This window comes from Ruegeria meonggei, assembly GCF_900172215.1.
In the GTDB taxonomy this organism is placed as follows: Bacteria; Pseudomonadota; Alphaproteobacteria; order Rhodobacterales; family Rhodobacteraceae; genus Ruegeria; species Ruegeria meonggei.
The window spans coordinates 169,649-281,455 of sequence record NZ_FWFP01000003.1 but is presented as its reverse complement, the minus strand read 5'-3'; the positions used below and the strand labels follow the sequence as shown (position 1 = coordinate 281,455).

Sequence of the window (111,807 nt, the reverse complement as noted above, 5' to 3'; positions counted from 1 at the left end):
ACGATCTGATACCCTTTTTGATCGGCAAGGACAGTAGTCAGATTGAGGTTTTGTACGACGCCATGCTGTGGCATGTGCACTACGTTGCTCGGGGTGGCATCGCGTCTTTTGCGATCTCGGCTGTGGACATCGCACTGTGGGACATTCGCGGGAAACAAAGCGGTCAGCCTTTGTGGAAAATGGCCGGGGGTGTGTCAGATCGTTGTAAGGCCTATGCCGGGGGAATTGACCTGAACTTCCCTCTGGAAAAACTACTGGCGCAAACCGAAGGCTATATGCAGCGCGGATTCAACGGTGTTAAAATCAAGGTGGGTCAGCCCGAGTTGTCCGAGGACCTGAGGCGCGCAGCGGCGGTGCGCGACCTGCTTGGCCAGGATAGGTTTTTTATGGTCGACGCCAATTATTCAATGTCCGTCGATCAGGCGGTTTCGGTGGCGCGTGGGTTCTCAGAGTTCGACATCTTGTGGTTCGAAGAACCCATCATTCCCGATGACTACAAGGGGTATGGTCGTATTGCGGCGGAAACTGGTGTGCCTTTGGCGATGGGGGAAAACCTGCACACGATCCATGAGTTCGAGTATGCGTTTGCAGATGCCAGTCTGAGTTTCATTCAACCTGACGCGTCCAACTGTGGTGGCATCACGGGGTGGTTGCAGGTGGCCGCACGCAGCGCCCAACACAGTATTCCGGTGTGCAGCCATGGCATGCAGGAGCTGCATGTCAGCCTGGTGTCCGCGCAACCAAATCCGGGCTGGCTGGAAGTTCATTCGTTTCCGATAGACCAATACACACAGCGTCCGCTGGTCGTTGAGGATTGCCAGGCCGTGGCCCCCGATACTCCGGGAACAGGGGTGGTTTTTGATTGGGACATGCTGAACGCTGAACACAAAGACACGCCCTGATCGCCTGCGCTTGTTGGATTAGTTGTTGCGACAGGGGATAAAACACGGGCAGTTTGGTTTGGGACACGAGGACAGCAATCCGGTATGGCAACACAATCCGAACCTAGGGCGGTTTTTCTGACCGGCAGCCTGATGCGTCACGTGACGCGTATGTCGTTGACCACCAGCATTGGCCTGATGGCGATTTTTGCGGTCGATTTCGTCGATATGATTTTCATCTCCATGCTGGGCAATGACGCTTTGGCGGCTGCGGTCGGCTATGCGGGAACGCTGTTGTTCTTTACCAATTCCATCAATGTTGGCCTATCGATCGCGGCCGGGGCGCTGGTGGCCAAGGAACTGGGCGCCGGGCGGTCGGAACAGGCTCGCCAATATGCGACCAGCGTAGCAATTCTGGGCATTCTGGTCGGTTTCACCGTGTCTGTCATTGCTCTGTTTAACCTGCCCTTTTTCCTGTCCCTACTGGGGGCCGAAGGTGAGGTACTCCGCCTTGCGGCGCGTTATATAACAATCATCCTGCCGACCATGTGGGTGATGGCTTTGGCCATGACGGGAATGGCTGTGTTGCGCGCGCATGGCGATGCGCGCCGATCAATGCAGGCCACGATCTATGGCGGCGTGGTAAACGCTGTGCTGGACCCGATCCTGATCTTTGCCGTGGGGTTGGGCTTGGATGGGGCGGCCATAGCTTCGGTCATTGCTCGCATTTTCATATTAGTCGCCGCAGTCCGGCCCGCGCTGCGCGTGCATCGTGGCTTTGCCCGGCCATCGCTAATACAGGTGGTTTCGGATTTGGGGCCAGTGCGCGCAATTGCTATCCCTGCTGTATTGACCAACGTGGCCACCCCCATCGGCAACGCCATCGTTATCCGCGAGGTTGCTCAGTTCGGAACCGATGCGGTGGCCGGGATGGCCGTCATAGGGCGGTTGACCCCCGTTGCGTTCTCGGTCGTGTTTGCCCTCTCGGGAGCCATTGGTCCCATCGTCGGGCAAAATTTCGGGGCAGGGCAGTATGACCGTGTGAAGGATGCCTTTCTGGCCGGTGTCAAATTCACCGCCGTTTACGTCTGCCTGATGGCCGCCACGCTTTTCCTGCTGCGCGCGCCCATCGCCGACCTGTTTCAGGCGCAGGGCGAGACCCGGGCGCTGATCTATCTGTTTTGTGGTCCACTGGCGCTTGCGTCGTTTTTCAACGGGGTGATCTTTGTGGCCAATGCCAGTTTCAACAATCTCGGGCATCCGGTGTATTCGACCTGGGTCAATTGGGGGCGGCATACTTTGGGCACATGGCCTTTTGCCGTGGCCGGTGCCTATATCGCAGGCGCGCCCGGTGTGCTGATCGGGCAGGCGTTGGGCGGCGTTATCTTTGCGGTGATCTGCTGGGTACTGGTCCGCCGGGTCGTGTCCACTCTGGCGGTGCCACAACCGGCTGATCCCTTTGCAGGGCAGACCCGGTTGCAGGCTCTGTTTGGGCGGCGAGGCTGGTAGAGGCCCGGGCTAGTTGCCCTGATTGCGCGCTTCCAACCGTTCCAGATTGACCACAGTGGACAACATCAGGCGATCATGGGTCCAATCCTCGGTCTGTTGAACCGATGCAGCGCCCAGACCCAAAACCGTTGCAAACACCAGTGTCAGACCAAGGAACATGACTGGCATAGAGGACTGAACCGCCGGCGCATCTGCCAGCGCAATGACCCGCTGGCGCAGCACACGTTTCGCCTTGCCGCCTGTAACCAGCGCGACATTCAAGACCCGCGGGCTGCCGCGCACCACGGTACGGGCGCAATAGTCCAGCAGACACGAAGTATAATCCCGCGCGTCAATTCCAGAACGGGCAACGACGGATTGATCGCAGGCCAGCTCTCGCAGCCGATCGAACTGGTATTTCAGCGCCACGTAAGCCGGGTTCCAGAACAGCAGCGGGCGCAATAGTTCAAAGCCCAGCTCCCATTCGACATCCCCGGCACGCACATGCTGAAGTTCATGCGCAAGGGCAAAGCGCAGCTCGCGTGGGGTGTCCAGCAGATGGCTGGGCAGGACAACATGACGTCTGCGCAGGCCCCGCACCGCGAACGGAACGGCGATGCGGTCAGACAGGCGGATGTCCACCTTGGCCGAGTGGCGCCACAGAAAACTGTTGTTGACTGTGTCCCGGATCGCCAGCCCGTCGCGGACAATGCGCAAAGCATAGGCCAAGGAGGCCAGTGCCATAAGCGCCAGGATCGCAGACACGATTTGATACTCGCCGCTGAAGATCACCTCGCCCCATCTCTGGCGCGTGTTCAGCAGCGCTTCGAACTGGGTCGCAGGCATCGCGATGTCACCGCGCAGATAAGCCGCCACGGCGATATCGCCGATGGCCACCGGCCCCCCGGCCGGGGCGTGTGCAGCCAGAGCGGACACGCCAAGCGCCAGAAGAGGGCTGAGAACAACACACAAACAAAGTGCCTTGAGCGCGCGCAGCTGTGCCACAAAACCGTGGCTCAGTGTTGTTTTGGACAGGACGCCTCGGGCAACCAGCCACACAATGGCCGCAAGGACCAGGACCAGGTTCAATTCCAGATACGCGTCGAGAACCGGTTTAACCGCTGTCATTTTGCAGTCTCCTCTCTACCAGTGCTCGAATATCCTCCAAATCGGCTTCGCTCAGCCCTGCGTCGTCGACTAGACGCGCCACCAACGAGGCGGGCGTGTCGTCGAACAACGTGCGGGAGAGGTTCTGCAGCGATCGCGCCTGATACCTGTCTTTCTCCAGAAGCGGTGTATAGATCAGCGTCTTGCCGTCCTTGCGGCTTTCGACAAAGCCTTTTTCGTCGAGAATTCGCAGGATGGTCGCGCCGGATGTATAAGCCAGATTGCGTTCCGGGGGCAGGCGATCAAGCACGTCACGGACCGAGCCCTGACCCAGTGCCCAGAGTTCGTTCATGAACTCAAGCTCCACTTCGGTCAGCAGGTTTGTTGTTTTTTTCTTTCGCATCGGTCTTTCATGTCGCATTTTTTATTATGCCTGACAGACAAGCATCCTTTCGCCATTTCGCAAAGCTCAAACTTTCCAGAACACGAAGACGCCCCAGCCGACAGACAGGAAGAGCGGCGTCCAAACAGGCTGGCCCACCAATCCAAGCCACGCCAGAAAGATATAGACCGAGCCCAGAAGGGTGATGAACAGCCGATCGCCCAATGTGGTCGTCAGGCCCAGCACGCCGCGCCGTTCGATCCCGTCGCGGAACTTTGTGCCTTCGAGTATGCCAATCAGGGCAATCGCCGAGAAGATGCCCACAAACACCGCCAGTGTTGCCGGGGTCCAGGCCATCCAGAAATCCGGCCACAAAGGCGCGGTCCAGGAAAACCCTTTTTCCTCTTGCTGGCCGACGCTGCCCCAACCGGCAGTCTGCGCCAGCGTTGTTGTCGGGAAAAGCAGGGGGAGGGTGAGTAGAAGTTTACGCATATCGAACCTCACACACGGCCCATCGCGAAACCACGCGCGATGTAGTTACGGACAAACCAGATGACGATGGCGCCGGGGATGATGGTCAAAGTGCCGGCAGCAGCCAGCAGGCCAAGCTCGTACCCCGCGCTGGAGGCCGTGCGTGTCATCACGGCCGCGATGGGTTTGGCCTCGACCGCTGTTAGCGTTTTGGCCAGCAGCATCTCCACCCATGAGAACATGAAACAGAAGAACGCCGCCACGCCCACACCCGCTTTGATGTTGGGCAGGAAGATCGTCACGAAAAACCGGGGGAAGGAATAGCCGTCTACGTAAGCCGTTTCATCCAGCTCTTTCGGGATGCCGCGCATGAAACCTTCCAATATCCACACCGCCAGCGGCACGTTGAACAGCGTGTGTGCTAAGGCTACGGCCAGATAGGTGTCGAACAGACCGATGGAGGAGTAGAGCTGAAAGAACGGCAGCGCGAATACGGCAGCCGGGGCCATCCGGTTGGTCAGCAGCCAGAAGAACAGCTGCTTGTCACCCAGGAACCGATACCGAGAGAACGCATAGGCCGCAGGCAAGGCAACACAGACCGAAAGCACCGTGTTCAGCGTCACGTAGGTGATCGAGTTGATGTAGCCCCAATACCACGTTGGGTCGGTGAAGATCGTGGTGTAATTCTCCAGCGTAAAGGTTTGGGGAAAAAGGGAAAAGCCCGACAGGATTTCATTCGTGGTCTTGAAGGACATCGCCACCAGCCAATAGATCGGCAGCATCAGGAACGCGATGTAAAGTATCGGGATGATGGAACGCTTTTTCATTCTGCGTCATCCTTTGTCATCAGAGTGTAGAAGAGCCACGACACAAGCAGCGTGATGGCGAAATAGATCAGGCTCATCGCTGCCGCAGGGCCAAGGTCGAACTGTCCCAACGCGATCTTCACAAGGTCAATCGATAGCAAGGTGGTCGAGTTGCCGGGGCCACCGCCGGTCAGAACAAACGGCTCAGTGTAGATGTTGAAACTGTCCATGAACCGCAGCAGGATGGCGATGGTCAGAACCGTCTTCATCTTGGGCAATTGGATATACCGGAACACCGACCACGGGCTGGCGCCGTCAATCTTGGCGGCCTGGTAATAGGCGTCGGGGATCGAAACCAGGCCCGCATAGCACAGCAGCACCACCAGTGAGGTCCAGTGCCAGACATCCATCACAATGACTGTAATCCATGCCGACAGAGGCTGTTGGGTCATGTCATAGTTGATGCCCAGGACGTCGTTCAGGAAATATCCCAGCAGGCCGATTTTAGGCAGGGTAAAGATGTTCCACATCGAGCCCACCACGTTCCACGGGATCAGCATCGGTAGGGCCATCAGAACCAGACAGACTGGCACCCAAAAGCCTTTGCGCGGCATGGACAGGGCGACGATGATGCCCAAGGGCACCTCGATGATCAGGATCATGAAGGTAAACAGGAACTGTCGCCCCAAAGCGGCCTGAAAGCGATCGGATCTCAGGATTTGCTCGAACCAGCCCAGCCCCTCCCAGAAGAACTGATTGTTGCCAAAGGTTTCCTGCACCGAGTAATTGACCACCGTCATCATCGGCACCAGCGCGTTGAACGCAACCAGCGCCAGAACCGGCAGGACAAAGAACCAGGCTCTTTGATTTTCCGTTCTCATCTACCGCGCTCCTTGGTTGCGATCCAGCCGTCGCGGTACACGCGCGATTGTTCAGGTTTGAATTGCAGGAAAACATGTGATCCCGGGTTGGGTGCGTTGTGTTCGGCGACAGCCTTGAGGGCGGTATTGCCGACCATAGCGCTGACCACATAGTGGCGACCAATATCGGCGACCTTGGTCACTTGCGCAGGGATACCGGATTCTCCAAAGCTCACATATTCCGGACGAATGCCCAGATCGGTGCGACCGCCGTCGCCATGGGTTGGTCCTTCAAGTGCCACTTCGTGGCCTTCAAAGATGGCGCGGTCGCCCTTTACCTCGCAGGGCAGGACATTCATGCCGGGCGAGCCGATGAAATGGCCGACAAATGTGTGCTGAGGGCGCTCGAACAGCTCAACCGGCGTGCCGATCTGAACCACTTCGCCGTCCTGCATCACCACAACCTCATCCGCAAAGGTCAGCGCCTCGGTCTGGTCGTGGGTCACGTAGATCATCGTCGCTTTGACGCGCTGGTGCAGCTCTTTCAGCTTTGATCGCAGCTTCCATTTCAGATGCGGGTCGATCACAGTCAGCGGTTCGTCAAACATCACCGCGTTGACATCGTCACGGACCAAACCACGACCCATCGAGATTTTCTGTTTGTTATCCGGGCTCAGACCCGACGCGCGGGTGCTCAGCATGTCAGAGACGTCCAGCATCTCGGCAATCTCATCCACGCGGCGTTTTATCGTTGCCGCATCGACGCCCCGGTTCTTTAGCGGAAAGGCCAGATTTTCACCCACGGTCATGGTGTCGTAGATCACCGGAAACTGAAACACCTGCGCAATGTTGCGCTGATCCGGGGGCAGGGAGGTCACGTCGCGATCATCGAACAAAATCTGCCCCTCGGACGGGGTCAGCAGGCCCGAGATGATATTCAGCAGCGTGGATTTCCCGCAACCCGACGGCCCCAGCAGCGCATAGGCCCCGCCATCGCGCCAGGTGACGTCGATTTCTTTCAGCGCATAATCCTCGGGCCCTTTGGGCGATGGCATATAGCTGTGGCGAAGGTTTGAAAGCTTGATCTGCGCCATGTCAGGCCACCCTTTGGCCGTCTTGGCCGAAATACCGGCAATGGGCCGGGTTCATGTAAAATACGTGATCTTCTCCTACCCGATAGGGATGTACGCCGGTCGCCAGTGAGACCCAGGCATCCTCGCCATGCTGGAAATGTGCGCTGGAATCCGAGCCCGAAAGCTCAGTCACTATGACCCGACCGGTCAATTCTACATCCGCGTCCGTGGTCCGGAGCGGCGTCACACGATGAGGGCGGACCGCTACAGTGTATTCACCATCTGCGATATCGGTAACCGTCCATTTTCCGCCGCCTGCCAGATGCGCCTGTGTGCCTGACACGGTTATGTGGCCGACATTGATGGGCGGGTCTGAAAACACCCGTGCGGCGGCGATGTTTTCCGGGTTGCGATAGATGTCTGCGGTTGGGCCGAACTGGGTCACGCGACCATCTTCCATCAGGGCGGTTTGACCGCCCAGCAGCAGTGCCTCCTCGGGCTCCGACGTCGCATAGACCACCACTGCACCGCGACCTGCGAACAGATCGGGCAGTTGTTCACGCAGTTCTTCGCGCAGTTTGTAATCCAGGTTGGCCAGCGGTTCGTCCAGAAACACCGCGCGGCTTTCCTTGGCAATTGCTCGGGCCAGCGCCGTACGTTGCTGTTGTCCGCCCGACAGCTCATGTGGGCGGCGGTGCAGCATCGGGCGCAGTTGCAGCAGGTCGGCGGCCTCTTCGACGCGGCCTTCGACTTCGGATTGCGCCATGCCCGCCACGCGCAGCGGCGAGGCGATGTTGTCGAAGACGGTCATATGCGGGTAGTTCACAAAGAACTGGTGCACCAGGCTGATTTTGCGCTTTTGCGTGTTCAGCCGCGTGACGTCCTGCCCGTCCATCAGCACCTTGCCCAAGGCAATCGGATCCAGCCCGGCCATCATCTTGATAAGAGAGGTCTTGCCTGATCCTGTGGCGCCCAGCAGCACATTGAAATGGCCGGTCTGCAGCGTCAGATTAGTGGGTTTGATATGGATGACGTTGCCGACCCTTTTGGTCGCGTCCTGTAATTCGATCATGTCGGTGGATTCCGGTCTTTCAGTGCAACGCACTGGTCTTGGGGTGGGGATGCCTGAAGCGGCACCCCCGGGGTTTCAAAGGCTTACTGAGACTGCCAGCGCTGAACCAGTTCGTCATAGTTGACGGTCTGGCCCTGCGGCTTTTCGTTGTCCAGCTTGGCCTTGGGCGAGCCCGCCTTTTCCAGCCAGAAGGCGGGATCCTGCGGTTCGTTCAGGCGCGGGCCGCAGCCACCGTAGACACCGGCGCTTTCATCCGCGGCCTGCATACGGGCCATGGTGATGTCCATCTCTTCGGCCAGACGGTCCATCGCCTCTTGCGGGGTGAAGGCGCCCGAGTTCACGTCACCGATCTGCTGCCACCAGATCTGGGCCAGCTTCGGATAGTCCGGCACGTTGATACCGGTTGGCGACCATGCCACACGGTCGGGTGAGCGGTAGAACTCGACCAGACCACCCAGCTTGGGAGCGCGTTCCGTGAACGACTCGTGGTTGACCGAGCTGTCGCGGATGAAGGTCAGCCCCACATGGGATTTCTTCACATCGACAGTCTTGGACGTCACGAACTGAGCGTAGAGCCACGCCGCCTGAGCACGATCCGCAGGGGTCGACTTCAGGAAGGTCCAGGATCCCACGTCCTGATAGCCAACTTTCTGGCCATCTTCCCAATAGGGGCCATGCGGACTGGGCGCCATGCGCCACAGAGGCGTGCCTTCGTCATCCACAGTGTTATTGCCTTCGGACTTCGGCTTGACCATGTCGGCGGTAAAGGCGGTGTACCAGAAGATCTGCTGGGCCACGTTGCCCTGGCTAAGCGCCGGCAGCGACTGGTAGAAGTCATAAGACGCCGCACCCGGAGGTGCATAGTTCCGCAGCCACTCATCCCACTTGCGGATCGCATAGACCGCGGCCGGACCGTTGGCCGCACCACCGCGCGATACGGACGCGCCGACAGGATTACAGGTGCCCGCTTCCATGCGGATGCCCCATTCGTCGACCGGGATACCGTTTGGCTCACCCACATCTCCGGCTCCAGCCATCGACAGCCAGGCATCGGTCATACGCCAGCCAAGGTCAGGCGCACGTTTGCCGTAATCCATGTGTCCATAGATCGTGGTGCCGTCGACTTCTTTCACGTCGTTGGTGAAGAAATCGGCGATGTCTTCGTAAGCTGACCAGTTGACCGGAACACCCAGATCATAGCCGTACTTCTCTTTGAATGCGGCTTTGTTGGCCTCATCATCGAACCAGTCCTTGCGGAACCAGTAGAGGTTGGCGAACTGCTGGTCGGGCAGCTGATACAGCTTGCCGTCCGGACCGGTGGTGAACTGAATGCCCATGAAGTCATCCAGATCCAGCGTTGGCGAGGTCGTGCCCGCCCAGTCGCCGCCCATCATGTCGGTCAGCGGATAGGCCAGTTGCAGACGCGAATGCGTACCGATCAGGTCGCTGTCATTGACATAGCCGTCATACAGGTTCCGACCGGTTTGCAGCTGGGTCTGTACGGCCTGGACTACTTCGCCCTCACCAAGAATCTGGTGGTTGACCTTGATGCCCGTGATCTCTTCGAATGCCTTGGTCAGGACCTCGGATTCGTAGGAGTGGGTCGGAATGCCTTCGGACAGAACATTGATTTCCATGCCATTGTAAGGCTGTGCAGCTTCGATGAACCATTGCATTTCCGCCATCTGCTCGTCTTTCGACAGGGTCGATGGCTGGAACTCGTCGTCGATCCAGCGCTGTGCTGCGGCTTCGTCGGCCCAAACGGGACCGTGCCCCGCAATGACGGCAGCCGCCGCCACTGCGGAAAGTAGATGTCTCCGCATCTGTTTCCTCCCAGAATTTATGGTTATCCGGCTTGAACCGGATGGCGATCAGCATCAGCGATTTTTCGCACATGTGTCAAACTAATTTTTTAGTAATTGAGGGGTAATCGCGATAGTGCATTGTTTTTATGGGGTTATGTCTCGAAATTCGACCCCGGCTTGATGACGCCGTAATGTTGCAGCGGATACCCGGCTTCTGTCCTTGCCAAGCTATTGATTCTTTGTAAGCTGTTTGAGAAATCACGCGTTTCGTTCGTGATTTTCCGTGAAGTGGTTTCAGATATTTCTATTGCGCGGCTGAGGATAGGTGATGTCCCAAAGTCTTTTGAAGTACACGCGTGTTCTGGAAATTGTGGGCGATACGATCAAGGTCAGGGTGCCGTTGGACGGCTCTGCTCAGGCAGTCGTTCGGTTCAACGATCTGGCCGTGATCGAAACGGTGGACGGGCACAAGACACTGGCGCAGGCGATCTTCATCGATCGGGATGTGGTGACGCTGCAGGTGTTTTCGGGCACCAAGGGAATCTCGACCGAGGCGACGGCAACCTTCCTTGGCCATCCTATGCAGACCCCGTATTCAGCCAACATTCTGGGGCGTGTGTTTGACGGGGCGGGTGAGGCGATCGACGGTGGGCCGGATCTGTCGGCAGAGCCCCGGATCGATATCGGTGGGCCGACGGTAAACCCTGTAGAGCGTGCAGTGCCGAACAAGATGATCCGCACCGATGTGCCGATGATCGACGTGTTTAACACGCTGGTGGAAAGCCAGAAGATCCCGATCTTTTCGGTCTCGGGCGAACCCTTCAATACCTTCCTCAGCCGCATTGGCATTCAGGCGGACGCCGATGTTGTGGTGTTCGGCGGATTGGGACTGATTTTCGATGACTATTATACGTTCCGTACGTCTTTCGAGGACGCTGGCGTGTTCTCGCGGACGGTGATGTTTGTTAATCAGGCGATGGACCCTTTGGTGGAACGCCTGCTGGTGCCTGACATGGCACTGGCCGTGGCCGAGAAGTTCGCGGTGGAAGAGGGCAAGCGCGTTCTGGTTTTGCTGACAGACATGACGGCCTATGCCGATGCGATGAAAGAGGTCGGCATCAGCCAAGAACGTGTGCCATCGCAGCGGGGTTACATGGGAGACCTCTATTCTCAGCTGGCGCGGCGATACGAGAAGGCTTGTGATTACGCCAAAGGCGGGTCGGTCACTGTGCTGACCGTCACGACGATGCCGGGCAATGACGTGACCCATCCTGTGCCGGACAACACGGGTTATATCACCGAAGGGCAGATCTATTTACACTCGGGCGTGATCGACCCGTTTGGCAGCCTGTCGCGCCTCAAGCAGAACGTGATCGGCAAAACCACTCGCGAAGATCACGGCCAGATCATGAACACGATGATCCGGTTCTATTCTGAAAGCCGCGATGCCGCGCAGAAACAGGCCATGGCCTTTGATCTGTCGGATTATGATCACCAATTGCTGAAATTCGGAGCCCTGTTCCGCGCGCGTTTCATGGATATCAACGTCTCGATCCCGCTGGAGGAGGCGTTGGATCTGGGCTGGAAAACTCTGGCGGAATGTTTCGCGCCCGGACAGTTGTTGATGAAGCAGGCTTTGATCGACAAGTATTTCCCAAAGGATGCCGATGGCACGGTTGCAGCTGAATAAATCGTCGTTGGCCCGTCAGCAGATGCAGTTGAAAAGCTATGAGCGGTTCTTGCCGTCACTGGATCTCAAACGCCAGCAATTGATGGCGGAACGCGCCAAGGCGCGGACGGACGTCATGCGCCTGCAGCAAGAGGTTCGAGATCTGGCGCAGCAGGTCGGGGAAAAGCTGCCGATGCTGGCGCAGCAGGGTGTCGATCTGAACGGGTTGGTGGAGCTGAAGGATTACAAGGTCACCGAAGTCAACGTGGTGGGTGTCAAAATGCCTGCGCTTGACCGGATCGAGGTCGCGGTGCGACCGTATTCCTTGTTGGCAAAACCGCATTGGGTCGATGCGACAGCGCAGTTGTTGCATGACATGATCGAGGCCCGCCTGCGCGTCACAGTGGCCAAAGCACGGGTGAAGATTTTCGACAAAGCTGTGGCCACGATCACCCAGCGCGTCAACCTTTTCGAAAAGGTTCTGATCCCACGGGCCAAGGCCAACATCAAGAAAATCCGCATCTATCTGAGTGATGAGCAGATGCAGGCGGTCGTGCGTTCGAAAATTTCGAAACGTAAGCACGCGCAGGAGGCTGTGTCGTGAGTGTTGCAAGGCTCAGTAAACTGTCGCTGGTTGGACCCGCCGCACGTAAGACCGATACACTTGAGGCCCTGCAGGATCTTGGCTGCATGCACGTTTTGCCGCTTGCCTCTCCGCCTGATGAGCCGGAAAAGATCAACCAACGCGGGGCGCGGGACGCCTATAAGGCATTGCGGTTTCTGACCGATGTGGCGGATCCGCGCCGTCAGATTCAGCGTGATCCCGACTTCGATATGGATCAGTTTGTCCGGGATGTGCTGGATCTGATGCAACGCAGCCGCGAGATGCTGGATCGGCGGGATTTTCTGGCCCATCGGATTGCGCAGGTGCGTCCTTGGGGGGATCTGGATTTCCCGCCCGCCGAGGTTCTGGCGGACAATCGGTTGTGGTTCTACCAACTGCCACTCAAGCATCGGGATGCGTTGGGCGACCTGACACTGCCGTGGGCGATATTGGAGCAGGACCACCGCTTTATCTATGCGGTGTTGATTGGCCCCGATGACCCAGGCGACGACATCCTGCCGGTTCCGCGTACACACACTGGGTCGCTGCCCATTCACGAGCTAGAGGCGCAGTTGGAAGAGGCCGAGATCGCGATTGAAACCCTTGAGGCCGAGCGGGTGGCACAGACGCGCTATCTGACCCTGATGCGGCGCAACCTGTCGGCGGCGGAAAGTGCTGCGGAACTGGCCCATGCGACCCAGAAAGTGCGCGATGAAAACGCCATGTTCGCGTTGCAGGGCTGGGTGCCCGAGGATCGTATTGATGCGGTGCTGGACATGGCCAAATCCAAGAACGGCGCCGTTTTGATCGAAAGACCCGGCCCCGAAGACATCCCACCCACATTGCTGGAACAACCAGACAAGCGCGCCGCTGCGGTAGATCTGGCGCTGTTCTATCAGGTGCCTGGCTACAAGGACTGGGATCCCAGCATCATCGTCGCCGCCTCATTCGCGATTTTCTTTGCGATGATCGTCGCTGATGCAGGGTATGGGGCGGTCATCTTTGTGGGGCTTTTGTTGTTCTGGAAACGGTTGGCAGGAACGGCCAAAGAACGATCTTGGCGGCGTTTCGGGTTGATCGTCTCGGGCGCAACGATCCTGTATGGCGTTCTGGTTGGCAGTTATTTCGGTGTGATACCGCCCCAGGGGTCGGTTTGGGCCAAACTCAAACTTCTCGACCTCAACAACTTCGGCGCAATGATGATGATTTCGATTGTTGTCGGCGTCTTGCATCTGGTTCTGGCCAATGCACTGGCCGCGCGGGCCGCATGGGGGCAACGCAAGGCGCTTGCCAATCTGGGCTGGATCGCAGTTCTGGTCGGTGGGTTCGTCATGTGGCTTGCCTATATGAAAGGGGCCTCGCTGGTCTCGGGCGGCGCACTGGCGGGGACGGGCGTTCTGGCAATCGTGCTGTTTTCCAGCGAGCGGGTCATCAAAACACCGACCGACTGGCTGTGGCGATTCCTGGAAGGTCTGCAGAGCTTGGCCGGGGCGATGGGCGCGTTCGGAGATGTCCTGAGTTACATGCGCCTGTTTGCGCTGGGGCTGGCCTCGGCCTCGCTGGCGATCACCTTCAATGATCTGGCAATGTCAGTGATGCAAGCGCTCAAGGGACCGGGCATCCTGTTTGGCTTGCTGATCCTGATCATCGGCCATGTCCTTAATTTCGCGTTGGCGATGATGAGCGGCGTCGTCCACGGATTACGCCTCAACTACATCGAATTCTTTAAATGGGGTCTGCCGGATGAAGGCATTGTATTTCGTCCGTTCGCCCGCAAGGAGGTTCAGGAATGAATGAGCTTGTTCTTACATTGGGTTGGCTGGGTATCTATGCCCCCATGGCATTGGGCGCAGCGGCAAGCGCTATTGGGTGCTCTATCGCCGGAATGGCCAGTATCGGAGCTATGACTGAAACGGATGGCGGATATGGCCGTTTCGTTGGGGTTTCGGCCTTTCCCTCAACAATGGTGATTTACGGCATCGTCATCATGTTCACCTTGAACCGCGATGTGACCCCCGAAAATGCGGGCGGTTTGTTTGGGATCGGCATTCTGTCGGGCATCGCGCTGATGTATTGCGGCATATGGCAGGGTAGGGCCTGCGCAGCGGCCATCAACGCGACCAAAGAGAAACCCGAAATCTTCGGACTGGCGTTGGCCCCGGCTGCGATCATCGAAGGGTTCGGCGTCTTTGCCTTTGTCTTCGCTCTGGTCATCAGCGCGGGGATCAGTTGATGGCACAGGATGATAAGATCTCGCACGGGGTCGACGCCCTGATCGACAAACTGCGCAATGAAGGTGTCGCGGCCGGGCAGGCCGACGCGGAAAAGCTGCGTGGCGAAGCCAAGGCAGAGGCGGCGAAAATCCTGGCCGAAGCAAGGCGCGAGGCAGAGGCCTTTCAGAAAAAGGCCCGGGTCGAATCCGAAAATTACCGCGCCGCAGGGGAAGAGGCGCTGAATACCGCCATGCGCGATGCGGTACTAACCATGAAAGCCGGGCTGACGGATCGGTTTCGCGAAGATGTCGAGCGTCTGGTCACCAAGGAAATGTCCGACCCGGAACTGCTGAAACAGATGATCCTCGAAGTCGTCGGCCGCGCTGCCGAAAGGGCCAATCTGGACGGCAAGGTGCAAGTGATCCTTCCCGCCAAAGTCGCCACGCAAGAAGATATCAAGCAGAACGCCGATGACATTCAATCCGGCAAGCTGACGAAATACGTCTTAGGGCTGACCGCCAAAATGCTGCGGGAGCAGGTCGAGCTGCACGCCGCGGACAGTGCGCAGGACGGAATTCAGGTGCGGGCCGAGGATCAGGGCGTGGTGCTGGATTTGACGGACAAAGCGGTAGCCTCGTTGCTGATGGAGCATCTGCAGCCGCGCTTTCGTGCGGTGTTAGAAGGGGTGATCCGTTAACATGTCGAACCCCGACGCCTATATCGCCTTGATCAGCAGCCTGCCGGGTTCAGAACGTTTGTTTGTCGCAAAACAGCCGCCCCTGTCACGGCTCAGGTTGGATCGTCGCCTCAGTGCATTGACACCAAAAGACGCGCGCGTGCTGAAGGTGTTGGAACATGCGCTGAACTGGAGCGATTATGACATGGGCGTCACCGACGCGCAGGCCATCGCGCGTTGCAAAGACGCGGTTCGCGAAATCCCTCAACCAACCTTGCGCGCGTTGTTCACCGCGCGGATGGATCTGCGCACGGCCGTTGCGGCCTTGCGTTTGCGCAAACAGGGCGGCAGGCCCTCAACTGAGACCTTCGGCCTGGGCCGATGGAGCCGCCACATCCCTGCCAACTGGGCAGACCCTGGGTTTGGGTTGGAAACAGTGATGCCCTGGCTCAAAGAAGCCAAACAACTGCTGGACGCAGATGACCCGCTGGGTTTGGAGCGGCTGCTTTTGTCGGTCAGCCACAAGCAGCTAAAGCGCCATGCCGCCCGCCATTTGTTCGATTTTGAGGCCGTGGCGATCTATGTGCTGATCTGGAACATTTTCGACCGCTGGGCGCAAAGCAATGCGCAGGATGCGGCCAAACGATTTGAAAAGATGGCGCATCAGGCGATGGCCGGCGCCGTGGAAATCGATTTTGAGGGAGCAAGAACATGACGGCCCCAACCTCAGCCAAACAAACCGCCACCGCCCGCGTTATCGCGGTGCAGGAAGGGCTGGTGCAGATTCAGGCCAACCCGGATGCTGCGGGCCATCCCGGTCAGTTGGTCAAGAATGAGGTGGTGTTTATCCTACCCACACGTTCCGGTCGGGACGGGCGTCAGGAACGGTTGAAGGCCGAAGTTCTGCGCGTGCGCGGCGACACGGCGGATGTACAGGTTTATGAAAGCACTGATGGCGTGGCAGTGGGCGATCCGGTCGAACAATCGGGGCAGCTGTTGTCGGTCGAACTGGGCCCGGGCCTGTTGGGGCAGGTGTTTGACGGTTTGCAATCGCCACTGCCCAAGGTGGCCGCTGAATTCGGGACGTTCCTGCCTCGCGGGGCGGATGTGGCACCATTGGATACGCAGGCCAAATGGTCGTTCACGCCTTCGGTCAAGGTTGGCGACACGGTCACAGCAGGCGACAGTATCGGAACCGTGCCCGAAGGGCATTTTAGCCACAAGATCATGCTGCCCTTTAACTGGGTTGGCGACTACAAGGTTGTCTGGGTCCAAAAGGGCGCCGCCACGATCCACGACATTGTCGCGCGTCTTGAGGATGCGCAGGGGGGCGAGCATACACTGACCTTGTCGCAGAAATGGCCGGTGAGACGCCCTTTGCCGGAAAGCATCCTGAAACGCGCCCTGTCCGAGCGGCTGTACCCGACCGAGCCGATCCTGACCTCTCAGCGCCTGATTGATACGTTTTTCCCAATTGCGCGCGGGGGGACGGCCTGTATTCCGGGGCCTTTTGGGGCGGGTAAGACGGTTTTGCAGAACCTGATCGCACGGAACGCCAAGGTCGATATCGTGATCGTAGTGGCCTGCGGTGAACGCGCGGGCGAGGTGGTCGAGACCATTGCTGAATTCCCTAAGATGACCGACCCGACCACCGGCGGCAGCCTGATGGATCGGACGATCATCATCTGCAACACTTCCTCGATGCCCGTTGCCGCGCGTGAGGCGTCGATCTTCACCGGCATCACGCTGGGCGAGTATTACCGCCAGATGGGTTATGACGTGTTGCTAATCGCTGACAGCACCAGCCGTTGGGCGCAGGCGATGCGCGAAACCTCGGGCAAGCTCGAGGAGATTCCGGGCGAAGAAGGGTTCCCGGCTTATCTGGAAAGCTCGATCAAGGGCCTGTACGAGCGTGCCGGGGCGTTGAAAACCAATGACGGTGATCTGGGCAGCCTGACCCTGATCGGCACCGTGTCACCGGCGGGCGGCAACTTTGACGAACCGGTCACTCAGTCGACATTGTCGACGGTCAAGTGTTTCCTCGGCCTGTCGTCGGAACGCGCCTACAAACGGTTCTATCCGGCTGTTGATCCGATGCTCAGCTGGTCACGCTATCTGGATCAGCTGTCCGATTGGTATGACAAGAACGCCGAGGTTGGATGGACGGATAAGGTGCGCGATCTGTTGGCGTTGATCGAAAAGGGCGAACAAGTCGACCAGATGATGCAGGTGACCGGTGAAGAAGGTGTCACGATCGAAGATTTCGTCACCCAACAAAAAGGCCTGTTCGTGGATATGGTCTATCTGCAGCAGGATGCCTTTGACAAAGTGGACGCAACCGTACCGTTAGAACGTCAGAAGATGACCTTTAAACTGGTCTACGATGTCACGCAGTCAACGGCTGAATTTGCGGACAAGGCCGAGGTGCGGCACGTGTTCACCCAGCTCACCGGGTTGATAAAGAACTTCCACTACGCAGCAGAAAACACGCCGGAATTCAAATCCATCTGGGAACAGGTGCAGGGCCTGTGCCACGAAAAGTTCGGATTGTGATGCAGAAAAAGGTAGCCCGTAGGGGAAAGATGGATTGCCATTTAAATCATATACTTACGATGGCTAACCAAATCCTATTTGCGCCCATCGGCGCCTAAAAGATTTCATGCAAATGGCTAACCTGCCATAGGTAGGGAATAATTTCCATTTTACTTATGAAAGAGAGAAAGTACTCCCATGGAAAGTCCCTTACCTAAATGGGTACAGTTCCTGTTGCCGTTTCTGTCCATGGCCGCGTTTGCAATCATGTTTTGGCATTTGTGGTCTGATAGAACTGCCTCAGCGGGCACAGCAGCCGCGATAGCATTCGGCCTGTTGCTTTTCCGAATACTGCCAGATTTGGAGAGTATCCAAGTACTTGGGATGCAGGCCAAACTTCAAAAGCGTTTGGCGGAAGCAGACGACTTAATGAAGCGACTAAAGAGGATTACCGAAGCTCAGTCTAGACACACTGTATTCTCGCTTGCCTACTCTGGAAGGTGGGGAGGGATGCCCAAGGATGAAGAGCACGGCATGTACAAGAGAATAATCCAAGAACTCGAGTCTCAGAGTTTTGATGAAAAGGTTATCAATGAGATTGCAGCGCCATATCTGAGCATGGCATCGCGCGATCTATTGGCTGTTTTTACGAATGCTCTAACAGAAGTTTTAGGCGCGTACATGGTGGACTACAATAAGGCCATAACCGCACTAAAGCAGGCGTCAACTGGCGAAGAAAACTCTGCCAAGATACTGGAGCTGGAGCAAGCATTAGCAAGTTACCAAATCTCTATGATCTCAGAAGTATTCAACCAAAGTGACGACTGCAAAAATATACGTACTAAGGCGAATAGTTTGCTTGCCAAACTGTCACTTAATGACAGTGATCGAAGCAAGCTCGTCCAGCTTGTCGATGACGTGTCCAAACGAAGCAAAGAGATTTGGGAAAAACGAGATATTTCGGCTGAGACATTTGGATTCATTAGACAATACATAAAACGGACAACTGATATTTTTGAAATGCAATTCCCGGATGGCATTGCTGGTCCAGAATTGGAGTGATTGGAGTGTAAGTTATTGTTTTTAAAGTAAAAAATGGTAGCCCGTAGGGGAATCGAACCCCTCTTTCCAGGTTGAAAACCTGGCGTCCTAACCGATAGACGAACGGGCCACACTGGCTAACCTACGAAATCCCAAGGTTAGCCACAGCTAACCTATTGGAAAATAGGCGAAAATTCAAGCTGGTAGCCCGTAGGGGAATCGAACCCCTCTTTCCAGGTTGAAAACCTGGCGTCCTAACCGATAGACGAACGGGCCACAGCTGGCTTGTGGAGGGCCTTTTACGGTTTACCTAGCACCCCCGCAAGCCGAAAAACGCAGGGATGTGAAAGTTTTTTGGAGGCTCTGAAACCGCGATCAATTTGCCTCGGCGGCGTCCTCAAGCCTCAGCTGCACGCTCTGTCGGCCACCCCAGGTGTTGACCTCAAGCCGCCCGGCAAAATGGAACCGCGCACCGCCGTGATTGGACAGCTTGTCACCCATCGGGCCATCAAAGGCCCCAAAGGCGATGGCGTCCAATCCACCGCCCATGCCGTCGGACAGGGACAGTTTCAGATGGGTTTCACCGACACGTTTTGCAAACCGAACCTGCAGATCGGGCAGGGCATAGCGCGGGGCAGGGGCACTGGCCCCAAACGGACCTGCCTTTTCGATCTCTTCGATCAGATCCACCGTGGCCGCACCCGGCATCAGCGTGCCGTCCAGTTTCAGGTCGGCTGGGCCGCCGTCACCCGCGCCCTGTTTGGCCAGCAATTCACTTAGCCGCGCCATCGCTGGTTCCAACTGGTCGCGCATCACGGTCAGGCCCGCCGCCATCTTGTGGCCGCCGCCTTTGACCAACAGTCCTTCGGCTGCCAGCTTCTGGATTGAGGCCCCCAAATCGACGCCGGATATCGACCGGCCTGATCCTTTGCCCTCATCCCCGTCAAAGCCGATGACAATTGCGGGACGGTTGGCGTTTTCCTTCAGTCGCGACGCGACAATACCGACGACGCCGGGGTGCCAGCCTTCACCCGCTGCCCAAACCAGGGGCGCGTCCAGACCGCGGTCTTCGGCCTGATCCAGCGCGGCTGCGCGGACCGCGTTTTCGATATCGCGACGCTCGGTGTTCAGCTCGTCCAGCCGTTGCGATAGAGCCTCGGCCTCGGTTATCGAGTCGGTGCTGAGCAGGCGTGCGCCCAAATCGGCCTGGCCAATCCTGCCACCTGCATTCACCCGTGGCCCAAGCAGGAACCCCAGGTGATAACTGTTTGGCGCTGCATCCATCCGCGCCACGTCGGACAGTGCCACCAGACCCGGCCTTTGCCTTTGGGCCATGACCTTCAACCCCTGTCTCACCAGTGCCCGGTTTGCGCCGATCAGGGGGGCGACGTCGGCGACGGTTGCCAGGGCCACCAGATCGAGCAGGGAAATCAGGTCGGGGCTTTCGGCGCCGGCCTCACGCAACTGCCGCCCGGCTTCGACCAGCATCAGGAACACAACACCGGCGGCGCAGAGATAACCCAGGTCGCCGCTTTCATCCTGCCGGTTCGGGTTCACCACAGCGACACAATCAGGCAATGTCTCACCACCCAGATGGTGATCCAGGACGATGACATCGGCGTCTTTAGCAGCGGCAATAGGTTCGTGGCTGAGTGTGCCGCAATCGACGCAGATGATCAGGTCATGATTTGCAGCCAAAGCCTGCATGGCTGGTACATTAGGTCCATATCCTTCGTCGATCCTGTCAGGGACATAGAGCGTGGCCTTCAAGCCCATCTGCCGCAACCAGACCAGCAGCAAGGCGGCCGAGCTGCCGCCATCAACGTCATAATCTGCAAAAACGGCGATCCTCTGCCGGGCTTTGACCGCCGCCAGGAATCGTTTGGCGGCCGTTTCCATATCCCGCATAGAGCGCGGGTCTGGCAGCAGTTCTTTCAGTTTGGGATCCAGAAACCCCGGTGCTTCCATCGCCGGGACGCCACGCCGGGCCAGCACCTGACAGACCGCGCGGGGCAGGCCAGCCTGTTGCACCAGCATTTCGGTGGCGCGTTCCACGTCGGCTGTAGGGCCGACCCAGCGCCGCCCGGACAATGACTGTTCAACCCCTAGAAAGCTCATACCTTGCCTCTTATGTGCCAAGGCCGGACCCTCTCGGACCCGGCCTCTTCATCTTTGACAAATACTCTCGCCGAAGGCATCGGCGCAAGCTGTCATGCGTCGTCGTGCGGCCATGTCGGTGTACGATAGGACATGCGGCGTACCGAACCGGTTTTCGAACGCATCAGCAGCGTTGTTGTCTCAACCCAGCCTGGCTCGCGCTTGATGCGCGGCAGCAGAGAGCCGCCGGTGACGCCGGTCGCAGCAAAGATCACGTCCGCCGTCACCATCTCATCGCGGTCATAGACGCGGTCCAGATCGGCAATGCCGGCTTTGGCGGCGCGGCCGCGTTCGTCATCGTTGCGGAACAGCAGCCGACCATAGATCTGACCGCCCATGCATTTCAAAGCCGCTGCGGCCAGAACGCCCTCGGGGGCGCCACCCTGGCCCATATACATGTCGATGCCGGTCACTTCGCTTTCGGCGCAGTGCATGACACCAGCTACGTCGCCATCGGTGATCAGACGGATCGAGGCACCGGTTTCGCGCACTTCGGCAATCATCGCTTCGTGACGAGGACGTTCCAGAATGCAGACAGTGATGTCAGCAGGGGTGCAGTTCTTGGCCTTGGCCAGCGCTTCGACACGCTCGCGCGGGGTCATGTCCAGATTGACGACACCCTCGGGATAACCCGGCCCAACAGCCAGCTTGTCCATATAGACGTCGGGCGCGTGCAGCATTGAACCGCGGGGGCCCATGGCGATCACGGTCAACGCGTTGGGCATGTCCTTGGCGGTCAGCGTGGTGCCTTCCAGCGGATCCAGTGCGATATCCACGCCGGGGCCGTTGCCGGTGCCAACCTCTTCGCCAATGAACAGCATCGGCGCTTCGTCACGCTCGCCCTCACCGATGACCACGACACCCGCGATGTCCAGCAGGTTCAGCTGTTCGCGCATGGCATTCACCGCGGCCTGATCGGCGGCTTTTTCATCACCACGCCCAACCAGCGAGGCAGACGCAAGAGCGGCCTGTTCGGCAACCCGGGCAAGCCCCAGAGACAGCAGGCGGTCGTTGAAATCGGTTTTGGCAGCACTCATCTTGGGTATCCTCAGGTCAGTAAAGGCGTTGTGTTCGGCATAGCCTGCGCCTTGGGCAGGCTGCAAGAGTCAAACCTCTTCAATCCGCAATGCAACAGGTTCGCCGGAAACCACATCGGTCGCGCGGAACCCTTCCAGGGCAACGTCCAATGTGGCGCGTGTCGTCTTGTGTGTAACGATCAAAACAGGCGCGGTGCTTTCCGAGTGGCCGTATTGGCGCATCCTGTCGATCGACACACCAGCGTCGCCCAGAATTGCAGCCACTTTGGCCAGCGCTCCGGGTTTGTCGAACAGGGCAAGACGCAGGTAATAGGGGGCTGGCAGGCCGGTTATAGCCGGGGTCGCCTCTTGCAGAGAAGTCGCAGGGCGGCCAAAGGTCGAGATTTGCAGCCCTCGGGCCAGATCGCATACATCGCCCATCACCGCACTGGCAGTTGGGCCTTCGCCCGCGCCGGGACCGCGCAAGACAACCTGATCAACCGCGTCGCCTTCGATCACGACCATGTTGGTGCCGCCTTCCAACTGACCCAGGGCGGATGCACTGGGCACCAGACAGGGTTGCATGCGTTGTTCAAGACCGCGCGCGGATCTTTGCGCCACGCCCAGCAGTTTGATCCGATAACCCATGTCGGCGGCCTGATGAATGTCATCCAGGCTGATGTGCTGAATGCCCTCGATCTGTATTCCGTCGAAATTCGGTTTGGTGCCAAAAGCAATCGAGGACAGTAGTGCCAGCTTATGCGCTGCGTCGATCCCGCCCACGTCCAGGTTGGGGTCAGCTTCCAGATATCCCAGCTGCGCACATTCCTCGAACAGCGCGTTGTAACCTAGCTCCTGTGACTGCATCCGGGTCAGGATGTAATTACAGGTGCCATTCATCACGCCCATGACGCGCGTGATCTCGTTACCGGCCAGCCCTTCGGTCAGGGATTTGATCACCGGGATTCCACCCGCAACGGCAGCTTCGAACCGGATGACACGACCGGTGGCTTCGGCCTGTTCGGCCAGATCCTGACCGTGAATGGCCAGCAAGGCTTTGTTCGCTGTGACCACGTCCTTGCCGCTGGCCAGCGCCGCCTCGACCGAGGCTTTGGCGGGGCCGTTTTCACCGCCCATCAGTTCGACGAACACATCGATGTCGTCGCGTTTAGCCAGCGCCACCGGGTCGGTTTCCCAGACGTAATCGGACAGGTTCACGCCGCGATCTTTGGCTGCGTCCCGTGCTGATACAGCAGTGATCACTATCGGTCGGCCGGTGCGCGCCTGCAGCAGATCGGCATGGCGGCGGACGATTTTCACGACACCCACACCTACGGTTCCCAAGCCCGCAATTCCCAGCCGCAGCGCCTGTGTCATCCCGTGGGTTCCTTTCCGCTCGAATTCCCGTTGTTCAGGCTGTGCGCCCGTTTAGCGCTGCCTTACCGGGTTCGGGCCAGGGGTGCAATGCGTCGCGGTCCAGGACGGGGCTGTGAATTTGCCGGCTGTCAGTCGATTTCCACATTTTGCAATTCTTCTGACTTCTTCTGCAGCGCCTCGCGCCGCGCAAGAAGGTCTTCTTCGACCTCTGCCGCCTCGTTCACAGGGTCGATTGGGGGGCCGAGGTTTTCCTGCAATGGAATAAGCTTGGGATAGCGCGCGGATTTGACATCGGGCTGCTCCCGGCCTTCAAGTTCGGGGAAATTCGTGCATCCCGCACAGGCAAGAAACAGGATCAGCAAAGGCAGGGGCTTCATGCGCAACCTTTCAAGGACAATTGCAACCGTGATGCACCTTTTGCCCATTTGGTTCAAGCGGGGTTCTATCTGAACAGACGTTCAGATACGGTGTGGCCATGGCACGTACTCAGGGTTCTCATTCCGACATCACCGGCCCGCGCATCCGCGAAGCGGCGTTGGCATTGTTCGCACGCCATGGGTATGCGGCGGTGTCCATGCGCCAGATAGCAGCCGAGGTCGGTGTGCAGGCCGGGGCGCTTTATAATTACACGCCGGATAAACAGAGCCTTCTGTTCCGTCTGATGTACGAACATATGCAGGATCTGATTGCAGCCTACGCAGATCAGGACCAAACCGAAGACGCGGCCGAGGCGTTGCGCCAGTTTGTTGGATTTCACATACGCTTTCACCTGCAGCGCCCGGACGAAGTGTTCATCGCCTATATGGAGTTGCGTAATCTGTCGTCCGATAACTTCGCCCAAATTGAGGCGCTGCGCCGGACCTATGAAAACGCGCTGGAGGCTATTTTGCGCAAAGGGCAGGCGGCGGGCGCGTTTGACATCGCAGACACCAAGATCGCCACGCTCGCCGTGATTGCCATGCTGAACGGCGTGATGACCTGGTATCGGGCAGGCGGACGGTTGTCGCTGGACGAAGTCGAACAGGCGTATTGGGACATGGTGCACCGGTCTGTGACGGCCTGATTCAGTGGTACGGCACGTGCCTAGTGTGCGGGGCGAATGAACGTACCGTTTCGCAGCTCGCTGAAGGCTTGTTCAAGCTCGGCCCTTGTATTCATGACAATGGGGCCATGCCACGCCACCGGCTCATCAATTGGCGCGCCGGAGATCAGCAAGAACCGTACCCCGTCGGGGCCGGCTTGAACGGTGATCTCATCCCCTGTGCCAAAGCGCACAAGGGTTCTGTCGCCGGACATGTCGCGGATATTGACCTCTTGCCCGGCCACTTCCTTCTCAAGAAGAACGCCAGCGGGTTGTGATGCATCTGCAAAGGCGGCTTGTCCCTGGAAAACATAGGCAAAGGCGCGTCGGTAGGTGTCGATCCGAAAGGTCTTTTTAACCCCAGCCGGAACCTCGATGTCCAGGTATTGCGGGTCAGCTGCAATACCGTCTACGGGGCCAGTCTTGCCCCAAAACTGCCCCACGATCACGCGCACTGTGGTGCCGTCGTCGTCGGTGATCTCAGGTATCTCTTTGCTTTGGACATCCTGATATCGGGGCGCTGTCATTTTCTGATCTGACGGAAGATTGCCCCACAATTGAAACCCATGCATTTGACCCGACAGGTTTCCCTTCGGCATCTCCTGATGCAGAATGCCGGACCCGGCTGTCATCCACTGAACATCCCCCGCACCCAACGTCCCGCTATTGCCCAGCGAATCCGAATGCTCAACCGTTCCGGCCAGCACATACGTGATCGTTTCAATGCCGCGATGAGGGTGCCATGGAAATCCCGCCTGATAGTCCTGCGGTTGATCGTTCCGGAAATCATCGAACAGCAAAAACGGGTCCAACTCGGACGGGTCCTGAAACCCAAAGGCACGATGCAGTTTAACGCCTGCGCCTTCACGTGTGGGAACGGATTTCCGGGTTTCCAGGGTGGGTCTTAGGGACATTGTGGCCTCCTGCAGCAATGGGTCAGATGTAACCTGTGCACAGGATGCGTCAATTCGCAGGAATGAACGAGGAATGTGCGAAAACCCGCAGTCACTTTCGCCTCTGTCTTTCCCGGTGCAAAGCCGCTAAACCCGGTTGAAAAAAGCAGGGGATACGCATGCAACAGGAAGTTCTGGCAACTATCAAAGCCTCAGGCCCCAGACGCTGGCTGGGTGTTGGCATGCTGAGTGTCGTCGGTGGTCTGTCGATCTTTGTCGCACTGGCCAACCCGCCAGAACCGCAATGGGTGCTGTTCCTGCTTGTGGTTGGGGCTGCTGCGTTCTGGCTTGCGTATCGTATGTGGAGCGCGACCAACGAGTGGATTGAGTTGACCGAAACCGAGCTCAGAACCGGGGCAGGGCATCTTATCGCCAATGTTGAAGATATTGAGACCGTGGATCGCGGCGTCTTTGCGTTCAAACCGTCGAACGGATTTCTCGTAAAGACTCGCAGCAGCGCAAGGTATCACTGGGCGCCTGGCCTGTGGTGGCGACTGGGGCGACGAATTGGAATCGGCGGCATGACGGCAGCCGCCGAAAACAAGTTTATGTCAGAAATTCTCTCTGCAATGATTGCTAGCAGGACGTAACGGACACGTCTGCTGCAATTTCGTTAGTGAAACGCGGCCGCGTGAATACGAAGTTGGTAAAGACTTTGTCTCTTGCAACCCATCCATCACTCAGGATCGTTTCAAACACCGGTTCGTAATCGTTTGATGTCTCGACAATAATCAAAGTATCCTGATTGGGCATGGGCGGAAGATTGTCGCGCATGTTTCCAATGTTGGCGTTGGTCCAGATTGCACCGTATCCGCACTGTGTCGACCACCGAACGTAGTGGCGATCATCATCCTCATCAAACACAACCAGCGTTACACGCAATTTCAGTTCGCTGTTATTGCTCACCATCCGCTGCATGAGTTCATGCAATGACTCGATGTAAGTATCTGTAATCTGTTGTGTTTCACGCGAAATCAAGTCACCAACAGTGTAGGCGGCCTTTAGATTAGAGGCGCTTTGACGAAATCCGTCGAAAAAGGTGAAGGCGCCGGTTATGGTCCAAACCAACATCGGAAAGATTATGACAGCGTCCACGGTCATCATCCCGCGTTCATTACGCGAAAACGAGCCCAAGCGCCGGCGGATTCTTGAAAACAATCGCATGTTTTATGGCTCCTGAACGAAGGCAGTTGTCGAAGTTAGTGCGATCTGACCGGTCTCATCAACCAAAGCGCGCCCCATTGCCGAAGTTGGAAAAACGGGGTCGACTCTTGCACAGGCGCGCAAGATCATCAGTTCGTTTGATGCACCATTGCTGAATTCACGAACCGGTTTTACTTCTTCGGAATTGTCTGTGCAGTCAGCCTCGGCAGGCAGGTTCACACCTACAAACGCGTCTTGGATGATCATTTCCAGTTGTAGATTAGATGAGCAGTCCCTGATCACTGCCGCCTTTTCACAGATCGAAGCTTTGATCTCATCATGAGTGGGGTTAGCGCCCGTACCCAGGCGAATATCACGCACCGTCCGGTCCACTGAATGCTCCAGCATCGCCTGCTGCATGGTCACCAGTGAGTATTCCATTGCGCTGAGGATAAAGAACATGAACACCGGGAAAATGATCACGAACTCCACGGTCACCGCGCCGTTTTCCTTGCGCTTAAAACGCACCACTTTACCCAGGAGTTTGCGGATCATTGCGTCAACCTCAGCTTTTTGATCGAGGACGCGATGGATTCGAAAGCGTCTTCAAGTTCGTCACCGTCGACGTCGTAGACATGGCTGATCGAGCTTGCGCAATCAACGATTGTGTTCAGACCGCTTTGTGGGGCTTCAAAGGCGATACCATAGACGATCATGCCTTTGTCTTTGGCTGCACCGCAAATATTCGAGGTGCGCGAGTTCTTGGTTCCGGAACCTGTGCTTCTGTACACGTCACGATACCAATTCTGAACGTAGTTGCTTTCGAAATAGTAGTTGTTGACGGCATTCCAGTACACGGATGCCCGGTTGTACAGTTGAGGATAAGTAAGGCGGGTTGCCTCACCAGGCTCGTTGTCGCCGTAAGCGTGGTTGGCATACTGGTTCTGCTGGGTCCAGAAAAAGCGATCAGGATTGGTGGACACGCGTACGCTATATTCGCCTTGCTTACCATTGTTGCGGACAAAGTCCGGGTTGAACCAAACATTCGACATGCCATCACGATACTCGGATTCAAGACGGTACTGCGAAGTATTCTGCCCATCGGTCATCACGATGACCACCTTCAGCACGTCCTCTTCATACGAGAGAGGGCGGTCGTTGAATTTGTTGGGAACAATGCCTTCTGTAGCCAATTCGCTGGTAATGGTGCGGAATTGAGGATCTAACATTGCCGAACCCCATTTCATACCAATATCGATCGACGTGTTTCCGTTCGGCGTCAACGCGTCGATTTGATCATGCAGATCATCAATATCGTCGGTCAATGCCGTGATCTCACTACCTGAACGTACCGGACAAACAGGGGCCGAGATTGGGTTTTCCGAATTTGTGAAAACGTCAAAATGGCCGGTTCTTTGCAGAACGGTCGACGGGCTCAGCGCAGCGCTGTTGAACTGGCTGGAAGTGAAGTTCACGCAATGGGAATAATTGTGTTCGGAAGAAACGTTGTCAAACTTGTCCAGAATGTTTGCACCAGCGTTGACCTGAGTTGCGTATGGAATAATGGAAATCGAAATTGTGTCTTCTTCCGTCTTATCCAGCATGTCCGTTACAAATTCTTTCGCCGCTTCACGCAAAGTCGCAATCTTGGAAACCCCAGGCGTTGCCGAAGCGCGGCTCATTGAGCCGGACATATCCAGAACCATCGAAATTTCGATGAAGCCTATAGACTCTTCCGCGGTGCTTGCCGCATTGGCCGTCAACTCGGGAACTCCGGCAAAGCTCATGAAGTGAGTATCGACAACAACTACGGCCGTTGCCGAAACAATCCTGGATCCCAGTCTTTCCTGAACGGTAATCGTGTCCAGCTTGTCGCTGAGCCCGGCCTTGTCGAGATAGGCTTCCACTACGTCGCGAGGTGGCAGTTTCTGATCAAGGTCAGCTGCCGCAAGAACAGCACGGTCCAGTGTGGACTGGAGGTTCGCCCTGTCGCGTTCGAAATTCATGATGTCGACGCCGATACCGGTCGTGGCAAAGATTACCAGGAACCCCATTAAGACGAATATCGTAAAATTCCCGTCTTCGCTCTTTGTGAACCGTCGGGACATGGATACACTGTCTTTAATTTTCTTCGTACCGTTCTTTAATACGCGCCTTACCATCCTGGTGACCTCGCTGAGCAGACATCCAACACTGCTAAGGAAAAGTTAACACTAGGAAATTAACGCCGAATCGTGGCGGGAATTGGGCGATATAGCCCTGGTTCCGGTGTCTTTGCTGGTATTTGAAGGATAATTTTACGGTCTTTGACCCGTCTGTCCCTGTTTCCGCTACAATAGCGAAGGTAAGCCCGAAATATGGCGACTCAGCTGCCGCCGGAAAGTTTTCTGCGACTTTTGCGCTTTTATTTCTGCATAATTATTGATCGTTTACTCATTGGGTGCGACAAAACGTCAGGACGCAAGTCGTTCGCTGGCACGGAGGATTAAATGACGGCCATAAAAGAACCCAGCTTTCGCGAGAGTGTAGATCTCATGTTCAACAGAGCGGCGTCTCTGATGGATCTGCCCCCGGGGCTGGAAGAAAAAATCCGGGTCTGCAACGCCACCTACACGGTGCGGTTCGGCGTTCGCCTACGTGGAGAGATCCACACATTCACAGGATATCGATCCGTTCATTCCGAGCATATGGAGCCGGTCAAAGGGGGTATTCGATATGCCCTTGCAGTGAACCAGGACGAGGTTGAGGCGCTGGCAGCGCTGATGACTTACAAATGCGCGCTGGTCGAAACACCTTTTGGCGGCTCAAAAGGGGGGCTGTGTATTGATCCTCGCAAATATGAAGAGCATGAGCTGGAACAGATCACCCGTCGTTTCGCTTATGAGCTGGCCAAGCGTGACCTGATCAACCCGTCTCAGAACGTACCTGCCCCGGATATGGGCACGGGCGAACGTGAGATGGCCTGGATGGCCGACCAATACGCGCGAATGAACACGACGGATATCAACGCGCGGGCCTGCGTTACCGGCAAGCCGCTGAATGCGGGTGGCATCGCCGGACGGGTCGAAGCGACTGGCCGGGGCATCCAATACGCTCTGCGCGAGTTTTTCCGGCACCCCGAGGATGTCAAAAAGGCGGGTCTGTCAGGAAAACTGGATGGCAAGCGCGTGATCGTACAGGGGCTGGGCAATGTGGGATACCACGCGGCCAAATTCCTGAGCGAGGAAGACGGATCGCGGATTGTGGGAATCATCGAATGGGATGGCGCATTGTACAATCCCGACGGGATCGACGTTGAATCGGTGCGCCAGTGGATCGTGAAACATGGCGGCGTCAAAGACTATCCTGACGCCACTCACACGGCCGAAGGCGCTACGGTGATGGAGCAGGAATGTGAAATTCTTGTTCCGGCGGCGCTTGAGGGTGTCATCAATCTGACCAACGCGGACCGGATCAAGGCACCTTTGATCATCGAGGCGGCAAACGGACCTGTCACGGCAGGTGCGGATGAGGTCCTGCGCAAGAAGGGCACTGTAATCATTCCCGACATGTATGCAAATGCGGGCGGCGTGACAGTGTCTTACTTCGAGTGGGTCAAGAACCTGAGCCACATCCGCTTTGGCCGTATGCAACGCCGTCAGGAAGAGGCGCGCCACGAGTTGATCGTCAGCGAGTTGGAGCGGCTGGACCGTTACCTGGGGGATGCATGGTCAATGTCGCCGGACTTCAAGGCTAAATACCTTAGGGGTGCGGACGAGCTTGAGCTGGTGCGCTCTGGCCTCGATGACACCATGCGTATTGCATATCAGGCAATGCGCGAGGTTTGGCACAGCCGGGATGATGTCGAAGACCTGCGAACCGCAGCTTATATAGTGGCCGTCGACCGGGTCTCGAAAAGCTATCGCGCCAAGGGGCTTTAACCCATGGCCTTGCGGGCAGGCAGGTTACGGCCTGCTTGCCCGCGGTACCAATTGATCCCATGCGATGAAAAGTAAGATGGCAGGCCAGTTGTCATCTGGGTAAGCTGCCGCGACAGAAACGAATCCGGGAGACCCCCATGTTGCGTATCGCCATCGCGGCCATTGTTTTGGCCACACCTCTGGCTGCCGAAGAAACCAAAAAACAAAGCTGCCAGCATCAGGCGGATGTCGTTGCGGCGATTCAAAAAGCACGACTGGATCGTGTCAAGGAACGCAACGTGCCGCAGGCCGTTGCTGACACGTCCCCCACATGGCCAGAGAACTATAATGCAGCTGTGCCGCTGATCACCCCTTGGGTCTATGAGCAAAAAATGCGCGACGTACGCAAAAAAGACCTGGGCGCCGCGTGGTTGGAGCTTTGCCTGCAGCAATAATCCACAGCGACCTCATTTCTCTGTGGACAAACGCGCGTCATCCCCTTGGCGCGCGTTTCCGTTTCTGTCAGGTTTGATGCATGTCACTGCCCCCTGGATTTCTGGATGAATTGCGCACCCGGCTCAGCCTGTCTCAGGTTGTTGGGCGCAAAGTCATGTGGGATGCGCGCAAATCCAACCAGGGCAAGGGCGACATGTGGGCGCCGTGCCCATTTCATCATGAAAAGACGGCCTCGTTCCATGTGGATGACCAAAAAGGGTTCTATTACTGCTTTGGATGTCAGGCCAAAGGTGATGCGATCAGCTTTGTGAAAGAGACCGAAAATGTCTCTTTCATCGAAGCGGTTGAGATTCTGGCGCGCGAGGCCGGGCTGCCGATGCCCGCTCGGGACCCCAAAGCGCAGGAAAAACAGGATCACCGGTCGCAGCTGGCCGAGGTGATGGAGCAGGCGGTGCAGTTCTTTCGCCTGCAACTCAAGACCGGGGCAGGGACCGAGGCCCGCGATTACTTGAAACGCCGCGGGTTGGACGACCAGGCGCTCGATCGGTGGGAGATCGGTTTTGTGCCGGAAGGCTGGCAAGGTCTGTGGGATCATCTGCGCGGCAAGAACGTGGCAGAGGATCTGATCCTGGGCGCAGGGCTGGCTAAACCATCGAACAAGGGCAAAAAGCCGTACGACACGTTCCGCAACCGGATCATGTTCCCGATCCGTGACCCGCGTGGCCGGTGTATCGCCTTTGGTGGCCGGGCGATGGACCCAAATGACAACGCGAAATACCTGAATTCGCCCGAGACCGATTTGTTCGATAAGGGCCGCAGCCTTTATAACCACGGCCCTGCTCGTCAGGCAGCGGGTAAGGGGCAACCGCTGATCGTGGCCGAAGGCTATATGGACGTGATCGCGCTGGGCGAAGCCGGGTTTGGTGCGTCTGTCGCCCCATTGGGGACTGCGATCACCGAACATCAGCTGCAACTGCTGTGGCGCATCTCGGATGAGCCGATCATTGCACTGGACGGCGACACGGCGGGCCTGCGCGCGGCGATGCGTGCGGTCGATCTGGCGCTGCCGTTGCTTGAGGCCGGGAAATCCCTACGGTTTGCCCTGATGCCCGAGGGGAAAGACCCCGATGATCTGCTAAGGGCAGAAGGGGCAGGCGCTGTGCAATCGGTTCTGGATGGCGCTATTCCGATGGTCAAACTGCTGTGGCAGCGCGAAACCGAGGGCAAAGTATTTGACAGCCCCGAGCGTAAGGCGGCGCTGGACAAAACTCTGCGCGACAAGATCAAGCTGATCCGGGATCCGTCGATCCGGTCGCATTACGGGCAAGAGATCAAAGACCTGCGCTGGCAGTTGTTCCGCCCACAGCGGCAACAGCAAAACCGGTCCTGGCAACCGCGCGGAAAGTGGAAACCTCAGCCGCAGCCGGCGTCGCCCGGGGCTCGGGCCTCGTTTCTGGCCTCTTCCGAGAATGCCGAGATTCAGCTGCGTGAAGCTGCCATTTTGGCCATCGCCGCCCTGAACCCGCAGGTCGTCGTTCAGTTCGAACACCAGTTGGAGGAGATGGAGTGCCGCGATCCCGATCACGCATCGCTGCGCCACGCCATTCTTCGCCACGCCATAGACGACCCCGACAGCCTGAAGGATCATATCGCCGAAAATTTGGGGCCGCAGGCCCTTGAAAACCTGCTGGCCCTTCGCCATGTCGCAGTAATCCCTAGTGTGTCCAAACCAGGCGACGTTGAAAAGGCCGAGATGACGCTGGCCGAAGAACTCGCAAAGATCAAAGCGCTCCGGGGATTGGATGCTGAGATTGCCGAAGCCGCAGAGGAACTGTCCGATCTGGCCGATGAGGCGCTGACATACCGGCTGGCCCAGGCCGCCGAAGAGCGTAACCGCACAAGCCGCAGCCAGAACGAGGACAGGGCTGTTTTCGACATTGCCGACAACGGCGCGCGAATCAACCGCGACGAGAAAGATGCGTTCAAGGCAATCACGTCAGGTATCAATTTCGAACGAAAACAGCGCTAAAGTGGTGTTTTCGTAAGGCACTGGAAAAGAAAAACGGGTAAACGGGTGGCCGAATCACTTTCACGCGCTAATGATTCGGTTCATACGAATCACCCATCCCTGCAGGAGCATTGAATGGCCGCCAAGGATACGAACGAAGACCGCAAATCCGACGAGCAGGAACAGGAAATCTCGCTGGACATGAGTCAGGCCAACGTCAAGAAGATGATCGCCGAGGCCCGCGAGAAAGGTTACATCACCTACGACCAGCTTAATCAGGTTTTGCCACCTGATCAGGTCAGTTCGGAACAAATCGAAGATGTTATGTCGATGCTGTCCGAAATGGGCATCAACATCATCGAAGATGAAGAGGCCGAAGAGGAAGAGAACAAAGGCTCGACCGAACTGGTGACGACTGACAGCAACCGTGAGGTGGCGCTGTCAGGTGCGGCAACCGAAAAGCTGGACCGCACGGATGACCCCGTCCGCATGTATCTGCGCGAGATGGGCAGCGTTGAGCTGTTGAGCCGCGAAGGCGAGATTGCCATTGCAAAGCGGATCGAGGCGGGTCGGAACACGATGATCTTGGGCTTGTGCGAAAGCCCGCTGACATTCCAGGCGATCACGATCTGGCATGACGAATTGCTTTCAGAAGACATTCTGCTGCGCGACGTTATTGATCTGGAGACCACTTTTGGCAACCAGCTTGACGAAGACGGCGATGTCGAAGAGCCGGTCGTCGACACGTCAGCTGTGCAAGCAGCCAAGCCGGCCAAAGAGGAAACGGGTCCAGAATTGGACGCGGACGGCAACCCGATTGCCAGCGACGATGATGATGACGAAGACGAACAGGCCAACATGTCTCTGGCTGCTATGGAAGCAGCGCTGAAGGATCAGGTTCTGACGACGTTGGAGCGGATCTCAACTGATTTCTCGATGTTGTCCGAGATGCAGGACAGTCGGATTTCGGCGACTCTGAACGAAGACGGTTCGTTCAGTGAAACGGACGAGGCGACCTACCAAAAACTGCGGGCAGAGATTGTTGAGCTGGTGAACGGGCTTCACCTGCATAACAACCGGATCGAAGCGTTGATTGACCAGCTCTATGGCATCAACCGGCGGATCATGTCCCTGGACAGTTCAATGGTAAAGCTGGCCGATCAGGCCCGCATCAACCGCCGCGAATTCATCGACGCCTATCGGGGCCGCGAACTGGACCCGAACTGGATGGCTGAGATGGCCGAAAAGCCTGGTCGTGGGTGGCAGATGTTCATCGAACGGTCGACCGACAAGGTTGAAGAACTGCGCAACGACATGGCGCAGGTCGGTCAATATGTCGGTCTGGATATTTCCGAATTCCGCCGCATCGTCCAGCAGGTCCAGAAGGGTGAGAAAGAAGCGCGTCAGGCCAAGAAGGAAATGGTCGAAGCGAACCTGCGCCTGGTGATCTCGATCGCCAAAAAATACACGAACCGCGGCCTGCAATTCCTTGATCTTATTCAGGAAGGTAACATCGGCTTGATGAAGGCGGTGGACAAGTTCGAATACCGCCGTGGCTATAAGTTCTCGACCTATGCAACCTGGTGGATTCGTCAGGCGATCACGCGGTCCATCGCAGATCAGGCCCGCACGATCCGTATTCCGGTCCACATGATCGAGACGATCAACAAGCTGGTTCGTACCGGACGTCAGATGCTGCACGAGATCGGCCGCGAGCCGACGCCGGAAGAACTGGCCGAAAAGCTGCAGATGCCGCTCGAGAAGGTGCGCAAGGTGATGAAAATCGCCAAAGAGCCGATCTCATTGGAGACGCCCATCGGCGACGAGGAAGACAGCCAGCTTGGCGATTTCATTGAGGACAAGAATGCGGTGCTGCCATTGGACAGCGCCATTCAGGAAAACCTCAAGGAAACCACCACTCGGGTTCTGGCCTCGCTTACCCCGCGGGAAGAACGCGTTCTGCGGATGCGCTTTGGCATCGGCATGAACACTGACCACACGCTGGAAGAGGTTGGACAACAGTTCAGCGTGACCCGCGAACGGATCCGCCAGATCGAAGCGAAAGCGCTGCGCAAGCTGAAACATCCCAGCCGGTCGCGTAAGTTACGATCCTTCCTGGATCAGTAACCCCCGAAGGCGCCTCAACCGAGGCGCCTTTTTTTTGGCTACGCGCGGTTCACGTTGTCTGCCGGTACGATCAAATTGGCGAGAACTCACAAGTCGCGGCCTGTGCGCCTTTCTATATCTCCAGTGTCCACTCATGGGACAGGCCGGGGCGAGGCGTCGCCGCTGATGACCCCCGGCCACTGGATTCAGGTTTTGACCGGAAAATCCAAACGGCTTCGGAACGAACTGGGTGCCAGACCAGTCCAACGTTTGAACGCCGTCGAAAACGCAGGTTGATCAGCATAACCCAAGGAAAACGCGATCTCGGAAAGTGGCATGCCGTTGGTGATAAAAGTCTGGGCCAGATCGCATCTAAGGTCATCGACAATATCGCGATAGCTTGCCCCTTCATCCTTGAGACGACGTGCAAAGGTGCGGGGGCTCATGCCCAGATTGGCCGCGACGTCTTCGGCCTGAATGATCGCGCCGGGCAATGAACGGGTAATGAGCCCTTCGACCTGGGCGCGCAACCGTTGCTTGGGTGAGCGCCGCTCAGCCATCACGCGTTCACCGTATTCCAGAAGATGCTCGCGCAGGTTCGAATCGTAGGTGGGAACCGGTATATCCAGTGAGGATAGGGCCAGCACAAACTCCAACCGCTCAGCGCCGAAAACAACCGGAAAACCAGCCAGTTTCTGAAACTGTTTGCTGTTTTCACCGACCTCGTGCTGAAAGCGTATTTCAATCGGATAGAAATTCGATTGGGTCAGGCTGCGCATGCGGGCCAGCCCCGCGAACATCAGAAACTCGGTGCGCCGATGATACCGGGCATAGCTGGCATCCTTCCAGTCGGCCTCAATCGTGGCGAAATTTCCGGCATGGCGCAGGCTGAAGAAAATCGCGGGATCAATCATCCCATGAAACCGCGACGTGTTCTCAATGACCTGCCTCAGATCGCGCGAGTATTTGCTGATGTAAGCGGTCAGGCTGGAGGATGAAGTGAACTGCATCCCGGCCTGCGCAGCAAAGGTGATATCCCCCAGCGCATCGCAGGCATATCGCACGAACAGCGCCTCCTGAGTGGCCGTGTACGTCGTGTCCGAAGCCGCAATTGCTGCCCGGTCCAGTCCGCATTTATCAAGGATGCGGTCTGCCGTATCCGGAGTTTCCGCCTGTTGGTCCAGAGATCTGGTTAGCAATTGGATGCGGGAGATATGAACTTCCATGGCTTTTTCTACTGCATTCTCAATGGATTTGCACGTGATTGCGGGTGCTTGCGATCAATCGGTTGGTTCCGGATTACGTTTGGTTATAAAACTCGGCGGCGACGTTTGACAAGAAATCGAACACTTTTGGCTGATGCGCACAAGACCAGATGCGCGGGATCGAATAGTTTCAGCGCGTTGTCGGGTTAGTGCCTTATGGGGATGGGGCCAGAGCCACGGAGTTTTGCCACAAAGACACCGGTGGCTCCCCGGCATGTTATCTATTTTGTGCATCTGACCAAATGGCCACTTGTCGCATTGCCTGAATTGGGGCGCGATGAAAGGGTGCGCGGCAAGGGAACAACTGGGCGCAGTTTTGATGCCGAACCAAACAAGTGCCGCAATGCCGGATAGTGGCGACCTGATCGTATTTGATGGAGAATGCGTTCTGTGTTCCGGCTTCTTCAGGTTTATGGTGGCGCAGGACACGGCGCAGCGATTCAGGTTTGCCACGGCGCAATCGCCATTGGGACAGAGGTTGTACGCAGAACTTGGTTTGCCGACGGATAATTTCGAAAAAAATCTGGTGGTTGTGGATGGCGTAACTCACCAGCGGCTTGATGCCTTTGCTGCAGCCATGCGTGCTTTGCCGGGGGTCTGGCCTGTTCTGTCGCTTTGCAGGTTCCTGCCTGGCCCGGTCAAAGATCCCCTATACTACGCCATCGCCCGGAACAGGTATAAGATATTCGGCCGTACCGAGGCTTGTTTGATCCCGGAAACCAGTTTGCGGTCCCGGTTCTTGCCCGAGGGGTTTTAAGTGCAACCTGATCCCTTTCTGCAGGCCTTGCCAGAGGATAGTGAGCTGCCAATGGCTGTTCGCCGACTACACGGCAATACAGGTCTATATTCGGGGCGCTGCGATGTCCGCAGGGGACGGGGCCTGCTGATCGACCTGATGTTGCGACTTGGACGCTTTCCCCTAAACGCCGAAGATATCCCAGTGCAGGTCAGGATCGAGCGGAACGGGCACGAATGGACCTGGCAGCGGGATTTCAACGGACACACCACGTGCTCGCGACTGATCCATGATCACGAAACCGGGTCTATTCGTGAAAAACTGGGTTGGGTGACGTTGTGGCTAAAGCCAGAGGTGTCAGATGGGCGCATATTAATCCACATCCGTCGCCTGAGCGTGCTGGGCCTGCCATGCCCTGCGTTCCTGTTGCCGCGATCTTCAACCGCTGAATGGCAGGGCGAAGACGGTCATTTCTGGTTTGACGTATCGGCCGAGGTGCCAATGCTGGGCCGGTTGATCCGGTATCGCGGCTGGTTGACGCCTGTTCACGCCGAAGGGCACTGTGACTGAAATCATCGTGAACCGGCTTTGCCGGCTTTCATTGTAAACTAAGTCAATACTTACCTCGAAACAGGAAAGAGTATGCTTATGGAAAAGATATTATCTTACGCAGTATTTGCTGCCCTTGTGCTGGGCACTCCGGCGTCGGCGTTTAACGGCCGTCTCGGATATCAGACGGTTGCGGTGAACAGTTCAATATTTGAAGTGATCCCGCGTGGACGCACGGACGCGGATGGTTATTGGTGTGCCGCCGCCGACTTTGCACGCAGATCACTGGGTGCGGGTTGGCAGCAGCCAATTTATGTTGTGCGCGGCTATGGCCCCAGCGAAGCGACAGGCCGCAGAACGGCCGTGCAGTTTTCGATCACGCCGCCAGAAGGCGTTGATCTGAACGTCATGTCGAACTCTGTTGGGTTCATCCCGGGCCAAAGCCGGTCGGTTCAAAGCGCCAATGGCCTGTGCAATCGCCGTCCGCTTTTCGACAACTGAACGGAGTATCGTTGCGTTTTGCAGACCGAGTTCATTATTTCGACGCATGGTCCGGGGTTGTACGAATTCACCAAGGATGTGCGAAACTGGCTAAACTCGGTCGAACGTGACGGATTGCTGACCCTGTTTGTACGGCATACGTCGTGTTCGCTGGCTATTCAGGAAAACGCCGATCCCGAGGTGCGAACTGATCTGAGTGCTTTCTTTGACCGGCTGGTGCCGCCCTCGGATCATCCCTCGATGGCGTATTTGAGACACACCTATGAAGGGCCAGATGACATGCCCGCCCATATCAAGGCCGCGCTTTTACCGGTGTCCTTGTCTATTCCGGTGGCATCCGGCAAGCCGGTGCTGGGAACATGGCAAGGCATTTATCTGTTTGAGCACCGCACAGCGGCGCATCAGAGAAGGGTCGCTGCCCATTTCGCGTGACCCCTTTATCTTGCGGTGAAAATTTCCGACTACCCAAATCCTAGCGGCTGCCCTATAGTTGTGGATAAGTAAGCCAGAGTGCTTACAAAAGAGGCCGAACCAGGGACGAGGAGACGGCGGATGCGCTGCCCGTTTTGCGGAAACATCGACACACAAGTCAAAGATTCACGCCCGGCAGAGGATCATGCTGCGATCCGCCGGCGCAGATTTTGCCCGGCCTGTGGCGGACGCTTCACAACCTATGAACGCGTGCAGTTGCGCGATCTGGTGGTGATCAAAACCAATGGTAAACGCGAAGATTTCGACCGCGATAAGCTCGAACGCTCGATCCGCATTTCGATGCAGAAACGGCCCATCGATCCCGAACGTATCGATCAGATGATCTCGGGTATTGTGCGGCGTCTGGAAAGCATGGGTGAGACCGATATCCCGTCCAGCAAGATCGGCGAGATCGTCATGGAAGCTCTGGCGCGGATCGACACCGTGGCCTATGTTCGCTTTGCGAGTGTGTACAAGAATTTCCAGGCGGCCGATGATTTCGAGGAGTTTGTCCACGAACTGCGCCCGCCGCAGCCTTCGACGGACGAGTGAGCGAAACAGATAAGCGATTTATGGCGCTGGCCTTGTCTTTGGGTCAGCGCGGGCAAGGGACGTGTTGGCCCAACCCGTCTGTCGGCTGCGTCATCGTGCGCGACGGACGGATTATTGGTCGTGGCTGGACCCAGCCGGGTGGCCGCCCCCATGCAGAAACTGAAGCACTGGCACAGGCTGGTGAGGCTGCACGCGGCGCGACAGCGTATGTGTCACTGGAACCATGTTCGCATCATGGTCAAACACCGCCCTGTGCCGAGGCCTTGATCTCAGCCGGAGTATCCCGGGTGGTGTCGGCCATAGAGGACAGCGATGCACGTGTGGCGGGGCAGGGCTTTGCCATGTTACGTGAGGCCGGTATCGAGGTGACGACTGGCGTTCTGGCGGATCAGGCCGCGCAGGATCACGCAGGTTTCTTTCTGAAAACCGAACAAGGCCGACCCTTTGTAACACTTAAACTGGCCAGCAGTTTTGACGGGCGGATCGCCACGTCCAACGGGCACAGCCAGTGGATCACCGGACCTAAGGCGCGCCGGGCCGTGCATGCCATGCGCGCACGCCATGATGCGGTGATGGTTGGGGCCGGGACCGCGCGTGTCGATGACCCCTCTCTTACGGTGCGTGATCTGGGGATTGCGGCGCAGCCGGTGCGGGTTGTTGTCTCTCGTCGTTTGGATATCCCGCTGTTGGGGCAGTTGGCGCGGACTGCATCCGAGGTTCCTGTTTGGCTGTGCCACGGCCCGTCCCCGGATGCAGAACGTGCCCGCGCGTGGGAAGGGATGGGTGCTCGTTTGATCCCCTGCGCCTTGCAGGACCACCATATCGATTCTGCGGATCTGCTGCAGCAACTGGGGCATGCAGGGCTGACAAGGGTGTTTTGCGAGGGCGGGTCCGCATTGGCTGCGTCCTTGCTGGCTGACGACCTGGTGGACGAGTTGGTGGGCTTTAGCGCGGGTCTGACGATCGGTGCCGAAGGGTTGCCAGCCATTGGCGCGCTCGGGCTTGAGAAACTGGACAGCGCCCCCCGGTTTGAACTGATCGAAACGCGGGCCGTAGGGCCTGATGTATTGCATCGCTGGTCGCGCGCGCTGCGTTAGCGGCGGCGCCACAGATGCGCGTGCGTGGCAAATGTCCCTTGCAGCTTGGACAAAACCCGGAGCGATGGACCGGCTTTGGTGCCGGACCTGTCGGCCAAGCGTTCCAGTGCGACCTCAACCGGGCAGGGCTGGCCAGTGATCGGATCCAGATAGCGCGGGTAGTCGATCAATGCAGCATGCACCAATCCCAACAATGACGGTCGCGCGCCGCGGCGCGCCGGAACGGTGCCCAAATCCTGGGTCAGCCCCCAGCCCGCATAAAACGGCGCACCCAACGTAGTAACGGCGACGCCGCGCAACAGCGCTTCGAACCCCAGCAATGAGGTCATGGTCCAGACTTCCTGCACCTCAGACAGCAGTGCGGCCGGGTCGGTGTTTCGGACAATGACATCCGCCAGATGGGCGTCGTCCAGCGCGCCTTCGCGCAGGCCAGCCTCAACATCCGGATGGGGTTTGTAGATCACGATAGCGTCTGGGTTCGCGGCGCGGGTTGCGCGCAACAGATCGGTGTTTGTGCGTACCGACGTTGTACCCATAAGGATCGAGGCGTCGTCTTCGACCTGTCCTGGCACCAGAATGCGGTGACCGGCGGGCAAATCGGGAACCGCATCGCCGATGTTGTATTTGCTGAGGCGGCCCGTGATGATCTGCGCAACCAGACGTTCGGCGCGGATGTCCTGATCCGGTCGCAGGGTTTCGCGCGCCGCGATTAACTCCTCCAACTGGCTGGGATGGGTGGGATCGTAGTAAATGCCGAGATCGTCAGTCGCCAATGAGATAGGCGGCACCAGGTTAGCCCCCAAACCGCGTGACCGCAGAAATCCGTCTTCGACACGCACCGCATCTGTGGCGTCGCGGGCATGCCTGGCCCAGACCATGTGCGGCCGGTCGGAATTGTCCGGTTGGGCCGATGTGAACCGGATTTTCTTTTCGCGCCCGAACATTTGTTGCAGGTGCTTGCGTTTCCACACCCGCATACCCGAGGCGGTCCAGCCCTTGTGATCCTGCCGCCAGGCGCGGGTTTGCGCCTCAAGCGTGTCCAGGATTGTTTCCAGTTCACACACCTGGTCCCGGTAAGGATCGTACCAAGTCGGGTAGAGGATCATCGACGCCGCAAACAGTTGCGCCCGGGTCAGGCTGCGCTGGCGGCGGGGAAAGTGGGCCTCGTCCTGTGTCAGGCCCCACCCGGCATAAAAGGGCTGGCCGAATACACGGGGTTTGTGTCCGGCCATGATCGCCTCGAACCCCAGCTGAGAGGACAGGGTGTAGACGCCAACAGCCCCTTCCAGCAAGCTCCACGGGCTGATAGGCGCTGTCATGAGCGAGACCCGGTCGGTGACATCCCGGTCCGAGAAATAGCCAGCCCTGTGACCAGCGTTGGTTTCGGGGTGGGTTTTGATCAGAACTTTGGCGCCTGGATTTTCCTCTTGTGCCATGACCAGCATTTCGCGAAACCGGGCGGCGTCGCCCCCGCTGGCGGTGACGGACGCGTCACCCTGGGTCTGATCGACCACCAAAACATAACCCGGATCGGGGGGCGGTCGGTCGGAGTCGAAGGCAGAGTACTTGCTCAGGTGCAATTCGCGCACCCGCGCAATTCCATAACGGGCCCGATTCAACAAAGCCGTGTCGTCTAGAGGGCGCGTGGCCAGCAACGTCTCAATATCCGAAGGATGTGCCGGATCGAAATGCAGGCCGGATTGGTCCAACAACAGGCCAAGCGGGGCCTCGCCATCGCGACCAGGATGAAGTGACCGAAGAAATGCGTCCTCAACCCGCAGGATCGGCACATTGTGTTTCGTGGCAACGGACAACCCTCGGTGGGCTGTGGGGCTATTGCCCCAAACGCCTACGACATCGCTATCCTTGGGAAAGCCAATGCGAATATCATACCCCTTGAGGGAAAGAATGCGCCTAATACGGCGCTGTGTCAGAAAGCCGGCATTATAGACAAACAGCCGAGACCGCTTTGACCCGGCTGTTGTTTCGGATTGCATCAACCGCCCGTCAGCGTCGCTACATTTGCGACCGGGGTCAGGCCACCGGCGATCAGCGAGATGGACTTGCTCCATTGTGCGTATGGAGCTTCGGTCACATAGATCGTGTCATCGTCGCGAATGACAAAATCACGGGCAATGAACAGCCCGTTGGGGGCAGTGAGGTTCAGCAGGTAAACCATGCGCTGTTCCCCTTGCAGATCAGAACGGCCCATGACCGAGCGGGCGATATCCTGACGTTCGTCCCGTAAAATAAAGATACCGGTCGGGTCAGAGGACAGGGATTGTAAGCCACCGACCTGCGCCAGGGCTTCAAGCGCGGACAGGTCCTGGGTATCAAAGGCCACACGGGATTGCCCGCCTGTTGCACCCAGGGCGATGTAAGACCGAGTGTCGGCCTCTACCAGAATACGATCTCCACCGCGAAGAGCGACGTCCAGGCTGGGGTCGCGGAACAGGTCTTCGTACCAGACCGTTCCCCGGTTGTTGCCGCGGATCAACGTTACAACCGCAATGTCGGAACCAAGGGCCACCCCACCGGCACGCGACAGCATTCCGGACAAGGTGCGGCTTGGGCGTTCGATCGGGTAGACACCGGGGGCGCCGATTTCACCGGTCAACGTGACGGTCGAGCCGTCCCCGGCCGTGCGGCGCACCTGAACCTGCGGATCGGGCGTTTGTTCGGCAAGTTTACTTGTGATCAGCTGTCGCAATTGCTCGGGCGTGTTGCCCGCGGCGCGAATGCGCCCGGCATAGGGCACAAAGATGAATCCGTCGCTGTCGACTTGTACTTGCTCTAGAATGGTGGATGAGCTCAGCTCTCCGGATAGAAGGCCATCATCGACGTTTTCCCAGATCGTCATGCCCAAGGTGTCACCGGGACGGACGGTATCTGCAGCCAGACTGGTCGCGCTGCGAAATGCGGAGGAAAACCCAAATTGCGGAACGGCTGAGGTGGCCTCGGACACCCGGTCGTCGACTTCGACAACAAATGCGTTGCCACCGTTTTCAACAGAGCCTGCCAGAATTTCGCTTTTATTGGGCCCCGCCTTGGGAAGCTGGCACGCGGCCAAAAGGCCAATAGCGGCGACAAGGGAAATCCCCCGTACCCATCGGATTGGAAAACGCTTCACTGCCGGCTATCCTCAGTCGTCTTTGTTATAGTCTTTTGTTGGCCGTAAGTTATCCGGATTGTGCGATAACATCTAGCGCCGCGTGGGTCTGGGTTACTCAACAACTCGCAACTGTGGCGTCAGCGCCTCTTTGTTGGTCAGGACCGATTGATAGGGATCTTTTGCGCTGAGCATCATGTCAGCGACGCTGCGCAGCAATTGTCGCCGCCCCCGACGCGAGTAAAACCCACCCGGCACCTGGCTGGTTTTGAGCAGGAACCGTCGGTAGATTTGATAGGCACTCTGATCTGGGGGCATTGGCGCGGCGAAAAAGTCGGTTAAAGACTGGTGCGATACGAACTCAGGCTTGTCGTAAACCGATCTGCCAAAGATGCGCAGTGGGATGCCACGCCACAAAACCTGCTGCCCGGCGGTCGAGTTGATTGTGACGGCCGAATTGGCATCGTCCAACAGCTTTGCAAGCTTGCCACCAGGAACATAATGTACGCGGTCTGAAATACCTTGCGTTCGCGCCATCTGACGCACGCGTTTGCGCAGGGGTTCGCGGTGGTTTTCAAGCGGGTGTTCCTTGATGACCAGGCGATGATGTGCGGGCGCACCTTTTTCGAAGCCTTGGATCACATCCGCCACAAAATCGGACATGCAGCTATAGTCCGAATGGGACTGCACCGAACTGTCATGCCCCAGTTGCAGCAGAACCAGATGGTACGGAAACCCGCTGATGCGCGCGCGCGCTGTGGCCCAGCGGCGCTGAATGCGATGAAAAGGCATCAGCGCCAGGCGCTTGAAATACAGGCTAAACTCTTTTGAAACAGGCAGGTCTCGATGGGGGCGAAAACTGCGGTAGCGCCTGTTCATAAACAGCACAAACCAATGATAGAGCGCCCCGTAGAAGATGTGCTGTCGCATATCCCCCCAATGTGACGGAGGCGGCGGCGTCTGTGCAAAGGACTGGTCCAGCGCCTGCTGCATCTGCGTAACTTCGAGAGACATCAGGCGGGAATTCCCGTTGGACCCGGACCTTTCATAAGTGACCCACCACGGGCGCAGATAGCCCTCTTCGAACACGTGCACCGTGACGCCTTTGGCGCGCGCAACGTCTACGGCACAGGCATGGATCGGGCGTGTGTCACCGTAAAGGACGATATCCGTAACCCGCCGTTCGGCGATCAGCGTGGCAAGCGTGTCAGGCCAAAGTGCAGGATCGTCGCGGAACGGGATGTAGCTTGATGGGTCCGACCAGAAGGCCTGATCGCCCGCGTTGAACCCGACACGCCAGACCTCGGCCCCTGTGGCGCGCAGCATCCGACCCAGCCCGTTAAAAAACGGGCCATGAGGTCCCTGCAAAAATAGAAACACGCGGCGTTGCGGGCCAATGGCGGAGGGTGACATCACTGCTGCTCTTGTCGTTTGTTGATGAAATTATGCCCGTTTACGCCCTTCCCGGCAAGGTGGGGCTTGTCCGGCACGCAGCTTGGGCTTAGGTCGGCTAGGAACACTGGGCTAAAGTATGAATTAAGGGTTAGCGAAATGTTTACAGGGATTGTCACCGATATCGGCACCATCACTGAGCTGGATCAGCAAGGCGATCTGCGGGCCCGGATCAACATGGCCTATGATACGGCGGGAATTGATATTGGTGCCTCTATTGCAAGCGATGGCGTCTGTCTGACTGTTATTGCACTAGGGGACGACTGGTATGACGTTCAGATCAGCGCCGAGACCGTATCCAAAACCAATCTGGACAGCTGGGTAGTAGGCAAGCGGGTCAATCTGGAACGGGCCCTGAAGGTCGGCGACGAATTGGGCGGGCATATTGTGTCCGGTCATGTGGACGGTGTCGCGCAAGTGGTCGCTGTCGAGGACGAAGGCGACAGCACCCGCGTCACCCTGCGCGCGCCAAAGGATCTGGCTCGGTTCATTGCTCCGAAAGGGTCGGTTGCATTGAACGGGACCTCGCTGACCGTCAATGATGTCGACATGTGCGAATTTGGGATCAACTTTATTCCGCATACCAAAGAGGTGACAACCTGGGGCGATGTCTCAGTTGGGGATCAGGTGAACCTCGAGATCGACACCCTGGCGCGCTATGTCGCCCGATTGGCCGAGATGTCCTGAGCCACATTAATCAACGCCGCGTCCTGACCGGTTCGTGCCGCATGCGGTCTGGTCTTTGAACGTCTGGTAGTCTATCCACCCGGTCAAACTTGCTTTGCGAAAGGCTGCTTCATGAGTTTTGAAACCCCCGGACCTGTCGAAGCCCAGCTGCGCGACGCGATCAGCCCGATCGAAGAGATTATCGATGAGGCGCGCAAGGGCCGGATGTACATTCTGGTCGACCACGAAGACCGCGAGAATGAAGGCGATCTGGTCATAGCTGCCGAGTTTGCTGACGCCGAGGCGATTAACTTCATGGCCACACATGGCCGCGGGTTGATCTGCCTGCCGATGACGGCTGAGCGGGTAGACGCGCTGGGCTTGCCGATGATGGCCGTGAACAACTCATCACGTCATGAAACCGCGTTCACAGTGTCCATCGAGGCGCGCGAAGGTGTATCAACGGGCATCTCAGCTGGCGATCGGGCGCTGACCGTGGCAACCGCGATCAACGAACAGAATACGATGGCGCATATCGCAACGCCGGGCCATGTCTTTCCCCTGCGGGCCAAACGGGGTGGAGTGCTGGTGCGCGCCGGTCATACCGAGGCGGCTGTCGATATCTCGCGCCTGGCGGGGCTGAACCCTTCGGGCGTGATCTGTGAAATCATGAAATCTGATGGCACCATGGCGCGTTTGCCCGATCTGGTTGCGTTTGCCAAAGAACATGACATGAAGATCGGCACGATCAGCGACCTGATCTCATACCGGTCACGCAACGACAATCTTGTGGTCGAAACGTCGCGGGAAACCGTCAATTCCGAATATGGCGGCGATTGGGAGATGCGTATCTTCACCGACCAGACTCACGGCATCGAACATGTCGTGATGGTCAAGGGCGACATCACCACACCCGAACCCGTTCTGACCCGTACGCATGCCTTGCACGAGGCCCCCGACATTCTGGGGCTGGGGCCAAAATCGCCCCATGAATTGCCGCGCGCGATGGAAAAGATCGCCGCCGAGGGGCGCGGCGTGGTCTGCCTGTTCCGCCAGCCCCGCAATTCGCTTTACGCAGGTGATGACGAAGGTCCACGCACTATCAAGCAAACTGGTCTGGGCGCGCAGATCCTGTCCAAGATGGGTATTCAGGAGCTGGTGCTGCTGACGGATTCACCTGAAACCGTGTATCTGGGGCTCGACGCGTTTGGCCTGTCCATCGTCGGAACCCGCTCGATTTCCAAGGATGACTGATCGTGGCTGAACAAGACAAACACGGCGTTCTGCCGACACCAACATTCGACAAACCTGTCAAACTGCTGATCGTGGTTGCTCCGTTCTATCGCGCCATCGCCGACAATCTGGTGGCCGGTGCCAAGGCCGAGATCGAAGGGGCAGGCGGCACCTGTGATGTGGTCGAGGTGCCCGGCGCGCTGGAGATCCCCACCGCCATCGCCATGGCCGACCGCCAGTGCAACTTCGACGGTTATGTTGCGCTGGGCTGCGTCATTCGCGGAGAGACTACCCACTATGAAACCGTCTGCAACGACTCCAGCCGGGCCATCCAGTTGATGGGCCTGCAGGGTCTGTGCATCGGCAACGGCATCCTGACTGTTGAAAATGACGATCAGGCCGAGGTGCGTGCTAACCCAGAAAAGATGAATAAAGGTGGCGGAGCGGCCGCTGCGGCCTTGCATCTGATCGCACTCAGCCGTAAGTGGGGCGCTTCGAAAAAGGGCGTCGGCTTCAAGCCACCGTCCGAGTCCATCCTGGTGGCGGGCGACAGCAACGGATCCACGACAGCATGACCCAGACAGACGCGCCGAAACCGGCCAACCAGAAACGCTTGATGAAATCCGCCGCCCGGCTCTACGCCGTGCAGGCGCTGTTCCAGATGGAACAGTCGGGCCAGACGACCGAACAGGTTGTGAATGAGTTTCTGGAACACCGGTTTGGCGCTGTCTATGAGGGTGAAGAGATGCTGGACGGCGATATCCGCGTGTTCCGCAAGCTGGTTGAAGATGCCGTGAATTATCAGGCACCGATTGATCAGATGACCGACCGCGCTCTGGTTGCCAAATGGCCCATCGCACGGATCGACCCCACCTTGCGCGCAACCTTCCGCGCCGCCGGGGCTGAACTGACGCAGGGCGATACCCCGCCCAAGGTGATCATTACCGAGTTCGTTGACGTGGCCCGTGCCTTTTTTTCTGAAGGCAAAGAACCCAAATTCGTCAATGCTGTGCTGGACCATATGGCTCATGAGGCCAAGCCCGAGGCGTTCTGACGCCTTTACCCCGAACCTGCAGGCGCTAATCTGAATGTCAGAGCGCAAGGAGGTTCGCCATGCCCAAACTTATCCGTCTCTACATCACGCAGGTTGCTTGGGGATTTGTCATCTCGGCCATTTTTGTCGGCGTGCTGCTGGCCCTGAACGTGGCCAACTTGCGCGGCCTGATCACCGGTTCTGACATGGGTCTGATCGCGTTGGTCATGATCTGGTTCATGAATGGCATCGTGTTTGCTGGCGTCCAGTTTGCCTATGCGATCATGAGCATGGCCGACAAACCGGGCGGACCGCGCCGCGGCTCACCTGTTGTGCACAGCTTTGAACCTGCCCCAGTGCGGCAGGACGCGCCTTCAGCGAAGTAGCAATATTTTCGAAAAGTGTGGCGGGACCACCAGTCAACCGTGCGGTTTGATTCCCGAGGACCTGTATGTACAGGTGGGCGCCAGGTAATCAGGCCAGGACCTGAACAGAGCCAGCCCCCTCGGAATTGCTTAAGGCCACCAGAATGCTACCTGTCACAAGAAGGGCAGAACCCGCCACGGGCCTAAGTAGGATGTGCGGCGGGTTTGCACAAGGGGTCAGGCGTCAACTGTTTCGTGCAACGCAGTCCGCATCTTGCCCAAATGCTCATCCCAGCCTTTGTCCAGCGCCAGGATAAGTCCGAACGCTTCGGCGGTTTGGGGCAGGCCCTCATGGTGCAGCCCCAAGCGGGTACCGCCTGCGACGGGTTCCAAGGTCCATTTGACAACGCTGATCGCATCACCCATGGGTTTCACCGTAAAGGTGTACTCCAGGTATTCAGGCGGGCGGGCAACGCGCACCTCGCCCCAGATCAGCAGATCGCCACTGGTGGTTCCGAACATCTCAAGCTTTTGATCTGCCGCCAGAGGGCGCACGGGCTTGTGGAACCATTCTGCCAGGCGATCGGGCTCGGTCAGATAAGCCCAGACTATTTCAGGTTCAGCCTGCAGGAAGATCGATTTTTGCAAAACGGATTTAGTCACTTTTTATTCCTTTCAATGGCTTCTTTAAGATTGTTCAAGCGATCATCCCAGAACTGGTCAAAATAGCTGAGCCAGTCCAGAACAGGGGCCATCCCCTTGGGTTCCAGTCGGTTGATACGTTCCCGTCCGCGCGCCTCAACTGTGATGAGACCGCCATCGGACAATACGGTCAGGTGCTTTTTGACAGCTGCACGGGTCATTTCAAATTGATCGGTCAATTGCGCGATCGTCATGTCCTGCGCAGCAAGCATCTGTACGATGTCCCTGCGGGTTGGGTCGGCAAGCGCACGAAACGCGTTTTGAGTTTGTGTCTGCATTCGATACACCGTTCGTGATACCATTTGGTATCTCATTGATAAGATACTAATTGGTATCATGTCAAGTGCGACGATGTTCTTGATTTTTGTTCACGAATTGTTCACATTTCAAACATGACATTGGATCTACAGCCCGGACAAAAGCTCGCGCGTGGTGTTTCACGGCACCTGTTGACCCATGGGTTTGTTTCTGTTGAGGAATTCGTGCCAACACGCGGATTGCGCGTGGATGTCATGGGGCTGGGTTCAAAGGGTGAGCTGTGGGTGATCGAATGCAAATCCAGCCGCGCCGATTATCAGTCGGATGCCAAATGGCAGGGTTATATGGAGTGGTGTGATCGATTCTTCTGGGCAGTCGATACCGATTTTCCTACCGATCTGCTGCCGCCCGAGACAGGCCTGATCATCGCCGATGCTTATGACGCCGAGATTGTGCGCATGGCCCCGGAGGACAAGGTTGCGCCGGCGCGGCGCAAGAAACTGATCCAGAAATTTGCGACGGATGCCGCCCGCCGTCTACACGCAATGCGCGACCCTCGGATCTGAGAGGTCAGGCTTGCACTGCGCGCGCAGCCTCAGCGGCCGCACGGATTTCGTCTGCGATTTCTTCGGCTTCCTCGGGTTCGAAATCCATCGGGATCTCAACACCATCGGCCTCAATGAAAAGTCGCACCATGCCGTGATCAGTGGGGCCGATCTGCAGGTTTGCCTGAATGTCACGTTCGGTGTTGATGCTCATATGCGCCTCCGGGGATCAGAGTTTGTGCTAGCGCGCAAAGGGTTGAGAATCAAGCCGCCTTTGCTGTCCAATAAGGAATGCAGGATGTTCTGATCAGACCCTTTCGCGCCTCCGACGCCCCGTGGCTGGTTATGCAGCACGGCCTGCTTTACGCGCGCGATGAGGGGTTTGATGAGACCTTCGCCCCCCTTGTTCACAGTATCCTGACCGACTTTGTCGCCTGGCATGATCCGACCCGGGAAAGGGGTTGGATTGCCGAGCGGGCAGGCGAGAGGCTGGGCAGCATCTTTTGTGTTGCGCTTGACGATAAAACAGCAAAGTTGCGTCTGTTCCTGCTGATGCCTCAGGCCCGCGGGTTGGGGTTAGGCAAGCGGATGTTGGGTACCTGTATGGCGTTCGCGCGCAGTGCCGGATTCACGGAAATGAGACTGTGGACCCACGAAAGCCACGAGGCCGCCTGCAGGCTTTACCGGGCTTCGGGGTGGCACTTGCTGAACAGCAAACATGTGCATTCCTTCGGGGTCAATCTTGTCGAACAAAGCTGGAAAATTCAGCTTTAATCCTCTTGCATTCCGTGGGCGCGTTCGGTACATCGCCCCTCACGAGTGCCGCCTTAGCTCAGTTGGTTAGAGCGCTGGATTGTGGATCCAGAGGTCGCCGGTTCGAATCCAGCAGGCGGTACCATTTTCAAACAAATCTCAACTCCTTCAGCCCGATTGACTGGAGTTTGGCGCTGCGAAAATGTTGTGAATAGCCTGCTGCCGCTGTGAAGGCGCCCATAGGTCAAATCTGCATCAGGCAGAGTTCAGCAACGGCTTCAGATCGAGCCCACGCACTGCAAACAGGGCAATCAGACGCTGGCGCTGTTCGTCGCTAAGAAGCTCAATTGCCTTGCGATGCACCCCAAAAGTGGCTGACGGGGCAGTTTCTGCGTCAGAGATAACCTTGTCGATCAGTTGCGGTGAGTACTCTTTCCACACCCCCAGGTGTTGGCCGTTAAATTCTCCGAAGTACCGGTCGACATTGCCTTCGTTCCTGATGCAAGAGGCAAACAATAACATGAATTCCGTTGGCCGTTGTTTGGATGCAAACAAGGCCTGAACTGAACCATGGGACTCGGCGACTTCATCCAGCACGCGCAGCACCAGTTGGCGATTGACCGGATACGGAGTCTCGTAGGCGGTGGTGGCTTCGATATCGTTGGCCGTCATGTTCAGGTCTATCACTTTCAGGCTTTCATTCAGCCAGCCCTGATGGAATTCGGCGTTCGGAGGATGGAAAGTGGATAGTCCGCGATTTTGTTCGTCAAAGAACTCTGCCGGATCGAAATCGCGCAGAAAAATGTTCTTTCCGTCCAGTATGAGCATCCTGTCGCAGTCAGCGATCCGCGCTGAGGCCAGCTTCAGGGCCTGCTGCATCCGATAGCCATTGCCGCCGCGCCAGCCTTGCGCAGAGGCAAAAGGCAGGCGATGCCGGTTGTCCACATAAAGCCACTCAAACAAACTGCGGCGGGTTTTACGCGGCACGTTCAGCAGCACCTCATCGCCGCCGACGATCCGGACTTTGGCGGCATGAGGGCCGTACTCCGGGCGCATTTCTTCCAATGTGCGGCGGATATCGCCCTCATTCACATCGTTGATGACCAAGTTGATATCGTTGATAATTTCCGGGCGCACCAATAACGCCAGCGAGCGAGCCTGATATCGCACGAGATCCAGATCACCAGAAAAAACGATAGTGACAAGGCTAATCAAGGCCGAATTCCCTAATAAATCTTGTTCTGCGACGCGAATGCCCGTGGTCAGCGCGCCAGATTCAGGCGGAACTGCATTTTGGCTTTTTTGGCAGCTGGCAGGTGCCGATTGAGCCGCTTGTTCACCAGCCCAAATCCCCCGATCACAACCAGCGTCAGCAGGATAAAATAGAAGGCCAGAATGGGATAGGGGACAAACGGGTTAAAGGTCTTATCGGCAAAATAGCTGGCGTAGTACAGCGCATCGCCGCGTTGTTGCCACGCGGGAAATGCCGAGAAGAAGACAAGTGTGGTGGCGTGGAACAGAAAGATCGCCTCGTTCGTGTAGGCGGGCCATGCCAGCCGCAGCGTGGTCGGCCAAACGACCCGGCGGAACCGCGACCAGCCGGACATGCCATAGGCGTCTGCTGCCTCGATATCCCCTTTTGGGATTGAGCGCAGCGCGCCATAAAAGATCTCACCCGAATAGGCAGCCGTGTTGAAGAACAGAACGATCAGAGCACCAAGCCAGGCTGACGTGAACCCGTCGAACATCGGGTAGGGTTTTTTCAGCGAGAGAAAGAGGAAATACGCAAAGAAGAACTGGATGAACAGCGGTGAGCCGCGGAAGATAAAGATGAACCACTCGGACGGTTTGCGCAGCCATATGTTGCTCGACGCCTTGCCGACGGCCAGCGCCGTCGCCAGGAAGAATCCGGTCGCCAGCGCCATGATGCCGAAATAGACGTTCCAGATCATGCCAGACCCGATCAGGGTGAACTGTTCGCACAAGGTGAAATCAGACTTGGGCAGCAGACGCTCACCCAGACCGATGGACCGCAAGCCGTAATCCTGGATGGTCTGCAAGCAGCTCATGCCGTGGTCTCCTTGCGCAGCAGTTCGCCGCCCGATGTGGCCTGCCCATGGGCCAGGCGTCGCATCAGTTTCTCGAGTCCAATCTCAGAGACACGGGTCATGCCAAGGTAGAAGACCAGCAGGAACAGAAAGTACCACATGCGCCAATCGCCATGCGGGTAGGCGGTAAATTTGGATGTCTTGGTTCCACCCAGTTCGCGTGCCCAATAGACGATATCCTCGACCCCTAGCAGGAACAAAAGCGGTGTGGCCTTGATCAGAACCATCCATAGATTCGACAGGCCGGGCAGGGCATAAACCCACATCTGCGGCACAAGGACACGCCAGAAAGTCTGACGGCGTGACATGCCATAGGCTTCGGCCGTCTCTAGCTGGGCATGCGGAACGGCTCGCATGCCACCAAACAGCACGTTGGCAGCAAAGGCCCCAAAGACGATCGAGAAGGTGATGACTGCCAGAAAGAACCCGTAGGTCTCGTGCATCCATTCCGGCGAAGAACCCAGCGGCAACTTGGCGGCTTGGCACACCAGAAAGTCGTTACCCTGACGGATCGGATCGGTCCAGTCGGGGCAAAGGATTTTATGACGGGTCCATTCAAACGCCTGGTCCAGCGCGATCACAAAGAACATGAAAAAGGCGATATCCGGTACGCCGCGAACCACGGCGATGTAGCCTTTGCCCAGCCAGCTAAGCGGTGGGAAATGCGACCGGGCGGCCATTGCTCCGGCAAAGCCGAACCCCAGCGCAACGGGCGCAGTCACTGCCAACAAGGCCAAAACCTTGAGGAAGGACAAATAGAACGACCAATGCACTCCGTTGGTCAAGTAGCAGGAAAACCAACGAAACGTGTCCAGAACATCGGGATCAGAGCAGAACGAGAAAATGGCAGGCCTCATACACTAGCGAGGGCTCAGCGGCAGCGCGCCCCAAATCGTAAGGGCGCGCTACTTGTGCAGAAAAATCAGAAGGTCGAGGACACTTCCCATTTGCTGATCAGCGTGTTCAGGCTGCCATCATCCTTCATGGATTGAATGGCTGCGTTGAACTTTTCCTTCAGCTCGGCATCCGATTCACGAACGCCCATGCCGACGCCACCACCCAGAGGGACTTCGTCGGCGACAAAACGCAGATCACCGTCTTCTTCAACGATGGGGGCAAGGAAGGATTTGTCTGCCAGAACCGCGTCAGCTTCGCCGTTGCGAACAGCGGCGAGGGTTTCATCCGGGCTCGAGAATTCTACCAGAGTTGCACCGGATTCGGCGATGTACCCAGCCTGAATGGTACCGGTCTGCGCTGCGACAACGCCACTTGTGACGTCTACGTCGTCGGACATCGCAACATAGGCCGATGGGTCCGGCGGTGTGTAGTTCTGGGTAAAGTCGATCACTTCATCGCGTTCGTCAGTGATCGACATACCCGCGATGATGACGTCGTAGTTACCCGAGACCAGGTTTGGAATGATTGAGTCCCAGTCATTCTTGACCCATTCGCATTCCAGGTTGGCGCGCTTGCACAGCTCATCGCCCAGTTCACGCTCAAAACCGTCGATCTCGCCGGCATCATTGATAAAGTTCCAAGGTGCGTAAGCGCCTTCCGTGCCCATCCGAACCGTGTCGGCCATGGCAATACCAGCTGTCAGCGCAAGCGCTGCTGTGGTCAGAATCAGGTTTTTCATTGGTTACTCCCCAGTTTAGTTCTGTTCTGATTTTACGCCGCCTGAGTGGCGGAGAGAAAGCCCTGAAGTCGTTCTGATTCAGGGGTAGTAAAGATATCTTCCGGCAGGCCCTCTTCTTCGATCAGGCCCTGGTGAAGAAAAACGACATGGCTTGAGATATCGGCAGCCATCTTCATGTCGTGGGTCACGATGATCATGGTTCGGCCTTCGGCGGCCAGATCCTTGATTACCTTGATAACTTCCTGTTCCAGTTCCGGGTCCAGCGCTGAAGTAGGTTCATCAAACAGCAGCGCTTCGGGTTCCATGCACAGGCCGCGGGCAATGGCCGCGCGTTGCTGCTGACCGCCAGACAGCTGCGCAGGGTAGACGTCGCACTTGTCGCCGATCCCGACCTTTTCCAGATATTTGCGCGCGCTGTCCTCGGCTTCGGCCCGGTCACGCCCCAGCACGGTAACCGGAGCCTCCATCACGTTTTGCAGGATCGTCATATGGGCCCACAGGTTGAACTGTTGGAATACCATCGACAGGTTGGTGCGAATGCGCAGCACCTGCTTGGGGTCTGCGGGACGGCGTCCGTGGCCATCGCCGATCCAGCGTACCGGCTCGCCCTTGAACAGGATCTCGCCCTGTTGGCTGTCTTCCAGCAGGTTGCAGCAGCGCAGAAGCGTGGATTTGCCCGACCCGGATGATCCAATCAGGGATACGACATCCCCGCGCCTTGCCGTAATATCGACCCCTTTCAGCACTTCCAGATTGCCGAAGCTTTTGTGGAGGTTCTTGATCTCGATTACGGGAGTGGAATCTGTCACGGGTGGTCCAGGTGTTATTGGTGTTGGTGCGGTACTAGGGCTTAAAAATCGGGGCAATGCAATGCGCAATTGACGCGTTTGGGTTCGGAAACTGCCAAATTGACCAGACGTTTTGGCCAAATCGGTCAGGGACTAAGCTGATTGACCATGTCCTGATCAGGATTTGAGACGCAAAGATATTCGTCTGCGGAAATGTCGATCAGGTCGTGCAAATGCAGCAGGCGGCGATCTTCGGCCGGCAGGGCGTGAATGGCGGCGCGAACGGCGCGTGCAATTTCGGACGCATTCTGTCCGTTGGCGGTGATATAGGGCAGGGCAGGAGTAGGCTCGGTTGCGCCGATCTCGCGCAGGGTGGTGCCCATATCGGTGTGTTCCTTCAACAGCTCCCATGTCAAAGCATCCAACGCGGCATAGTCGGCATGCCCGTCTGCGACGGCACGCGCCGAATGCACATGCCCACCGGTTTGATGGATGGTCGCGGGTATCAGGTCGCGTTGTGCAAGGTGAACCAAAGGCGCGGCCCAGCCGGACTGAGACAGGGCTTCGTTATACGCGAATATGCCACCGATCAGCTGATCCAGGCCTCGCTGATCGTCCTGCCGTGCAACCAGGATCGAGCGGTAGTGGCCGGGCGGACACCCGACCAATTCGTAATCAGGTGTGCCAATCAATTGCACTTTGCCGTGCAGGCGGGTGCGGTACGGCATCCCACAGGTCTGCGCAAAGACCATATCGGAGTTCAGCCAGATCTCCCACACATCGGCATCGCGGGTCAGGTGGTCAGGGCCATACCCCAGATGAGAGCGAATCAGAGTCCAGAGCCGGTCGTTCGCTGGTTGTAGGGCGGGCATGTCATACATGCCCAGCATCGCAATCACGCTTTAGCAGCCTTTTGACGGGCCAGAGCGGAATCCACGTCGCTGACACCCAGCAGGCTTACGACAAGCCGCAGCAGCGAATCCTCTTCGCCGGTGCGCTGCCCATCAGCCAAGGCAACCGACCACATCGCCTGTACGACGGCGAGGCGGTTATCATAATCCACGGCTTCTTTGATTGCGCGGGTAAAGCGGACGGTGTCGGGGGCCTCGGCCTCAAGATCTTCGGCGCGGGCGCGCAGACCGGCGGCCTCGAACGGAGACAGACCATAACGCTCGGCCGAAATCCGGTCGATTCTGGACATTTCGCTGTCGGCATAGTCGTTGTCAGAACGCGCAATACGCACCAACAGGGCTGTCAGGGCCAAGCGGGCGTCATCATGGGCAAGCGGGGCGGGCTGGGGCTGCGTAAGCCGGGACAGGAAATCACTAAACATGTGCTAGATATAGATGGCGTCTAACGCTCTTCCAAGCGCCTTTGCATCCGTTCGCGCGCGGTCTGACTGTCTTTATAGCTCAGACCCATGGCGATACGGGATTCTTCCACAATCTTCATCTCGCCCTCGTCCGAATTGCCATCAGCCAGAACGACCTCCCATAGGGCATCCAACGCGGCCAGACGTTCCTGCAAGTCGGTGGTCTCGCGGATCAGTTTGCCGAACGTGTCGGTGTCCGGGGCAGCCGCGTGCAGCTTTTCGCAGGTGGCCCGGACCTTGGCGGCCTCGATCGCGTTGTGCTGGTAAAGCCGGGCAAGGATGCGATCGATCAGGCTGATTTCTTCGAGTTTGTAATCCCGATCCGCCTGCGCCACACGCACCATAAGCGCCCCAAGCGCCAGTTCAGCATCCGGGTCGGGCAGGTTGTCGTGTTGCGGCGGGCGAAAGGCCTGAAAGAGCTTTTTCAACATAGGGGGACATTATTCCATATTTTGTGGACCGCCAAGCACGGACTACCCGTCATAGCCCGATAATCATAAGTTTGCCGGTTTACGGGATTCTACTTGAAGTTGCTGTCGTGATGCGAGGGGTCAGCCCCCTGCAGTGCCTGTTTTGCCTGTTCCTGCAACCAGCCCAGCATAAGGCGGTATGGCACCGGTCCATAGCTGATCCGCGCCACGCCCAGCGATGCCAGCGTGGCCGTGTCCGGCGTGCCGGGCAGTGCAATAATGTTGACCGGTAATTCCGTCGATTCGCACAACCTGGCGATCATGGCTTCGTCCTTCAGGCCGGGGGCAAAAAAGCCGCTGGCCCCGGCGTCTGTATAGGCTTGCGCCCGCGCAATGGCATCATCCAGCATCACGTCATTATGGGTTTCCGGTTTGGCCTTGAGGAAGATATCGGTCCGTGCGTTGATAAAAGCAGGAACGCCCGCCGCATCGGATCCTTCGCGCATGGCAGCAACGCGTGCAGCCTGGGTTTCGATGTCATAGAGATCATTGGTTCCAACGATTTGGTCTTCGAAATTGAAGCCGACGACACCGGTTTCAAGTGCGCGCTGAACATTGCTGGCAATGCCCAAAACATCCTTGGAATACGCCCCTTCAAAATCCAGAGAGACCGGCAAATCAACGGCCGTCACGATACGGCCGACATTGTCCAGTGCTGCCTCGAGTGGAAGGTTCTGGCCGTCGCCGAATCCCTGCGCCATCGCAACCGGTGCGCTGCCGGTGGCAATTGCCTTGGCACCGGCGTCACGAACGGCCCCGGCGCTGCCGGCATCCCAGATATTGTACAGGATTACAGGGTCGCCCTTTTTGTGCAGGGCGGCAAAATTCTCTGCCTGGGTGATTTGATTGCTCATTGCCGGTCTCCTGTCGGTTGTTCCCGACAGTTAACCGCGCAAACGACCGGCGCGTACAGAATTTTCACGCCGACCGATACAATGTCGCAAAACGCCTTGTGTCAGACCAGGCGCGAGCTGTCTTTCGCTGCGCGCACAAAGTCACGAAACAGAGGATGTGGTGCAAACGGCTTGGACTTGAGCTCCGGATGGTACTGGACCCCAATGAACCAGGGGTGGTCCGACCATTCGACGATTTCCGGCAACCGGCCGTCCGGTGACATGCCCGAGAAGTTCAGCCCCGCCTTTTCCAGCTTTTCACGGTATTTGATGTCCACCTCGTACCGGTGGCGGTGGCGTTCTTCGATATTGGTTCCGCCGTAAACCCCGGCCACTGTTGAGCCTTCTGCCAGAACCGCATCATAAGCGCCCAGTCGCATTGTGCCGCCTTTGTCGTCGCCCACTTTGCGCTCGACCTTGTGGTTGCCCTGCACCCATTCTTTAAGGTGGTAAACAACCGGTTCAAAACGCTTTTTACCGGCCTCGTGGTCAAACTCTTCCGAGCCTGCCTCGGTTATTCCCGCGACATTCCGGGCGGCTTCGATGACCGCCATCTGCATGCCCAAACAAATGCCCAAGTAGGGTACTTTGTGTTCGCGCGCGTACTGAGCTGCTTTAATCTTACCTTCAGTGCCGCGTTCGCCAAAGCCACCGGGAACAAGAATGGCGTGGAAACCTTCGAGATGCGGTGCGGCGTCTTCGGTGTCGAACACCTCGGCATCGACCCATTCGACCTTGACCCGAACCCTGTTGGCCATGCCGCCATGGGTCAGGGCCTCGGCAATCGATTTATAGGCGTCCTCAAGCTGTGTGTATTTGCCGACGATTGCGACCTTCACTTCGCCCTCGGCGTTATGGATTCGGTCGCTGACGTCTTCCCATTTTGTCAGATCGGGCTTTGGCGCGGGGCTGATCTGGAACGCGTCCAGAACTGCCTGATCCAATCCCTCACGGTGATAGGCCAGTGGCGCATCGTAGATGGTGCTGAGATCCTGCGCAGCAATAACCGAGTCGGGACGCACGTTACAGAACAGCGCCAGTTTTTCACGCTCCTTGGTCGGGATCGGCCCCTCGGACCGGCAGACCAAAATATCGGGAGCCAGGCCAATAGAACGCAATTCCTTGACCGAGTGCTGCGTTGGCTTGGTCTTCAACTCGCCCGAGGCCTTGATAAAGGGCAGCAGGGTCAGGTGCATGAACAGACATTGGCCACGGGGCTTGTCCTGGCTGAACTGACGGATGGCTTCAAAGAAGGGCAGTCCTTCGATATCGCCGACGGTGCCGCCGATCTCGCACAGCATAAAGTCGACCTCATCCTCTCCGATAGCGATGAAGTCCTTAATCTCATTGGTGACGTGCGGGATCACCTGAATGGTCTTGCCGAGGTAGTCTCCACGGCGCTCTTTCTCGAGAACGTTGGAATAGATCCGGCCCGAACTGACAGAGTCGGTCTTGCGTGCGGCCACACCCGTGAACCGTTCGTAATGGCCAAGGTCCAGATCGGTTTCGGCACCATCATCGGTTACGAAAACCTCACCATGTTCAAACGGCGACATAGTGCCGGGATCGACGTTCAGATAGGGGTCCAGCTTGCGCAAGCGCACCGAATACCCTCGCGCTTGCAACAGCGATCCCAAGGCCGCCGAGGCCAGTCCTTTACCCAAGGACGAGACCACACCACCTGTAATGAAAATAAAACGCGCCATGTTTTTCGGCTGCTCCCGTGAGACGTCAAAATCAGCTGCCCGGCGGCTTGAAAAAACCGCAGCACCACGGGACTTCACACATAAAGGATTCGCGCCCATAGCGCAAGAGAACCGCAAGATGCTGTTGCAGCTCTCTTTCAGTATTCTAGGTTTTGTGGATCAGTTGGCCTGCGGAATCAGTGGCGCATTGTCGCCCTGTGTCGGAGGCAACAGATCATCTGCCGACGGAACCGCCGGTGTGCTTTCCTCAACCGCAGCTGGTGCCGGAACACCCAGACGGTCGATAACGGAGCTGCCCGATGATTTCTGAGCCGCCAGAATGGTCAGCGTGATCGACGTGACAATAAAGCAGGCCGCCAATATCCAGGTAACCTTGCCCAACGCGGTCGCAGCCGCACGTCCGGTCATGGCGCCACCGCCACCGCCGCCCATACCCAGGCCACCGCCTTCGGACCGCTGCATCAGAACAACGGCAATCAGGCCCAAAGCCAAGAGAAGGTGGATGATGAGAACGACGTTTTCCATGGTGTTCCTGTACAGCGTGGCGTGTATCGCGTGGTACTTATGCAAGTTTGCCAGCGGGGGCAAGGGAGGAGTTGCCATCACCGCACGTGATGCAATTTATCACAGCAAAGAGACTGGACAGCCGTGCATATGCTGACGCAACCTGCCGCTCATGCCACATGATGATCACGACCACCCGCACGCCCTGTTGCCGCCTGAACCTGCGCTCCGCGTCAAGGCGCTCGAGACGATTCTGACTCGCAAAGGGCTGATCGACCCGGCAGCACTGGATGAGATAATCGACACCTATCAGAACAAGATAGGCCCCAAGAACGGCGCGCGCGTCGTGGCCAAGGCGTGGAGCGACCCTGAGTTCAAAAAGGCTCTGTTGGAAGACGCCACACAGGTCGTAGCCGATCTGGGTTTTTACGGACGGCAGGGCGAACATATGGTGGTAGTTGAAAACACAACCGACCAGCACAACATGGTCGTTTGCACCTTGTGCAGCTGCTACCCGTGGCCGCTGTTAGGTATTCCGCCAGGGTGGTACAAGTCCGACGCTTACCGCGCCCGCGCTGTACGTGAGCCGCGCAAGGTGTTGGCCGAGTTTGGAGTCGAACTGCCGACGAAAACCTCCGTGCGCGTGTGGGATTCGACGGCCGAAATACGCTATCTGGTGCTGCCAATGCGCCCGGATGGCACCGAGGGAATGAGCGAGGATGGTCTTGCCACCCTTGTCACCCGTGACAGCATGATCGGCACCGGCCTGGCACGGGTGCCCGCATGACCCGGGTTCACGATATGGGCGGACGGTTCGGGGACGGCCCCGTGGTGCCTGAGGCCGAGGACAGCCCGGTTTTTGCCGAAGACTGGCACGGGCGTGCTTTGGCTGTAACGCTGGCGGCTGGGTTTTTGGGGCAGTGGAATATCGACAAATCCCGCCACACCCGTGAAAGGCTGTCACCGAAGGATTACGCCAGGTTCTCATATTATGAGAAGTGGATATCGGGCCTGGCTGATCTGTTGGTGGATAACGGTGTGCTGTGCCCTGAAGACTTGATCGGTGACGAATATGACAGCTCGCATCCCTTGTCTTCGCGCGTTTTGCAGGCTCAGGCAGTACCCGGGGCCCTCGCAAAAGGAGGCCCGGCTGATCGCCCATCTGATGTGCCTGCTCAGTTCGAAATCGGGCAGGCGGTTCAAACTCTGCATCCTGCCGCCAACCGCCTTGTCGATGGCGGACACACCAGATTGCCGATTTACGCAGCCGGTGCAAAGGGCCGAATCCTACGGCTGCACGGAACGCATGTCCTGCCCGATTCCAATGCCCATGGTCTGGGCGAAGCGCCCGAACCTCTCTATGCCGTGGCCTTTCCGGCCTCAGAGCTCTGGGCTGATCCGGAGCACCCGCGGGATGAAGTTGTTTTAGACCTGTGGCAAAGCTATCTGGAACCCGCATGACGCTATGCAACACTCATTCCGCGCCGGAACCGGTTTTTGCCGAACCCTGGCACGCACAGGTATTCGCCGTCACCGTTGCATTGAACGAAGCGGGTCGGGTCGACTGGCCCGACTGGGCTGCACGGTTTTCGCAGACCCTGAAACGTCACGGGCTGGACCGAGAGTTGGACGGGGGCGACGACTACTTCCTCGCTTGGCTGGTAACCCTGGAGGAATTCCTGATCGAGCAGGGCGCAGCGGCAACACAAGACGTCGCTAATCTCAGAAATGCGTGGAAAGAAGCCTATTTGACAACGCCGCATGGTCAGCCCGTTCGTCTGGCTGCACGTTAAGAAGGGGGCTCTGCCCCCGCCGCCCGTTCCGGGTGACTCCCCCCGGGATATTTCGGGCCAGATAAACAAGTGATCCGATCTTCATCTGGCTAATAAATATCCCTGCCGGAGGCATCGCGCGCAGTGCGGTTGTTATCTGCGGCGAATTACCGGTTTCCCTGCCGCTTTGTCCCCGTTATACGAGCCGAGTTTGAAAACTCAGCGCAAAAGGACCAGATATGGCCAATGTGGTTGTTGTCGGCGCCCAGTGGGGTGACGAGGGAAAAGGCAAGATTGTCGACTGGCTCAGTGAACGGGCAGACGTGATCGCGCGTTTTCAAGGCGGACATAACGCCGGTCATACGCTGGTTATCGATGGTGAGGTCTATAAATTGCATGCGCTGCCTTCGGGTGTCGTGCGCGGCAGCAAGCTAAGCGTCATTGGCAACGGCGTTGTGCTGGACCCGTGGCATCTTCTCAAGGAAATTGGAACGATCCGTGCGCAGGGTGTCGATATTTCGCCCGCGACACTGATGATCGCAGAAAATACGCCGTTGATTCTGCCGATTCACGGAGAGTTGGACCGCGCGAGGGAAGAAGCGGCCTCCAAGGGCACGAAAATTGGCACAACTGGCAGGGGCATCGGCCCGGCCTATGAGGATAAGGTTGGGCGCCGGTCCGTACGCGTTGCCGATCTGGCGGATGAGGCAACGCTTGAAGCCCGTGTTGACCGCGCCCTTCAGCACCACGACCCTCTGCGCAAAGGTTTGGGAATCGAACCAGTTGACCGGGACGCGCTTATCGCTCAACTGAAAGAGATAGCGTCGAAAATTCTGCCTTTTGCGGCCCCTGTCTGGAAAGTGCTGAATGAAAAGCGCAAAGCAGGAAAACGTATTTTGTTCGAGGGGGCGCAGGGCGCTCTGCTGGACATTGATTTTGGCACCTACCCGTTCGTGACGTCATCCAATGTCATCGCGGGCCAGGCTGCCACCGGGGTTGGCATTGGCCCGGGCTCGATCGATTTCGTTCTTGGCATTGTCAAAGCCTACACGACCCGAGTGGGTGAAGGTCCATTTCCAACCGAGCTGGACGACGACGATGGGCAGCGTCTGGGTGAACGTGGACATGAGTTTGGCACCACCACCGGACGCAAGCGCCGCTGCGGTTGGTTCGACGCGTGCCTTGTGCGCCAGACCTGTGCGACCAGTGGGGTGAACGGTATTTCGCTGACCAAACTTGACGTTCTGGACGGGTTTGAAACTCTGAAGATCTGTACCGGCTATAATCTGGACGGAGTGCATCTGGACTATCTGCCTACCGCCGCGGATCAACAAGCGCGTTGCACGCCCATCTACGAAGAGATGCCAGGCTGGAGCGAATCTACCGAAGGCGCGCGCAGCTGGGCAGACCTGCCTGCCAACGCGATCAAATATGTGCGTCGTGTTGAAGAGCTGATCGACTGCCCGGTTGCGCTTCTTTCAACCAGCCCGGAGCGGGAAGACACCATTCTGGTGACCGACCCGTTTGCCGATTGATGGGGCAGGACGAGAAAACCGGTCTGAGCTATAAGGCGCGCCGTCGCTGGTCGCTGGTACTGCTGCTGGTAGGGTTGCCCGTCTACATCGTGGCCGTAGTGACCGTTGTAAACTGGCTGGATCGCCCGCCGATCTGGCTGGAGTTTCTGGTCTATGTCGGCTTGGGTATCTTGTGGGTTTTACCCTTCAAGTTTGTATTCAAGGGCGTGGGCAAGGAAGATCCGGATCAACCCACGGAATAGTTGTTGCCGCTACCTGCGGATGAGATCCCTGCCATGATTGCCAGCAGCAGGCCTGTTGGACCTATCCAAAACGGATTTCATCGGTCTTGTCAGTTAGGCCGCAGACTGGGAATTGGATAGTGTCATGGCGTCGCTGAATAGGCGGGTACACAGTTTTCGAAGTCGATACCGTGCGTTGCATTCGCGTTGTTAACAAAGGCTGTGGTGTGACTGACCTCATCCTGACAGGCTCCCACGTGGCCTTGGTCTTCACTTTCTAAACTCAACCCGCGCGGCGGTCCGGCGTGGGCCAGCTTAGGATTGCACGCGCGATTGCGTGGTATTCGCCCGAAAGTTCTTCGGCCACGCTGAACGGAGTGGGCCAGGGCGTAGTGAGCGTGGCTTCAATCTGGCCTGTCGCAATATCAAGATCAGCTTTGTGTTTGGCAGCCAGGCGGCGCATCTTTTGATTGGTTGCCAGGCACAGCATGTGGACTTCGCGAATTCCGCGGTTTCGGGCGGCGGTGATGATCCGGGACAGCAGGGCGTCGCCGATACCGCGATCTTGCCAGGCTGATTCAACCGTAAAGGCGACCTCGGCCACTTGATTGTGACTGTCTGGCAGGATGCGCAATTCCCCCACGCCGCGCAGACGGGAATCCGGGAAGGCCCCGAACACCAAAGTGGCATTTTCGAACAGCCCGGACAGGTACGTCTGAACCGTTTCTGATTTGACCGGAATGCCAAACCTGGAGGTCAATGCATCGTCACTCAAGTTTTTGAAATGACTTATAACTTTCTGCTCGTCGTACTTTCTGAGACGCCGGATCGGGACTTCGTACATGGCGCAGCCTTTGCTAAAAAGAGACCTGACTTAGAGACCTCCTCCCCAGCAGACAGTAGCATTTTTCTGCACTGCAGCAAAGGTGCTGGACTACATTTCGGCGAAAATGGAACACCAAAACCTCACCGTAAAAAAAAAGGCCGAAGGAAACCCTCGGCCCATTTGATTTCTTTGGCAAAAAGTCAGCCTGCGGCGCGCTCGTCATCCGGGCGGAACCCGATCTGGGTCGAGGCCGCAAAGCGTCCGCCTCCGGCTTTTTCGATCTTGCCGTCCCGCAGCAACTGACCGAAAGAGCGCAGGCTTTCTTCGCGATTGAAGTCGTCCTGCTTGAGCGAGCGAATTTTGTTCATCAGCTGTGGGCGCGAGAACTGCTCCTGACCTTCGATAAAGGAAAGGTACGCAGCGGCGGCTTCCAGCAAGTCTGGCAGGGATTGGGCCCCTTGTTCCTGTGCGAACAGAACAAACCCACCTTCGTCGGGCGTTTCATCTTCGGTATCCGACTTCACACGGCGGGGGGTCACCGGTCCTGCTTCTTCGGACTGGTTGTCTACACGTTGCTCGGCAACCAACTTGAGAGGCGCTGCAGCGTCAATGATAGGGCGCGCGCTGGTCACTTGAACATCCGGGCGGCGGGGGCTGACGACTGACGTCAGATCGCTGCGATAATCGTCGCCCTCACTTTCTTGTTTGATACCATCGGAAGCACCTCGCTCGGCCTCGGTCACCGCTACCGCTGCGCGCATGTGAGAGTAGGTTTCACGCTTGGTGTTGGTGGTCGGATCGCTCAATTGCTCACCAACCTTGTCCATCAGGCGCGATACATCTTCGTCCAGGCTCATTGGGTTAGCCGGTGTCTTGTCCGTGCGGCCGGCCAGATGGTTTTCGACCTCTGATATCTCGCTCAGCAGATCAAACTCGTCTTCTTCAGTCAAAGTGCCGGATTCTGCATCATCCATCCGGGGATGTTCGGCCTCGTCCTCAGCGCTTGTATCCTTAAGGATGTTGTCCACTTCCTCGCCTTCCGGTTCGGTCTCGGCGGAGTCATCCAAGTTGGAAAACATCGCATCAATGGTAACAGTTTCCTCAACTTCCGTTTCTGGCACCGCGTCATCTGACGTCAGAACCATTGGGCTTTTTTCGACCACGTCTTCGATCTCGGGCTCAGCTTCGGCAATGTCCTCCGCTTCAACCCGGATGTCTTCCTGTGCGTCACTGCCGCTGTCCACCGGCTGTTCAATCTCGGTTTCGTTGGTTTCGCCCAAGTCCGAGGGGTCAAGCGATCCGGCTGCAAAGGCGGCGGCGACGGCATCTGACGGACCGGTCGCGTTTTTCATCAGGGCCGTCTCTTCGTCTTCGGTGTAGATCACCGCGTTTTCCTCGGAATGAGAAACAACTGCGCGGATACGCTGGAGTTTGGCCGCGATACTGTCGGCTGCTGGAGCAGGTGCGTCTTCAACGGGTTCCGCATCAGCGAACGCCGTCTGAGGGGGGTGCGAGGGGGATGGTGCCGCTGCGGGCGTGTTAACAACGTTCAATTCCGATGCAGCGGGTGCAGGCTGTGACGGGGTTGAGACCTGATCGGTGGCACGCAGAAGCAGACCTGATTCATTCTGGCTGGCTTCCACTTCTCTGGATGCATCGCGTTTTGCGATACGGGCCAACATTTCGGTATCCGGTTGAGGAGGCTCCGATCCAAAGTAACGATCATCCGCAGAAAGATCACGAAAGTACTCTGCAATCGCTTTCATTGTTTCAAATGAATCGTCGAACCCTTCTAAAGTGCACGAGAAGGTTCCATAGGAAACGGTTAATACCTTGTTATTCTGTACCATCAGACGCACGTCCTCTACAAACTACGAGAGCCAACAGCCCAAGTACGGGCGCACCTATTGGCTCAGAACTCTTTCCATGAACCTATCATTTTGTGGTCTCAATGTGTCCAAATCCGGAAAAAATGATCAATCTTAAAAAAAATACGCCGATTGTGCGGTCATCAGAGCCAATTGGACTGGTTGGAGGCGGCCAAATAGGCCCTGACGACCTGAATCAGCTGCTGATTCGAGTAAAAACAGTTGTGGCCGCTGATGGTGGCGCGGCGTCATTGATGGAAACGGGCCGCGTCCCGGACGCCGTGATCGGTGATTTCGATTCGCTGAGCGCCGAGCATCGCGACCAGATCCCCGCGGACCGGTTGTTTCCAATTCCGGAACAAAATAGCACCGATTTTGACAAGGCTTTGCGCAATGTCGACGCACCTTTGGTGCTGGGAGCGGGATTTCTTGGGGGGCGTCTGGATCATCAGCTGGCAGTGCTGAACGTGCTTGCAAGGTGGCCTGATCGACCTTGTATCCTGCTGGGTGCGCATGAGGTTGTGTTCCTTGCGCCGCCTCGGATTACGCTCAAGGTCACGCCGGGAGATGTGGTGTCATTGTTTCCGTTTCAACGTGTAAAGGGGCGCAGCCTTGGGTTGGAGTGGCCAATCGACGGTCTGGTGATGGAGCCAAACGGGGGCGTTGGTACATCCAACCGGGCATTGGCGGATGTTGAGTTGTTTATAGACGGACCGGGTCTGTTGGTGATGGTGCCGCGATACGCCCTGGATCAGGTCATGCAGGCGTTTCTGTCGGAGCAGACCGGGCGCTGGCCCGCTCGCGAAGAATGACATAGAGGCCGGCTGCAATTGTGATCGCGATACCCAGCGCCGCGATGCCATCGGGTAGATCGTGAAAGATCAGCCACCCAAACAAGGTGGCAACGGGTATCTCAAGGTACTGCATCGGGGCCAATGTGGCTGATGGCGCATAGCGCAGCGACCATGTCATAAACAGATGCGCGACTGTTCCCAACAGACCAATTGCGATCAAAAGATAATGACCTTCGCCCATCGGGGGGATCAGGGACAGTTCCCAAACGCCACCCACAGTTCCAAGCACTAGGACCGGCAGCAACAGGACAGTCGCCATTATGCCAGAGACCGCCTGAAGGGCGACCGGATCGGTGTCCTTTGCGATCTTTCGCGTCACCAGCATGAACAGGGCAAAGACCAAAGCCACAACCAGAGGCAACAGGGCAGCCGCACCAACCTGTGCAAAACTGGGCTGAATAACCATCAACGTCCCCACAAACCCCACGGTACAGGCAATCAGGCGGCGCATTCCGACCACTTCATCCAGCACGTACTTGCCCAGGATCAGCATGATAAAGGGCATCACAAAGGCAATTGCGACTGCATCTGCCAATGGCAGGAACTTGAGTGCGCTGAACATCGCGGCGATTCCGACAATGTGCAAAATTGTCCGTATGAAGGTCAGGCGCAGAATGCGGCCTCGCATCCGAAAGCTCCGGTCGCTTAGGGCAACCAAAGGAATCAAAACAATCGCCTGCACTGCAAATCGGACCCAGACCAGCATCCCTATGGGCGTCGTCTCGCCCAGCAGTTTGGCCATGGCATCGCCCAGCGGTGCGAGTAGGCAAAACCCGAGCATCAAGACGATGCCGAATACTGGTCGATCCTGTGTCATGGGCGCGACGCTACGGGGTTTGACCTAGAGTGGAAAGCGTTTACGGCAGCGACTGCGCCTTGGTGTAATCCGGCCCGATACAGTGGGGCAGGCCATCGTCTATCTTGAGCCAGCGCAGCTTTTCCTCATGTGCGACGTGCAGGGTCGGCTGCAGCAGTTCCGGATCGTCCAGCGTGGCCACATAGAGATGCAGGACGCCTGACATGGCTTGCGAGCGGAAAGAGATCGGCGTGCCGCATTCAGGGCAAAAACTGCGTTCGACTCCAGGGGATGAATTGAAGGTCTTTGGCGCATCACCAAGCCAGCGCCATTGCCCGTCGCGAACCCCGAAATAGGTCGTCATCGGGGCCGCGCATTGACGCCTGCAACTGTCGCAATGGCAAGTCACGCAAGACAGGGCCGGAGGGGTGACCTCATAACGGATCTTTCCGCACAGACAATGTCCTTGCATGGGGTCCCTCACATATCTCTCAGCAGTTTGGCACGTTGACCGCCAGACCACCTAGTGACGTTTCTTTGTATCTCTCATGCATGTCATGCCCTGTCTGGCGCATGGTTTCGATCACCGCATCCAGCGGAACAAAATGCTGTCCGTCACCGCGCAGGGCAAGAGACGCCGCCGATACGGCCTTGATAGCACCCAGGCCGTTCCGCTCGATGCAGGGCACCTGAACCAATCCTGCAACCGGGTCGCAAGTCATGCCCAGATGGTGTTCCAGCGCGATCTCGGCTGCGTTTTCCACCTGCTCGGGCGTGCCACCCATGACGGCGCACAGCCCAGCTGCGGCCATAGCGGCGGCGCTGCCGACCTCGGCCTGGCACCCGGCCTCGGCACCTGAGATTGACGCGTTGAACTTGACCAGCCCGCCAATGGCAGCAGCGGTCAGCAGGAAGTCTTCGATATGCGTCTCGGATGCACCGGGCACGTGATCGAGATAATAGCGCAACACGGCAGGCAGTACGCCAGCCGCACCGTTGGTAGGTGCTGTCACGACTTGACCGCCGGCTGCGTTCTCCTCGTTCACGGCCATGGCGTAAACGCTCATCCAGTCATTGATCGTGTGCGGTGCATTCAGGTTCATGCCTCGCTCGGCCTGCAGCGCATCGTGGATACCTTTGGCACGGCGGCGCACGCTCAGACCGCCGGGCAGAATCCCGTCCGTGGTCAGACCCCGTTCGATACAGTCGTTCATCACCTGCCAAAGCCGAGCCGTCCCTTTGGCAAAACTATCCGCGCATCCGCGCGCGATTTCATTGGCGCGCTTCATCTCGGCAATGCTTTTGCCACTGGTCCTGGCCATGTCGAGCATCTCGACAGCGGATTTGAAGGGGAAGGGCACGGGGTCGCCTTCGTCTGTCGCTTTACCCTCGGCCAGTTCTTCCTCGGTCAGGACAAAGCCGCCACCAATTGAATAAAAGACCTGCCGCAGGATCACATCGCCCTGCGCGTCGGTGGCCATCAGGATCATACCGTTGGCGTGACCGGTCAGTTGGTGTTCGAAATCAAAGGTCAGATCGGTCTTGGGGTCGAACTTCAATTCTGGCAGTCCTTCGGGGGAAACCACTTGCGTTTCAGCGATTTCCGCCAACGCGGATTCGGCCTTGTCGTTGTCATAGGTGTCGGGAACAAATCCGGCCAGACCCAGTATCGTGGCGCGGTCGGTTGCGTGACCAACACCGGTAAAGGCAAGGGATCCGTGCAAAGATCCGCGCAGGCCGGAAAACTCGAACGGTGAGGCGCGCATCATGTCCAGAAACCGCGCAGCCGCAACCATTGGCCCCATGGTATGAGACGACGAAGGGCCAATGCCCACTTTGAACATATCGAAGACGGATAGAAACATATCAGGTAGCTGAGCCTTCTTGAGGAGTAGCATAGGTCGGAGATGTAAAGGGCGTAACCCCTAACCCTTCGGCCGCAATGGCGGCGCGGGTTGCAGGGCGTGTTTCAAGCTGCATCAGGATAGCTTGCAGGTACGGGGTGTCTGCCAGCTGATACCAGCTGCGATCGGTCTGCGCCGGATACAACGCCAGCCACCGCATCATGCAAGCGACATAGTAGGTCAGGACCGAAGGCCGTTCTGGATGCAGCCATTCCGGCGTGTGTCGTGCCTCGGCGTCCAGTGCCTGAAGATGCTGTCGCAGCCGAGGGCGGATACTGGCGCGCAGGGTCTCAGCCGCAGCTGCGTCGATGTATTTCTCGGCATAAAACAAAATACGCATATCCGCGTGCAAAGTGTTTGATGCAAAGAACAGCCATTTCAGGAACGCTGCCCGATCTGCGTTGTCAGGGGCGGGGGCCAGTTGTTCATGCGTATCTGCGAGCCACAGCAGGATGGCGGCTGTCTCAAAAATCGGACCTTGCGGCGTCTCCAGAACGGGGATCAAGCCGTTTGGGTTCAGCGCCCGGTAGGCTGCGCTGTCCTGTGCGTTTCGGCGACGATCCACCAACGCTGTTTCGTAATTCAGGCCCATCTCTTCCAACACCAGCCTGATCACCAGCGAGGCGTTGTCGGGGGCATAATGCAAAAGATAGGGCGCGCTCATAATGGCTATGTATACGGGTGCCGTCATCTTGAAAGCATCGATTGCGACGTTTCCAATAGGAAACGCGTATTTTCGCGACATGATGGCTCAGAAAATTGGTGTATTCGCTCTCGCAGTTGCTGATCGCATTCCGTATAAGTTCGGCAGCAAAACAGGGGAATGCTGCCATGACCGGAGAAATGTCACCCGTCGACAAGGCCAAGTATGTCGCCGCGCGCCGCGCCGCTGATATGGTTCAGGATGGAATGCGCGTTGGGCTGGGCACAGGATCGACGGCCGTATGGATGGTGCGCCGCCTTGGGGAGCGGGTGAAGGACGAAGGGTTGCAGATCAAGGGCGTTCCGACCTCAAGCCGCACCGCGCAGCTTGCCCGCGAGGTGGGGATCGAGGTTGTCTCTCTGGATCAGGCCGGATGGCTGGACATGGCGATTGACGGCGCGGATGAGTTCGACGGTGAGCTGAACCTGATCAAGGGCGGCGGGGGGGCACATCTTCAGGAAAAGATCGTTGCAACAGCCAGCGACCGGATGGTGGTGATCGCCGATGCGGGCAAAGAGGTCGAAACGCTGGGCGCGTTCCCTCTGCCGGTCGAGGTTGTCCCCTTTGGCTGGCAGACCACCCGCACCCTGATCGAAGAGGCGCTGGACACGATGGACGTTCTTGGCACCTCGACCGCTTTGCGCATGAACGGTGAGGCGCCTTTTGTCACCGATGAGGGCAACCACATCCTGGACCTGCATCTGCAGCGCATCGGCAACGCGCGACAATTGGCGCTGGTGCTCAATCAGGTGCCGGGCGTGGTCGAAAACGGCCTGTTCATCGATATCTGTGACAAGGTCGTCATTGGCTACGGCGACGGCCGGGTCGAGGTGCGAGATATCAACGAAGGCACGATTGAGACAGACCAACCGGCCGAGAGTGGAGAGAACCTGTTCTTGGATATTGTGGATTAAGCGATAGATCCAAAAGGTGCGGTAGTGATCATCATGGAATGCCGCGCTTGAATGGCTTGCGTACACTTTCTTAACCACCAAGGGTTGGATGCGCGTCACTTACCCCCAGATAACCAACGAATTTGCCCTGTCTGAAAAAAGGAACTCAGGATGAGCTTTGACTATGATCTGTTTGTCATCGGCGGCGGCTCGGGCGGGGTCCGCGCGGCGCGAGTTGCAGCTGGCGAAAATGGCGCCAAGGTGGCGCTGGCAGAAGAGGACCGCTACGGCGGCACCTGTGTCATCCGGGGCTGTGTGCCAAAGAAACTGATGGTGTTCGCCAGCGAATTCTCGGACATGGTCGGCGATGCGCAGGCCTATGGTTGGGATGTCAAACCCGGCGCGTTCGACTGGCAGATTTTCCGCGGCAAACTTCATGCGGAACTGGACCGGCTGGAAGGCATTTACCGCAATATTTTGAAAAACAACGGTGTTGAGAGCTTTGACCAGCGCGCCCACGTGGTGGACGCGCATACCGTTGAACTGGCTGATGGAACCCGCAAAACCGCCAAGCACATCCTTGTGGCCACCGGAGGCCGCCCGGTCGTGCCTGAGTTTCCGGGATCTGATCTGGCCATCACCTCGAACGAGATTTTCCATCTGGAGAAGCTACCCGACTCGATCTTGATCGTCGGCGGCGGCTATATCGCCAGTGAGTTTGCCGGGATCATGAATGGCATGGGGGTCAAGACCACTCAGTTCTATCGCGGCGCGCAAATTCTGCGGGGCTTTGACGAAGAAGCGCGCGGGCTGATCAGTGAGGAGATGTGCCAGAACGGCATTGATCTGCATCTGGGCACAAACGTGCTGGAAATGGCCATGGACGGTGACAAAATTCGCGTCAAGGCCACCAATGGTTCGGAACAGTTGTTCGACGTGGTCATGTATGCCACCGGTCGCGCACCAAACGCTGACAATCTGGGTCTTGAGGCGATTGGTGTTGAACGCGGTCGCAAGGGCGAGATCATCGTGGATGAATACAGCCAGACCGGCGTGCCCTCGATCTATGCCATCGGGGATGTGACCGACCGGGTGAACCTGACGCCCGTCGCGATCCGCGAAGGCGTGGCTTTCGTCGAGACAGTGTTCAAAGGCAACCCGACACCGGTGGATCACGACCTGATCCCCACCGCGATCTTTACCCAGCCCGAATTCGGCACCGTTGGCCTCAGCGAAGAAGAGGCCGCGGCACAAGAGCCGGTCGAAGTTTACGCAACTTCGTTCAAGCCGATGCAAAAGGCATTTGCTGGTGGAACACAGCGAGTACTGATGAAGCTGATCGTCAGCCAGGCCAACCGCAAGGTGCTGGGCTGTCATATCGTGGCGCCGGGCGCTGGTGAGATGATTCAGCTGGCTGGAATCGCAGTGAAAATGGGCGCGACAAAAGAAGATTTTGATCGCACCGTTGCAGTTCACCCTGTGATGGCCGAAGAACTGGTGACAATGCGGCAACCTGTGCGCACTGCTTGATTTGCAAGCGCGCGCAACCAAGTTACAAGGGGCACCGTGATCACACGGTCCAGAACAAAGGAAAAGATACATATGGCGGGCAACAGCGGTGGCCCCTGGGGGGGCGGAGGCTCTTCGGGAGGTGGAGGAAATCGGGGTAACAATGGGGACGGGCGCAAGCCCCCCGAAGGCGATGGCCCGCAGATCCCCGAGATCGATGAGCTGATGAAAAAAGGGCAGGAACAGCTGCGCGTTCTTATGGGCGGTCGTGGCGGCGGTGGCCGTGGCGGCAATGGTCAAGGGTCTGGCGGTGGCGGTCCAGCCCTTACCAAAGGAACCGTTGCGATTGGTTTGATCGTAGCGGCGGCTTTGTGGGGGTTCGCAAGTTTCTATACCGTGAAACCAGAAGAACAATCGGTTGAGTTGTTTCTGGGCGAGTTTTCAGCCGTAGGAAACCCGGGTCTGAATTTCGCGCCATGGCCGTTTGTGACCGCCGAGGTTATCGCCGTGACCAGCGAGCGGAACGAAGATATGGGCGGCGCACGCGGTAGCGACGATGGCCTAATGCTGACCGGCGATGAGAACGTGGTCGATATCGACTATCAGGTTGTCTGGAATATCAACGACCCAGCCAAATACCTGTTCAACCTACGAGATCCCAAACAGACGATTCAGGCGGTTTCGGAATCGGCAATGCGTGAGATCATTGCCCAGTCAGAGCTTGCTCCGATCCTGAACCGGGATCGTGGTGTTATCGCGGACCGGCTGCAGGAACTGATCCAATCCACGATGGACAGCTACAGCTCTGGTGTGAACATTGTGCGTGTCAACTTTGACAAAGCGGACCCGCCGCAGGACGTGATCGCCGCATTCCGCGACGTTCAGGCCGCTGCACAAGAACGTGACCGCCTACAGAACGTGGCCGACGCTTATGCGAACAAGGCACTGGCTGAAGCACGTGGTGAAGCCGCCCAGGTTCTGGAAGAGGCCGAAGCGTACCGCGCGCAGCAGATCAACAGCGCCCAAGGTGAGGCCAGCCGCTTTAGTGCGGTTCTGGAGGAATACACCAAAGCGCCTGATGTGACCCGTAAACGTCTGTATCTTGAGCGGATGGAGCAGATTCTGGGTGACGTCGACAAGATTATTCTGGACCAGAACTCAGGCGGGCAGGGGCAGGGCGTTGTGCCTTACCTGCCGCTGAACGAGCTGCGCCGCAACCCGGCAGCGGAGGGTAACTGATGCGTAAATCACCTATTATTCTGATTATCGTCGTAATCCTTGCCGTGGCAGGTTTGTCGTCGATCTTTATTGTGGACGAACGCGAACGCGCGTTGGTTCTGCAATTTGGCCGGGTCGTCGCGGTCAAGGAAGAGCCGGGATTGGCCTTCAAACTTCCTGTCGTTCAGGAAGTGGTCCGCTATGATGACCGCATCCTGTCGATTGATGTCCAGCCGCTGGAAGTTACCCCGCTGGATGACCGCCGTCTGGTGGTTGATGCCTTCGCGCGCTACCGGATTTCCGATCTGAACCGGTTCCGTCAGGCCGTTGGCGTTGGCGGCATCCCGGTTGCCGAAGATCGACTTGACCGCATCCTGCGCGCCGAGACACGCGAAGTGCTGGGTTCGGTGTCATCGCGCGACATTCTAAGTTCTGACCGGGCAGCGCTGATGCTGCGCATTCGCAACAGTGCGATTGCCGAAGCGCAGGCGCTGGGCGTAACCGTCATCGATGTGCGACTGAAGGCGACCGATCTGCCTCAGGCGAACCTTGAGGCAACGTTCGACCGGATGAAAGCCGAGCGGGAACGTGAGGCGACAGACGAACGCGCCCGGGGCAACGAAGCGGCCCAGCGTGTGCGTGCACAGGCAGACCGGACCGTGGTTGAACTGGTATCAGATGCCCGTCGCGAGGCTGAGATCACGCGCGGTGAAGCGGATGCTGAACGGAACGCGATCTTCGCCGAAGCTTATGGCGCAGACCCCGAGTTCTTTGAATTCTATCGGTCGCTGACGGCTTATGAGAATGCGCTGCGTGGCGGCAACAGCTCATTGGTTCTAAGCCCGGATTCCGAGTTCTTTAATTACCTTGGATCACCGACGGGACGGGCCGCGCCAACGGCCCCTGCATCCCAGTAATGGGCCTTGTCCTTCTGGCCTTCGGGCTGGTGCTGATTGTTGAGGGGCTGGCCTATGCGCTGGCCCCTTCGCTTATTGAACGCATGCTCGAGGCGTTGCGGTCTTTGCCCGAGCAGGCGCGACGGCTGGCCGGGCTGCTGTGTGTGGTCAGCGGTCTGGTGCTGCTTTGGGGAGCATATCAGGTCGGGTTTTAACGCTGTGTTTTCAATTGCTGGTGAATTCCCCGCGATCACGAGTTGCGGGCTAGATCAAACCGGCTACATTGGTTGCTAAGAAGGGCCGCCTGCGGGCGGTTTGGTAAGAATTGTTGACAAGGAGTTCCCAAGTGCAGGCACACGCACGCAGTATTTCCGTCCAGCGGGACGATGGTGTTGGTTTCATGCGGCTGATGTGGTTGGCCTTTGCCGGGATGCTTTTGGTTCTGGCGCAAGCTGTGGCTGCTCAGGCGCGAAGTGAAAGTCTGGCGCCGCTGGCTGAAAAGATCAGCCCGGCGGTGGTTAATATTACAACCTCGACACTGATCGAAGGCCAGACCGGCCCGCAGGGGATTGTTCCCGAGGGCTCTCCGTTCGAGGATTTCTTTCGCGAGTTTCAAGATCGTGAAGGCGATGATGAAAACCGCCCACGCCGCAGTAACGCGCTTGGATCGGGCTTTGTGATCTCTGAGGATGGCTACATCGTCACCAACAATCACGTGATTGCAGAAGCCGATGAAATCTTGGTCGAGTTCTTCCCTGGCGACGGTCAGCCCAAAAAAGAGCTGCCAGCCAAGGTGATCGGCACAGATGAGAAAACCGATATCGCCTTGCTCAAGGTCGAGGCGTCGGGTCCGCTGAAATACGTTAAGTTCGGTGACAGCGATATCGCACGCGTTGGCGACTGGGTCATCGCAATGGGCAACCCGCTGGGGCAGGGATTTTCGGTCTCGGCGGGGATCGTCTCGGCCCGGAATCGGGAGCTGAGCGGATCATATGATGACTACATCCAAACCGATGCAGCGATCAACCGGGGCAACTCGGGCGGGCCGCTGTTCAATATGGATGGCGAAGTGGTTGGCGTGAACACGGCGATCCTTTCCCCCAATGGCGGATCGATCGGGATTGGGTTCTCGATGGCCTCTAACGTAGTAGTCAAAGTGGTCGATCAGCTGCGCGAGTTTGGTGAAACCCGTCGCGGCTGGTTGGGCGTGCGCATTCAGGATGTCACAGAAGATATGGCCGAGGCCATGGGCCTGGAAAAGCCAGGAGGCGCGCTGATTAGCGATGTGCCGGAAGGACCAGCCAAAGAGGCAGGTCTTTTGGCTGGCGATGTGATCCTGAGCTTTGACGGTGTTGAGGTTGAAGATACGCGCGGTTTGGTACGGCTGGTCGGTGAGACTACAGTCGGAAAATCGGTCCGGGTGGTCGTGCATCGGGATGAGGGCACGCAGACAGTATTGGTAACGCTGGGCCGTCGCGAAGACGCTGAGCGGAGCGAAGAAGGCGAAGAGGATGCGCCTGATGCGCCAACCGAGGAAAACGCGGATATCCTGGGGCTGATGATCTCACCCCTGACGGACACTTTGCGCACGGATCTGGGCCTGGATGCCGAGGCCGATGGACTGGTTGTAACCGAGGTAGACGAAGCCTCAGAGGCTTTTGCCAAGGGTCTGCGCGCGGGTGATCTGATCACCGAGGCGGGCCAGCAAAAGGTGACCTCAATCGACGATCTTGAGGCACGCATGGAAGAAGCGCGCGATGCAGGCCGCAAGTCGCTGCTTCTTCTGGTGCGGCGCAGTGGAGAGCCGCGCTTTGTGGCGTTGAGCCTTACCGAATAAGCCAGCCAAATCAATGAATGAACAGGCCGGGGCAATCGCCCCGGCCTTTTTGATTCAACCCTGCACCAAAGAATTGAGCCACACGCCGGGGAGGCGCATGGCTCTGATACAGGGAGAGGTCAGTGGACAGATATCGGGGATGATTCTCTGACCTCCTACGGTAACAGTTATGAAGGTATCCTTAACTTGACCCTACGTATGTGAAGCAGGTCACAAGGGTCTAGATCAGGTCGGAATCGGCCAGTTCCCGAAGAGCGTCGAAATCCTGAATCATCAATCCGCCGCGCGATGCTTCGACAACATTGTCTCGCTTCCAGGTCGAGATCGTTTTAGAAACGGCTTCACGCGTGGCACCGACGAACTCGGCAAGTTCGCTTTGGGACAAGGTGATCCGCTTGGTTGGGTCGTCCTGAAGCTCTGACAGGTGCAACAGCTTACGCGCCAGCCGGATCGGCATTGGCAAAAAGACCTGCTCGTTTAACTGCGAACCCATCCATCGCATCCGCAGACCTGCCAACCGGATCATATCAACGGCCAGATCGGGGTGCTGACGGATTTGATTCATCACATCACCCTGACGCACGCGTAACACGCGGGACGGTTCAGCAGCAGCGATGGTCGCGGTGCGTGGTCCGCTGTCAAACAGGGCAATCTCGCCAAACACCTCGCCAGGCCTCATCAGGGTCAAGGATAGCTTGCGGCCGCTCATTGCCAAAAAGGACACTTCGAGCGTGCCTTCGAGAATGGCATAAAGCGCGTCGCCTTCATCCCCCTGTTCGAAAAGGGTCTCGCCCCTTTTCAGGGTTATCTCTTTGGCCTGAGCGGAAAGCATCGCCTTTAGTCGGTCGGAAGCCTCGGAAAGAAAGCCGCTGTCTGGGAAAGCCGTCATCAGTGGTGGGTGCTCCGGCTGCAAATGTTGAGTGGTGACTCAACTTTCCACAGCTTTGGCGCTAAGCCAAGGATTTTATCGGGTTTTCCTCTATTGAGGGTCGTCCAAATGTCCTCGGCCCTTTAAACCCAAGGGATGAGCATCTTTGCCTGCTGTTCATCTACTGGTGGTCAGGATCATCCATGTGGTTTTGCAACAAGTTGAATTGCAGCATCAAAAAAGCCATCAGCGCGATCGGGAAAGCGAAAGTTTCGATTTTCACCCACAAATCTGTCGACATCGTTCGCCAGACAATTTCGTTGGCGACGGCCAGAACGACGAAACAGCCACAAAGACGCCGGGTCAGGATCATCCAACCTTCGTGCCGCATGGGCAGCATCTCGTCCAGGACATAGGCCAGATAGGATTTCCCCTGCAGCAGACCGATGCCAAGAATGACCGAGAAGAAACCATAGACCAGTGTGGTCTTCATTTTGAAGAACCGCTCATCATTGAACCAGGCGGTCAGGCCGCCAAAGAAAATGACCATGAAAGCGGTGAAGATTTGCATGCGGCTGAGCTTGCCAGTCAGAAACCACAGCACACCCATCGCGGCCAGCATCAGCGGCACAAAGATGATGGTGGCAATGATAAAGCCAGAGTATTCGATGCCGCCAATCAGAAAACTGTCGTCGCGCAGACGCAGGTAGATGAAAAAGAAGGCCAGCGGAGGGCCAAGTTCCAACACCTGCTTCAGAAATGGATTGATGTCTTTTTTGCCTGTCATAACGGTTTCCTGCTGCTTACCCGCCCATTTCAACTATTACGGCGCCCAATGCAATCAATGCCATCAACGCAATCCGCCGCGGACCGACAGTTTCCTTCAGAACCAACCACCCGATCAGGGCGGCAAAGACGGTCGAGGTCTCACGCAAGACAGCAGCTTCGCCGACCTTGTCTAGCCGGGTTGCCAGCATGATTGACCCAAAGGACAGAGGCGCGATGATACCGCCAGCCAATCCACGCAGCATTAGCGGCCCGACCGTTGGGCGGTTGACCATGGCGCGCCATCTAAGGAAGGCGTAGATCGGCATCGTTGCCCCGTCGATCATGAAAAACCAGGCCAGGAATGTAAACGGATCGGCGGTCGCGCGGATGCCGTAGGCGTCATAGGTGGTGTAAAGCGCCACAAAAAGGCCTGTTGCCACCGCCAACGCCAGCGCGATGCCCAGCGTCTCGCGATTGGTCTCGAGAAAGCGCAAGTTATAGATGGCCAGACCGAAGATACCGGCCAGCAAGACAGCCACGCCAAACCACTGGGCACCAGTGAACGTTTCAGAGAACAATAGGTACGCGCCAATGACAGTGAACAGCGGACCGGTACCGCGAACGACGGGGTAGACTACGGTATAGGACCCCTTGGTGTAAGCCATCGCTTGCAGCACTTTGTAGGCGACATGGATTAACCAGACGGTGGCGAAGATGGGCCACATATAGGGCTCCGGCCAGGGCACCACGAAAAACGCGAACGGTGCAGCCATCAGGCAATAACTGGCGTCGATGGCACCACGCGACAGCCATGGATCGTGGCGGCCTTTTTGCAGCGCTCCGAAGACAGCGTGCAGGAAAGCGGCCATCAGGGCGAGACCAAGGGCGAGCTGGTGACCTGCTTCGGTACCTTCGAGGGAGATCAGCCAGTCGCTCAATACTTGGGTCTTTCGCTGATGGAGAAAGTGGGGGGCTGTCTGCCCCCCGGCACCCCCCGAGGATATTATAACCAGATGAAGCGGCGGATCACGTTTCCAACCCGGTCAGAGCGGCGGCGAATTCCTCGGGGTCGAACGGGGCGAGGTCGTCGATCTGTTCTCCGACACCGATGGCGTGGATGGGAAGGCCGAACTTGTCCGCAAGTGCGACCAGTACGCCGCCCTTGGCTGTGCCGTCCAGCTTGGTCATAACCAGGCCAGAGACGTCGGCCAGCTTCTGAAACGTGTCCACTTGGTTCAGCGCGTTCTGGCCGGTGGTGGCATCCAGGACCAGCAGGGTGTTGTGGGGGGCGGTTTCGTCTTTTTTGCGGATGACGCGGACGATTTTGGCCAGTTCCTCCATCAGGTCGGTGCGGTTTTGCAGACGGCCCGCAGTGTCGATCATCAGCAGGTCGGCGCCGTCTTCCTGTGCTCGGGTCAAGGCGTCATAGGCCAGTGAAGCCGGATCTGATCCTTCGGGAGCAGTCAGGACGGGTACACCTGCGCGGTCCCCCCAGACCTGCAATTGTTCGACGGCTGCCGCGCGGAATGTATCGCCAGCCGCGATCACGACCTTCTTCCCTGCGGCTTTGAACTGGCTGGCCAGTTTGCCGATGGTGGTGGTTTTGCCTGATCCATTGACGCCCACGACCAGCACGACCTGGGGGCGTTTGGGATAGATGGGCATGGGTTTGGCGACAGGGTCCATTACGCGGGCCACTTCCTGGGCCAGCAACTGCTTGATCTCTTGGATGGACAGTTTGCGGCCAAATCGCCCCTCGGCCATGTTTGAGGTAACGCGCAGGGCGGTGTCGACGCCCATGTCGGATGCAATCAGCAGCTCTTCGAGCTGTTCCAGCATGTCATCATCCAGCGTGCGGCGCACAACTGGCGCGGCCTCTGTGCGGCCAAACAGGCGACCCAGAACACCTTTGGCGGGCGCAGCCTCGGGCGGTGGCGGGGCTGGGGTAGGATCGACAGGCATGTGCTCGGGCGTTTCAACCGGCTGGGGAACAGGTTCTGGTTGGGGCAGTTCTGGCACCGGTTCCGGCTGTGGGTCCGGTTCGGGGATGATCGGATCTGGCGTCGGTGTTTCCTCGCCCCCGTCTTCGACGATGGCCTCAAGCCCCTGTTCGAGGCGGGACGAGGATTTGAACAGCTTGTCCTTGAGCTTTGAGAATAACGCCATTTTTGGTCTCCGCAGGTGTTCACTTCACCTAATGCGGATTTGCGGCAGTTGCAAAGGGTCAGGAGAGCGCAATAAGCAACCCGGCCTGGGCAGCCCAGTAGAGGCCCCAAACCATGAAGGGGGTGATCCGGTGCGCTGGATGATCGGGGGGCAATAAGAATTTTTCGGTCGCCAGGATCAGATCAGACGCGATGAAGGCCAGTGCGGCAGGCAAGGCCCAGCGCAATGTCCCGGTTTCGGGCAGCGCCAGAACAGTAACGCCCATGCCCAGAATGATCGGAATATAACCCAGAACCGGCCCTTTGAGGTCTCCGGCACGGGGGGCTAGCAGAGTCGTCGCAACGATGCCGAGGAGGAGGAGGGACCAGAAATAGCCGGGCTTGTTCAGGACCACTGAGAGGTCACTGTTGGGATGGGTCAGGAACAGGGCGATATAGGCCAGATGCCCAGCGGCAAATGCGCCAATCCCGGCCATGAAAGTGCTGTCACTGTCCCGCGATAGCAGCGCATCGCCGACAGCGCATAGGGCAAGAGCCAGAACCAACAGCATCGGGCCGTTCGTCAGTAAAGCAATCGCCGCAAGTACCGCTACGGATGTGGTCTTGAGCACAGAGCGCATGGCACTGGCCGGGCGGGGTGCCATGGGGAAATAAGCCAGCGCGCATGCGGCCGCGATCCAAAAGAGTGCGGTTGTCAAAATAGTGTCCCTTGCACGATGCGTTTTGCGCAGCATCGTACCGGGGGCCAGGGAAACTCAACCGGTGACGTTAAGGCAGGATGATCTGTGGAATTGGTGATTGGCCCTGCGCAATTGCATCTGACAAAATGGAACCATGATTAGATACCTAGCGATTCTCTTGACCGTGCCTGCGCATATGGCCGTGTCCCAATCCGCGCTCTCTGGGGCGGAGTTTGATGACTACACTCAGGGCAAAACCCTGTTTTACGGGTTTGAGGGGCAGGTTTACGGAGTCGAGCGCTATATGCCCAACCGGCGGGTCATCTGGTCGTTTCTGGATGGCGATTGCAAGGAAGGGATCTGGTACGAGAGAAATAATCAGATCTGTTTTCTCTACGAAGATCGCCTGGACCCGCAATGTTGGGTCTTCACCCGCTCAGGCAACGGTCTGGCCGCGCAGTTCGAAGGCGACCCGGCGCAGACCGAGTTGTATGAGGCCGAAGATATCGACGAAGAGATGGTGTGTTACGGGCCTGACGTCGGGGTCTGAGCCTTGCGGGGTCAGAATAGTGACCCCTGATCCGGCGCGTCTTTTTTGGGTGCTGCCTTTGTGCCGGTTCGGGCAGTTGGCGTTTGACCGGTGGTCAAAACTCCGTCCGCGAACTCAATCTGAAGAGTATCGTGTTTCGCGGCCTGTTCCTTTGTCGTGACCACTTGATCCTTTGCGCGGACCACAGCGTATCCGCGTTCCAACGTTGCCTTGTAGCTGAGCGTTTCACGCAGTCGGTCTGTGGCCTCCAGTTGCTGCCGCATCCGATCCAGTCGCGTTGACTGCGCCGTGTTCATGCGGTCGCCCAGTTGGGTAAGGGCCTGGCGCTGTACGTCGACTTCGCGCCGAATGGGCCGTAAGGACAGGCGCGAGGACAGGTTGCGCACCGCTTCACGCCGCGTAGTCACAAGATTGCGCAGGGTCGAAGGGCGTAAATGGGCAGAAAGCTTCACGACCTGCAGGTGACGGTTCTGAACCCCACGCTCTAGCGCTGGTGTCAGACGATCTGCAATCAAATCAAGCCGTTGCCGCGGAGTGTTCAACAAGCTGTCCGGGCGTGGCAAAGCACGAGACAAATCACGCAGGCGCTGGCTGCGGCGCTGAACGGCATCAGAGGCCGCGCGGGACAGGCGCGCGCCTTGTTCTCTTGTCCAGGCCAGCAGTTCCATCCGCACAGGTACGGCCAGTTCGGCGGCGGCAGTTGGTGTTGGCGCGCGGCGGTCCGAGACAAAATCAATCAAAGTTGTGTCTGTTTCGTGCCCCACGGCCGAAATCAGGGGAATCGTAGACGCGGCCGTCGCGCGCGCGACAACCTCTTCGTTGAAGCCCCAAAGATCCTCGATTGACCCACCGCCACGGGCAACAATGATCAGATCGGGGCGGGGTAAAGAACCGCCGGGTGTCAACTGATTGAAACCGTTGATCGCATTGGCGACCTCAGGCGCGCAGTTTGAGCCTTGAACCGCCACTGGCCAGATCAGCACCTTGCGGGGAAACCGGTCGCGCAGGCGGTGCAGAATATCGCGGATGACAGCGCCCGAGGGCGAGGTGACGACACCGACAATCTGGGGCAGGTAGGGTAAGGACTGTTTTCGCTCAGCCGCGAACAGACCTTCGGACTCAAGCTGCTTTTTGCGTTTTTCCAGCAACGCCATCAGCGCGCCCTGTCCGGCGACGGCGACCTCATCAACATTCAGGTTGTATTTGGACTGCGCGCCAAATGCGGTCAGGCGGCCGGTAACGACAACCTCCAGCCCCTCTTCGGGCACCACGGACAGGCCCGAGACCTGACCTTTCCACGTGGTGCAGGCCAGCACGTTCCGATCGTCCTTGATGTCGTAATACAGATGGCCTGACCGCGCCTTGAACACGCGCCCAACCTCACCTCGCACCCGGATTCGCCCGAACGTGCCCTCCAACGTGCGCTTTACCTCGCCCGAGATGTCCGAAACGGAGTATTCAGGGGTGTTTTGGCCGGGAATGGGGTCGTCTAGCAGGTCGGACATTTCAGCGCCTTGTGTCAAATGCCTGCCCAGCTTAGAACGCGCGCAAGGCGAGGCCAAGCAGATCGGAGAGCATTCATGAATATCCTCATTCTCGGCAGTGGTGGGCGCGAACACAGCCTGGCCTGGGCGGTGATGCAAAACCCCAAATGCGACCGTCTGATTGTTGCGCCGGGCAATGCCGGGATCGCGCAAATCGCCGATTGCGCTGCGCTGGATATCGAGAATGGCGGCGCGGTTGTCAGCTTTGCCGAAGAGAACGCAATTGACTTTGTGATTGTTGGCCCCGAGGCACCATTGGCAGCAGGTGTAGCGGATCGTTTGCGCGAAGCAGGCGTGCTGGTGTTTGGACCATCGGCGGCTGCGGCGCAGTTGGAAGCTTCAAAGAGCTTTACCAAGGAAATCTGTGATGCTTCGGGCGCGCCCACTGCGGGGTATGCGCGGTTCACCGAAGCCGCGCCAGCCAAGGCCTACATCCGCGAACAGGGCGCACCGATTGTCGTCAAGGCCGACGGGTTGGCGGCAGGTAAAGGTGTAATCGTGGCGATGGAGGAGCAAGACGCTCTGGACGCCATTGACGATATGTTCGGCGGTGCCTTTGGCGGGGCAGGGGCCGAGGTTGTGATCGAAGAATTTATGGAAGGCGAAGAGGCATCCTTGTTTGTGCTATGTGATGGTGAAAACATCCTGTCTATTGGCACAGCCCAAGACCACAAACGCGTGGGTGAAGGCGATACCGGCCCGAACACAGGCGGCATGGGCGCTTATTCACCGGCACCGGTGTTGAGCGCTGAGATCGAAGCGCGCGCGATGGATGAGATCATCCGCCCTACCGTGGCCGAGATGAAGCGGCGTGGCGCGCCGTTTCAGGGCGTTCTGTATGCAGGGCTGATGATCAAAGACGGCCAACCCCGTCTGGTGGAGTACAACGTGCGTTTTGGCGACCCGGAGTGTCAGGTGCTGATGATGCGCCTTGGTGCGCAGGTGATGGATCTGATGCACGCAGCTGCCGAAGGGCGTTTGGACAAGGCGCGCGTGAACTGGGCGGATGATCACGCGCTGACCATTGTGATTGCGGCGGAAGGCTACCCCGGTTCTTATGAAAAAGGCAGCGTGATCAAAGGGCTGGATAACTTACCTGAGGACAGCAAGAATATGGTCTTCCATGCGGGTACAAAGCAATCCGATGGTCAGGTTGTGTCCGCAGGCGGGCGAGTTCTGAACGTCACGGCGCGGGGTGACAGCCTGCAGGACGCGCGAGACCAGGCCTATGCGATGGTGGGTGGTATTGACTGGCCGGACGGGTTTTTCCGTAGCGATATCGGTTGGCGCGCGCTCTGAGCCAGGGGCTCCCGCGCCCTGACACTGCATCAAAGATGCAACGCCACAGGCCTTGGGCCGGGCAGCCCGCTGGCGCGGGCTGCTTCAAAGCGTCTGACAGGCCATCGCCCGATCCAGATTCGCCTGCGAAAACGGGCCCAGCCGGTGCCGTTGCCATTCCTGATCGTAAGACACGCTGACAATCTCGCTCCAATCAGCGTTGGCGACGATAAGTTCCGGCCCGTTGCCGCAATCCCGTAAACCTCCGCTGATGAAATCCTCACCGATTTTGTGGTTGGTCAGGCCGGGCAGGTCGGCGATTTCAGTGAATTTACCGCGGGTAAACCGCCAGATTCTCAGGGTTTTTGCCAGATGCGGGCGGTCGACATAGGCGATTTCAACATACCCGTCACCGTCCAGGTCTGCGGCACCAACGGGGGCAAGCCAGCGGAACCGGGTGCCGATATGCGGGGTTGCCGCAATCTTGGTGCCGCTTGCGTCGTAAATCGCTAGCTGGGCACCGGCAGCTATGTGGGTTTCGACCACTATGGCCTCGAGTTTTCCGTCCAGATCAACATCCACCAATCTGGGGGCGAGATCCTCGAAGACCCGGTCGGAGGGCAGTTGCAGCACCAGGACCCGATTGCGGAGGGTCAGCTCTAACGCACCGTACTCGACCTTATCCCCCAAGACGCCATGGGCGTAGCGTGTGGTGGCATGGGTGAAACGGGCAGATACGATTGCGTCCGCAGCGACCGCAGAAAAGGTGCCTGTGAGCCAGAAGCACAAGGCCAGCCACGCGCCGCGAGCCCGAGGGCGCCAGTGGCACGCGGGTTGGCGCGGCGCTTTTGAGTGCATCAGATTTGTTTTTCAGGCATCTGCACGACCAGACCGTCCAGCGCATCCGTGACCTTGATCTGGCAGGTCAAGCGCGAGCGGGCGGGGTCGGGTTCATAGGCAAAGTCCAGCATGTCCTCTTCCATGTCATCCTTGGCCGGAACCTTCTCGACCCAATCGGGATGGAGATAGACATGGCAGGTCGAGCACGCGCAGGCGCCGCCGCAATCGGCCTCGATGCCGGGGATGTTGTTGTCACGGGCGCCTTCCATGACGGTCAGTCCGTTGGCAACCTCGACTGTATGCTCGGTACCGCCATGCTCGACATAGGTGATCTTTGCCATTGCGTGCGTCTTCCTTTTGCGATGTTCAAAACCTTCCTTAGTCAAGGCAATTGGGTCTTTCCAGTCTCATTTGCGACTCCGTACGCCGTGGCTGGACTTTCCTGCATTATGTTCTATTTTTGTTCTCATGCTTGTTGCTTCTGCCCACGCGAAAACGTCGAACCGGAACTGGCCGCGCCCACCAGCCTGTCTGCCCGCCAATCGTCTGGATGACCCGCCCGAGGGCGCGCGGGTGGCTGTGGCCGGGCTGGTAATCCTGCGGCAAAGGCCGGGCACGGCGAAAGGGGTGATCTTTGTCACGCTTGAGGATGAGACCGGGATCGTGAACGTGGTGGTCTGGCGCAAGATCTACGAACGCTTCCGCCGCGCGGTAATCTCGGGGCGGCTGTTGCGGGTCACAGGCCGGATGCAGCGGGCGCATTCGGTGACCCATGTGATCGCGGAAGAAATCGAGGATATCTCAGCCATGTTGGATGTGCTGGTGCAGGGTGAGGGGTAATTTGCAGACGTATTAACGGGCCGACGCAATATCCAAAGAACGGGCAGCATGCGTGCCGACAACATTTCGCCCAAATTGGGTGCATATTGAAAGCAAATAGTGAAGCGTATTCGTTGCAAAACAGATATTTATACCGAATTTACCGGTTGCGTAGGCTAATACTTGTCAGTCTGATCAGCTTTTTCGCGCAATGGGCCGTTGGCGTTTACCTTTTCGGACCGTCTGACGTGCTGGCACATTCGTTTGCCAGTGCCAGTGTCGCTTTGGTCGGTACATTATCCATCCTTGCATTGGTGATGATCTATCCGCGCGTCTGGTGGGAGACCCTGTCAACAGCGCTGATATTGGGGCTTATTCTGATGTTCCTGCCACTCATTGAAACGCTGCCGGACTTTGCCCCTGCACAGAACCAGAGCATGGTTGTGGCCTGGATACTTTTCGGAACTGTATTCGGAAGTATATTTCTTTGGCTTGGCTTGAACTGGCTTCCTGACACGGTTCGCGAGATACCGTACGGTCTTGCCCAATGGACATCGCGCATTTGCTACGACATGCCCGCCGACAAGGCGTTTCAGATCCTAAAAACCACCTCCGACAGCGATGATGGGTACTACAAGGTAGGTCCGGCGGGGGTAGACGGGGTGTTTTCAGTATCGATGACGACAAACACCGTGAACCCGCAAACATACGAACCCGAGATCGAAGAACTCCACTATAAATGCAGAATTGAACAGGAGGGCGAATACAGCCAAATCATCTCGGTGTTCTTTTTGGTCGAGGACGAAGCGAACGTCGATGTGGAACGTCTGAGTGTTCAGGCCAATGGATCTGCAGCAATTTGTGAAACCCGTACGGAAAGAAGTCGGCGTAGTTTCTATGAAGACCTTGGGTTTTGGTTACAGGACTACGGCGGCGATCATTTGTACGGCAGATTGGCCAGAACGGATGGCCAAGGTGCTGCAGCGCTTAACACATTGCCCTATGTCAACCCTTTGGTGGGACTGGCCCGGTTTTTTGAGCGTTTCAACGACAATCCCCCAAATCCAAGCGACGGGTCGACTTAAAGGCCGGAGCAGTGACGAACACAGGCAATGACAAATCTTGCCCAGGCGCATCTGGCGAATCTGCTAGCGGCAGATTGATCCGCTGCGACGACGGGCTGTATCAAAATGGAAATGCCCTTGATGGAACCGGTCAGAGTCGGGGCGAAGCGCAAGGAAGAAGCGCAGAGTGATGAAAAACAGCATAAGGTCTTACGGTTAAAAGAAAAATGGCATATAAAAGCCACATTCATGCTAATGAATTATCCCGCGAGAAAATAGGAATTGGGGGTAGATATGGCCGCTTACTCATACATCGGGTACGCCCCTAATGTTATATCGGTATCTTTCTTTAACGGCACCGTCACACTTGCCACAACCTACGACCCAAACACCGACAGGCGTGTATTCAACGTCCAGGACGACCCTGGGCCACCAAATCTGGTCAATGGCGATCCGGACAATGGTACTGATTTCAACGGTGACCGGTTTAACAACGAGAATGGCGATGACCTTACACAGCAGGGACTTGTAACAGACCTTGACGGAACTCCAATCGGGGGATTGACCGCAAATGGGGACATCTATTTGGAAGAGTCCTACACTCTTACAAACCCAAATGGCGGAACAATCGACGTATACCGGGTTGAGGTGAACGGGACGCTTGCAGGCTACATTACATCGGAACCATTGGATCCTGGTGTGGCTTATGCATTTACTGTTTCAAATGTCACCCCTGACAATGCTCCGGACACGACGGATCCGGATGCCATCGTTGACGTACCGTGTTTCGTGTTGGGAACAATGATCCAAACACCTGACGGTGACGTCACTGTCGAAAACCTGAAATGCGGTGATCTGGTAACAACTGCCGAAGGAAACGCAAAAAAGATACGGTGGATCGGATCTCGAACTATCGACGTATCTCAATCAGGCCAAAGCCATTTAAAGCCGATCAGAATTTCAAAAGACGCATTGGGCTTGGGCTCTCCGACAGCTGATCTTTTGGTTTCACCCAATCACAAAGTGCTGATTTCCGAGGCGGAGTTGGAAGTACTTTTTGACGAACCCGAAGTCCTGATTCCTGCAAAATTCCTGTTGGAATTGCCTGGCGTTGAGGTGGTGAATGATGCCAGCCAGGTAACCTACTACCATTTCATATTCGATCAGCATGAGATCGTATTCTCTAACGGGGCAAAGACCGAAAGCTTGTATCCGGGGGACATGGCCCTGCGTGGCGTAACCAAAGCGACGCAGGACGAACTCTTTGAGATTTTTCCTGGTGTTTTTGATGGTCGATTGACCGACTACGGCCCAACCGCAGCCGCAGTGCTGAAAAAGCACGAGGTTTCGGTTTTGGTCGCCAACAACCGAACAAAGAGACCTGTGAGGATTCAGGCGTAGAAACATAGCTTTATGCGCCTCTGGTTTGCTTTTCGCTTGAATAGGGCGTTTTGTGATTTCCTGTCCCAGTGATCACTGTGCAGCTCTGCAAGAAGCGCCGGGCTGGCCCGCATCCCTGGGCGGGCACCTGCGGCCTCGAACAGCGTGTGAAATGCGGCTTGACCTCTAACAACTGTTGCTGGCCTTCCCACAGGCTGCTCACCCCCAGATGCAAGCGGCGGCTTGATCTAAGGTCCGCAACAGTAACGTAAACAGGTTTTAACCTAACCTTACGCTGGCGCATTTGATGAAATTGTTAGCGGCAGATTGTTCCGCTGCGACGACGGGCTGTATCGAAATGGAAATGCCCTTGATGGAACCGGTCAGAATTGGGGCCAAGCACGGTACCGAACAGGCCACAGGCCCCAGTATGCAGATCACGCATAACGTCACTCGTGTCGTCCGCTTTCCATCCGTTGCCCACCGTAATCACGGTGCCATCCATCAGTATGAAAGAAGAGATATCAATTGCGCGCCCGCGTGCATGCTCGGAAAGGCGGGCGCGGGGCTGGTTGTTCTGTGTGCGACAGGCATAGTGGCCGACAAGGCGTATGCCTTTTAGACCACCACCGCGATCCGCAAACGCAGGTTTGGCCGTGTTTTCGATCCATGTTTTGAAGGTAATCGCAGTCTGGCAATCCATCAGTGCCAGTTGGCTTAGAAAAACGTCGGACACCACGCGGATGCGTACCGGGGCTGCAATTCCACACCCTCTGAGCTTTCCTGAAAAAGGCTTGCGGGTGTCGCCTATTATTGTCCAGTCACCACACACCGCCCCACGCTTGCGCATGAGCTCGCGTCCGAGTTCGAGTTTGCGAAACCTGCACGGTCGCAGCTGTGGTCTTGGTGAACTCACCACCTCTGGGTTGGGTTTTACAGGCCCGGCAACCCCTTCGACATCAGGCAAGGTGAGGGGAACAGACGGGTCAAAGGCCACGAGATCAGATCGTGGGGTTTGCAGGCTTTCGGCGCAATCCGGTGCCGCACTCGCCATGCCCGCGCACAAAACAAATACAGTGACTAAAACTCGCATAGTTTGACTTGCTCCATCCCAAGCCTGGCGCAACTGGTTACCGACTGACTACGACGTTATCACAAGGCGGGCATGGATTGCGGTTAAAAACGATGCGTCCGGCGCTGTCCTGTATGTCTACACCACCCTCAGCTTTGCCCTGTCCCTACAGTCATTCTTGCAGCGCGCCTTAACGGGACAGCAAACCCAGTAGGAGCGTGTCCTAGCGCTTGAACAGAACGTTTTGCGATTTCTTGTCGCTGTGATCACCACGCAATTCCGCATGCAGCGCACGGCCGGCCTGTACCCCCGTGCGGGCACCGACTGTTTCCAGCCACCGGGTAAAGTGCGGCTTATCCTCCAATACCTGTTGCTGGCCTTCCCACAGGCTGGCCCAACCCCAGATGGACATGTCCGCGATAGAGTAGAAATCCCCCGCAACATATTCATTCTCGGCCAAGCGCCGGTCGAGCACGCCGTATAGCCGACCGACCTCGGCGCGATAGCGGTCTTTGGCGTAGGGCAGGTCCTGGGGCGGATCGAGCTGTGGGGCGTATTTCAGGAAATGATGCGCCTGTCCGGCCATTGGGCCAACACCGCCCATCTGCCACATCAGCCACTCCTCGACCGATATGCGGTCGCGTTCCGTATCGCCATAAAAGCGACCCGTCTTACGGCCCAGATACATCAGGATCGCGCCGCTTTCAAAGACCGAGATCGGCGCGCCGTCCGGGCCGTCCGGGTCAATGATGGCAGGCATGCGGTTGTTTGGAGAGACTTTCAGGAATTCAGGATCAAACTGATCGCCCTTTCCGATATTGATCAGATGGGTCGTGTAGGGTAGCCTCATTTCTTCTAGCGCGATAGAGGCCTTCCAGCCGTTTGGCGTGGGCCAGAAATACAGATCGATCATGGCATCTCCTCAGGTTGAGAAGATCATGAGGCTTTCTGAACAAACGGCAAGAGTTGTCGCAGACGGGGCAGGGCAAAAAGCCGTGACCAGCGGCGTGTTGGTTGATCGGGAATGCCGCGTTGCAGGGCGGGCAGGATCAGCCGGTTCTGATCGCGCAGTAATGCATTGTAGATTCGCAGCATGCCCGGGCGGGTATAGCTGGACCAGTGGCAGATGCGGCGCTGTGGGCCGCCAACCGGAAAGTTCGCCCGTGACAAATGATCCAGCGTCTGAAGGCAGTCGATTTGCAGGGTCACCGCATTTGGCGCGTTGAGCCCTGTACCAATGCATCGGTCTCCTCGTTTCGGCGGCTGAATCAGCAACTCGTACAAACAATCAAACAGGTCGTTTTCGCGGCTGATCACGTTGATGAACTCGGCCCGACGGCCAGCAGGCGTGTCCAGCGCCATACGAGCGCGGCTGTGATACGCGGCACCCGTCATTGAGATAACGCGGTTTAGCGCGCCGGGCTGAATATGATGCAGGGCCTCAAGCGCAAGTTCCGCGCCCATCGAATCGCCTATGAAATGGATCGGGCGATCCGGATTCATCTGCCGTAGGCTGCCGATCAGATCGGCAAGCGCGTGCCCGGCTTCGATTGCGCGCTTTCGGGCCTCCCACACCGGTCCTTGCGCATTCCAACCAAAGGCGATGCCCAGCCCCTCATCTTCGAACCCGGATCCAAAACCCAGATGCTGCGGCCAACTGGGGCAATGCCCGCGCAAGGGCGATGGCTGTAAAGCCAGGATGCTTTGATGCGGGCAGGATTTTGAGCAATCGGGGCGGTATTTGTAGCCATGCGTCATGATGATGACGGGGCCGGGTGAGCTCCGGGTCTGACGTAAAACGCTGCGCGGGGGCCGGGGGCTGCGGTGCAAGGCGAATGTATCGCCAACGGCATTTATCCTGATCATTGGCATAGCTTTGCCTCACACAAGATGTTGTGGTGCTGCTTTCGCAAAACGCTATGACGCTTCGATGAAAGGAAGGTTACAGATGCGTGACGTTGCACGTGTCGGGGTTGACGCGTTTGCATGTGCGGCGTAATGGCAACGGTGCTACGTGGCGATTTGTTACCGGATTGCGGGCCACGCTAAACAACACCGCTAAAAGGTCAGGATGAAAGGCCCCTTTCGCTTGACCGCGTCTGGGGTTTTTTTGATGCCTTTGCCAGACAAAGGCCGAGAGGAATGACATGAGTGAGAGCTGGAACAAACGCACCCAAGCCGTCCATGGCGGCATCCGTCGCAGCCAATACAATGAGGTCAGCGAGGCGATCTTTCTGACCCAGGGTTTTGTCTATGATACCGCTGAACAGGCCGAGGCGCGCTTTATCGAAAGCGGTCCGGACGAGTTTATCTATGCCCGTTACGGCAACCCGACCGTGTCGATGTTCGAACAGCGCATTGCGGCGCTGGAAGGGGGCGAGGACGCCTTTGCCACTGCCTCGGGCATGGCGGCGGTGAACGCGGCGCTGACCTCCATGCTGAAGGCGGGGGATCATGTCGTCTCGGCCAAGGCGCTTTTTGGGTCGTGCCTGTACATTCTGGAAAACATTCTCACCCGTTATGGGGTTGAGGTCACTTTTGTCGACGGCACCGATCTTGAGGCTTGGAAAACGGCGATCCGATCTGACACCAAGGCGGTGTTTTTCGAATCCATGTCGAACCCGACGCTTGAGGTGATCGACATTGCCGCCGTTGCTGATCTGGCCCACACGGTTGGGGCGGTGGTAATTGTGGATAACGTCTTTTCAACGCCGGTGTTCTCGCGCGCAATTGAGCAGGGAGCCGATGTGGTCGTTTACTCTGCGACCAAGCACATCGACGGGCAGGGGCGCGCATTGGGCGGTGTCATCATAGGCACCAAAGAGTTCATCCGCGGCACAGTTGAGCCCTATCTCAAGCATACTGGCGGCGCTCTTAGCCCGTTCAATGCGTGGGTCATGCTGAAGGGTCTGGAAACGATGGCCTTGCGGGTCAACGCTCAGGCGGACACGGCGCTGATCATCGCTGAAGCGCTGGAAGGTCACGCTGCGCTGGAGCGAACGTTGTATCCGGGGCTGAAAACCCATGCGCAGAACGTGCTGGTGCAATCTCAGTTGGGCGGCAAGGGTGGCACTGTTTTGTCGCTGGATATCAAGGGTGGCAAGGACGCCGCGTTTGCGTTCCTGAATGCACTGACGATACCGGTGATCTCAAACAATCTTGGTGATGCCAAGTCGATCGCAACGCACCCCGCGACAACGACCCATCAACGTCTGAGCGATGCGCAGAAAGACGAGTTGGGGATCGCGCCTGGCCTAATCCGGTTTTCGGTTGGGCTTGAGGATGCAGGCGACCTGCTTGCCGATATCAGGAAGGCATTGGACGTTTCTCAGCGATAAGACGCTTAATCCGCCTGATACAGCCGGATCGAAACCGAAGTTGAGGGGCGCAAACAGCGCGCCCTTCACGGAAATCCGATCCGGGCTGTGATTTGGCACGTATTTGGTTACACTGGAAAACGCGCTGAACCGGTTTATATTCCGGCGACCAACCCAAGGAACCCTGATCGATGAACGTGCAACCCCGTGACATTGATGACGCACCTGACCATGATGAAGCCGCAGCCGCGCTGAAGACCCTGCGGAAATGGGCCGAAACCGCAACCGAGGCCGAGATCAGCCAACTCGACCCGGCAATCGCACGTCTGGTGCCAGGGTTGGCCTCAACAAATTACCCAGCATTTTCTCGTGAGTACCCCGAAGGGTTCACGGTTAACGAGGCCTACCGCGCCTCGCTGCCCGATCTTCAGAACGGGCCATCCAGCCTGATCCGCGGAGCAAAGCAGCAGATCCAGCACGTGGGCATTTCGAATTTTCGCCTGCCGATCCGCTTTCATCGTAAAGACGACGAAGACCTGACATTGGAAACGTCGATCACCGGCACGGTCAGCCTAGAGGCTGAAAAGAAGGGCATCAACATGTCCCGGATCATGCGTTCGTTCTACAAGCATGCCGAGCGGACGTTCAGCTTTGAGGTTATGGAGGCCGCGCTGGACGACTACATGTCCGACCTGGACAGTTTTGACGCACGCATTCAGATGCGGTTTTCCTATCCCGACCGGGTGAAAAGCCTGCGGTCCGGGCTGGAAGGGTACCAGTATTACGACATCGCGTTGGAACTGGTTGAACAGAATGGCGTGCGCCAGAAAATCATGCATCTCGACTATGTCTACTCATCGACCTGCCCATGCTCTCTGGAGCTTAGCGAACATGCCCGTGCAACACGTGGGCAATTGGCGACGCCGCATTCGCAGCGTTCGGTCGCGCGGATTTCGGTGGTTGTCGATTGTGATGCGGATTGCCTTTGGTTCGAGGATTTGATTGGCCTGTGTCGCCGGGCAGTTCCGACTGAAACGCAAGTTATGGTCAAACGCGAGGATGAGCAGGCCTTTGCTGAGCTCAACGCAGCAAACCCGATCTTTGTCGAAGATGCAGCCCGCCTGTTCTGTGCCGAACTGTTGGCCGATCACCATGTCGGCGATTTCCGTGTGGTAGCCAGCCATCAGGAAAGCCTGCACAGCCATGATGCCGTTTCGGTTTTGACCAAGGGCCCAACCTTTGTTTCCGCCAGTTTGGACCCGCGTCTGTTTACAACGCTGTTCCATGTAGGGTGACCCGGACGGGGCTTTAAGTAAGCATAAAAACACTTCTGACGGCGGGTAATTGCCGCAATGCAGCATTTTTTGCTGCGACTGCATCCAATTCACACTATAGTGGCATCGAATGCACCTATGTCGTAGCCGTGTATCTGGTGGCTACGTGACTCTGAAAAGGAAGCCGACACGTGCGACGCCCTGGACTGCAAGGCAACGCAATCCGTCCGAATATGCTGGGCGGTCAGGGTTCTTTACTCTTTCGCAGGTTGCATCGCTTTCACAGGAGAAAACACTCATGAACCCGATTACCCAACCGCTGGAGTTTCAGGCAGCGGCAATTCGTATGGCTGGACAAGCGGTCAGCAACCAGCTGAAAATCATGCAGATTTTGACATGCTCTGCGTTGGAACTGCCCTTTTTACCGGTGCAGGCCCTGTACGCGTCATCCAAAATCCCCGCGCCGGTTGCCAAGGCACCGGAATTCAAATCGCAGGCCAAGACGGTAGCGCCGGCAGTCAAGGCCAAGCCAAAGCCAGCCGCCAAGGCAACGCCGGCGGTTCAGGCAAAAGCAACTGTCGATGCTAAGATCGAATCATCCAAGCCTGCGGCTGTGAAACCGGCGGCAAAAGCCAAGACCGCACCCACTGCGACTGCAAAAAAGCCCGCGGTTGCTAAGGCTGCGATTGCCAAAACCGCTCCGGCCTCAAAAGCTCCGGCGACGAAATCTGTTGCAGCTGCTGCGCCCAAACCTGCCGCTGCAAAGCCAGTTGCCGCGACACCTGCACCGAAAGCGGTTGCCAAACCCGCTGCTGCTGCTCCGGCCAAACCGGCCGCGCCCAAGGCAGCCGCCAAAACTGTCGCTCCAAAGGCTGCAGCCAAGCCCGCAGCGCCGAAAGCCGCAGCTGTGAAAGCTGTTGCACCCAAAGTTGAGGCGCCCAAAACAACAGCGCCTATAGCTGCCACACCCAAAGCAGCGGCAGCTAAGTCGACAGCTCCCAAGGCAGTTGCAGCGAAACCCATGGCGTCCAAGGTTGAGGCCGCAAAACCCGAAGCCGCCAAGGCCGAGGCAGCAAAACCCGTTGCAGCAAAGGTTGCAGTCGCTGAACCTCAGGCAGCCAAGCCCACCGCAGCTGCGCGCAACACGCGCGCGCCGTCGAACCCGCCTGCGATGCCTTCGTCGGTTGCCAAAACGGACAAGTAAAACCGGGCATCCGCTTGACACTGTCGTGCAGGCGCGCCAACGCTGCGCCTCATGACGGACATGCGCCCGGTTGGATATGTGATAGGCCTGTTGGTCGCCATTCTTGGGGCGACCATGATGCTGCCCATGCTTGCGGATCTCATCGAAGGTCGGGGCGAATGGCATGTGTTTCTCGAAAGCGGCGTCATCACAATTCTGACCGGCGTTATCCTCTCACTCAGTTGCTCCAATGGGGTGGGCGAAGGTCTGACGATCCGTCAGACCTTTTTGCTGACTACCGGCGTATGGGTCGCGCTGCCGTTTTTCGGTGCGATCCCGTTTTTGTTCGGTGAGACCGAACTGCGGTTTGTCGATGCGTATTTTGAGGCGATGTCGGGGCTGACGACCACCGGTTCTACCGTTATTTCAGGCTTGGATAGTCTGCCGCGTGGGCTTTTGTTGTGGCGCGGCGTGCTGCAATGGCTGGGCGGGATCGGCATCATTGTGGTCGCCATGGTTTTCCTGCCCGAGCTTCGAGTTGGCGGTATGCAAATCTTCCGTTCGGAAGGGTTTGAAACAATGGGGAAAATCCTGCCCCGCGCGCAAGAGATTGCAGGTCAGATTTCCTTGATCTACGTCTTTCTGACCATTGTCTGCGTTTTGGTCTATGCCGGGTTAGGGATGAGCTTTTTCGACGCTCTGGTTCATGCGCTGACAACGATTTCGACCGGCGGGTTTTCCAACTATGACGCGTCTTTCGGGACGTTTTCAGGGCCTTCCGAATATGCGGCGTCAGTCTTCATGATTCTCGCGGCTTTGCCGTTTGTTCGCTACGTCCAGTTCGCCAACGGCACGACAAGCTCGCTTTGGCGAGACAGCCAAATCCGAGTGTTTCTGGCCACGATCCTGGTTCTGGTTGTGATCATGTCGGTCTTTCTGACCTCAGTATTTCCGCATCACTGGGAACAAGCATTCCGCGAGTCCCTGTTCAATATCACTTCGATCATTTCCGGCACCGGATATGCCAGTGTTGATTACATGGGCTGGGGCAGCTTTCCGATCATGTTGTTCTTTCTGATCGGACTGATTGGCGGGTGCGCTGGATCAACCGCCTGTTCAATCAAGATCTTCCGGTATCAGCTGCTGTTTGCTTCAATCAAGACGCAGATCCGTCGCATCCGGTCTCCGCACGGAGTGTTTGCGCCGCAATACGACGGGCGTACGATCGGACCGGACGTTCTGACCTCTGTCATGAGCTTCTTTATGTTCTTCGTGGTCACGCTGGGCGTGTTGTCCTGGGCCTTGGCGTTGACTGGTCTGGACTTTATCACCTCAGTTTCGGGGGCGGCGACTGCACTGGCGAATGTCGGACCAGGGTTGGGGGACCAAATTGGTCCGGCGGGCAATTTCGCGAACCTGAACGACACTGCAAAATGGCTGCTGACCATCGGTATGCTGGTTGGACGGCTTGAGTTGTTGGCCGTCTACGCGCTGTTTACCACTCATTTCTGGAGAAGTTGATGAGAAGACCTCTGGGTGCCCAGATATCGCACATGCTGAAAGATCGTGGCGTTGACGTGATCTTTGGCATCCCCGGCGTGCATAATCAGGAAATGTACCGCGGGATCGAAGAGGCGGGCATTACCCATGTGCTGGCCCGGCACGAACAAGGCGCGGGGTTTATGGCGGATGGCTATGCAAGGGCGACCGGGAAACCGGGCGTGGCTTATGTGATCACCGGCCCGGGGCTGTGCAACATCATGACACCGATGGGGCAGGGCTATACTGACTCGGTGCCGATGCTGGTGATGTCGTCTTGCCTGGACGATCCGCAAGCGACGCAGGGGCAGTTGCACCAGATGAAGGATCAGCGCGGTGCGGCCGAAACTGTGACCGATTGGTCGTTTCAGGCGAACACGGCGCAGGCCGCCTATGGCTTGGTCGAGCGTGCCTTTGAAGAGTTCGAACTTTCGCGCCCGCTCCCCAAGCATATTCAGGTGCCGATCGCACAGCTTGAGGCCGAGGCTGAGCCCGCACCGTTTCCAAGCCAGCCGGGCCTGCGCACAAAGGCTCTGCCGCCCGATGTAGCCTCGGTGTTGTCGTTGCTGAACATCGCACGTCGACCCCTGTTCATTCTGGGTGGCGGTTCCCGGTCCAACCTGTGGCGGCAAATTCTGACCCAATTAGGGGCGGCCTGTTTTACGACCTATGCCGGGCGAGGGATGGCCGGGCTGGGTTATGCGCTGGATTTCGGTGCCGCGCTGCCTCGTCCGGGAAGTGCCGAAATTATCGGCTCAGCCGATCTGGTGGTCGCAGTAGGTGCAGAACTGGGTGAAGTTGATTTGTGGCGTGACACGCTGGGCCATTCCGCCCATCTGGTGCGGGTTGATCTTGATCCGCAGGTTCTTGCTGACCGCCACCGCGCCGCAGTCAAGCTGCAGGCGGATGGGGAAAGCTTTGCCCATGCCCTTTGGGCCTCGATCGACCATGTCAAACCCGCAACGGGATGGACACCCGAAGAGGTTGCGCTGGCGCGCAGTCGCTGGCGCGCCGAAGTGGATGCCGAACGTCCGGGTATCGTCCCAGTAATCGACGCGCTGCGTGACGCCATGCCGGCGGATACGATGATTTACTCGGACATGACCCAATTCGCCTATGTGGCCAAGGAAGTCTGGGACATGGCCTTTCCCTACCATTGGCATCACCCGACCGGATTCGGCACGCTCGGTTACGCGTTACCCGCCGGGATTGGCGGCGCAGTGGTGCGCCGGGGTAAGCCCACTGCTGTGATTGCAGGGGATTACGGGTTTCACTATACGATGATGGAACTGGGCACAGCGGTTGAGCTGGACCTGTCTCTGCCCATCATCCTATGGGACAACGGTAAGCTGAAAGAGATCGAAGACAGCATGATCGGCAGTCAGATCGCCCCCAACGCGGTCGTGGCGCGCAACCCGGATTTCTGCAAGTTGGCCGACGCTTTTGGGGCTTTGTCCGTGGCCCCAGCCAATTTGGAACAGATGCAAGCAGCGGTGCGTGCTGCGTTTGATGCGCCTGTTCCAACCCTGATCCGGGTGACCCCGGATATTCTGTAGACACAAAAAAAAACGCCGCCCAGTGAGACGGCGTTTTTCTTTCTTTGTTTGACTTAGTCCCAGCAGTGAACCAGCACTGTCATCCCGTTTGCCCTGCGGCTCAGCTCATTTGGTGAGATTTCGGCTGCCGACTGACCGGACTGACCCGAGACTCCGGCCTGTGTCAGAACTTCGTTCAGCCGATCCACGGTGGCGGCAAGGCTGACAGAGGCAGGCAGGGTGCGCCCTTCGGACGGTGTCGGCAGCAACATGCCAACAACCTGACCGCTGTCGTCAAAGACGGGGCCGCCTGCATCGCCCGGTTGGGCGGCCAGTGCCAGGCGTTTTACGCCGTTCTCGCCATCCAAACCGCGCACATCGGTGATCTGGCCGAATGTCAGTGTCGGAGCCCCAAGCGCGCCCTGATACGAGAACCCGGAGACCGCGATCTCGGACTGAATACGAGGTTTGTCGGCGCTGAATTCTGCCACATTGATCGGCACAAGGCTGCGCACAGGGCGCAACACGGCCACGCCCAGGTTTGCATCGCTCCAGGCCACCTGTACTTCCTGATCATTGTCCAGTGTCACGCGGGTGCAGCTGTCGGTGGCCTCGGAAACGGTCAGAACCGTGCCATCCGCATCGGTAAAGAACCCTGACCGGGACAAGCGAGGCTTTCGTACCTGCAGCCCGGCTACAAGGTCGATGCGTTGTTCGGCATCCGCACCGGCGCCAGCGTCCAGAACGGCATCATTGGTGGTAAAACTGGCGTTGATCGCGGCCAGCACCCGTGCGCGGCGGGCCTCATCCCCTTCGGGCCAGACCAGCGTAAAGCCTTTGATCTGTCCATCTTTCAGCGCAGCTTCGGTATAAGACACGATCCCTTTGCCGCGCCCTTCAAGGGTAAAAGCGTTATTGCGCAGGTTTCGCGGGCCATCCAGCGGCACAATCTCAAGCGATTGCATGACTTCATATAGCGCACGCAGAGTTGCCTTGTCGCCTTTCTGACTGATCAGCAGGGCCTGGGTATTGGGGTCGTCTGAACCAGTGAAATGGGCAAACGGGGCCTCATACCGGTCGAAGGCGACCATGCCCAGCGGCAAGTCCAGCTCAATCCCAGCCTGCGGATCGGCGTACCGATCCATGCCAGCGCTAATCAACGGCGCGTTAAAGTCATCCATCAGCGCCTGGCGCTGTACCGTGGTCAGAACGCCGGTTGGCTCATAGCCATTGAACCGCTGCCAATCCCCCATCGAACGGCGGGTGCCTTGACCAAATGCGCCGTCGATTGTCGAATTGTAGAACCCGGCGGCCTGAAGGGCGGTTTGCAAGTTCTCGCGGTCCTGGGCCGACAAAAGGCGTTCGGACTGCAACGCCTGAGACCGGGTTTCATCCGAAGCCTGAGGCGTCAAACCAGCCACAGGCTCTTCGGGTTCGGGCGTGCTTTCCACCGGCGGGGCCACGACGCCGCGATCCAGAATATTCGCGCCCACCGGCCAGAATTGCTGACCCAGCGCGCTTGAAAACGCAATGAAGCTGTCGGACGGGATTTGTCCCTCGGCGCGGTAGACACGCAGAACCTGTTCGGCGTCATTGCGCAGATAGGGTCCAATCACAATCGCGTACCAGCCAGAGTTCAACCGAAACCCGTTCACGTCAGGTAGGGTGTTGGCATAAGCCTGCGCCCGATCCTGTGCCTCGCGCAGCGACGGTTGCGCCTCGACCTGCACCCAAACGGCGCTGTCCTGTTGTGCGAAAACGGTCCGCACGCCGAAGAGAAATAGAAACAAAATTGCAGTGAATATGCGTGTCATTGTCTGCCCATGTCCGCAGTGTTTTGGTTTTGGGGCACACTACGCGATTTGCGGATAGGAAAGCCATGCTTGGAATACGGGGAATTTCCAGTGTGGCGGTGCAGTGACAGCCCGGGGCCATTGGCCCGTTGACGCCCCTTGGCCCCTTGCATAGGAAGGGAAAAACAGACCGAAACCGGGCGAAGTTGCACCCAAAAGGAATGTCATGACCGAACCGTCCAGCACACCACGTTCATTTCAAGAGATCATCCTGCGGCTTCAGGCCTATTGGGCGTCGAAAGGCTGCGCCATCCTGCAGCCCTATGACATGGAGGTCGGTGCGGGCACGTTCCACCCTGCGACGACGTTGCGCGCGCTGGGGTCCAAGCCCTGGGCGGCCGCCTATGTGCAGCCGTCCCGTCGCCCGACGGACGGCCGCTATGGCGAGAACCCGAACCGGCTGCAGCATTATTATCAGTACCAGGTGCTGATCAAACCCAGCCCGCCCGATCTGCAAGAGCTGTATCTGGGCTCATTGCAGGCCATCGGCATCGACATGGAGCTGCACGACATCCGGTTTGTCGAAGATGACTGGGAAAGCCCGACATTGGGCGCATGGGGTTTGGGTTGGGAGGTTTGGTGTGACGGCATGGAGGTCAGCCAGTTCACCTATTTCCAGCAGGTCGGTGGCCATGATTGCACGCCCGTTTCGGGCGAGCTGACTTATGGTCTCGAACGTTTGGCGATGTATGTGCTGGGCGTTGATCATGTGATGGACATGCCGTTCAACGATCCGGAATCGCCCAGCCCGCTGAGCTATGGCGACATTTTCAAGCAGACCGAAGAAGAATACGCCCGCTGGAACTTTGACGTCGCCAACACTGATGTGTTGCTGCGCCACTTCGAAGAGGCCGAGGCCGAATGCGCGGCCATTCTGACGCAGGAGCATGACGATCCAAAAACCGGCAAGCGTATCGTAATGGCGCATCCGGCGTATGACCAATGTATCAAGGCCAGCCACATCTTTAACCTTTTGGATGCGCGCGGCGTAATCTCGGTGACCGAGCGGCAGGCCTATATCGGGCGGGTACGGGCGCTGGCCAAACAATGCGCGGACGCTTTCGTTCAAACCTGGGCCGCCGGGTTCGAGGCCTAATGGGGCGCTCAGGCCAATCCGGGCAGCAGTACCTTCAGGCCGTCTGCGATCATGCTGATTGCGATGGCCGAAAGGATCATGCCCATAAAGCGGCTCATGATAACGCGCGCGTTGTCGGACAGCCGCTTGGCCAGAGCCGCGGCGTTCCAGAACGTGACGAACAGAAAAAACAGAACGCCCAAAAAAACACCTGCATAAACAATGGCATCTACGGGTTTTGTAATGTGATGCGCATAGAGGATCAGAGTCGTAATTGTGCCGGGGCCGACCAGGATGGGGAAAGCCAGAGGGTAAAAGGCGACGGTTTCGGGCTTAGGGTAGGATTGCTTTTCACCTTCGGTTCCGTGATGCGCGGTGGTTTCCTTGCCGCTCAGCATATTGAGGCCGATCATCAGTACGACCAGACCGCCCGCGACGCGCAGATCGTCGACACTGATCCCGAACAGGCCCAGCGTCTGACTGCCAACGGCCGCGAAAGCACCGCCCAGAACAAGGCAATAAGTGGCGGTCTTTGCCGCAACTTTGCGCTGGTCGGCTGGCGTCAGGCCGTCGGTCACGCTCAGAAAAACGGGCAGGTTGGTGATCGGGTTCATGATCGCAAACAGCGCGCCGAAAAACCCAACGGCAAGGGTCGTGTCCATTCCAAAAGCCTCGTTTCAGCCTGTTTCAGGTTGGAACCTGTCCCATTTTCCACCCGTTTGAAAGAGGTCGCGTGATCAGGATGTTGAAAACATGACCGGAAAACTACTTGCTCTCCTCCTTCTCACCTCCGCCGTTCTGGCGGGTGGGGGCATGTACTACATGCAGGTGCATGGGTTTTACTACGACGTCGTCGCGCAACCAGGCGAGGATGTGGTGTTGCTGGGAACAGGGGCAGACGCCCCTGAACCGATCACCTACACAGCGTTTCAAGCAATTGACGCAGACAGCTCACCCATCCGGTACCGGGCCTGTTTTGAAACTGACCTGACGGCTGCGGACCTTTCCGCCTATCAGCCTGTCGAAAATGCAGAGCCTTTGACCGCACCGGGTTGGTTTGAGTGCTATGACGCGGTCGCCATTGCCGAGGCTTTGAAATCCGGTCAGGCACAGGCTTTCATGGGCACAAAGAACATTCACTTTGGCGTCGACCGGATCGTTGCCGTGACTAAGGATGGCAAAGGCTATGTCTGGCATGCGCTGAATAATTGCGGCGAAAAAGCTTATGACGGCACCGTTGTGGGTGAGGAGTGCCCTCTGCGCCCGGCGGCCGCGCAGTGACTTACCTTGTACCTGATATGATCTCGGCCACTTTGGGGCTGGCAGTCTACTTGTTGGGGGCCGAGCTGAACACTCAGGTCGGGTTTCTACGGCGCTTCAACATCCCCGAGCCAGTCAGTGGCGGACTGGTCGCGGCACTGGCGATGCTGATCCTGTACCTGACGACGGGTATTTCGTTTGAGTTTGAGATGGAAACCCGCGACTACCTGCTGGTTCTGTTCTTTGCCGCTATTGGCCTGAACGCCCGGTTCTCAGATTTGATTACAGGCGGTAAGCCTTTAGCTCTGCTTTTGGTTCTAACGCTGATCACCATCTTTGCGCAAAACGGGATCGGCATGTTGGGCGCCGTGGCCTTTGGCTTTCCGGCCCAGTCCGGCGTGTTGTTCGGTTCTGCCGCACTGATCGGCGGGCACGGGACCGCAATTGCCTGGGCTCCGGAGGTTGGCGCAGTCACCGGGCTGGATGGGGCAACTGAGCTGGGCGTAGCGGTGGCTACTCTGGGGTTGGTGCTGGCGGCGCTGGTGGGCGGACCGGTTGCAAAGCACCTGGTCGAGCGCAATAACCTGACACCTGACCGTCCGACCGAAGAACTGACAGTCGGGGTTCCTACCGAGGAACGGCGCGATCCTGAGATCACGCCCATCGGTTTGATGCGGGTCATGCTGTATCTGCATCTGGCAATTATCCTGGGCTATGGCGCAAATATTCTGATCTCCGAGGCAGGGTTGAAGCTACCGCTATTCGTGCCCTGTTTGATCATTGCCATTCTTATCGCCAACCTGCGCAGTTGGATGTTTCCTGACGCAGTACCCGTCAGCCGTACGCCGGCGCTTGGCCTGGCCTCAGAGTTCGCTTTGGGTGCCTTTCTGGCCATGTCATTGATGAGCCTGCAGCTTTGGACCATAGCTGAGCTGGGCGTGACCATCCTGGTGGTTCTGGTCGCGCAAACTGCCTTTACCGTAGTTTTTGTGATTTACGTGCTGTTCCCGGTGATGGGGTCGGGCTACCGCGCCGCCGTTCTGGCCGCCGGGTTCGGTGGGTTTGCTCTGGGTGCGACCCCCACGGCCATCGCCAATATGACCGCTGTCACCAAGCGATATGGCCCGTCACCTATTGCCTTTATCGTGCTGCCCCTTGTATCCGCATTCTTTGTGGACATTGCCAATGCCATCGTCATCCAGACGATCGTCAATTTCTAAGGACCGACTATGCCCGACCTGCTGATCGAACTGTTTTCCGAAGAAATCCCCGCCCGTATGCAGGCCCGTGCGGGTGAGAATCTGAAAAAGCGGATGACGGACGGTCTGGTTGAGGCCGGTTTGACCTATGCCGGGGCCGCTGCCCAAACCACGCCGCGCCGCCTGACGTTGGCGGTTGAGGGTCTTCTGGCCGAAAGCCCGACCATCCGCGAGGAACGCAAAGGCCCCAAGGTTGGCGCGCCCGACAAAGCCATCGAAGGGTTCCTGCGCGGCGCAGGCCTGAGCCGCGACCAGCTTGAAGAGCGCGACACGCCCAAAGGCGCGGTCTACTTCGCAACGATCGAGAAAGCCGGTCGTCCGGCAGCCGAGATTGTGGCCGAGGTGCTTGAGGCGACCATTCGCAACTTTCCCTGGCCCAAGTCGATGCGTTGGAGCAGCGGCACATTGCGCTGGGTTCGTCCTTTGCACTCGATCCTGTGCATTCTCAGCGACGAAGCGGGCGCGCTGGTTGTTCCGCTTTCCGTCGATGGCATCACCTCTGGTGATACGACTGCCGGACATCGGTTTTTGGCACCGAAGCGTTTCGCGGTGACATCTTTCGACGACTACGCGGCAAAGCTGAAGCGCGCCTATGTTGTGCTGAACCCCGCAGACCGGGCTGAACACATCTGGAACGACGCGCAGAACATGGCTTTTGCCGCAGGTCTGGAAGTGGTTGACGATAGGGGGCTGCTGGCCGAGGTGGCCGGGCTGGTCGAATGGCCGGTGGTGCTGATGGGCAAGATCGACGAAGAATTCCTGCAACTGCCGCCCGAAGTGCTGCAAACCTCGATGAAAGAGCATCAGAAATTCTTCTCGGTCCGCAATCCTAAGTCGGGCCGGATTGAGCGGTTCATCACCGTTGCCAACCGCGAAACCGCCGACAATGGCGCGACCATTCTGGCAGGCAACCAAAAGGTGCTGTCGGCCCGTCTGGGGGATGCGAAATTCTTCTGGGAAAACGACCTGCGCGTCGCCAAAGCAGACATCGCGCAATGGACACGCGCGCTGGAGAATGTGACCTTCCACAACAAGTTGGGCACACAGGCTGAGCGGATTGACCGTATCGCCGCGTTGGCCCGCGAACTGGCCCCGTTCACCGGCGCAGACGCTGATCAGGCCGAGAAAGCCGCGCGTTTGGCTAAGGCGGATCTGAGCTCGGAAATGGTCTATGAATTCCCAGAGCTTCAGGGGCTTATGGGGCGGTACTATATCGAGGCTGCAGGCGAGGGTGCCGCCGTGGCTGCCGTGGCGCAGGAGCATTACTCGCCGCTTGGTCCGTCGGATGACGTGCCCACCGCACCGCTTTCGGTGGCCGTGGCACTGGCTGACAAGCTGGACACGCTGACCGGGTTCTGGGCGATTGACGAGAAACCGACCGGGTCGAAAGACCCGTTTGCCCTGCGCCGCGCGGCGCTTGGGGTAATTCGGTTGGTGTTGGAGAACGGTATCCGATTGTCCTTGTTGGGTTCCATTGGAACGCACTTGATGGAACCGGGTTACAAACGACCGGTACAAGATGATGCAGACGACTACACCGGCTTAGATATCGATCTAAACCTACTGAAATTCTTCCACGACCGCCTCAAAACCTTCCTCCGCGACGAGGGTATCCGCCATGATATCATCGACGCCTGTATCGCGATGGAGGGCAATGATGACCTCAATCTGCTGGTCAAACGCGCACGGGCTCTCAATACAATTCTGGCCACCGAGGATGGCGAGAACCTCGTGCAGGGGTTCAAGCGTGCCAACAACATCCTGACTCAGGCCGAGGAAAAGGACGGCGTCGAATACTCTTACGGTGCGGATGTGAAATTTGCCGAGACCGACAGCGAAAAGGCCCTGTTCGGGGCGCTCGATGCAGCGCAGGCCAGGATCGACCCGGCGCTGAAAGCCGAAGATTTCCCGGCCGCCATGTCTGCAATGGCCGAATTGCGCGGCCCGGTCGATGCGTTTTTCGAGGATGTTCAGGTCAATACTGACAATGACATCCTGCGCCGCAACCGCCTGAACCTGCTCAGCCAAATCCGCCAGGTCTGTTCCAGCGTCGCGGACCTGAGCCAGATCGAGGGTTGACCCAGATCGCCCTTGCGCCACTGGTGCAGGGGCTTATGCTGCGGGCAAACCAAAAGGTGCCGCAGTGCAGAATAACCCGCATACCACTCTGATAACATCCGATGCGCCCGTTGCCGCCAACTCTCATGGTGGGCGGGCGAAATGCTTGCAACGGCTGGTCCGGCTGGAAATGCCAGTGCCCCGTACGGTTGCTTTATCGTTTGACGCGGTGCAACGGATCGCTAAAGGGCAGGTGCCTGATATAGCGGTTATCCTGGATCAGTTCGATCAGACCGCTTTGCTGTGCGTCCGACCAAGTTCGGAGGACCCCGACTGGGGAGGCCCCGGGGCGATCCTGAACATCGGGATGAATGACGCGCGCTATGTGGACCTGTCGGATTCGATGGGTGGTGAGGCCGCCGCCGCGCTGTACCTGCGCTTTGTCCAAAGCTACGCGGTTCACGTCGCGCGGCTGGATGCGGATGTGTTTGACGACATAGATGCAGATGGGCGCGAAGGATTGCAGCAATCGCTGCGGGCCTATGAGGATGAGACCGACGAAGCCTTTCCTCAGGACCGGGGCGAGCAGTTGATTGCCGTTCTGCGGTCGATGGCGCGGGCCTGGGATGGCACATCGGCCCGGTTGCTGCGACAGGCCAAGGGGGCTCCTGTGGATGCGGGGCTGGGCCTTGTCATTCAGGAAATGATCCCCGGTGTCGGGCAGGGCGAATGCGGATCAGGTGTACTGCAACTGATTGATCCTACAACGGGAATGCCACAGCTAACGGGTCGCTATCTGAGCCAAAGCCAGGGTCGGGATGCACTGGGTGCGGGCGTGGCCGCGCTGTATCTGGAAAAGGACCCGCGCGGTAAGTCTTTGGAAGAGGTGGCACCGACGGCGTTTGCTGATCTCAAGACCCATGCGGCGTTGATGCGGGTCAAGCTGAAGGAAGAAATGCAGGTCGAGTTCGTGATCGAAAACGGCCATGTGCATATTCTGGACGGCGTGCGCGTGCAACGCAGTGCGCGGGCGGCGATGCGGATCGCGGTGCGTTTGGCGGAAGATGGCATAATTACCCCGCAAGAGGCGGTGATGCGGGTCGATCCGCATTCTTTGAACGAGTTACTGCATCGACAGGTCCACCCCGAAGCGCGCCGAGATGTTCTGACCACAGGTATCGCTGCCAGCCCTGGCGCGGCAACCGGCAAACTTGTGTTCACGGCTGCCGAGGCGCAGGCCAGCGCAGCCCGAGGAGAGCCCTGCATTCTGGTCCGGCGCGAGACCGCGCCCGAGGATGTGCGCGGAATGCATGCGGCTGTTGCGGTGCTGACCGAAAAGGGCGGTATGACCAGCCACGCGGCGGTGATTGGGCGGGGCCTGGGTCTACCCTGTATCGTCGGGGCCTTGGACATGCGTTTCCAGACTCGGAAAAAGCTGCTGACCGCCTCTGATGGGCGTGTGTTCAAAACCGGCGATATCCTTACGATTGACGGCACGTCGGGGCAGGTTCTGGCCGGACAACCCGCCATGTTGGAGGCCGCATTAGACGATTGTTTTCAAACACTTATGGGCTGGGCCGATAGCGAACGTGACATCGCCATACGCGCCAACGCTGACACGCCGGCCGATGCGCAGACGGCCCGCAATTTTAAAGCAGAAGGGATAGGTCTGTGCCGGACCGAGCATATGTTTTTTGACCCCGGCCGCCTGATTGTGATGCGTGAGATGATCTTTGCGCAAACCTCCTCGGGTCGCGCCGCGGTGTTGGAACGGTTGTTGCCGATGCAGCGTGAGGATTTCGTGCAGCTGTTCCGGATCATGGAAGGCCAGCCCGTGTGTATCCGCCTGTTTGACCCGCCCCTGCACGAATTCCTGCCGACCACACGCAGCGGTCAACGTGAATTGGCCGAGGCGTTGGACTTGCCGGTCTCGGATGTTGAGCGCCGTGTCGCGGCCATGACGGAATATAACCCGATGTTGGGTCTGCGCGGTGTCCGTCTTGGTGTCACTGTTCCCGAAATCTATGACATGCAGGCGCGGGCTATTTTTGAGGCCACACTTGAAACCAGCAAAAACGGTGCGCCTATTGTGCCAGAGGTGATGATACCGCTGGTTTCCGCCAAGCGCGAGGTCGAACTGGTCAAAGCGCGGATCGATTCGGTTGCGGCCTCGGTGGCCTCGGAGCAAGGGGTGGAGTTTGAATACCGCCTGGGGGTCATGGTTGAAACGCCACGCGCCTGCCTGCGCGCGGATGAGATCGCTCCGCAAACTTCATTCCTGAGTTTTGGCACTAACGACCTGACACAGATGACATATGGGCTGTCGCGCGATGATGCTGGCCGGTTCATGTCGGCCTATGTCCGCCAGGGTGTCTTTGTCGAAGATCCGTTTCACGTCCTTGACGCTGATGGGGTGGGCGAATTGCTGAAACTCGGGTCTGAACGCGGACGGCAGGCGCAACCGGACGTTACGCTTTCCGTTTGTGGCGAGCACGGCGGCAACCCCGAATCAATCGCCATCTGTCGCGATTTGGGGTTTGACTATGTTTCTTGCTCGCCCTTCCGGGTGCCTGTCGCTCGGCTGGCTGCCGCTCAACTGGCAATTTCGTCCAGACTTGGGGGTTGACAGTCCCCTTTTACCCTAGGAATAGTAGTTGTTGAGAGGCGCTGTCGTCAATTTTTTTTGACGTTACGGCGATTTTCCACTTGCGTTTCCATCAGAACTGGACGTTTCCGTTTCATTTCGGTATGAGCCTTCTCGCGCCCGCCGGGGGAGGGTTTGGCGCGTAATGTGCCTGTGCGAGGTTATCTGATGCTAAGATATATACTGGCTGTTGCCGTCATGGCAGCAACTGTGCTGCCGAGTGCATCGTTCGCCGAAAGGAAAGCGACCAATGCTGCCAAGACTGAGCTGGTTTCACGTGGTGAACTGCCTGTTCAGAATTTCCGCGATTATCTGAGCTTGTTCAAGCCCGGAAAGCCGCTTGAACCGAAAAAAGTTTCGTACTCGAAGGACTGGCTGGATCAACAGCCTGCGGCCAAAGGGGACGAGCATTTCAAATGCCTGGCCGAAGCCTTGTATTTTGAGGCGCGTGGCGAAAGCGTGCGCGGTCAGTTTGCGGTGGCCGAGGTAATTCTCAATCGTGTCAAAAGCGGTCGTTTTCCGGATTCGCTGTGCGGCGTGATCAAGCAGGGAACAGGCAAGAAATACCAGTGCCAGTTCACCTACACCTGCGATGGTCATAAGGAAGTCATCCGCGAGAAAAGAGCTTATGAGCGCGTGTCCAAAGTCGCGCGTGCTGCGATCGACGGGGCTTCGAAAGAACTGACCGAAGGTGCGACGCATTACCATACCACATCGGTCAACCCGTCGTGGTCGCGTGTTTACAAGGAAACGGCGCGCATCGGCGTGCATGTTTTCTATCGCCACAACTACCAGACAGCGAGCAATTGATAGACGCACCTGCGCCGGAAGGCTGATGGTGCGGGGGCGTTGAATGATCATTGTTGCGGGCTGATTGGCCCGCAACGACGTTTTCACGCAGGCTCATCCTGCAATTGATGGCCACAATGTGGGCGCTGCCTTATATAGGATCGGGGTTTGGTGCTGACCCGCTTGCCCGGTAAGCCACCCGCCAAATCGCCCCACAGGGCCTTCCCACCACGCCTGTCTGGCCCTGTAGTGGCTTGAAGCGACGCCGTTGGGTGACTCAGCTTTCTGGTCGCGAGCGAGGGGAGGCCCGGTAAATAGCGCTGGAGGCGGACAATCCGAACAGCTCGCTGTTGACTGCCACATGTTGGGCCACAAGGCGTCTGCGATGATCCGCGTCACCTGACGCCGCATTCGATGACTGGAAAGGCGTTTGTTGCAGTGATATATGCGCGCGCATCGTCTATTTTGGGCAAATCAGTCCAAAGAGCCCGAGAAGGTCTGTCGCATGAGTTCTGAAATCCGTCTTGCCTTTGCGCACCCGTCCGAACGGTCCGAAGCAACCGCGGCGCGCGGCCCTCTGGATCGCATCTCATTGCGCGACCATATCGTCGAGGTTGAGATCGGTGCTTTTCAGGCCGAACGCGGAACCACACAGCGGATCTGCTTTAACATTGTGGTCGAGGTTCGCCCTCTGACCGACCCGATTGATGACGACGTCGATCGGATCCTGTCCTATGACCGAGTGACCGAGGCCATCGGCTTTGAGCTGGCGGCCGAACGGCTGAACCTGCTGGAAACGCTGGCTGATCGGGTGGCCGAGCGAATATTGCTTGAACATCAGGCCGTAAGAGCCTTTGTTCGCATAGAAAAACTGGATCGCGGACCCGGTGCGCTAGGCGTCGAAATCGTGCGCGGCAAAGACAACGTACACCACGATATGGTTGAGGAAGAGCGCCCCCATCCACGGCTGGCCTTTTTGTCGAACGAGGCCATCACATCGTCAAACCTGACCGGATGGATCGATCAGTTGGAACACCGCCAGCGGCCCTTGATCCTGTGTGTCGGAGCAGCAGAAATGGCGGTACCGCAGACCGGTCATGCGATGACACAGCGTCGGATTGACCTCTTGGCGATTGAACAGAACGCCTGGGTTCTGGCCGCGCGGGATCGTCGCTGCGTTGTTGTGTCGACGCGGACCGAGTTGGACTGGGCCATGAAAAACGGCCAGATCTGCGTCTGGGCGCCGTCTAAGATCGTGCTGGATGCAGTCGATGGTCCTTCAGCGGCGCCTTCGGACGCAGTGGCCTTGGCGGCGTGGTTTGCTGCCACGTTTGAGGCCAGCGAAATGATGGTGATCGGCGGAGCATTGCCGGACGCGCCCAAGACCCCGCTGCGTGCTGTATCCGTGGATCAGGCACAGCTTTGACGGCGTATTTCCGACCTCTGGTGCAACATGGCCCGGCGTGCCCCAATGGGGCGGTGTTTCTGGCCGGGTTACCTTTGTGGTTCACCCATGCGGAGCGATTGGGTCGGGGTGTAAAGTCCAGCATCGTTTCAGTACAGCAAATCCCAGAAGAGGTTCTGAACCGTCTGACCCAACCGCGTGCGGATATTGCAGGGATCAAGATGGATCGCCCACAGATCATGGGCATTCTCAACGCAACACCTGACAGCTTCTCGGATGGTGGAGTACATAATTCGGTCGAGGCCGCCCTGATGTCGGCACAAGAGATGGTCTCGCACGGGGCCTGCATTCTGGATATCGGTGGCGAGTCGACCCGTCCCGGTGCGTCCTTTGTGCCCGTGGACGAAGAGATTGCCCGGACCAAGCCCCTGATAGAAGCGATACGCGCCGAGACAAACGCCCTGATTTCCATCGACACGCGCAAGGCCAGCGTCGCACAGGCGGCGTGGATGGCAGGCGCAGGGATGATCAATGACGTGTCGGGCTTCACGTTCGATCCGCAGCTTGCGCCTTTTTGCGCCGAAACGGGCGCGCCGGTTTGTGTGATGCATATGCAGGGCGATCCGACCACCATGCAGGACGATCCGCAATACGACGATGTATTGCTGGACGTGTATGATTTTCTGGAAGGGCAGGTGGCACGGCTGGAACAGCTTGGGTTGCCGCAGAACCAAATCGTGGTCGATCCTGGTATCGGGTTTGGTAAAACCGAAGCACATAACCTGACCTTACTGCAAAATCTCAGCCTGTTTCATGGGTTGGGCTGCCCGGTCCTTCTGGGGGTGTCCCGGAAAGGGCTGATCGGTCAGATTGGCAAAGAGCCGCGCAAGGATGCCCGCGCACCTGGATCTATTGCCGTGGCACTGGCGGGATTGGCACAAGGGGTGCAGATCGTCAGGGTTCATGACGTCGCTGAGACCGCTCAGGCCTTGCGCCTATGGGCCGCAGTCCGGTAATCCGGTCGCAGGCAAGAATTCGTGGAGTATTACCTATGCGCAAGCTGTTCGGAACCGACGGGGTGCGGGGCACTGCCAACACGCATCCGATAACGGCCGA

The 111,807-nt window shown here is 57.7% G+C and carries 114 protein-coding genes, 3 tRNA genes and 1 riboswitch (2 of these 118 only partly in view); of the genes, 61 read left to right on the top strand and 56 right to left on the bottom strand.

Annotated features, from left to right (window positions below):
- A protein-coding gene (locus RUM8411_RS06540; RefSeq protein ID WP_085821874.1) for a mandelate racemase/muconate lactonizing enzyme family protein crosses the window boundary here: on the top strand, positions 1-902 show its 3' portion. 196 nt of this gene lie to the left of the window's left edge; the window shows 902 of its 1,098 coding nt (coding positions 197-1,098); its start codon lies beyond the left edge, outside the window; its stop codon occupies positions 900-902.
- 84 nt (positions 903-986) lie between these two features.
- On the top strand, positions 987-2,390 hold the full coding sequence (locus tag RUM8411_RS06535; RefSeq protein WP_234995144.1) for an MATE family efflux transporter: 1,404 nt from the start codon (positions 987-989) through the stop codon (positions 2,388-2,390).
- 9 nt (positions 2,391-2,399) lie between these two features.
- Here the strand turns inward: RUM8411_RS06535 and RUM8411_RS06530 are convergent, their stop codons facing one another.
- The 8 genes from RUM8411_RS06530 to RUM8411_RS06495 form a co-directional block, all read right to left on the bottom strand.
- Entirely contained in the window at positions 2,400-3,497 is a 1,098-nt protein-coding gene (locus RUM8411_RS06530; protein WP_085821873.1) for a M56 family metallopeptidase, read from the bottom strand.
- Complete coding sequence (locus RUM8411_RS06525; protein ID WP_085821872.1) at positions 3,484-3,879, bottom strand: BlaI/MecI/CopY family transcriptional regulator; 396 nt, start codon at positions 3,877-3,879, stop codon at positions 3,484-3,486. Before RUM8411_RS06525 ends, RUM8411_RS06530 begins: the two co-directional genes overlap by 14 nt.
- A gap of 66 nt (positions 3,880-3,945) precedes the next feature.
- Positions 3,946-4,350 carry a DUF2160 domain-containing protein gene (locus tag RUM8411_RS06520; protein ID WP_085821871.1) on the bottom strand — a complete coding sequence of 135 codons (405 nt, stop codon included), beginning with the start codon at positions 4,348-4,350 and terminating at the stop codon, positions 3,946-3,948.
- Between the two features lie 8 nt (positions 4,351-4,358).
- A complete protein-coding gene (locus RUM8411_RS06515; RefSeq protein WP_085821870.1) occupies positions 4,359-5,156 on the bottom strand; it encodes a carbohydrate ABC transporter permease in 798 nt (265 codons plus the stop codon).
- A complete protein-coding gene (locus RUM8411_RS06510) occupies positions 5,153-6,016 on the bottom strand; it encodes a carbohydrate ABC transporter permease (protein ID WP_085821869.1) in 864 nt (287 codons plus the stop codon). Before RUM8411_RS06510 ends, RUM8411_RS06515 begins: the two co-directional genes overlap by 4 nt.
- The gene (locus RUM8411_RS06505; protein ID WP_085821868.1) at positions 6,013-7,089 is read right to left on the bottom strand and encodes an ABC transporter ATP-binding protein; all 1,077 of its coding nucleotides are present in this window, start codon (positions 7,087-7,089) and stop codon (positions 6,013-6,015) included. Before RUM8411_RS06505 ends, RUM8411_RS06510 begins: the two co-directional genes overlap by 4 nt.
- A 1-nt stretch (position 7,090) precedes the next feature.
- Positions 7,091-8,140: an ABC transporter ATP-binding protein gene (locus RUM8411_RS06500; protein WP_085821867.1), complete on the bottom strand. Its 1,050-nt coding sequence runs from the start codon at positions 8,138-8,140 to the stop codon at positions 7,091-7,093.
- An 83-nt stretch (positions 8,141-8,223) separates the two neighbouring features.
- On the bottom strand, positions 8,224-9,963 hold the full coding sequence (locus RUM8411_RS06495; RefSeq protein ID WP_085821866.1) for an ABC transporter substrate-binding protein: 1,740 nt from the start codon (positions 9,961-9,963) through the stop codon (positions 8,224-8,226).
- Between the two features lie 310 nt (positions 9,964-10,273).
- Between RUM8411_RS06495 and RUM8411_RS06490 the strand changes: the two genes are divergently transcribed.
- The 8 genes from RUM8411_RS06490 (at position 10,274) to RUM8411_RS06455 (ending at position 18,701) form a co-directional block, all read left to right on the top strand.
- Positions 10,274-11,635, top strand: coding sequence for a V-type ATP synthase subunit B (locus RUM8411_RS06490; RefSeq protein ID WP_085821865.1), 1,362 nt, complete (start codon positions 10,274-10,276; stop codon positions 11,633-11,635).
- A complete protein-coding gene (locus RUM8411_RS06485; RefSeq protein WP_085822020.1) occupies positions 11,613-12,218 on the top strand; it encodes a V-type ATP synthase subunit D in 606 nt (201 codons plus the stop codon). The genes RUM8411_RS06490 and RUM8411_RS06485 overlap by 23 nt, the downstream gene beginning before the upstream one ends.
- Positions 12,215-14,011 carry a V-type ATP synthase subunit I gene (locus RUM8411_RS06480; protein ID WP_085821864.1) on the top strand — a complete coding sequence of 599 codons (1,797 nt, stop codon included), beginning with the start codon at positions 12,215-12,217 and terminating at the stop codon, positions 14,009-14,011. The genes RUM8411_RS06485 and RUM8411_RS06480 overlap by 4 nt, the downstream gene beginning before the upstream one ends.
- Positions 14,008-14,451, top strand: coding sequence for an ATP synthase subunit C (locus RUM8411_RS06475; RefSeq protein ID WP_085821863.1), 444 nt, complete (start codon positions 14,008-14,010; stop codon positions 14,449-14,451). Before RUM8411_RS06480 ends, RUM8411_RS06475 begins: the two co-directional genes overlap by 4 nt.
- Positions 14,451-15,128 (top strand): hypothetical protein, encoded by a 678-nt coding sequence (locus tag RUM8411_RS06470; protein WP_085821862.1) that lies wholly within the window; start codon positions 14,451-14,453, stop codon positions 15,126-15,128. Before RUM8411_RS06475 ends, RUM8411_RS06470 begins: the two co-directional genes overlap by 1 nt.
- A 1-nt stretch (position 15,129) precedes the next feature.
- Positions 15,130-15,822, top strand: a complete 693-nt coding sequence (locus RUM8411_RS06465; RefSeq protein WP_085821861.1) for a hypothetical protein — start codon at positions 15,130-15,132, stop codon at positions 15,820-15,822.
- Positions 15,819-17,660 (top strand): V-type ATP synthase subunit A, encoded by a 1,842-nt coding sequence (locus tag RUM8411_RS06460; RefSeq protein ID WP_085821860.1) that lies wholly within the window; start codon positions 15,819-15,821, stop codon positions 17,658-17,660. The genes RUM8411_RS06465 and RUM8411_RS06460 overlap by 4 nt, the downstream gene beginning before the upstream one ends.
- Before the next feature lie 177 nt (positions 17,661-17,837).
- Positions 17,838-18,701, top strand: coding sequence for a hypothetical protein (locus tag RUM8411_RS06455; protein WP_085821859.1), 864 nt, complete (start codon positions 17,838-17,840; stop codon positions 18,699-18,701).
- Between the two features lie 34 nt (positions 18,702-18,735).
- Here RUM8411_RS06455 and RUM8411_RS06450 read toward each other — a convergent pair.
- The 6 genes from RUM8411_RS06450 to RUM8411_RS06425 all read right to left on the bottom strand — a co-directional run bounded on the left by RUM8411_RS06450 (position 18,736) and on the right by RUM8411_RS06425 (position 23,607).
- A tRNA-Glu gene (locus RUM8411_RS06450) sits at positions 18,736-18,810 on the bottom strand.
- 71 nt (positions 18,811-18,881) lie between these two features.
- Positions 18,882-18,956 (bottom strand) — tRNA-Glu (locus RUM8411_RS06445).
- Positions 18,957-19,055: 99 nt separating this feature from the next.
- Entirely contained in the window at positions 19,056-20,798 is a 1,743-nt protein-coding gene (gene recJ, locus RUM8411_RS06440; RefSeq protein WP_085821858.1) for a single-stranded-DNA-specific exonuclease RecJ, read from the bottom strand.
- A gap of 92 nt (positions 20,799-20,890) precedes the next feature.
- Positions 20,891-21,874: a class II fructose-bisphosphatase gene (gene glpX, locus RUM8411_RS06435; RefSeq protein WP_085821857.1), complete on the bottom strand. Its 984-nt coding sequence runs from the start codon at positions 21,872-21,874 to the stop codon at positions 20,891-20,893.
- A gap of 69 nt (positions 21,875-21,943) precedes the next feature.
- Positions 21,944-23,230 carry a homoserine dehydrogenase gene (locus tag RUM8411_RS06430; protein WP_085821856.1) on the bottom strand — a complete coding sequence of 429 codons (1,287 nt, stop codon included), beginning with the start codon at positions 23,228-23,230 and terminating at the stop codon, positions 21,944-21,946.
- Between the two features lie 128 nt (positions 23,231-23,358).
- A complete protein-coding gene (locus RUM8411_RS06425; RefSeq protein WP_085822019.1) occupies positions 23,359-23,607 on the bottom strand; it encodes a hypothetical protein in 249 nt (82 codons plus the stop codon).
- 98 nt (positions 23,608-23,705) lie between these two features.
- On the opposite strand from RUM8411_RS06425, the gene RUM8411_RS06420 reads away from it, so the two are divergent.
- A complete protein-coding gene (locus RUM8411_RS06420) occupies positions 23,706-24,293 on the top strand; it encodes a TetR/AcrR family transcriptional regulator (RefSeq protein ID WP_085821855.1) in 588 nt (195 codons plus the stop codon).
- Positions 24,294-24,313: 20 nt separating this feature from the next.
- Here the strand turns inward: RUM8411_RS06420 and RUM8411_RS06415 are convergent, their stop codons facing one another.
- Positions 24,314-25,225: a pirin family protein gene (locus tag RUM8411_RS06415; protein WP_085821854.1), complete on the bottom strand. Its 912-nt coding sequence runs from the start codon at positions 25,223-25,225 to the stop codon at positions 24,314-24,316.
- 158 nt (positions 25,226-25,383) lie between these two features.
- On the opposite strand from RUM8411_RS06415, the gene RUM8411_RS06410 reads away from it, so the two are divergent.
- A complete protein-coding gene (locus RUM8411_RS06410) occupies positions 25,384-25,854 on the top strand; it encodes a hypothetical protein (RefSeq protein WP_085821853.1) in 471 nt (156 codons plus the stop codon).
- Here the strand turns inward: RUM8411_RS06410 and RUM8411_RS06405 are convergent.
- Genes RUM8411_RS06405 through RUM8411_RS06395 form a run of 3 tightly spaced genes read right to left on the bottom strand, consistent with a single transcriptional unit; the run spans position 25,841 to position 28,515 of the window.
- Complete coding sequence (locus tag RUM8411_RS06405; RefSeq protein WP_085821852.1) at positions 25,841-26,428, bottom strand: TadE/TadG family type IV pilus assembly protein; 588 nt, start codon at positions 26,426-26,428, stop codon at positions 25,841-25,843. The genes RUM8411_RS06410 and RUM8411_RS06405 overlap by 14 nt on opposite strands.
- 3 nt (positions 26,429-26,431) lie before the next feature.
- A complete protein-coding gene (locus tag RUM8411_RS06400) occupies positions 26,432-26,962 on the bottom strand; it encodes a TadE/TadG family type IV pilus assembly protein (RefSeq protein WP_085821851.1) in 531 nt (176 codons plus the stop codon).
- The gene (locus RUM8411_RS06395; protein WP_234995143.1) at positions 26,959-28,515 is read right to left on the bottom strand and encodes a TadE/TadG family type IV pilus assembly protein; all 1,557 of its coding nucleotides are present in this window, start codon (positions 28,513-28,515) and stop codon (positions 26,959-26,961) included. The genes RUM8411_RS06400 and RUM8411_RS06395 overlap by 4 nt, the downstream gene beginning before the upstream one ends.
- 381 nt (positions 28,516-28,896) lie before the next feature.
- Here RUM8411_RS06395 and RUM8411_RS06390 point away from each other — a divergent pair, with 381 nt between their 5' ends.
- From RUM8411_RS06390 to rpoD, 4 genes are all read left to right on the top strand, one after another.
- Positions 28,897-30,327, top strand: coding sequence for a Glu/Leu/Phe/Val family dehydrogenase (locus RUM8411_RS06390; protein WP_085821849.1), 1,431 nt, complete (start codon positions 28,897-28,899; stop codon positions 30,325-30,327).
- A 137-nt stretch (positions 30,328-30,464) separates the two neighbouring features.
- Positions 30,465-30,761, top strand: a complete 297-nt coding sequence (locus RUM8411_RS06385) for a hypothetical protein (RefSeq protein WP_085821848.1) — start codon at positions 30,465-30,467, stop codon at positions 30,759-30,761.
- Between the two features lie 80 nt (positions 30,762-30,841).
- Positions 30,842-32,791 (top strand): DNA primase, encoded by a 1,950-nt coding sequence (dnaG, locus tag RUM8411_RS06380; RefSeq protein WP_085821847.1) that lies wholly within the window; start codon positions 30,842-30,844, stop codon positions 32,789-32,791.
- A 114-nt stretch (positions 32,792-32,905) separates the two neighbouring features.
- Entirely contained in the window at positions 32,906-34,897 is a 1,992-nt protein-coding gene (rpoD, locus tag RUM8411_RS06375) for an RNA polymerase sigma factor RpoD (RefSeq protein ID WP_085821846.1), read from the top strand.
- A 185-nt stretch (positions 34,898-35,082) separates the two neighbouring features.
- Here rpoD and RUM8411_RS06370 read toward each other — a convergent pair whose 3' ends face one another.
- The gene (locus RUM8411_RS06370; RefSeq protein WP_085821845.1) at positions 35,083-36,102 is read right to left on the bottom strand and encodes a helix-turn-helix domain-containing protein; all 1,020 of its coding nucleotides are present in this window, start codon (positions 36,100-36,102) and stop codon (positions 35,083-35,085) included.
- A gap of 358 nt (positions 36,103-36,460) precedes the next feature.
- On the opposite strand from RUM8411_RS06370, the gene RUM8411_RS06360 reads away from it, so the two are divergent.
- The 6 genes from RUM8411_RS06360 (at position 36,461) to ribD (ending at position 40,047) form a co-directional block, all read left to right on the top strand.
- Positions 36,461-36,898, top strand: coding sequence for a thiol-disulfide oxidoreductase DCC family protein (locus tag RUM8411_RS06360; protein WP_234995142.1), 438 nt, complete (start codon positions 36,461-36,463; stop codon positions 36,896-36,898).
- Positions 36,899-37,447, top strand: coding sequence for a DUF4166 domain-containing protein (locus RUM8411_RS06355; protein ID WP_143534838.1), 549 nt, complete (start codon positions 36,899-36,901; stop codon positions 37,445-37,447).
- A gap of 78 nt (positions 37,448-37,525) precedes the next feature.
- On the top strand, positions 37,526-37,927 hold the full coding sequence (locus tag RUM8411_RS06350) for a hypothetical protein (RefSeq protein WP_085821841.1): 402 nt from the start codon (positions 37,526-37,528) through the stop codon (positions 37,925-37,927).
- Positions 37,928-37,945: 18 nt separating this feature from the next.
- A complete protein-coding gene (locus tag RUM8411_RS06345) occupies positions 37,946-38,359 on the top strand; it encodes a secondary thiamine-phosphate synthase enzyme YjbQ (RefSeq protein WP_085821840.1) in 414 nt (137 codons plus the stop codon).
- A gap of 120 nt (positions 38,360-38,479) precedes the next feature.
- Complete coding sequence (gene nrdR / locus RUM8411_RS06340; RefSeq protein ID WP_058274803.1) at positions 38,480-38,950, top strand: transcriptional regulator NrdR; 471 nt, start codon at positions 38,480-38,482, stop codon at positions 38,948-38,950.
- Complete coding sequence (gene ribD / locus RUM8411_RS06335) at positions 38,947-40,047, top strand: bifunctional diaminohydroxyphosphoribosylaminopyrimidine deaminase/5-amino-6-(5-phosphoribosylamino)uracil reductase RibD (RefSeq protein ID WP_085821839.1); 1,101 nt, start codon at positions 38,947-38,949, stop codon at positions 40,045-40,047. The genes nrdR and ribD overlap by 4 nt, the downstream gene beginning before the upstream one ends.
- Here ribD and RUM8411_RS06330 read toward each other — a convergent pair.
- The 3 genes from RUM8411_RS06330 to RUM8411_RS06320 form a co-directional block, all read right to left on the bottom strand.
- Entirely contained in the window at positions 40,044-42,044 is a 2,001-nt protein-coding gene (locus RUM8411_RS06330; protein WP_085821838.1) for a capsule polysaccharide biogenesis protein, read from the bottom strand. The genes ribD and RUM8411_RS06330 overlap by 4 nt on opposite strands.
- Positions 42,044-43,177 carry a polysaccharide biosynthesis/export family protein gene (locus RUM8411_RS06325; RefSeq protein WP_085821837.1) on the bottom strand — a complete coding sequence of 378 codons (1,134 nt, stop codon included), beginning with the start codon at positions 43,175-43,177 and terminating at the stop codon, positions 42,044-42,046. Before RUM8411_RS06325 ends, RUM8411_RS06330 begins: the two co-directional genes overlap by 1 nt.
- A gap of 93 nt (positions 43,178-43,270) precedes the next feature.
- On the bottom strand, positions 43,271-44,569 hold the full coding sequence (locus tag RUM8411_RS06320) for a capsule polysaccharide biogenesis protein (protein ID WP_085821836.1): 1,299 nt from the start codon (positions 44,567-44,569) through the stop codon (positions 43,271-43,273).
- A 138-nt stretch (positions 44,570-44,707) separates the two neighbouring features.
- On the opposite strand from RUM8411_RS06320, the gene RUM8411_RS06315 reads away from it, so the two are divergent.
- The 5 genes from RUM8411_RS06315 to RUM8411_RS06295 all read left to right on the top strand — a co-directional run bounded on the left by RUM8411_RS06315 (position 44,708) and on the right by RUM8411_RS06295 (position 47,926).
- The gene (locus RUM8411_RS06315; RefSeq protein WP_085821835.1) at positions 44,708-45,295 is read left to right on the top strand and encodes a riboflavin synthase; all 588 of its coding nucleotides are present in this window, start codon (positions 44,708-44,710) and stop codon (positions 45,293-45,295) included.
- Between the two features lie 111 nt (positions 45,296-45,406).
- Positions 45,407-46,528: a 3,4-dihydroxy-2-butanone-4-phosphate synthase gene (gene ribB, locus RUM8411_RS06310; RefSeq protein WP_085821834.1), complete on the top strand. Its 1,122-nt coding sequence runs from the start codon at positions 45,407-45,409 to the stop codon at positions 46,526-46,528.
- Positions 46,529-46,530: 2 nt separating this feature from the next.
- Positions 46,531-47,082 (top strand): 6,7-dimethyl-8-ribityllumazine synthase, encoded by a 552-nt coding sequence (locus RUM8411_RS06305; RefSeq protein WP_085821833.1) that lies wholly within the window; start codon positions 46,531-46,533, stop codon positions 47,080-47,082.
- Positions 47,079-47,561, top strand: coding sequence for a transcription antitermination factor NusB (gene nusB, locus RUM8411_RS06300; protein ID WP_085821832.1), 483 nt, complete (start codon positions 47,079-47,081; stop codon positions 47,559-47,561). The genes RUM8411_RS06305 and nusB overlap by 4 nt, the downstream gene beginning before the upstream one ends.
- Before the next feature lie 59 nt (positions 47,562-47,620).
- Positions 47,621-47,926 (top strand): hypothetical protein, encoded by a 306-nt coding sequence (locus RUM8411_RS06295; RefSeq protein ID WP_085821831.1) that lies wholly within the window; start codon positions 47,621-47,623, stop codon positions 47,924-47,926.
- A 216-nt stretch (positions 47,927-48,142) separates the two neighbouring features.
- On the opposite strand, the gene RUM8411_RS06290 is transcribed toward RUM8411_RS06295, so the two are convergent.
- Together RUM8411_RS06290 and RUM8411_RS06285 are read right to left on the bottom strand one after the other, a co-directional pair.
- Positions 48,143-48,568, bottom strand: a complete 426-nt coding sequence (locus RUM8411_RS06290; RefSeq protein ID WP_085821830.1) for an SRPBCC family protein — start codon at positions 48,566-48,568, stop codon at positions 48,143-48,145.
- Entirely contained in the window at positions 48,565-48,885 is a 321-nt protein-coding gene (locus tag RUM8411_RS06285; protein ID WP_085821829.1) for an ArsR/SmtB family transcription factor, read from the bottom strand. Before RUM8411_RS06285 ends, RUM8411_RS06290 begins: the two co-directional genes overlap by 4 nt.
- Before the next feature lie 114 nt (positions 48,886-48,999).
- On the opposite strand from RUM8411_RS06285, the gene RUM8411_RS06280 reads away from it, so the two are divergent.
- Positions 49,000-49,431, top strand: a complete 432-nt coding sequence (locus RUM8411_RS06280) for an MmcB family DNA repair protein (protein ID WP_085821828.1) — start codon at positions 49,000-49,002, stop codon at positions 49,429-49,431.
- 4 nt (positions 49,432-49,435) lie between these two features.
- Here RUM8411_RS06280 and RUM8411_RS06275 read toward each other — a convergent pair whose 3' ends face one another.
- Positions 49,436-49,624, bottom strand: a complete 189-nt coding sequence (locus RUM8411_RS06275; RefSeq protein ID WP_085821827.1) for a DUF6324 family protein — start codon at positions 49,622-49,624, stop codon at positions 49,436-49,438.
- A gap of 77 nt (positions 49,625-49,701) precedes the next feature.
- On the opposite strand from RUM8411_RS06275, the gene RUM8411_RS06270 reads away from it, so the two are divergent.
- A complete protein-coding gene (locus tag RUM8411_RS06270) occupies positions 49,702-50,184 on the top strand; it encodes a GNAT family N-acetyltransferase (RefSeq protein ID WP_085821826.1) in 483 nt (160 codons plus the stop codon).
- Positions 50,185-50,231: 47 nt separating this feature from the next.
- Positions 50,232-50,308: transfer RNA gene (locus RUM8411_RS06265), tRNA-His, on the top strand.
- Between the two features lie 110 nt (positions 50,309-50,418).
- Here RUM8411_RS06265 and RUM8411_RS06260 read toward each other — a convergent pair.
- From RUM8411_RS06260 to secG, 11 genes are all read right to left on the bottom strand, one after another.
- Positions 50,419-51,378 (bottom strand): DUF6492 family protein, encoded by a 960-nt coding sequence (locus RUM8411_RS06260; RefSeq protein WP_085821825.1) that lies wholly within the window; start codon positions 51,376-51,378, stop codon positions 50,419-50,421.
- A 47-nt stretch (positions 51,379-51,425) separates the two neighbouring features.
- Complete coding sequence (locus RUM8411_RS06255) at positions 51,426-52,232, bottom strand: ABC transporter permease (RefSeq protein ID WP_085821824.1); 807 nt, start codon at positions 52,230-52,232, stop codon at positions 51,426-51,428.
- Positions 52,229-53,116, bottom strand: coding sequence for an ABC transporter permease (locus tag RUM8411_RS06250; protein WP_085822018.1), 888 nt, complete (start codon positions 53,114-53,116; stop codon positions 52,229-52,231). The genes RUM8411_RS06255 and RUM8411_RS06250 overlap by 4 nt, the downstream gene beginning before the upstream one ends.
- Before the next feature lie 77 nt (positions 53,117-53,193).
- Positions 53,194-53,907, bottom strand: a complete 714-nt coding sequence (locus RUM8411_RS06245; RefSeq protein ID WP_085821823.1) for a transporter substrate-binding domain-containing protein — start codon at positions 53,905-53,907, stop codon at positions 53,194-53,196.
- Positions 53,908-53,939: 32 nt separating this feature from the next.
- A complete protein-coding gene (locus RUM8411_RS06240; RefSeq protein WP_085821822.1) occupies positions 53,940-54,716 on the bottom strand; it encodes an ABC transporter ATP-binding protein in 777 nt (258 codons plus the stop codon).
- Positions 54,717-54,841: 125 nt separating this feature from the next.
- Entirely contained in the window at positions 54,842-55,585 is a 744-nt protein-coding gene (locus RUM8411_RS06235) for a phosphate/phosphite/phosphonate ABC transporter substrate-binding protein (protein ID WP_085822017.1), read from the bottom strand.
- Positions 55,586-55,590: 5 nt separating this feature from the next.
- Entirely contained in the window at positions 55,591-56,028 is a 438-nt protein-coding gene (locus tag RUM8411_RS06230; RefSeq protein WP_085821821.1) for a tellurite resistance TerB family protein, read from the bottom strand.
- 20 nt (positions 56,029-56,048) lie between these two features.
- Positions 56,049-56,498, bottom strand: a complete 450-nt coding sequence (locus tag RUM8411_RS06225; RefSeq protein WP_085821820.1) for a tellurite resistance TerB family protein — start codon at positions 56,496-56,498, stop codon at positions 56,049-56,051.
- An 89-nt stretch (positions 56,499-56,587) separates the two neighbouring features.
- Positions 56,588-57,391 (bottom strand): isocitrate lyase/PEP mutase family protein, encoded by an 804-nt coding sequence (locus RUM8411_RS06220; RefSeq protein ID WP_085821819.1) that lies wholly within the window; start codon positions 57,389-57,391, stop codon positions 56,588-56,590.
- Between the two features lie 101 nt (positions 57,392-57,492).
- A complete protein-coding gene (pyrG, locus tag RUM8411_RS06215; protein WP_085822016.1) occupies positions 57,493-59,136 on the bottom strand; it encodes a CTP synthase in 1,644 nt (547 codons plus the stop codon).
- Positions 59,137-59,295: 159 nt separating this feature from the next.
- Positions 59,296-59,661, bottom strand: coding sequence for a preprotein translocase subunit SecG (secG, locus tag RUM8411_RS06210; RefSeq protein ID WP_085821818.1), 366 nt, complete (start codon positions 59,659-59,661; stop codon positions 59,296-59,298).
- Between the two features lie 151 nt (positions 59,662-59,812).
- Between secG and nthA the strand changes: the two genes are divergently transcribed.
- From nthA to RUM8411_RS06185, 5 genes are all read left to right on the top strand, one after another.
- Positions 59,813-60,427, top strand: coding sequence for a nitrile hydratase subunit alpha (gene nthA, locus RUM8411_RS06205; RefSeq protein WP_085821817.1), 615 nt, complete (start codon positions 59,813-59,815; stop codon positions 60,425-60,427).
- Positions 60,424-61,101 carry a nitrile hydratase subunit beta gene (gene nthB / locus RUM8411_RS06200; RefSeq protein ID WP_085821816.1) on the top strand — a complete coding sequence of 226 codons (678 nt, stop codon included), beginning with the start codon at positions 60,424-60,426 and terminating at the stop codon, positions 61,099-61,101. The genes nthA and nthB overlap by 4 nt, the downstream gene beginning before the upstream one ends.
- The gene (locus RUM8411_RS06195) at positions 61,098-61,433 is read left to right on the top strand and encodes a nitrile hydratase accessory protein (protein ID WP_085821815.1); all 336 of its coding nucleotides are present in this window, start codon (positions 61,098-61,100) and stop codon (positions 61,431-61,433) included. The genes nthB and RUM8411_RS06195 overlap by 4 nt, the downstream gene beginning before the upstream one ends.
- Positions 61,434-61,651: 218 nt before the next feature.
- Positions 61,652-62,947 carry an adenylosuccinate synthase gene (locus RUM8411_RS06190; protein WP_085821814.1) on the top strand — a complete coding sequence of 432 codons (1,296 nt, stop codon included), beginning with the start codon at positions 61,652-61,654 and terminating at the stop codon, positions 62,945-62,947.
- On the top strand, positions 62,947-63,189 hold the full coding sequence (locus RUM8411_RS06185; RefSeq protein WP_085821813.1) for a DUF2842 domain-containing protein: 243 nt from the start codon (positions 62,947-62,949) through the stop codon (positions 63,187-63,189). The genes RUM8411_RS06190 and RUM8411_RS06185 overlap by 1 nt, the downstream gene beginning before the upstream one ends.
- Before the next feature lie 262 nt (positions 63,190-63,451).
- On the opposite strand, the gene RUM8411_RS06180 is transcribed toward RUM8411_RS06185, so the two are convergent.
- Positions 63,452-63,928 carry a GNAT family N-acetyltransferase gene (locus tag RUM8411_RS06180; RefSeq protein WP_159453854.1) on the bottom strand — a complete coding sequence of 159 codons (477 nt, stop codon included), beginning with the start codon at positions 63,926-63,928 and terminating at the stop codon, positions 63,452-63,454.
- A gap of 266 nt (positions 63,929-64,194) precedes the next feature.
- Positions 64,195-65,676 carry a hypothetical protein gene (locus tag RUM8411_RS06175; RefSeq protein WP_306372824.1) on the bottom strand — a complete coding sequence of 494 codons (1,482 nt, stop codon included), beginning with the start codon at positions 65,674-65,676 and terminating at the stop codon, positions 64,195-64,197.
- Between the two features lie 290 nt (positions 65,677-65,966).
- Between RUM8411_RS06175 and RUM8411_RS06170 the strand changes: the two genes are divergently transcribed.
- The gene (locus tag RUM8411_RS06170; protein ID WP_085821810.1) at positions 65,967-66,674 is read left to right on the top strand and encodes a thiamine diphosphokinase; all 708 of its coding nucleotides are present in this window, start codon (positions 65,967-65,969) and stop codon (positions 66,672-66,674) included.
- Here RUM8411_RS06170 and RUM8411_RS06165 read toward each other — a convergent pair.
- The 4 genes from RUM8411_RS06165 to RUM8411_RS06150 are packed head-to-tail and all read right to left on the bottom strand — an operon-like array spanning position 66,619 to position 70,080.
- Positions 66,619-67,533, bottom strand: coding sequence for a DMT family transporter (locus RUM8411_RS06165; protein ID WP_085821809.1), 915 nt, complete (start codon positions 67,531-67,533; stop codon positions 66,619-66,621). The two genes, RUM8411_RS06170 and RUM8411_RS06165, sit on opposite strands and share 56 nt — an antisense overlap.
- A 40-nt stretch (positions 67,534-67,573) precedes the next feature.
- Entirely contained in the window at positions 67,574-67,984 is a 411-nt protein-coding gene (locus tag RUM8411_RS06160; protein WP_085821808.1) for a GFA family protein, read from the bottom strand.
- A 19-nt stretch (positions 67,985-68,003) separates the two neighbouring features.
- Positions 68,004-69,377 carry an L-serine ammonia-lyase gene (locus tag RUM8411_RS06155; protein WP_085821807.1) on the bottom strand — a complete coding sequence of 458 codons (1,374 nt, stop codon included), beginning with the start codon at positions 69,375-69,377 and terminating at the stop codon, positions 68,004-68,006.
- A 1-nt stretch (position 69,378) separates the two neighbouring features.
- Positions 69,379-70,080 carry a glutathione S-transferase family protein gene (locus RUM8411_RS06150; protein ID WP_085822015.1) on the bottom strand — a complete coding sequence of 234 codons (702 nt, stop codon included), beginning with the start codon at positions 70,078-70,080 and terminating at the stop codon, positions 69,379-69,381.
- A 167-nt stretch (positions 70,081-70,247) separates the two neighbouring features.
- Here RUM8411_RS06150 and rpiA point away from each other — a divergent pair, with 167 nt between their 5' ends.
- From rpiA to RUM8411_RS06120, 6 genes are all read left to right on the top strand, one after another.
- Positions 70,248-71,033 (top strand): ribose-5-phosphate isomerase RpiA, encoded by a 786-nt coding sequence (rpiA, locus tag RUM8411_RS06145; RefSeq protein ID WP_085822014.1) that lies wholly within the window; start codon positions 70,248-70,250, stop codon positions 71,031-71,033.
- Positions 71,034-71,183: 150 nt separating this feature from the next.
- On the top strand, positions 71,184-72,542 hold the full coding sequence (gene gor, locus RUM8411_RS06140; RefSeq protein WP_085821806.1) for a glutathione-disulfide reductase: 1,359 nt from the start codon (positions 71,184-71,186) through the stop codon (positions 72,540-72,542).
- Between the two features lie 72 nt (positions 72,543-72,614).
- The gene (gene hflK, locus RUM8411_RS06135; protein WP_085821805.1) at positions 72,615-73,760 is read left to right on the top strand and encodes an FtsH protease activity modulator HflK; all 1,146 of its coding nucleotides are present in this window, start codon (positions 72,615-72,617) and stop codon (positions 73,758-73,760) included.
- Positions 73,760-74,656, top strand: coding sequence for a protease modulator HflC (hflC, locus tag RUM8411_RS06130; RefSeq protein WP_085821804.1), 897 nt, complete (start codon positions 73,760-73,762; stop codon positions 74,654-74,656). The genes hflK and hflC overlap by 1 nt, the downstream gene beginning before the upstream one ends.
- On the top strand, positions 74,656-74,850 hold the full coding sequence (locus RUM8411_RS06125; RefSeq protein WP_085821803.1) for a DUF2065 domain-containing protein: 195 nt from the start codon (positions 74,656-74,658) through the stop codon (positions 74,848-74,850). Before hflC ends, RUM8411_RS06125 begins: the two co-directional genes overlap by 1 nt.
- A 185-nt stretch (positions 74,851-75,035) precedes the next feature.
- Positions 75,036-76,472: a Do family serine endopeptidase gene (locus tag RUM8411_RS06120; protein WP_085822013.1), complete on the top strand. Its 1,437-nt coding sequence runs from the start codon at positions 75,036-75,038 to the stop codon at positions 76,470-76,472.
- Between the two features lie 220 nt (positions 76,473-76,692).
- Here the strand turns inward: RUM8411_RS06120 and RUM8411_RS06115 are convergent, their stop codons facing one another.
- The 5 genes from RUM8411_RS06115 to RUM8411_RS06095 form a co-directional block, all read right to left on the bottom strand.
- Positions 76,693-77,361, bottom strand: a complete 669-nt coding sequence (locus RUM8411_RS06115; RefSeq protein ID WP_085821802.1) for a Crp/Fnr family transcriptional regulator — start codon at positions 77,359-77,361, stop codon at positions 76,693-76,695.
- A gap of 160 nt (positions 77,362-77,521) precedes the next feature.
- On the bottom strand, positions 77,522-78,127 hold the full coding sequence (locus tag RUM8411_RS06110) for an inner membrane-spanning protein YciB (protein WP_085821801.1): 606 nt from the start codon (positions 78,125-78,127) through the stop codon (positions 77,522-77,524).
- A gap of 16 nt (positions 78,128-78,143) precedes the next feature.
- Positions 78,144-79,046: an EamA family transporter gene (locus RUM8411_RS06105; RefSeq protein ID WP_085821800.1), complete on the bottom strand. Its 903-nt coding sequence runs from the start codon at positions 79,044-79,046 to the stop codon at positions 78,144-78,146.
- An 88-nt stretch (positions 79,047-79,134) separates the two neighbouring features.
- On the bottom strand, positions 79,135-80,274 hold the full coding sequence (gene ftsY / locus RUM8411_RS06100) for a signal recognition particle-docking protein FtsY (RefSeq protein WP_085821799.1): 1,140 nt from the start codon (positions 80,272-80,274) through the stop codon (positions 79,135-79,137).
- Between the two features lie 58 nt (positions 80,275-80,332).
- The gene (locus RUM8411_RS06095; protein WP_143534836.1) at positions 80,333-80,971 is read right to left on the bottom strand and encodes a lysoplasmalogenase family protein; all 639 of its coding nucleotides are present in this window, start codon (positions 80,969-80,971) and stop codon (positions 80,333-80,335) included.
- A gap of 136 nt (positions 80,972-81,107) precedes the next feature.
- Between RUM8411_RS06095 and RUM8411_RS06090 the strand changes: the two genes are divergently transcribed.
- On the top strand, positions 81,108-81,503 hold the full coding sequence (locus RUM8411_RS06090; protein WP_085821797.1) for a hypothetical protein: 396 nt from the start codon (positions 81,108-81,110) through the stop codon (positions 81,501-81,503).
- A gap of 11 nt (positions 81,504-81,514) precedes the next feature.
- On the opposite strand, the gene xseA is transcribed toward RUM8411_RS06090, so the two are convergent.
- The gene (xseA, locus tag RUM8411_RS06085) at positions 81,515-83,008 is read right to left on the bottom strand and encodes an exodeoxyribonuclease VII large subunit (RefSeq protein WP_085821796.1); all 1,494 of its coding nucleotides are present in this window, start codon (positions 83,006-83,008) and stop codon (positions 81,515-81,517) included.
- Positions 83,009-83,083: 75 nt separating this feature from the next.
- On the opposite strand from xseA, the gene purD reads away from it, so the two are divergent.
- Positions 83,084-84,346, top strand: coding sequence for a phosphoribosylamine--glycine ligase (gene purD, locus RUM8411_RS06080; protein WP_085821795.1), 1,263 nt, complete (start codon positions 83,084-83,086; stop codon positions 84,344-84,346).
- Positions 84,347-84,430: 84 nt separating this feature from the next.
- Here purD and RUM8411_RS06075 read toward each other — a convergent pair whose 3' ends face one another.
- Together RUM8411_RS06075 and RUM8411_RS06070 are read right to left on the bottom strand one after the other, a co-directional pair.
- Complete coding sequence (locus RUM8411_RS06075) at positions 84,431-85,183, bottom strand: FG-GAP repeat domain-containing protein (protein WP_143534835.1); 753 nt, start codon at positions 85,181-85,183, stop codon at positions 84,431-84,433.
- On the bottom strand, positions 85,183-85,506 hold the full coding sequence (locus RUM8411_RS06070; protein WP_085821794.1) for a 2Fe-2S iron-sulfur cluster-binding protein: 324 nt from the start codon (positions 85,504-85,506) through the stop codon (positions 85,183-85,185). The genes RUM8411_RS06075 and RUM8411_RS06070 overlap by 1 nt, the downstream gene beginning before the upstream one ends.
- A gap of 127 nt (positions 85,507-85,633) precedes the next feature.
- Here RUM8411_RS06070 and RUM8411_RS06065 point away from each other — a divergent pair, with 127 nt between their 5' ends.
- Both RUM8411_RS06065 and RUM8411_RS06060 read left to right on the top strand, forming a co-directional pair.
- Positions 85,634-86,005 carry an OB-fold nucleic acid binding domain-containing protein gene (locus RUM8411_RS06065; protein WP_085821793.1) on the top strand — a complete coding sequence of 124 codons (372 nt, stop codon included), beginning with the start codon at positions 85,634-85,636 and terminating at the stop codon, positions 86,003-86,005.
- A gap of 227 nt (positions 86,006-86,232) precedes the next feature.
- A complete protein-coding gene (locus tag RUM8411_RS06060; RefSeq protein WP_143534834.1) occupies positions 86,233-87,069 on the top strand; it encodes a hypothetical protein in 837 nt (278 codons plus the stop codon).
- A gap of 63 nt (positions 87,070-87,132) precedes the next feature.
- Here RUM8411_RS06060 and RUM8411_RS06055 read toward each other — a convergent pair whose 3' ends face one another.
- On the bottom strand, positions 87,133-87,252 hold the full coding sequence (locus RUM8411_RS06055) for an extensin family protein (RefSeq protein WP_085821791.1): 120 nt from the start codon (positions 87,250-87,252) through the stop codon (positions 87,133-87,135).
- 90 nt (positions 87,253-87,342) lie between these two features.
- Between RUM8411_RS06055 and RUM8411_RS06050 the strand changes: the two genes are divergently transcribed.
- Positions 87,343-88,449: a Hint domain-containing protein gene (locus tag RUM8411_RS06050; protein WP_085821790.1), complete on the top strand. Its 1,107-nt coding sequence runs from the start codon at positions 87,343-87,345 to the stop codon at positions 88,447-88,449.
- A gap of 295 nt (positions 88,450-88,744) precedes the next feature.
- On the opposite strand, the gene RUM8411_RS06045 is transcribed toward RUM8411_RS06050, so the two are convergent.
- From RUM8411_RS06045 to RUM8411_RS06035, 3 genes are all read right to left on the bottom strand, one after another.
- Positions 88,745-89,278 carry an extensin-like domain-containing protein gene (locus RUM8411_RS06045; protein WP_234995140.1) on the bottom strand — a complete coding sequence of 178 codons (534 nt, stop codon included), beginning with the start codon at positions 89,276-89,278 and terminating at the stop codon, positions 88,745-88,747.
- Between the two features lie 445 nt (positions 89,279-89,723).
- Positions 89,724-90,413 (bottom strand): glutathione S-transferase N-terminal domain-containing protein, encoded by a 690-nt coding sequence (locus tag RUM8411_RS06040; RefSeq protein WP_085821788.1) that lies wholly within the window; start codon positions 90,411-90,413, stop codon positions 89,724-89,726.
- Positions 90,414-90,436: 23 nt separating this feature from the next.
- Positions 90,437-91,366 (bottom strand): alpha/beta hydrolase, encoded by a 930-nt coding sequence (locus RUM8411_RS06035; RefSeq protein ID WP_234995139.1) that lies wholly within the window; start codon positions 91,364-91,366, stop codon positions 90,437-90,439.
- Positions 91,367-91,504: 138 nt separating this feature from the next.
- Positions 91,505-91,582, top strand: a riboswitch (SAM riboswitch).
- Between the two features lie 65 nt (positions 91,583-91,647).
- Here RUM8411_RS06035 and metZ point away from each other — a divergent pair.
- From metZ to RUM8411_RS06010, 5 genes are all read left to right on the top strand, one after another.
- Positions 91,648-92,838: an O-succinylhomoserine sulfhydrylase gene (gene metZ / locus RUM8411_RS06030; protein WP_085821786.1), complete on the top strand. Its 1,191-nt coding sequence runs from the start codon at positions 91,648-91,650 to the stop codon at positions 92,836-92,838.
- A 170-nt stretch (positions 92,839-93,008) separates the two neighbouring features.
- A complete protein-coding gene (folE2, locus tag RUM8411_RS06025; RefSeq protein ID WP_085821785.1) occupies positions 93,009-94,112 on the top strand; it encodes a GTP cyclohydrolase FolE2 in 1,104 nt (367 codons plus the stop codon).
- A 277-nt stretch (positions 94,113-94,389) separates the two neighbouring features.
- The gene (locus RUM8411_RS23150) at positions 94,390-95,295 is read left to right on the top strand and encodes a hypothetical protein (protein WP_085821784.1); all 906 of its coding nucleotides are present in this window, start codon (positions 94,390-94,392) and stop codon (positions 95,293-95,295) included.
- 51 nt (positions 95,296-95,346) lie between these two features.
- Positions 95,347-96,795: a TrkH family potassium uptake protein gene (locus RUM8411_RS06015; protein ID WP_085821783.1), complete on the top strand. Its 1,449-nt coding sequence runs from the start codon at positions 95,347-95,349 to the stop codon at positions 96,793-96,795.
- Positions 96,795-98,369: a thiamine pyrophosphate-binding protein gene (locus RUM8411_RS06010; RefSeq protein WP_085821782.1), complete on the top strand. Its 1,575-nt coding sequence runs from the start codon at positions 96,795-96,797 to the stop codon at positions 98,367-98,369. Before RUM8411_RS06015 ends, RUM8411_RS06010 begins: the two co-directional genes overlap by 1 nt.
- 53 nt (positions 98,370-98,422) lie before the next feature.
- Here the strand turns inward: RUM8411_RS06010 and RUM8411_RS06005 are convergent, their stop codons facing one another.
- Positions 98,423-100,162 carry a serine protease gene (locus tag RUM8411_RS06005; protein ID WP_085821781.1) on the bottom strand — a complete coding sequence of 580 codons (1,740 nt, stop codon included), beginning with the start codon at positions 100,160-100,162 and terminating at the stop codon, positions 98,423-98,425.
- A 205-nt stretch (positions 100,163-100,367) separates the two neighbouring features.
- Here RUM8411_RS06005 and RUM8411_RS06000 point away from each other — a divergent pair, with 205 nt between their 5' ends.
- Positions 100,368-101,297 carry a glycine--tRNA ligase subunit alpha gene (locus RUM8411_RS06000; RefSeq protein WP_085821780.1) on the top strand — a complete coding sequence of 310 codons (930 nt, stop codon included), beginning with the start codon at positions 100,368-100,370 and terminating at the stop codon, positions 101,295-101,297.
- Positions 101,298-101,305: 8 nt separating this feature from the next.
- On the opposite strand, the gene RUM8411_RS05995 is transcribed toward RUM8411_RS06000, so the two are convergent.
- Positions 101,306-101,938 (bottom strand): MarC family protein, encoded by a 633-nt coding sequence (locus RUM8411_RS05995; protein ID WP_085821779.1) that lies wholly within the window; start codon positions 101,936-101,938, stop codon positions 101,306-101,308.
- Between the two features lie 91 nt (positions 101,939-102,029).
- Between RUM8411_RS05995 and RUM8411_RS05990 the strand changes: the two genes are divergently transcribed.
- From RUM8411_RS05990 to glmM, 8 genes are all read left to right on the top strand, one after another.
- Positions 102,030-102,557: a DUF6446 family protein gene (locus RUM8411_RS05990; RefSeq protein WP_085821778.1), complete on the top strand. Its 528-nt coding sequence runs from the start codon at positions 102,030-102,032 to the stop codon at positions 102,555-102,557.
- A 17-nt stretch (positions 102,558-102,574) separates the two neighbouring features.
- Positions 102,575-103,756, top strand: coding sequence for a sodium/glutamate symporter (gltS, locus tag RUM8411_RS05985; RefSeq protein ID WP_085822011.1), 1,182 nt, complete (start codon positions 102,575-102,577; stop codon positions 103,754-103,756).
- Positions 103,757-103,765: 9 nt separating this feature from the next.
- Positions 103,766-105,874, top strand: coding sequence for a glycine--tRNA ligase subunit beta (glyS, locus tag RUM8411_RS05980; protein WP_085821777.1), 2,109 nt, complete (start codon positions 103,766-103,768; stop codon positions 105,872-105,874).
- Between the two features lie 169 nt (positions 105,875-106,043).
- A complete protein-coding gene (locus tag RUM8411_RS05975; protein WP_234995156.1) occupies positions 106,044-108,479 on the top strand; it encodes a putative PEP-binding protein in 2,436 nt (811 codons plus the stop codon).
- A gap of 186 nt (positions 108,480-108,665) precedes the next feature.
- Entirely contained in the window at positions 108,666-109,307 is a 642-nt protein-coding gene (locus RUM8411_RS05970; RefSeq protein WP_085821775.1) for a cell wall hydrolase, read from the top strand.
- Positions 109,308-109,791: 484 nt separating this feature from the next.
- Positions 109,792-110,712: a dihydroneopterin aldolase gene (locus RUM8411_RS05965; RefSeq protein WP_085822010.1), complete on the top strand. Its 921-nt coding sequence runs from the start codon at positions 109,792-109,794 to the stop codon at positions 110,710-110,712.
- The gene (gene folP, locus RUM8411_RS05960) at positions 110,709-111,707 is read left to right on the top strand and encodes a dihydropteroate synthase (protein ID WP_085821774.1); all 999 of its coding nucleotides are present in this window, start codon (positions 110,709-110,711) and stop codon (positions 111,705-111,707) included. Before RUM8411_RS05965 ends, folP begins: the two co-directional genes overlap by 4 nt.
- Before the next feature lie 35 nt (positions 111,708-111,742).
- Positions 111,743-111,807 carry the 5' portion of a phosphoglucosamine mutase gene (glmM, locus tag RUM8411_RS05955; protein WP_085821773.1) on the top strand. 1,279 nt of this gene lie beyond the right edge of the window, so only the first 65 of its 1,344 coding nucleotides appear in the window; it begins with the start codon at positions 111,743-111,745; its stop codon lies off the right edge, out of view.

Coding starts and splice junctions, on each gene's coding strand:
- RUM8411_RS06535 (WP_234995144.1), top strand. CDS start 987: ATGGCAACACAATCCGAACCTAGGGCGGTTTTTCTGACCGGCAGCCTG.
- RUM8411_RS06530 (WP_085821873.1), bottom strand. CDS start 3,497: ATGACAGCGGTTAAACCGGTTCTCGACGCGTATCTGGAATTGAACCTG.
- RUM8411_RS06525 (WP_085821872.1), bottom strand. CDS start 3,879: ATGCGAAAGAAAAAAACAACAAACCTGCTGACCGAAGTGGAGCTTGAG.
- RUM8411_RS06520 (WP_085821871.1), bottom strand. CDS start 4,350: ATGCGTAAACTTCTACTCACCCTCCCCCTGCTTTTCCCGACAACAACG.
- RUM8411_RS06515 (WP_085821870.1), bottom strand. CDS start 5,156: ATGAAAAAGCGTTCCATCATCCCGATACTTTACATCGCGTTCCTGATG.
- RUM8411_RS06510 (WP_085821869.1), bottom strand. CDS start 6,016: ATGAGAACGGAAAATCAAAGAGCCTGGTTCTTTGTCCTGCCGGTTCTG.
- RUM8411_RS06505 (WP_085821868.1), bottom strand. CDS start 7,089: ATGGCGCAGATCAAGCTTTCAAACCTTCGCCACAGCTATATGCCATCG.
- RUM8411_RS06500 (WP_085821867.1), bottom strand. CDS start 8,140: ATGATCGAATTACAGGACGCGACCAAAAGGGTCGGCAACGTCATCCAT.
- RUM8411_RS06495 (WP_085821866.1), bottom strand. CDS start 9,963: ATGCGGAGACATCTACTTTCCGCAGTGGCGGCGGCTGCCGTCATTGCG.
- RUM8411_RS06490 (WP_085821865.1), top strand. CDS start 10,274: ATGTCCCAAAGTCTTTTGAAGTACACGCGTGTTCTGGAAATTGTGGGC.
- RUM8411_RS06485 (WP_085822020.1), top strand. CDS start 11,613: ATGGCACGGTTGCAGCTGAATAAATCGTCGTTGGCCCGTCAGCAGATG.
- RUM8411_RS06475 (WP_085821863.1), top strand. CDS start 14,008: ATGAATGAGCTTGTTCTTACATTGGGTTGGCTGGGTATCTATGCCCCC.
- RUM8411_RS06470 (WP_085821862.1), top strand. CDS start 14,451: ATGGCACAGGATGATAAGATCTCGCACGGGGTCGACGCCCTGATCGAC.
- RUM8411_RS06465 (WP_085821861.1), top strand. CDS start 15,130: ATGTCGAACCCCGACGCCTATATCGCCTTGATCAGCAGCCTGCCGGGT.
- RUM8411_RS06460 (WP_085821860.1), top strand. CDS start 15,819: ATGACGGCCCCAACCTCAGCCAAACAAACCGCCACCGCCCGCGTTATC.
- RUM8411_RS06455 (WP_085821859.1), top strand. CDS start 17,838: ATGGAAAGTCCCTTACCTAAATGGGTACAGTTCCTGTTGCCGTTTCTG.
- recJ (WP_085821858.1), bottom strand. CDS start 20,798: ATGAGCTTTCTAGGGGTTGAACAGTCATTGTCCGGGCGGCGCTGGGTC.
- glpX (WP_085821857.1), bottom strand. CDS start 21,874: ATGAGTGCTGCCAAAACCGATTTCAACGACCGCCTGCTGTCTCTGGGG.
- RUM8411_RS06430 (WP_085821856.1), bottom strand. CDS start 23,230: ATGACACAGGCGCTGCGGCTGGGAATTGCGGGCTTGGGAACCGTAGGT.
- RUM8411_RS06425 (WP_085822019.1), bottom strand. CDS start 23,607: ATGAAGCCCCTGCCTTTGCTGATCCTGTTTCTTGCCTGTGCGGGATGC.
- RUM8411_RS06420 (WP_085821855.1), top strand. CDS start 23,706: ATGGCACGTACTCAGGGTTCTCATTCCGACATCACCGGCCCGCGCATC.
- RUM8411_RS06415 (WP_085821854.1), bottom strand. CDS start 25,225: ATGTCCCTAAGACCCACCCTGGAAACCCGGAAATCCGTTCCCACACGT.
- RUM8411_RS06410 (WP_085821853.1), top strand. CDS start 25,384: ATGCAACAGGAAGTTCTGGCAACTATCAAAGCCTCAGGCCCCAGACGC.
- RUM8411_RS06405 (WP_085821852.1), bottom strand. CDS start 26,428: ATGCGATTGTTTTCAAGAATCCGCCGGCGCTTGGGCTCGTTTTCGCGT.
- RUM8411_RS06400 (WP_085821851.1), bottom strand. CDS start 26,962: ATGATCCGCAAACTCCTGGGTAAAGTGGTGCGTTTTAAGCGCAAGGAA.
- RUM8411_RS06395 (WP_234995143.1), bottom strand. CDS start 28,515: ATGTCCCGACGGTTCACAAAGAGCGAAGACGGGAATTTTACGATATTC.
- RUM8411_RS06390 (WP_085821849.1), top strand. CDS start 28,897: ATGACGGCCATAAAAGAACCCAGCTTTCGCGAGAGTGTAGATCTCATG.
- RUM8411_RS06385 (WP_085821848.1), top strand. CDS start 30,465: ATGTTGCGTATCGCCATCGCGGCCATTGTTTTGGCCACACCTCTGGCT.
- dnaG (WP_085821847.1), top strand. CDS start 30,842: ATGTCACTGCCCCCTGGATTTCTGGATGAATTGCGCACCCGGCTCAGC.
- rpoD (WP_085821846.1), top strand. CDS start 32,906: ATGGCCGCCAAGGATACGAACGAAGACCGCAAATCCGACGAGCAGGAA.
- RUM8411_RS06370 (WP_085821845.1), bottom strand. CDS start 36,102: ATGGAAGTTCATATCTCCCGCATCCAATTGCTAACCAGATCTCTGGAC.
- RUM8411_RS06360 (WP_234995142.1), top strand. CDS start 36,461: ATGCCGAACCAAACAAGTGCCGCAATGCCGGATAGTGGCGACCTGATC.
- RUM8411_RS06350 (WP_085821841.1), top strand. CDS start 37,526: ATGGAAAAGATATTATCTTACGCAGTATTTGCTGCCCTTGTGCTGGGC.
- nrdR (WP_058274803.1), top strand. CDS start 38,480: ATGCGCTGCCCGTTTTGCGGAAACATCGACACACAAGTCAAAGATTCA.
- RUM8411_RS06330 (WP_085821838.1), bottom strand. CDS start 42,044: ATGCAATCCGAAACAACAGCCGGGTCAAAGCGGTCTCGGCTGTTTGTC.
- RUM8411_RS06320 (WP_085821836.1), bottom strand. CDS start 44,569: ATGTCACCCTCCGCCATTGGCCCGCAACGCCGCGTGTTTCTATTTTTG.
- RUM8411_RS06315 (WP_085821835.1), top strand. CDS start 44,708: ATGTTTACAGGGATTGTCACCGATATCGGCACCATCACTGAGCTGGAT.
- ribB (WP_085821834.1), top strand. CDS start 45,407: ATGAGTTTTGAAACCCCCGGACCTGTCGAAGCCCAGCTGCGCGACGCG.
- nusB (WP_085821832.1), top strand. CDS start 47,079: ATGACCCAGACAGACGCGCCGAAACCGGCCAACCAGAAACGCTTGATG.
- RUM8411_RS06295 (WP_085821831.1), top strand. CDS start 47,621: ATGCCCAAACTTATCCGTCTCTACATCACGCAGGTTGCTTGGGGATTT.
- RUM8411_RS06285 (WP_085821829.1), bottom strand. CDS start 48,885: ATGCAGACACAAACTCAAAACGCGTTTCGTGCGCTTGCCGACCCAACC.
- RUM8411_RS06280 (WP_085821828.1), top strand. CDS start 49,000: ATGACATTGGATCTACAGCCCGGACAAAAGCTCGCGCGTGGTGTTTCA.
- RUM8411_RS06275 (WP_085821827.1), bottom strand. CDS start 49,624: ATGAGCATCAACACCGAACGTGACATTCAGGCAAACCTGCAGATCGGC.
- RUM8411_RS06270 (WP_085821826.1), top strand. CDS start 49,702: ATGCAGGATGTTCTGATCAGACCCTTTCGCGCCTCCGACGCCCCGTGG.
- RUM8411_RS06255 (WP_085821824.1), bottom strand. CDS start 52,232: ATGAGCTGCTTGCAGACCATCCAGGATTACGGCTTGCGGTCCATCGGT.
- RUM8411_RS06245 (WP_085821823.1), bottom strand. CDS start 53,907: ATGAAAAACCTGATTCTGACCACAGCAGCGCTTGCGCTGACAGCTGGT.
- RUM8411_RS06235 (WP_085822017.1), bottom strand. CDS start 55,585: ATGCTGGGCATGTATGACATGCCCGCCCTACAACCAGCGAACGACCGG.
- RUM8411_RS06230 (WP_085821821.1), bottom strand. CDS start 56,028: ATGTTTAGTGATTTCCTGTCCCGGCTTACGCAGCCCCAGCCCGCCCCG.
- RUM8411_RS06225 (WP_085821820.1), bottom strand. CDS start 56,498: ATGTTGAAAAAGCTCTTTCAGGCCTTTCGCCCGCCGCAACACGACAAC.
- RUM8411_RS06220 (WP_085821819.1), bottom strand. CDS start 57,391: ATGAGCAATCAAATCACCCAGGCAGAGAATTTTGCCGCCCTGCACAAA.
- pyrG (WP_085822016.1), bottom strand. CDS start 59,136: ATGGCGCGTTTTATTTTCATTACAGGTGGTGTGGTCTCGTCCTTGGGT.
- secG (WP_085821818.1), bottom strand. CDS start 59,661: ATGGAAAACGTCGTTCTCATCATCCACCTTCTCTTGGCTTTGGGCCTG.
- nthA (WP_085821817.1), top strand. CDS start 59,813: ATGCCACATGATGATCACGACCACCCGCACGCCCTGTTGCCGCCTGAA.
- nthB (WP_085821816.1), top strand. CDS start 60,424: ATGACCCGGGTTCACGATATGGGCGGACGGTTCGGGGACGGCCCCGTG.
- RUM8411_RS06195 (WP_085821815.1), top strand. CDS start 61,098: ATGACGCTATGCAACACTCATTCCGCGCCGGAACCGGTTTTTGCCGAA.
- RUM8411_RS06190 (WP_085821814.1), top strand. CDS start 61,652: ATGGCCAATGTGGTTGTTGTCGGCGCCCAGTGGGGTGACGAGGGAAAA.
- RUM8411_RS06185 (WP_085821813.1), top strand. CDS start 62,947: ATGGGGCAGGACGAGAAAACCGGTCTGAGCTATAAGGCGCGCCGTCGC.
- RUM8411_RS06175 (WP_306372824.1), bottom strand. CDS start 65,676: ATGTTGGCCCGTATCGCAAAACGCGATGCATCCAGAGAAGTGGAAGCC.
- RUM8411_RS06170 (WP_085821810.1), top strand. CDS start 65,967: ATGATCAATCTTAAAAAAAATACGCCGATTGTGCGGTCATCAGAGCCA.
- RUM8411_RS06165 (WP_085821809.1), bottom strand. CDS start 67,533: ATGACACAGGATCGACCAGTATTCGGCATCGTCTTGATGCTCGGGTTT.
- RUM8411_RS06160 (WP_085821808.1), bottom strand. CDS start 67,984: ATGCAAGGACATTGTCTGTGCGGAAAGATCCGTTATGAGGTCACCCCT.
- RUM8411_RS06155 (WP_085821807.1), bottom strand. CDS start 69,377: ATGTTTCTATCCGTCTTCGATATGTTCAAAGTGGGCATTGGCCCTTCG.
- RUM8411_RS06150 (WP_085822015.1), bottom strand. CDS start 70,080: ATGAGCGCGCCCTATCTTTTGCATTATGCCCCCGACAACGCCTCGCTG.
- rpiA (WP_085822014.1), top strand. CDS start 70,248: ATGACCGGAGAAATGTCACCCGTCGACAAGGCCAAGTATGTCGCCGCG.
- gor (WP_085821806.1), top strand. CDS start 71,184: ATGAGCTTTGACTATGATCTGTTTGTCATCGGCGGCGGCTCGGGCGGG.
- hflK (WP_085821805.1), top strand. CDS start 72,615: ATGGCGGGCAACAGCGGTGGCCCCTGGGGGGGCGGAGGCTCTTCGGGA.
- hflC (WP_085821804.1), top strand. CDS start 73,760: ATGCGTAAATCACCTATTATTCTGATTATCGTCGTAATCCTTGCCGTG.
- RUM8411_RS06125 (WP_085821803.1), top strand. CDS start 74,656: ATGGGCCTTGTCCTTCTGGCCTTCGGGCTGGTGCTGATTGTTGAGGGG.
- RUM8411_RS06120 (WP_085822013.1), top strand. CDS start 75,036: ATGCGGCTGATGTGGTTGGCCTTTGCCGGGATGCTTTTGGTTCTGGCG.
- RUM8411_RS06115 (WP_085821802.1), bottom strand. CDS start 77,361: ATGACGGCTTTCCCAGACAGCGGCTTTCTTTCCGAGGCTTCCGACCGA.
- RUM8411_RS06110 (WP_085821801.1), bottom strand. CDS start 78,127: ATGACAGGCAAAAAAGACATCAATCCATTTCTGAAGCAGGTGTTGGAA.
- ftsY (WP_085821799.1), bottom strand. CDS start 80,274: ATGGCGTTATTCTCAAAGCTCAAGGACAAGCTGTTCAAATCCTCGTCC.
- RUM8411_RS06090 (WP_085821797.1), top strand. CDS start 81,108: ATGATTAGATACCTAGCGATTCTCTTGACCGTGCCTGCGCATATGGCC.
- xseA (WP_085821796.1), bottom strand. CDS start 83,008: ATGTCCGACCTGCTAGACGACCCCATTCCCGGCCAAAACACCCCTGAA.
- purD (WP_085821795.1), top strand. CDS start 83,084: ATGAATATCCTCATTCTCGGCAGTGGTGGGCGCGAACACAGCCTGGCC.
- RUM8411_RS06075 (WP_143534835.1), bottom strand. CDS start 85,183: ATGCACTCAAAAGCGCCGCGCCAACCCGCGTGCCACTGGCGCCCTCGG.
- RUM8411_RS06070 (WP_085821794.1), bottom strand. CDS start 85,506: ATGGCAAAGATCACCTATGTCGAGCATGGCGGTACCGAGCATACAGTC.
- RUM8411_RS06065 (WP_085821793.1), top strand. CDS start 85,634: ATGCTTGTTGCTTCTGCCCACGCGAAAACGTCGAACCGGAACTGGCCG.
- RUM8411_RS06055 (WP_085821791.1), bottom strand. CDS start 87,252: ATGCTGTTTTTCATCACTCTGCGCTTCTTCCTTGCGCTTCGCCCCGAC.
- RUM8411_RS06050 (WP_085821790.1), top strand. CDS start 87,343: ATGGCCGCTTACTCATACATCGGGTACGCCCCTAATGTTATATCGGTA.
- RUM8411_RS06045 (WP_234995140.1), bottom strand. CDS start 89,278: ATGCGCAAGCGTGGGGCGGTGTGTGGTGACTGGACAATAATAGGCGAC.
- RUM8411_RS06040 (WP_085821788.1), bottom strand. CDS start 90,413: ATGATCGATCTGTATTTCTGGCCCACGCCAAACGGCTGGAAGGCCTCT.
- RUM8411_RS06035 (WP_234995139.1), bottom strand. CDS start 91,366: ATGATCAGGATAAATGCCGTTGGCGATACATTCGCCTTGCACCGCAGC.
- metZ (WP_085821786.1), top strand. CDS start 91,648: ATGAGTGAGAGCTGGAACAAACGCACCCAAGCCGTCCATGGCGGCATC.
- folE2 (WP_085821785.1), top strand. CDS start 93,009: ATGAACGTGCAACCCCGTGACATTGATGACGCACCTGACCATGATGAA.
- RUM8411_RS23150 (WP_085821784.1), top strand. CDS start 94,390: ATGAACCCGATTACCCAACCGCTGGAGTTTCAGGCAGCGGCAATTCGT.
- RUM8411_RS06015 (WP_085821783.1), top strand. CDS start 95,347: ATGACGGACATGCGCCCGGTTGGATATGTGATAGGCCTGTTGGTCGCC.
- RUM8411_RS06010 (WP_085821782.1), top strand. CDS start 96,795: ATGAGAAGACCTCTGGGTGCCCAGATATCGCACATGCTGAAAGATCGT.
- RUM8411_RS06005 (WP_085821781.1), bottom strand. CDS start 100,162: ATGACACGCATATTCACTGCAATTTTGTTTCTATTTCTCTTCGGCGTG.
- RUM8411_RS06000 (WP_085821780.1), top strand. CDS start 100,368: ATGACCGAACCGTCCAGCACACCACGTTCATTTCAAGAGATCATCCTG.
- RUM8411_RS05995 (WP_085821779.1), bottom strand. CDS start 101,938: ATGGACACGACCCTTGCCGTTGGGTTTTTCGGCGCGCTGTTTGCGATC.
- RUM8411_RS05990 (WP_085821778.1), top strand. CDS start 102,030: ATGACCGGAAAACTACTTGCTCTCCTCCTTCTCACCTCCGCCGTTCTG.
- gltS (WP_085822011.1), top strand. CDS start 102,575: ATGATCTCGGCCACTTTGGGGCTGGCAGTCTACTTGTTGGGGGCCGAG.
- glyS (WP_085821777.1), top strand. CDS start 103,766: ATGCCCGACCTGCTGATCGAACTGTTTTCCGAAGAAATCCCCGCCCGT.
- RUM8411_RS05975 (WP_234995156.1), top strand. CDS start 106,044: ATGCCAGTGCCCCGTACGGTTGCTTTATCGTTTGACGCGGTGCAACGG.
- RUM8411_RS05970 (WP_085821775.1), top strand. CDS start 108,666: ATGCTAAGATATATACTGGCTGTTGCCGTCATGGCAGCAACTGTGCTG.
- RUM8411_RS05965 (WP_085822010.1), top strand. CDS start 109,792: ATGAGTTCTGAAATCCGTCTTGCCTTTGCGCACCCGTCCGAACGGTCC.